Annotated in this window: 105 protein-coding genes, 4 tRNA genes and 1 pseudogene (1 of these 110 only partly in view); 29 read left to right on the top strand and 81 right to left on the bottom strand. The window is 70.4% G+C overall.

All coding sequences use genetic code 11. The annotated features are described in order from the left end of the window. From tuf to K377_RS14915, 16 genes are all read right to left on the bottom strand, one after another. On the bottom strand, positions 1-306 hold the beginning of the coding sequence (gene tuf / locus K377_RS14995) for an elongation factor Tu (protein ID WP_111663840.1). The gene continues 888 nt to the left of window position 1, outside the view; the window shows 306 of its 1,194 coding nt (coding positions 1-306); its start codon is at positions 304-306; the stop codon falls past the left edge of the window. A 153-nt stretch (positions 307-459) separates the two neighbouring features. After that, positions 460-2,586, bottom strand: coding sequence for an elongation factor G (gene fusA, locus K377_RS14990; RefSeq protein ID WP_111663839.1), 2,127 nt, complete (start codon positions 2,584-2,586; stop codon positions 460-462). 39 nt (positions 2,587-2,625) lie between these two features. Continuing rightward, on the bottom strand, positions 2,626-3,096 hold the full coding sequence (gene rpsG, locus K377_RS14985; protein WP_111663838.1) for a 30S ribosomal protein S7: 471 nt from the start codon (positions 3,094-3,096) through the stop codon (positions 2,626-2,628). Between the two features lie 2 nt (positions 3,097-3,098). Further along, positions 3,099-3,470 (bottom strand): 30S ribosomal protein S12, encoded by a 372-nt coding sequence (gene rpsL / locus K377_RS14980; protein WP_003948652.1) that lies wholly within the window; start codon positions 3,468-3,470, stop codon positions 3,099-3,101. Positions 3,471-3,820: 350 nt separating this feature from the next. Further along, positions 3,821-4,306 carry a DUF1707 and DUF4190 domain-containing protein gene (locus K377_RS14975; RefSeq protein WP_111664165.1) on the bottom strand — a complete coding sequence of 162 codons (486 nt, stop codon included), beginning with the start codon at positions 4,304-4,306 and terminating at the stop codon, positions 3,821-3,823. Positions 4,307-4,481: 175 nt separating this feature from the next. Then, positions 4,482-8,381, bottom strand: coding sequence for a DNA-directed RNA polymerase subunit beta' (locus K377_RS14970; RefSeq protein ID WP_111663837.1), 3,900 nt, complete (start codon positions 8,379-8,381; stop codon positions 4,482-4,484). Positions 8,382-8,482: 101 nt separating this feature from the next. Next, a complete protein-coding gene (rpoB, locus tag K377_RS14965) occupies positions 8,483-11,968 on the bottom strand; it encodes a DNA-directed RNA polymerase subunit beta (protein ID WP_111663836.1) in 3,486 nt (1,161 codons plus the stop codon). 572 nt (positions 11,969-12,540) lie between these two features. Next, the gene (gene rplL / locus K377_RS14955; RefSeq protein ID WP_111663835.1) at positions 12,541-12,924 is read right to left on the bottom strand and encodes a 50S ribosomal protein L7/L12; all 384 of its coding nucleotides are present in this window, start codon (positions 12,922-12,924) and stop codon (positions 12,541-12,543) included. Between the two features lie 110 nt (positions 12,925-13,034). After that, complete coding sequence (rplJ, locus tag K377_RS14950; RefSeq protein WP_111663834.1) at positions 13,035-13,565, bottom strand: 50S ribosomal protein L10; 531 nt, start codon at positions 13,563-13,565, stop codon at positions 13,035-13,037. Between the two features lie 259 nt (positions 13,566-13,824). After that, positions 13,825-14,712, bottom strand: coding sequence for a hypothetical protein (locus tag K377_RS14945; protein WP_111663833.1), 888 nt, complete (start codon positions 14,710-14,712; stop codon positions 13,825-13,827). Between the two features lie 69 nt (positions 14,713-14,781). Beyond that, a complete protein-coding gene (locus K377_RS14940) occupies positions 14,782-15,471 on the bottom strand; it encodes a hypothetical protein (RefSeq protein ID WP_146614725.1) in 690 nt (229 codons plus the stop codon). 126 nt (positions 15,472-15,597) lie between these two features. Next, positions 15,598-16,329, bottom strand: coding sequence for a 50S ribosomal protein L1 (rplA, locus tag K377_RS14935; RefSeq protein WP_111663831.1), 732 nt, complete (start codon positions 16,327-16,329; stop codon positions 15,598-15,600). A 91-nt stretch (positions 16,330-16,420) separates the two neighbouring features. Then, positions 16,421-16,855, bottom strand: coding sequence for a 50S ribosomal protein L11 (gene rplK, locus K377_RS14930; RefSeq protein ID WP_111663830.1), 435 nt, complete (start codon positions 16,853-16,855; stop codon positions 16,421-16,423). A gap of 198 nt (positions 16,856-17,053) precedes the next feature. Continuing rightward, positions 17,054-17,950 carry a transcription termination/antitermination protein NusG gene (nusG, locus tag K377_RS14925; protein ID WP_111663829.1) on the bottom strand — a complete coding sequence of 299 codons (897 nt, stop codon included), beginning with the start codon at positions 17,948-17,950 and terminating at the stop codon, positions 17,054-17,056. 77 nt (positions 17,951-18,027) lie between these two features. Further along, positions 18,028-18,315 carry a preprotein translocase subunit SecE gene (gene secE, locus K377_RS14920; protein WP_111663828.1) on the bottom strand — a complete coding sequence of 96 codons (288 nt, stop codon included), beginning with the start codon at positions 18,313-18,315 and terminating at the stop codon, positions 18,028-18,030. A 107-nt stretch (positions 18,316-18,422) separates the two neighbouring features. Beyond that, positions 18,423-18,495, bottom strand: a tRNA-Trp gene (locus K377_RS14915). A gap of 202 nt (positions 18,496-18,697) precedes the next feature. On the opposite strand from K377_RS14915, the gene K377_RS14910 reads away from it, so the two are divergent. Both K377_RS14910 and K377_RS14905 read left to right on the top strand, forming a co-directional pair. After that, on the top strand, positions 18,698-19,948 hold the full coding sequence (locus tag K377_RS14910) for a pyridoxal phosphate-dependent aminotransferase (RefSeq protein ID WP_111663827.1): 1,251 nt from the start codon (positions 18,698-18,700) through the stop codon (positions 19,946-19,948). Positions 19,949-20,070: 122 nt separating this feature from the next. Beyond that, entirely contained in the window at positions 20,071-21,093 is a 1,023-nt protein-coding gene (locus K377_RS14905) for an adenosine deaminase (protein ID WP_111663826.1), read from the top strand. Positions 21,094-21,099: 6 nt separating this feature from the next. On the opposite strand, the gene K377_RS14900 is transcribed toward K377_RS14905, so the two are convergent. Continuing rightward, positions 21,100-21,705, bottom strand: coding sequence for a TetR/AcrR family transcriptional regulator (locus K377_RS14900; RefSeq protein WP_111663825.1), 606 nt, complete (start codon positions 21,703-21,705; stop codon positions 21,100-21,102). Between the two features lie 119 nt (positions 21,706-21,824). Between K377_RS14900 and K377_RS14895 the strand changes: the two genes are divergently transcribed. Next, entirely contained in the window at positions 21,825-22,457 is a 633-nt protein-coding gene (locus tag K377_RS14895) for an NAD(P)-dependent oxidoreductase (protein WP_111663824.1), read from the top strand. Positions 22,458-22,460: 3 nt separating this feature from the next. Here K377_RS14895 and K377_RS14890 read toward each other — a convergent pair whose 3' ends face one another. From K377_RS14890 to K377_RS14845, 10 genes are all read right to left on the bottom strand, one after another. Further along, on the bottom strand, positions 22,461-23,867 hold the full coding sequence (locus K377_RS14890) for a hypothetical protein (protein ID WP_111663823.1): 1,407 nt from the start codon (positions 23,865-23,867) through the stop codon (positions 22,461-22,463). A gap of 97 nt (positions 23,868-23,964) precedes the next feature. Further along, positions 23,965-25,083, bottom strand: a complete 1,119-nt coding sequence (locus K377_RS14885) for a UDP-N-acetylmuramate dehydrogenase (RefSeq protein WP_111663822.1) — start codon at positions 25,081-25,083, stop codon at positions 23,965-23,967. Next, entirely contained in the window at positions 25,080-25,460 is a 381-nt protein-coding gene (locus K377_RS14880; RefSeq protein ID WP_111663821.1) for a DUF3291 domain-containing protein, read from the bottom strand. The genes K377_RS14885 and K377_RS14880 overlap by 4 nt, the downstream gene beginning before the upstream one ends. A 78-nt stretch (positions 25,461-25,538) precedes the next feature. Beyond that, positions 25,539-26,972, bottom strand: coding sequence for a DHA2 family efflux MFS transporter permease subunit (locus K377_RS14875; protein ID WP_111663820.1), 1,434 nt, complete (start codon positions 26,970-26,972; stop codon positions 25,539-25,541). A 95-nt stretch (positions 26,973-27,067) separates the two neighbouring features. After that, on the bottom strand, positions 27,068-27,613 hold the full coding sequence (locus K377_RS14870; protein WP_111663819.1) for a TetR/AcrR family transcriptional regulator: 546 nt from the start codon (positions 27,611-27,613) through the stop codon (positions 27,068-27,070). A 103-nt stretch (positions 27,614-27,716) separates the two neighbouring features. Beyond that, positions 27,717-28,145: a MaoC family dehydratase gene (locus K377_RS14865; RefSeq protein ID WP_111663818.1), complete on the bottom strand. Its 429-nt coding sequence runs from the start codon at positions 28,143-28,145 to the stop codon at positions 27,717-27,719. 2 nt (positions 28,146-28,147) lie between these two features. Then, complete coding sequence (locus K377_RS14860) at positions 28,148-28,600, bottom strand: MaoC family dehydratase N-terminal domain-containing protein (protein WP_111663817.1); 453 nt, start codon at positions 28,598-28,600, stop codon at positions 28,148-28,150. 98 nt (positions 28,601-28,698) lie between these two features. Beyond that, complete coding sequence (gene rpmG / locus K377_RS14855) at positions 28,699-28,863, bottom strand: 50S ribosomal protein L33 (protein ID WP_003948671.1); 165 nt, start codon at positions 28,861-28,863, stop codon at positions 28,699-28,701. A gap of 92 nt (positions 28,864-28,955) precedes the next feature. Beyond that, positions 28,956-29,028, bottom strand: a tRNA-Met gene (locus K377_RS14850). Positions 29,029-29,062: 34 nt separating this feature from the next. Further along, positions 29,063-29,135, bottom strand: a tRNA-Thr gene (locus tag K377_RS14845). Positions 29,136-29,388: 253 nt separating this feature from the next. Here K377_RS14845 and K377_RS14840 point away from each other — a divergent pair. Continuing rightward, a complete protein-coding gene (locus K377_RS14840; protein ID WP_111663815.1) occupies positions 29,389-30,657 on the top strand; it encodes an amidohydrolase family protein in 1,269 nt (422 codons plus the stop codon). 96 nt (positions 30,658-30,753) lie between these two features. Continuing rightward, positions 30,754-31,410 carry an SDR family oxidoreductase gene (locus tag K377_RS14835; RefSeq protein WP_111663814.1) on the top strand — a complete coding sequence of 219 codons (657 nt, stop codon included), beginning with the start codon at positions 30,754-30,756 and terminating at the stop codon, positions 31,408-31,410. A gap of 20 nt (positions 31,411-31,430) precedes the next feature. On the opposite strand, the gene K377_RS14830 is transcribed toward K377_RS14835, so the two are convergent. Then, positions 31,431-31,649 carry a hypothetical protein gene (locus K377_RS14830; RefSeq protein WP_111663813.1) on the bottom strand — a complete coding sequence of 73 codons (219 nt, stop codon included), beginning with the start codon at positions 31,647-31,649 and terminating at the stop codon, positions 31,431-31,433. 156 nt (positions 31,650-31,805) lie between these two features. On the opposite strand from K377_RS14830, the pseudogene K377_RS14825 reads away from it, so the two are divergent. Next, positions 31,806-32,012 (top strand): annotated as a pseudogene (locus K377_RS14825) (nucleotidyltransferase domain-containing protein); the annotation flags it as partial. A gap of 183 nt (positions 32,013-32,195) precedes the next feature. Here K377_RS14825 and K377_RS14820 read toward each other — a convergent pair. The 3 genes from K377_RS14820 to K377_RS14810 form a co-directional block, all read right to left on the bottom strand. Beyond that, entirely contained in the window at positions 32,196-32,648 is a 453-nt protein-coding gene (locus K377_RS14820; RefSeq protein ID WP_111663812.1) for a DUF6299 family protein, read from the bottom strand. A 204-nt stretch (positions 32,649-32,852) separates the two neighbouring features. Further along, entirely contained in the window at positions 32,853-33,242 is a 390-nt protein-coding gene (locus K377_RS14815; protein ID WP_111663811.1) for a hypothetical protein, read from the bottom strand. 417 nt (positions 33,243-33,659) lie between these two features. Beyond that, positions 33,660-33,741 (bottom strand) — tRNA-Tyr (locus tag K377_RS14810). Positions 33,742-33,964: 223 nt separating this feature from the next. Here K377_RS14810 and K377_RS14805 point away from each other — a divergent pair. After that, the gene (locus K377_RS14805) at positions 33,965-34,453 is read left to right on the top strand and encodes a YajQ family cyclic di-GMP-binding protein (protein WP_111663810.1); all 489 of its coding nucleotides are present in this window, start codon (positions 33,965-33,967) and stop codon (positions 34,451-34,453) included. A 249-nt stretch (positions 34,454-34,702) separates the two neighbouring features. On the opposite strand, the gene K377_RS14800 is transcribed toward K377_RS14805, so the two are convergent. The 14 genes from K377_RS14800 to K377_RS14735 all read right to left on the bottom strand — a co-directional run bounded on the left by K377_RS14800 (position 34,703) and on the right by K377_RS14735 (position 47,044). Beyond that, positions 34,703-34,975, bottom strand: coding sequence for a GlsB/YeaQ/YmgE family stress response membrane protein (locus tag K377_RS14800; RefSeq protein WP_111663809.1), 273 nt, complete (start codon positions 34,973-34,975; stop codon positions 34,703-34,705). 256 nt (positions 34,976-35,231) lie between these two features. Beyond that, entirely contained in the window at positions 35,232-35,624 is a 393-nt protein-coding gene (locus tag K377_RS14795) for a YccF domain-containing protein (protein ID WP_111663808.1), read from the bottom strand. Continuing rightward, a complete protein-coding gene (gene htpX / locus K377_RS14790; protein ID WP_111663807.1) occupies positions 35,621-36,487 on the bottom strand; it encodes a zinc metalloprotease HtpX in 867 nt (288 codons plus the stop codon). The genes K377_RS14795 and htpX overlap by 4 nt, the downstream gene beginning before the upstream one ends. A 183-nt stretch (positions 36,488-36,670) precedes the next feature. Beyond that, positions 36,671-37,147, bottom strand: a complete 477-nt coding sequence (locus tag K377_RS14785) for an MscL family protein (protein ID WP_111663806.1) — start codon at positions 37,145-37,147, stop codon at positions 36,671-36,673. A 92-nt stretch (positions 37,148-37,239) separates the two neighbouring features. After that, positions 37,240-38,778, bottom strand: a complete 1,539-nt coding sequence (locus K377_RS14780; protein WP_111663805.1) for an NADH-quinone oxidoreductase subunit N — start codon at positions 38,776-38,778, stop codon at positions 37,240-37,242. Next, positions 38,775-40,349, bottom strand: a complete 1,575-nt coding sequence (locus K377_RS14775; protein ID WP_111663804.1) for a NuoM family protein — start codon at positions 40,347-40,349, stop codon at positions 38,775-38,777. Before K377_RS14775 ends, K377_RS14780 begins: the two co-directional genes overlap by 4 nt. A gap of 6 nt (positions 40,350-40,355) precedes the next feature. Then, positions 40,356-42,386 (bottom strand): NADH-quinone oxidoreductase subunit L, encoded by a 2,031-nt coding sequence (locus K377_RS14770; protein ID WP_111663803.1) that lies wholly within the window; start codon positions 42,384-42,386, stop codon positions 40,356-40,358. Then, positions 42,383-42,796, bottom strand: coding sequence for an NADH-quinone oxidoreductase subunit NuoK (gene nuoK / locus K377_RS14765; RefSeq protein ID WP_111663802.1), 414 nt, complete (start codon positions 42,794-42,796; stop codon positions 42,383-42,385). Before nuoK (K377_RS14765) ends, K377_RS14770 begins: the two co-directional genes overlap by 4 nt. Beyond that, on the bottom strand, positions 42,796-43,395 hold the full coding sequence (locus K377_RS14760; RefSeq protein ID WP_111663801.1) for an NADH-quinone oxidoreductase subunit J: 600 nt from the start codon (positions 43,393-43,395) through the stop codon (positions 42,796-42,798). Before K377_RS14760 ends, nuoK (K377_RS14765) begins: the two co-directional genes overlap by 1 nt. Further along, positions 43,392-43,964: an NADH-quinone oxidoreductase subunit I gene (locus tag K377_RS14755; RefSeq protein ID WP_111663800.1), complete on the bottom strand. Its 573-nt coding sequence runs from the start codon at positions 43,962-43,964 to the stop codon at positions 43,392-43,394. Before K377_RS14755 ends, K377_RS14760 begins: the two co-directional genes overlap by 4 nt. Further along, on the bottom strand, positions 43,964-44,932 hold the full coding sequence (locus K377_RS14750; RefSeq protein ID WP_111663799.1) for a complex I subunit 1 family protein: 969 nt from the start codon (positions 44,930-44,932) through the stop codon (positions 43,964-43,966). Before K377_RS14750 ends, K377_RS14755 begins: the two co-directional genes overlap by 1 nt. Further along, positions 44,929-46,032: an NADH-quinone oxidoreductase subunit C gene (locus K377_RS14745; RefSeq protein ID WP_111663798.1), complete on the bottom strand. Its 1,104-nt coding sequence runs from the start codon at positions 46,030-46,032 to the stop codon at positions 44,929-44,931. Before K377_RS14745 ends, K377_RS14750 begins: the two co-directional genes overlap by 4 nt. Then, entirely contained in the window at positions 46,029-46,655 is a 627-nt protein-coding gene (locus K377_RS14740; protein WP_111664163.1) for an NADH-quinone oxidoreductase subunit B, read from the bottom strand. Before K377_RS14740 ends, K377_RS14745 begins: the two co-directional genes overlap by 4 nt. 5 nt (positions 46,656-46,660) lie before the next feature. Further along, complete coding sequence (locus K377_RS14735; protein ID WP_111663797.1) at positions 46,661-47,044, bottom strand: NADH-quinone oxidoreductase subunit A; 384 nt, start codon at positions 47,042-47,044, stop codon at positions 46,661-46,663. A gap of 195 nt (positions 47,045-47,239) precedes the next feature. Between K377_RS14735 and K377_RS14730 the strand changes: the two genes are divergently transcribed. The 5 genes from K377_RS14730 (at position 47,240) to K377_RS14710 (ending at position 53,931) form a co-directional block, all read left to right on the top strand. After that, positions 47,240-48,442: a sensor domain-containing protein gene (locus K377_RS14730; RefSeq protein WP_111663796.1), complete on the top strand. Its 1,203-nt coding sequence runs from the start codon at positions 47,240-47,242 to the stop codon at positions 48,440-48,442. Between the two features lie 114 nt (positions 48,443-48,556). Next, on the top strand, positions 48,557-49,948 hold the full coding sequence (locus tag K377_RS14725; protein ID WP_111663795.1) for a sensor histidine kinase: 1,392 nt from the start codon (positions 48,557-48,559) through the stop codon (positions 49,946-49,948). Positions 49,949-50,087: 139 nt separating this feature from the next. Then, positions 50,088-50,747 (top strand): response regulator transcription factor, encoded by a 660-nt coding sequence (locus K377_RS14720; protein WP_309252228.1) that lies wholly within the window; start codon positions 50,088-50,090, stop codon positions 50,745-50,747. A 165-nt stretch (positions 50,748-50,912) separates the two neighbouring features. Then, positions 50,913-52,850, top strand: a complete 1,938-nt coding sequence (locus K377_RS14715; protein ID WP_111663793.1) for a 2-oxoacid:acceptor oxidoreductase subunit alpha — start codon at positions 50,913-50,915, stop codon at positions 52,848-52,850. After that, positions 52,843-53,931, top strand: a complete 1,089-nt coding sequence (locus tag K377_RS14710; protein ID WP_111663792.1) for a 2-oxoacid:ferredoxin oxidoreductase subunit beta — start codon at positions 52,843-52,845, stop codon at positions 53,929-53,931. Before K377_RS14715 ends, K377_RS14710 begins: the two co-directional genes overlap by 8 nt. Before the next feature lie 73 nt (positions 53,932-54,004). On the opposite strand, the gene K377_RS14705 is transcribed toward K377_RS14710, so the two are convergent. From K377_RS14705 to K377_RS14695, 3 genes are all read right to left on the bottom strand, one after another. Further along, positions 54,005-54,157 (bottom strand): hypothetical protein, encoded by a 153-nt coding sequence (locus K377_RS14705; protein ID WP_309252224.1) that lies wholly within the window; start codon positions 54,155-54,157, stop codon positions 54,005-54,007. A gap of 275 nt (positions 54,158-54,432) precedes the next feature. Continuing rightward, positions 54,433-54,960, bottom strand: coding sequence for a DUF6082 family protein (locus K377_RS14700; protein ID WP_111663790.1), 528 nt, complete (start codon positions 54,958-54,960; stop codon positions 54,433-54,435). 221 nt (positions 54,961-55,181) lie between these two features. Then, positions 55,182-55,580: a helix-turn-helix domain-containing protein gene (locus K377_RS14695; protein ID WP_111663789.1), complete on the bottom strand. Its 399-nt coding sequence runs from the start codon at positions 55,578-55,580 to the stop codon at positions 55,182-55,184. A gap of 98 nt (positions 55,581-55,678) precedes the next feature. Between K377_RS14695 and K377_RS14690 the strand changes: the two genes are divergently transcribed. From K377_RS14690 to K377_RS14675, 4 genes are all read left to right on the top strand, one after another. Then, a complete protein-coding gene (locus K377_RS14690; protein WP_111663788.1) occupies positions 55,679-56,536 on the top strand; it encodes an SDR family oxidoreductase in 858 nt (285 codons plus the stop codon). 145 nt (positions 56,537-56,681) lie between these two features. Then, entirely contained in the window at positions 56,682-57,641 is a 960-nt protein-coding gene (gene rarD / locus K377_RS14685; RefSeq protein ID WP_111664162.1) for an EamA family transporter RarD, read from the top strand. Between the two features lie 36 nt (positions 57,642-57,677). Next, positions 57,678-58,127, top strand: coding sequence for a VOC family protein (locus K377_RS14680; RefSeq protein ID WP_111663787.1), 450 nt, complete (start codon positions 57,678-57,680; stop codon positions 58,125-58,127). A 291-nt stretch (positions 58,128-58,418) separates the two neighbouring features. Further along, positions 58,419-59,027: a flavodoxin family protein gene (locus tag K377_RS14675; RefSeq protein ID WP_111663786.1), complete on the top strand. Its 609-nt coding sequence runs from the start codon at positions 58,419-58,421 to the stop codon at positions 59,025-59,027. Positions 59,028-59,030: 3 nt separating this feature from the next. On the opposite strand, the gene K377_RS14670 is transcribed toward K377_RS14675, so the two are convergent. The 4 genes from K377_RS14670 to K377_RS14655 all read right to left on the bottom strand — a co-directional run bounded on the left by K377_RS14670 (position 59,031) and on the right by K377_RS14655 (position 63,393). Then, positions 59,031-59,912 (bottom strand): ABC transporter permease, encoded by an 882-nt coding sequence (locus K377_RS14670; protein ID WP_111663785.1) that lies wholly within the window; start codon positions 59,910-59,912, stop codon positions 59,031-59,033. Next, complete coding sequence (locus tag K377_RS14665; RefSeq protein ID WP_111663784.1) at positions 59,899-60,858, bottom strand: ABC transporter ATP-binding protein; 960 nt, start codon at positions 60,856-60,858, stop codon at positions 59,899-59,901. Before K377_RS14665 ends, K377_RS14670 begins: the two co-directional genes overlap by 14 nt. 106 nt (positions 60,859-60,964) lie before the next feature. Further along, positions 60,965-62,161, bottom strand: a complete 1,197-nt coding sequence (locus tag K377_RS14660) for a DUF2092 domain-containing protein (RefSeq protein ID WP_111663783.1) — start codon at positions 62,159-62,161, stop codon at positions 60,965-60,967. Between the two features lie 221 nt (positions 62,162-62,382). After that, on the bottom strand, positions 62,383-63,393 hold the full coding sequence (locus tag K377_RS14655) for a polyprenyl synthetase family protein (RefSeq protein ID WP_111663782.1): 1,011 nt from the start codon (positions 63,391-63,393) through the stop codon (positions 62,383-62,385). Positions 63,394-63,707: 314 nt separating this feature from the next. On the opposite strand from K377_RS14655, the gene K377_RS14650 reads away from it, so the two are divergent. The 7 genes from K377_RS14650 to K377_RS14620 all read left to right on the top strand — a co-directional run bounded on the left by K377_RS14650 (position 63,708) and on the right by K377_RS14620 (position 72,725). Beyond that, a complete protein-coding gene (locus K377_RS14650) occupies positions 63,708-65,204 on the top strand; it encodes a peptide MFS transporter (protein ID WP_375605925.1) in 1,497 nt (498 codons plus the stop codon). A 9-nt stretch (positions 65,205-65,213) separates the two neighbouring features. Next, entirely contained in the window at positions 65,214-67,223 is a 2,010-nt protein-coding gene (locus K377_RS14645; protein WP_111663780.1) for a CocE/NonD family hydrolase, read from the top strand. Positions 67,224-67,342: 119 nt separating this feature from the next. Further along, positions 67,343-68,032, top strand: coding sequence for a Crp/Fnr family transcriptional regulator (locus K377_RS14640; RefSeq protein ID WP_111663779.1), 690 nt, complete (start codon positions 67,343-67,345; stop codon positions 68,030-68,032). 115 nt (positions 68,033-68,147) lie between these two features. Further along, a complete protein-coding gene (locus tag K377_RS14635) occupies positions 68,148-68,924 on the top strand; it encodes a hypothetical protein (RefSeq protein ID WP_111663778.1) in 777 nt (258 codons plus the stop codon). Continuing rightward, entirely contained in the window at positions 68,921-71,086 is a 2,166-nt protein-coding gene (locus K377_RS14630; protein WP_111663777.1) for a hypothetical protein, read from the top strand. Before K377_RS14635 ends, K377_RS14630 begins: the two co-directional genes overlap by 4 nt. Next, positions 71,086-72,213, top strand: coding sequence for a hypothetical protein (locus tag K377_RS14625; RefSeq protein ID WP_146614724.1), 1,128 nt, complete (start codon positions 71,086-71,088; stop codon positions 72,211-72,213). Before K377_RS14630 ends, K377_RS14625 begins: the two co-directional genes overlap by 1 nt. Then, on the top strand, positions 72,210-72,725 hold the full coding sequence (locus K377_RS14620) for a Pycsar system effector family protein (protein ID WP_111663775.1): 516 nt from the start codon (positions 72,210-72,212) through the stop codon (positions 72,723-72,725). Before K377_RS14625 ends, K377_RS14620 begins: the two co-directional genes overlap by 4 nt. Positions 72,726-72,736: 11 nt before the next feature. Here K377_RS14620 and K377_RS14615 read toward each other — a convergent pair whose 3' ends face one another. From K377_RS14615 to K377_RS14605, 3 genes are all read right to left on the bottom strand, one after another. After that, positions 72,737-73,549: an HAD family hydrolase gene (locus K377_RS14615; RefSeq protein ID WP_111663774.1), complete on the bottom strand. Its 813-nt coding sequence runs from the start codon at positions 73,547-73,549 to the stop codon at positions 72,737-72,739. Positions 73,550-73,692: 143 nt separating this feature from the next. Further along, complete coding sequence (locus K377_RS14610) at positions 73,693-74,895, bottom strand: NAD(P)-binding domain-containing protein (protein ID WP_111663773.1); 1,203 nt, start codon at positions 74,893-74,895, stop codon at positions 73,693-73,695. Positions 74,896-74,975: 80 nt separating this feature from the next. Continuing rightward, positions 74,976-76,214: an ATP-grasp domain-containing protein gene (locus tag K377_RS14605; RefSeq protein ID WP_111663772.1), complete on the bottom strand. Its 1,239-nt coding sequence runs from the start codon at positions 76,212-76,214 to the stop codon at positions 74,976-74,978. Positions 76,215-76,468: 254 nt separating this feature from the next. Here K377_RS14605 and fahA point away from each other — a divergent pair, with 254 nt between their 5' ends. Beyond that, on the top strand, positions 76,469-77,719 hold the full coding sequence (gene fahA, locus K377_RS14600) for a fumarylacetoacetase (RefSeq protein WP_111663771.1): 1,251 nt from the start codon (positions 76,469-76,471) through the stop codon (positions 77,717-77,719). Positions 77,720-78,075: 356 nt separating this feature from the next. Here fahA and recQ read toward each other — a convergent pair whose 3' ends face one another. From recQ to K377_RS14525, 15 genes are all read right to left on the bottom strand, one after another. Beyond that, positions 78,076-80,028, bottom strand: coding sequence for a DNA helicase RecQ (recQ, locus tag K377_RS14595; RefSeq protein ID WP_111663770.1), 1,953 nt, complete (start codon positions 80,026-80,028; stop codon positions 78,076-78,078). Between the two features lie 160 nt (positions 80,029-80,188). Further along, positions 80,189-81,838 (bottom strand): NADH-quinone oxidoreductase subunit NuoN, encoded by a 1,650-nt coding sequence (nuoN, locus tag K377_RS14590; RefSeq protein ID WP_111664161.1) that lies wholly within the window; start codon positions 81,836-81,838, stop codon positions 80,189-80,191. Between the two features lie 8 nt (positions 81,839-81,846). Further along, a complete protein-coding gene (locus K377_RS14585; protein ID WP_111663769.1) occupies positions 81,847-83,421 on the bottom strand; it encodes an NADH-quinone oxidoreductase subunit M in 1,575 nt (524 codons plus the stop codon). 5 nt (positions 83,422-83,426) lie between these two features. Further along, positions 83,427-85,322 carry an NADH-quinone oxidoreductase subunit L gene (gene nuoL, locus K377_RS14580; RefSeq protein ID WP_111663768.1) on the bottom strand — a complete coding sequence of 632 codons (1,896 nt, stop codon included), beginning with the start codon at positions 85,320-85,322 and terminating at the stop codon, positions 83,427-83,429. A 15-nt stretch (positions 85,323-85,337) separates the two neighbouring features. After that, positions 85,338-85,637, bottom strand: coding sequence for an NADH-quinone oxidoreductase subunit NuoK (gene nuoK / locus K377_RS14575; protein WP_111663767.1), 300 nt, complete (start codon positions 85,635-85,637; stop codon positions 85,338-85,340). Beyond that, a complete protein-coding gene (locus K377_RS14570) occupies positions 85,634-86,443 on the bottom strand; it encodes an NADH-quinone oxidoreductase subunit J (RefSeq protein WP_111663766.1) in 810 nt (269 codons plus the stop codon). Before K377_RS14570 ends, nuoK (K377_RS14575) begins: the two co-directional genes overlap by 4 nt. Continuing rightward, complete coding sequence (nuoI, locus tag K377_RS14565) at positions 86,440-87,063, bottom strand: NADH-quinone oxidoreductase subunit NuoI (protein WP_111663765.1); 624 nt, start codon at positions 87,061-87,063, stop codon at positions 86,440-86,442. Before nuoI ends, K377_RS14570 begins: the two co-directional genes overlap by 4 nt. Beyond that, positions 87,056-88,435: an NADH-quinone oxidoreductase subunit NuoH gene (gene nuoH, locus K377_RS14560; RefSeq protein WP_111664160.1), complete on the bottom strand. Its 1,380-nt coding sequence runs from the start codon at positions 88,433-88,435 to the stop codon at positions 87,056-87,058. Before nuoH ends, nuoI begins: the two co-directional genes overlap by 8 nt. Positions 88,436-88,446: 11 nt before the next feature. After that, entirely contained in the window at positions 88,447-90,945 is a 2,499-nt protein-coding gene (locus K377_RS14555; protein ID WP_111663764.1) for an NADH-quinone oxidoreductase subunit G, read from the bottom strand. Then, positions 90,942-92,309, bottom strand: coding sequence for an NADH-quinone oxidoreductase subunit NuoF (nuoF, locus tag K377_RS14550; RefSeq protein WP_111663763.1), 1,368 nt, complete (start codon positions 92,307-92,309; stop codon positions 90,942-90,944). Before nuoF ends, K377_RS14555 begins: the two co-directional genes overlap by 4 nt. Beyond that, entirely contained in the window at positions 92,309-93,130 is an 822-nt protein-coding gene (nuoE, locus tag K377_RS14545) for an NADH-quinone oxidoreductase subunit NuoE (RefSeq protein ID WP_111663762.1), read from the bottom strand. The genes nuoF and nuoE overlap by 1 nt, the downstream gene beginning before the upstream one ends. 44 nt (positions 93,131-93,174) lie before the next feature. Further along, positions 93,175-94,497 carry an NADH-quinone oxidoreductase subunit D gene (locus tag K377_RS14540; RefSeq protein WP_111663761.1) on the bottom strand — a complete coding sequence of 441 codons (1,323 nt, stop codon included), beginning with the start codon at positions 94,495-94,497 and terminating at the stop codon, positions 93,175-93,177. Further along, on the bottom strand, positions 94,494-95,234 hold the full coding sequence (locus tag K377_RS14535) for an NADH-quinone oxidoreductase subunit C (RefSeq protein WP_111663760.1): 741 nt from the start codon (positions 95,232-95,234) through the stop codon (positions 94,494-94,496). Before K377_RS14535 ends, K377_RS14540 begins: the two co-directional genes overlap by 4 nt. Then, the gene (locus tag K377_RS14530) at positions 95,231-95,785 is read right to left on the bottom strand and encodes an NADH-quinone oxidoreductase subunit B family protein (RefSeq protein WP_006133126.1); all 555 of its coding nucleotides are present in this window, start codon (positions 95,783-95,785) and stop codon (positions 95,231-95,233) included. The genes K377_RS14535 and K377_RS14530 overlap by 4 nt, the downstream gene beginning before the upstream one ends. A 34-nt stretch (positions 95,786-95,819) precedes the next feature. Beyond that, a complete protein-coding gene (locus tag K377_RS14525; RefSeq protein ID WP_007383963.1) occupies positions 95,820-96,179 on the bottom strand; it encodes an NADH-quinone oxidoreductase subunit A in 360 nt (119 codons plus the stop codon). Between the two features lie 695 nt (positions 96,180-96,874). Here K377_RS14525 and K377_RS14520 point away from each other — a divergent pair. Further along, positions 96,875-97,684: a C40 family peptidase gene (locus K377_RS14520; RefSeq protein ID WP_111663759.1), complete on the top strand. Its 810-nt coding sequence runs from the start codon at positions 96,875-96,877 to the stop codon at positions 97,682-97,684. Between the two features lie 90 nt (positions 97,685-97,774). Here K377_RS14520 and K377_RS14515 read toward each other — a convergent pair whose 3' ends face one another. From K377_RS14515 to K377_RS14505, 3 genes are all read right to left on the bottom strand, one after another. Beyond that, a complete protein-coding gene (locus K377_RS14515; RefSeq protein WP_181512571.1) occupies positions 97,775-99,451 on the bottom strand; it encodes a hypothetical protein in 1,677 nt (558 codons plus the stop codon). Positions 99,452-99,581: 130 nt separating this feature from the next. Continuing rightward, a complete protein-coding gene (locus tag K377_RS14510) occupies positions 99,582-99,908 on the bottom strand; it encodes a putative quinol monooxygenase (RefSeq protein WP_111663757.1) in 327 nt (108 codons plus the stop codon). 92 nt (positions 99,909-100,000) lie between these two features. Next, complete coding sequence (locus K377_RS14505; RefSeq protein WP_111663756.1) at positions 100,001-101,296, bottom strand: geranylgeranyl reductase family protein; 1,296 nt, start codon at positions 101,294-101,296, stop codon at positions 100,001-100,003. A gap of 96 nt (positions 101,297-101,392) precedes the next feature. Between K377_RS14505 and K377_RS14500 the strand changes: the two genes are divergently transcribed. Then, entirely contained in the window at positions 101,393-101,902 is a 510-nt protein-coding gene (locus K377_RS14500; protein WP_111663755.1) for a GNAT family N-acetyltransferase, read from the top strand. 153 nt (positions 101,903-102,055) lie between these two features. Next, positions 102,056-102,346, top strand: coding sequence for a PASTA domain-containing protein (locus tag K377_RS14495; protein ID WP_237551340.1), 291 nt, complete (start codon positions 102,056-102,058; stop codon positions 102,344-102,346). On the opposite strand, the gene K377_RS14490 is transcribed toward K377_RS14495, so the two are convergent. The 7 genes from K377_RS14490 to K377_RS14460 all read right to left on the bottom strand — a co-directional run bounded on the left by K377_RS14490 (position 102,330) and on the right by K377_RS14460 (position 110,937). Continuing rightward, complete coding sequence (locus K377_RS14490) at positions 102,330-104,606, bottom strand: DUF3488 domain-containing protein (RefSeq protein ID WP_181512570.1); 2,277 nt, start codon at positions 104,604-104,606, stop codon at positions 102,330-102,332. The genes K377_RS14495 and K377_RS14490 overlap by 17 nt on opposite strands. 184 nt (positions 104,607-104,790) lie before the next feature. Continuing rightward, positions 104,791-105,495, bottom strand: coding sequence for a demethylmenaquinone methyltransferase (locus K377_RS14485; protein ID WP_111663753.1), 705 nt, complete (start codon positions 105,493-105,495; stop codon positions 104,791-104,793). Between the two features lie 214 nt (positions 105,496-105,709). Further along, positions 105,710-106,303: a hypothetical protein gene (locus tag K377_RS14480; protein WP_111663752.1), complete on the bottom strand. Its 594-nt coding sequence runs from the start codon at positions 106,301-106,303 to the stop codon at positions 105,710-105,712. Beyond that, positions 106,303-107,502 carry a cyclic dehypoxanthinyl futalosine synthase gene (gene mqnC, locus K377_RS14475; protein WP_111663751.1) on the bottom strand — a complete coding sequence of 400 codons (1,200 nt, stop codon included), beginning with the start codon at positions 107,500-107,502 and terminating at the stop codon, positions 106,303-106,305. The genes K377_RS14480 and mqnC overlap by 1 nt, the downstream gene beginning before the upstream one ends. 46 nt (positions 107,503-107,548) lie before the next feature. Next, on the bottom strand, positions 107,549-108,226 hold the full coding sequence (locus K377_RS14470; RefSeq protein WP_111663750.1) for an A24 family peptidase: 678 nt from the start codon (positions 108,224-108,226) through the stop codon (positions 107,549-107,551). Beyond that, the gene (locus tag K377_RS14465) at positions 108,223-109,884 is read right to left on the bottom strand and encodes a serine/threonine-protein kinase (protein ID WP_111663749.1); all 1,662 of its coding nucleotides are present in this window, start codon (positions 109,882-109,884) and stop codon (positions 108,223-108,225) included. The genes K377_RS14470 and K377_RS14465 overlap by 4 nt, the downstream gene beginning before the upstream one ends. A gap of 180 nt (positions 109,885-110,064) precedes the next feature. Beyond that, positions 110,065-110,937: a menaquinone biosynthetic enzyme MqnA/MqnD family protein gene (locus K377_RS14460; protein WP_111663748.1), complete on the bottom strand. Its 873-nt coding sequence runs from the start codon at positions 110,935-110,937 to the stop codon at positions 110,065-110,067. Positions 110,938-111,229: 292 nt separating this feature from the next. On the opposite strand from K377_RS14460, the gene K377_RS14455 reads away from it, so the two are divergent. After that, entirely contained in the window at positions 111,230-111,433 is a 204-nt protein-coding gene (locus tag K377_RS14455) for a cold-shock protein (protein WP_006138897.1), read from the top strand. 127 nt (positions 111,434-111,560) lie between these two features. On the opposite strand, the gene K377_RS14450 is transcribed toward K377_RS14455, so the two are convergent. Continuing rightward, positions 111,561-112,001, bottom strand: a complete 441-nt coding sequence (locus K377_RS14450; RefSeq protein WP_111663747.1) for a DUF2000 domain-containing protein — start codon at positions 111,999-112,001, stop codon at positions 111,561-111,563. 49 nt (positions 112,002-112,050) lie between these two features. On the opposite strand from K377_RS14450, the gene K377_RS14445 reads away from it, so the two are divergent. Next, positions 112,051-112,878 carry an AraC family transcriptional regulator gene (locus K377_RS14445; protein ID WP_111663746.1) on the top strand — a complete coding sequence of 276 codons (828 nt, stop codon included), beginning with the start codon at positions 112,051-112,053 and terminating at the stop codon, positions 112,876-112,878. Positions 112,879-113,199: the final 321 nt, after the last annotated feature.

Here is a 113,199-nt window from a genome sequence, read left to right as displayed (position 1 = left end):
GTCCATCTGCGCGGCACCGGTGATCATGTTCTTGATGTAGTCCGCGTGACCCGGGCAGTCGACGTGGGCGTAGTGACGCGCCTCGGTCTGGTACTCGACGTGCGCGATCGAGATCGTGATACCGCGCTGGCGCTCCTCAGGAGCCTTGTCGATCTGGTCGAACGCGGACGCCTCGTTGATGTCCGGGTACGCGTCGTGCAGCACCTTGGTAATGGCGGCCGTGAGGGTCGTCTTACCGTGGTCAATGTGACCGATGGTGCCGATGTTGACGTGCGGCTTAGTCCGCTCGAACTTCGCCTTCGCCACTGGGTCCTCCTGTGGAGTGGTTCTGTACGCCTTGCTTCATCGGCGCCAGGTGATCTTTGCTGGAAAGCCCGGGCCCGAGGGCATTCAGGGACATACGCCCCTGAATGCCCGGTCGGGCTCCGGAGTCAAGCCTAAAGCGTGAACTCGAGTGAGTTACTCGCCCTTGGCCTTCGCGATGATCTCCTCGGCGACGTTCCGCGGAACCTCGGCGTAGGAGTCGAACTGCATCGAGTAGCTCGCGCGACCCGACGTCTTGCTGCGGAGGTCTCCGACGTAGCCGAACATCTCCGAGAGGGGCACGAGGCCCTTCACGACGCGAGCGCCGCTGCGCTCCTCCATGGCCTGGATCTGGCCACGGCGGGAGTTGATGTCGCCGATGACATCGCCCATGTAGTCCTCGGGCGTGGTGACCTCGACGGCCATCATCGGCTCAAGGAGCACGGGGGACGCCTTGCGCGCGGCCTCCTTGAAGGCCTGCGAACCGGCGATCTTGAAGGCCAGCTCGGAGGAGTCGACCTCGTGGTAGGCACCGTCGAGAAGCGTGACGCGGACGCCCGTCATCTCGTAACCGGCGAGGATGCCGAACTGCATGGCTTCCTGCGCACCGGCGTCCACCGACGGGATGTACTCCCGCGGGATACGGCCACCGGTGACCTTGTTCACGAACTCGTACGACGCCTCGCCGCCCTCGATGGGCTCGATCGCGATCTGCACCTTGGCGAACTGACCGGTACCACCGGTCTGCTTCTTGTGGGTGTAGTCCACGCGCTCGACGGCCTTGCGGATCGTCTCGCGGTACGCGACCTGCGGCTTGCCGACGTTCGCCTCGACGCGGAACTCGCGCTTCATGCGGTCGACGAGCACCTCGAGGTGGAGCTCACCCATACCACCGATGATGGTCTGGCCGGTCTCCTCGTCCGAGTGCACCTGGAAGGAGGGGTCCTCCTCCGAGAGACGCTGGATGGCGACACCCAGCTTCTCCTGGTCACCCTTGGACTTCGGCTCGATGGCGACCTGGATGACAGGCGCCGGGAAGTCCATGGACTCCAGGATCACCTGCTGCTTGTCGTCACAGAGCGTCTCGCCCGTGGTGGTCTGCTTCAGACCCATGACGGCGACGATGTCGCCGGCGCCCACCGACTCGATCTCCTCACGCTTGTTCGCGTGCATGCGGTAGATCTTGCCGATGCGCTCCTTCTTGCCCTTGACGGGGTTCAGCACCGCGGTGCCGGACTCCAGGCGGCCCGAGTAAACCCGGACGAAGGTGAGCTTGCCCAGGTGCGGGTCGCTCATGATCTTGAACGCGAGGGCGGCCAGCGGCTCGTCGTCCGACGGCTTGCGCTTGACGACCAGCTCGGGGTCCTTCACGTCGTGGCCCTCGATGGCCTCGACGTCGAGCGGGGTCGGCAGGTAGCGCACGACGGCGTCGAGCAGGGGCTGAACGCCCTTGTTCTTGAACGCGGTGCCACAGAACACGGGGGTGACGGTGGTGTCGCCGCCCTTGCCGGAGGCGATGGTGATGCGACGCACGGCGGCGTGCAGCTGCTCGACGGTGGGCTCGGTGCCCTCCAGGAACAGCTCCATCATCTCTTCGTCGTTCTCGGCGACGGCCTCGAGCAGCTTGCCGCGGTACTCCTCGGCAGCCTCGGTGTGCGTGGCCGGGATGTCGACGATGTCGTACGCCTCGCCCTTGGCGGCCTCGGCCGACCAGACGAACGCCTTCATCGTGACGAGGTCGACGACACCCTGGAAGTCGGCCTCGGCACCGATCGGGAGCTGCATGACCAGCGGGGTCGCACCGAGGCGGTCGACGATCATGTCGACGCAGCGGTGGAACTCGGCACCGGTACGGTCCAGCTTGTTCACGAAGCAGATGCGCGGCACGCCGTAACGGTCGGCCTGACGCCACACCGTCTCGGACTGCGGCTCAACGCCGGCGACACCGTCGAACACCGTCACAGCACCATCGAGCACACGCAGGGAGCGCTCCACCTCAACGGTGAAGTCGACGTGCCCGGGGGTGTCGATGATGTTGATCGTGTAGTCGTCGTTCTCGAGCGGCCAGTGACAGGTGGTGGCAGCAGAGGTGATCGTGATGCCACGCTCCTGCTCCTGCTCCATCCAGTCCATCGTGGCAGCGCCGTCGTGGACCTCACCGATCTTGTACGAGACGCCGGTGTAGAACAGGATCCGCTCGGTCGTCGTCGTCTTGCCCGCGTCGATGTGAGCCATGATGCCGATGTTGCGCACCTTGGCCAGGTCAAGTGAAGTGGTAGCCATAAGGCTTCAGTCTTCTCTCGGTCTCGATGTGGGTAGCGACTACCAGCGGTAGTGCGCGAAGGCCTTGTTGGACTCGGCCATCTTGTGCGTGTCCTCGCGCTTCTTGACGGCAGCGCCGAGGCCGTTGGAGGCGTCGAGCAGCTCGTTCATCAGACGCTCGGTCATCGTCTTCTCGCGACGGGCGCGGGAGTAACCGACGAGCCAGCGGAGCGCGAGGGTGTTGGCGCGGCCGGGCTTGACCTCGACCGGCACCTGGTAGGTCGCGCCACCGACACGGCGGGACTTGACCTCGAGGGTCGGCTTGATGTTCTCGAGCGCGCGCTTCAGCGTGATGACCGGGTCGTTGCCCGACTTCTCACGCAGGCCCTCCATGGCGCCGTACACGATGCGCTCGGCGGTGGAGCGCTTGCCGTTCAGCAGCACCTTGTTGATGAGGGAGGTCACCAGAGGAGAACCGTAGACCGGGTCGATGATGACCGGGCGCTTCGGGGCGGGGCCCTTACGAGGCATTCTTACTTCTCCTTCTTGGCGCCGTAGCGGCTGCGGGCCTGCTTGCGGTTCTTGACACCCTGGGTGTCGAGCGAACCGCGGATGATCTTGTAACGAACACCGGGCAGGTCCTTCACACGGCCACCACGCACGAGCACGATGGAGTGCTCCTGCAGGTTGTGTCCCTCACCCGGGATGTAGGCCGTGACCTCGATGCCGCTGGTCAGACGCACACGCGCGACCTTACGGAGGGCCGAGTTCGGCTTCTTCGGGGTGGTCGTGAACACACGCGTGCAGACGCCGCGACGCTGGGGCGAACCCTCGAGTGCGGGCGTCTTGTTCTTCTCGACCTTGTCCTGCCGGCCCTTCCGGACCAGCTGCTGGATCGTAGGCACTACTTCTCCGGTTTCTGTGTGCCGAGTAGTAAAGCTAACCTGGAACTTTGCCGACCCACGCGGTCGGGTGTGTCGAATACTGCAGACCCCCGCTCAAGAGCGGGAAGCGGCAGATTGCGGTGGCCGTGATCAGATTGAGCGACCTGATCCGGACTCGCCGTGCGGCTGATGACACGCACACGAGCCCAGGCACACCCCAGGCACAAGGTCTGAGCGTACCTACCTCACGGACTTCGGTCAAAACAAATGCAGCCCACTCCGACACGCCGGACTTCTCGCCCCCGCGTGCGGCATTCGCCCCGGTAGTCGGGGGTTTCCGGAGCGTGGCCGGATCGCGCCCCGGACCCGCCTCAGCCGGAACCCGAGCTCGCGACCCCGATCATGATGATGAGCAGCAGAAACGCCCAGCCGACGATCCACAGCCAGCCGAGCACGATGCCGCCGACGGCCATCCCGTCCCCCTGCTCCTGGGTGCGACGGATCTCACCCCGCGCCATGTGCCCGAGGACGACCGCCGGGATCGCGGTGAGCCCCCCGCAGAAGAACGTCCCCACGCCACAGGCCAGCGCGCCGATCGCCTTGCCGTTGGTGGGCGGCGCCGGGGCCGGCAGAAAGGTCCGCGGAACCGGCGCCATGTGCCCCGCCATGGGCGCCTGCTGCGGCCCCACGGGCCCCTGCGGCAGATCCGCGACGAGCGTGCTCAGCTCCCCCACGGTGCGCGCCTGATAGGCCCGCTCCACCCGCTTCTCGTACTCCGCCTGCTGAAGCCGCCCCTCGGCGAACCCGGCCCGCAGCACATCGACGGCCCGCTCCCGGTCGGAGTGCGCGGCCAGCATCGAAGCCTGCTGGTTCTGCTGCGGCGGCCAGGGCGCCGGCTGCCATTGCGGATTCGACACGAGACCACTTCCCCCGGAATGAGCTGATGTGCACTCCATCATGCGGCAACACGCCGCAGGGCGGCCACCCCGAACTCCCCGGGATGACCGCCCTGCGGTTCAAACAGCTGCTCGCTTACTGGTTGTACGGACCGTAGTCGTAGTCCTCCAGCGGAACGGCCTGGCCGGAGCCGGTGCCGAACGGCGAGTAGTCGATGTCGTCGTAGCCGACGGCCGAGTACATCGCGGCCTTGGCCTCCTCGGTGGGCTCCACCCGGATGTTGCGGTAGCGGGACAGACCCGTACCGGCCGGGATGAGCTTACCGATGATGACGTTCTCCTTGAGGCCGATGAGGCTGTCGGACTTGGCGTTGATCGCCGCGTCCGTCAGCACTCGGGTCGTCTCCTGGAAGGAGGCGGCCGACAGCCAGGACTCCGTCGCCAGCGAGGCCTTGGTGATACCCATCAGCTGCGGACGGCCGGAGGCGGGGTGACCGCCCTCGGTGACCACACGACGGTTCTCGGTCTCGAACTTCGAGCGCTCGACGAGCTCGCCCGGCAGCAGCTCTGCGTCGCCGGACTCGATGATCGTCACGCGGCGCAGCATCTGCCGGATGATGATCTCGATGTGCTTGTCGTGGATCGACACACCCTGCGAGTTGTAGACCTTCTGGACCTCGCCGACCAGGTGGACCTGGACGGCACGCTGACCCAGGATGCGCAGCACGTCGTGCGGGTTGGTGGCACCCACGGTCAGCTTCTGGCCGACCTCGACGTGGTCGCCCTCGCCCACGAGCAGACGGGCACGCTTCGAGATCGGGAACGCCGTCTCGTCGCTGCCGTCGTCCGGGGTGACGACGAGCTTCTTGGTCTTCTCGGTCTCCTCGATGCGGACGCGGCCCGCGGCCTCGGAGATCGGGGCGACACCCTTCGGCGTACGAGCCTCGAAGAGCTCGACGACACGGGGCAGACCCTGGGTGATGTCGTCACCGGCCACACCACCGGTGTGGAAGGTACGCATCGTCAGCTGGGTACCGGGCTCACCGATGGACTGGGCGGCGATGATGCCGACCGCCTCACCGATGTCCACCAGCTTGCCGGTCGCCAGCGAGCGGCCGTAGCAGAAGGCACAGGTGCCGACCGCGGACTCGCAGGTGAGGACCGAGCGGGTCTTGACGACCTCGACACCGTGGGCGACCAGGGCGTCGATGAGGACGTCACCCAGGTCGACGTTGGCCGGCGCGATGACCTTGCCGTCGACGACGATGTCCTCGGCGAGCATGCGGGCGTACACGCTGGTCTCGACGTCGTCGGCCTTGCGCAGGACGCCGTCCTCGCCACGGGTGGCGATGGTCAGCTTCAGACCGCGGTCGGTGCCACAGTCCTCCTCGCGAATGATGACGTCCTGGGAGACGTCGACCAGACGACGGGTGAGGTAACCGGAGTCGGCGGTACGCAGGGCGGTGTCCGCCAGACCCTTACGAGCACCGTGCGTCGAGATGAAGTACTCCAGCACCGACAGGCCTTCGCGGAACGAAGCCTTAATCGGACGCGGGATCGTCTCGTTCTTGGCGTTCGACACCAGACCACGCATACCGGCGATCTGACGCATCTGCATCATGTTTCCTCGGGCACCCGAGTCAACCATCATGAAGATGGGGTTGGTCTTCGGGAAGTTCGCGTTCATCGCCTCGGCGACCTCGTTGGTCGCCTTGGTCCAGATCGCGATGAGCTCCTGAGTGCGCTCTTCCTTCGTGATGAGACCGCGCTCGTACTGCTTCTGGACCTTCTCGTCCTGCGCCTCGTAGCCCGCGACGATCTCCTTCTTCGCCTCGGGAACGACGACGTCGGAGATGGCCACGGTGACACCGGAACGGGTCGCCCAGAAGAAGCCGGACGCCTTCAGGTTGTCGAGCGTCGCCGCCACGATGACCTTGGGGTAGCGCTCGGCCAGGTCGTTGACGATCTCGGAGAGCTGCTTCTTGCCCACCGAGTAGTCGACGAACGGGTAGTCCTCGGGCAGCAGCTCGTTGAAGAGCGCGCGGCCCAGGGTCGTGCGCAGCCGGAAGCTGTCGCCCGCCTGGTACTCGGGCTCGCCCTCCTCGGCCACCGGCGGGGTCCAGCCGCGCGGCGGGATGGTGCCCACCGGGAAGCGGATGTCGACCGGCGACTGCAGCGCCAGCTCGCCGGCGTCGAACGCCATGATCGCCTCGGCGACGGAGCCGAACGCGCGGCCCTCGCCCTTGGTGTCACGGAGCTCACCGTCGGTGGTGAGGAAGAACAGACCGAGGACCATGTCCTGGGTCGGCATCGTCACCGGACGGCCGTCGGCGGGCTTGAGGATGTTGTTCGAGGACAGCATCAGGATGCGGGCCTCGGCCTGCGCCTCCGCGGAGAGCGGCAGGTGGACGGCCATCTGGTCACCGTCGAAGTCCGCGTTGAACGCGGTGCAGACGAGCGGGTGGATCTGGATGGCCTTGCCCTCGACCAGCTGCGGCTCGAAGGCCTGAATGCCGAGGCGGTGCAGGGTGGGAGCACGGTTCAGCAGAACCGGGTGCTCGGCGATGACCTCTTCGAGGACGTCGTACACGACCGTGCGGCCGCGCTCCACCATGCGCTTGGCGCTCTTGATGTTCTGCGCGTGGTTCAGGTCGACCAGGCGCTTCATCACGAACGGCTTGAAGAGCTCCAGCGCCATGGCCTTGGGCAGACCGCACTGGTGCAGCTTCAGCTGCGGGCCGACGACGATGACGGAACGCGCCGAGTAGTCGACTCGCTTACCGAGCAGGTTCTGACGGAAACGACCCTGCTTGCCCTTGAGCATGTCGCTCAGGGACTTCAGCGGGCGGTTACCGGGACCGGTGACCGGGCGACCACGACGACCGTTGTCGAAGAGGGCGTCCACGGCCTCCTGGAGCATGCGCTTCTCGTTGTTCACGATGATCTCGGGCGCACCGAGGTCGAGAAGGCGCTTCAGGCGGTTGTTGCGGTTGATCACGCGGCGGTACAGGTCGTTCAGGTCGGAGGTCGCGAAGCGGCCACCGTCCAGCTGCACCATCGGACGCAGGTCCGGCGGGATGACCGGCACGCAGTCGAGCACCATGCCCTTGGGGCTGTTGCTGGTCTGCAGGAACGCGGAGACGACCTTGAGGCGCTTGAGCGCACGGGTCTTCTTCTGGCCCTTGCCGGTACGGATGATCTCGCGGAGACGCTCGGCCTCCTCCTCGAGGTCGAAGGTCTCCAGGCGCTTCTGCAGCGCCGCGGCACCCATCGAACCGTCGAAGTACGTGCCGAAGCGGTCGCGCAGCTCGCGGTAGAGCAGCTCGTCGCCCTCGAGGTCCTGGACCTTGAGGTTCTTGAAGCGGTTCCACACCTCGTCGAGACGGTCGATCTCGCGCTGGGCGCGGTCGCGCAGCTGCTTCATCTCGCGCTCGGCACCCTCGCGCACCTTGCGGCGCACGTCGGCCTTGGCACCCTCGGCCTCGAGCTCGGCCAGGTCGGTCTCGAGCTTCTTGGCGCGGGCCTCCAGGTCGGAGTCGCGGCGGTTCTCGACCTGCTGACGCTCGACCTGGACGTGCGCCTCGAGGGAGGGCAGGTCGCGGGTACGGCGCTCCTCGTCCACGTACGTGATCATGTACGCGGCGAAGTAGATGACCTTCTCGAGGTCCTTCGGAGCCAGGTCCAGGAGGTAGCCCAGACGGCTCGGGACGCCCTTGAAGTACCAGATGTGGGTGACGGGAGCGGCCAGCTCGATGTGGCCCATCCGCTCACGACGCACCTTGGCGCGAGTGACCTCGACGCCGCAGCGCTCGCAGATGATGCCCTTGAAGCGGACGCGCTTGTACTTGCCGCAGTAGCACTCCCAGTCCCGGGTCGGACCGAAGATCTTCTCGCAGAAGAGCCCGTCCTTTTCCGGCTTGAGGGTGCGGTAGTTGATGGTCTCGGGCTTCTTGACCTCGCCGTGGCTCCACTGACGGATGTCGTCAGCGGTGGCCAGACCGATCCGGAGCTCATCGAAGAAGTTGACGTCGAGCACTATGCGTCAATCCCTCTCAGGGTTGTAAGTCTGTGGTCTGAAACGGGGGTCGCGGGGTCGGTGCGGGGGCTCATCCCTGAGCCCCCGCACCGAAACTCCCGTCAGACCTCTTCGACGCTGCTCGGCTCGCGCCGGGACAGGTCGATGCCGAGCTCCTCCGCTGCGCGGAAGACGTCCTCGTCGGTGTCGCGCATCTCGATGGACATGCCGTCCGAGGACAGCACCTCCACGTTGAGGCACAGGGACTGCATTTCCTTGATGAGCACCTTGAAGGACTCGGGAATGCCGGGCTCGGGGATGTTCTCGCCCTTGACGATGGCCTCGTAGACCTTCACGCGGCCGGTGACGTCGTCGGACTTGATCGTCAGCAGCTCCTGGAGGGCGTAAGCGGCGCCGTACGCCTCCAGCGCCCACACCTCCATCTCACCGAAGCGCTGGCCACCGAACTGAGCCTTACCACCCAGCGGCTGCTGGGTGATCATCGAGTACGGACCGGTCGAACGGGCGTGCAGCTTGTCGTCGACCAGGTGGTGCAGCTTGAGGATGTACATGTACCCGATGGAGATCGGGTCCGGGAACGGCTCACCGGAGCGGCCGTCGAACATCCGCGCCTTGCCGGACGGGAGGACCATGCGGTCACCGTCGCGGTTCGGGATGGTGTGCTCCAGCAGACCCGCGAGCTCGTCCTCGCGCGCACCGTCGAAGACCGGGGTCGCGACGTTGGTACGCGGCTCGACGCGGTCGGCACCGATCGCCTGGAGGCGCTGGGCCCACTCGTCGCCGAGGTTGGAGACGTCCCAGCCCTGGCTGGCGAGCCAGCCGAGGTGGATCTCCAGGACCTGTCCCGGGTTCATTCGGGACGGCACACCCAGCGGGTTCAGGATGATGTCGACCGGAGTTCCGTCCTCGAGGAACGGCATGTCCTCGATCGGAAGGATCTTCGAGATAACACCCTTGTTGCCGTGGCGGCCGGCGAGCTTGTCACCGTCCGTGATCTTGCGCTTCTGCGCCACGTAGACACGAACCAGCTGGTTCACGCCCGGCGGCAGCTCGTCGCCCTCTTCACGGTCGAAGACGCGGACGCCGATGACCTTGCCGATCTCGCCGTGCGGCACCTTCAGGGAGGTGTCACGGACCTCACGGGCCTTCTCACCGAAGATGGCGCGCAGCAGGCGCTCCTCCGGCGTCAGCTCGGTCTCACCCTTGGGCGTGACCTTGCCGACGAGGATGTCGCCGGCGACGACGTCCGCACCGATGCGGATGATGCCGCGCTCGTCGAGGTCGGCGAGGACCTCCTCGGAGACGTTCGGGATGTCCCGGGTGATCTCCTCCGGGCCCAGCTTGGTGTCACGGGCGTCGACCTCGTGCTCCTCGATGTGGATCGAGGAGAGGACGTCGTCCTGCACGAGGCGCTGCGACAGGATGATCGCGTCCTCGTAGTTGTGACCCTCCCAGGGCATGAACGCCACGAGCAGGTTCTTGCCGAGGGCCATCTCGCCCTCTTCGGTCGCGGGACCGTCGGCCAGGACCTGACCGGCGATGATCCGCGCGCCCTCGTCCACGACGACCTTCTGGTTGACAGAAGTGCCCTGGTTGGAGCGGGAGAACTTCGACAGGCGGTACGTGGTGTACGTGCCGTCGTCGTTGGTGATGGTGATGTAGTCCGCGGAGACCTCCTGGACCACACCGTCCTTCTCGGCCTTGAGCACGTCACCGGCGTCGGTGGCGCAGCGGTACTCCATGCCGGTGCCGACGAGCGGCGCCTCGGACTTAATCAGCGGCACGGCCTGACGCATCATGTTCGCGCCCATGAGGGCACGGTTGGCGTCGTCGTGCTCGAGGAACGGGATCATGGCGGTCGCGACCGACACCATCTGGCGCGGCGAGACGTCCATGTAGTCGACGTCCGTGCCGGGCACGTAGTCGACCTCTCCGCCACGACGGCGGACCAGCACGCGGTTCTCGACGAACTGGAACTCGTCGTTCAGCGGCGCGTTGGCCTGCGCGATGACGAAGCGGTCCTCTTCATCGGCGGTCAGGTAGTCGACGTCGTCGCCGACCACACCGTCGACGACCTTGCGGTACGGCGTCTCGATGAAGCCGAACGGGTTGATCCGTCCGTACGAGGCGAGCGAACCGATCAGGCCGATGTTCGGGCCTTCGGGGGTCTCGATCGGGCACATGCGGCCGTAGTGCGACGGGTGCACGTCTCGGACCTCGAAGCCGGCCCGCTCACGGGAGAGACCACCCGGGCCGAGGGCGTTCAGACGACGCTTGTGCGTCAGCCCCGACAGCGGGTTGTTCTGGTCCATGAACTGGGACAGCTGCGACGTACCGAAGAACTCCTTGATCGACGCCACCACGGGGCGGATGTTGATCAGGGTCTGCGGGGTGATCGCCTCGACGTCCTGGGTCGTCATGCGCTCGCGCACGACGCGCTCCATACGGGCGAGACCCGTACGGACCTGGTTCTGGATCAGCTCACCGACGTTACGGATACGGCGGTTGCCGAAGTGGTCGATGTCGTCGGTCTCGACGATGATCTCGCGGCCCGACTCGGCGACCGTCTCGGTCTCACCGGCGTGCAGCTTGACCAGGTACTTGATGGTCGCGATGACGTCGTCGGTGGTGAGCACGCCGGCGTCCAGCGGCTCGTCGGCGCCGAGCTTCTTGTTCACCTTGTAGCGGCCGACCTTCGCGAGGTCGTAGCGCTTCGGGTTGAAGTAGAGGTTCTCGAGCAGCGTCTGAGCGGCCTCGCGCGTGGGCGGCTCGCCCGGGCGCAGCTTGCGGTAGATGTCGAGCAGCGCGTCGTCCTGGCCCTGGGTGTGGTCCTTCTCCAGGGTGGCGCGCATGGACTCGTACTCGCCGAACTCCTCCAGGATCTGCTCGGTCGTCCAACCGAGAGCCTTGAGCAGGACGGTGACGGACTGCTTGCGCTTGCGGTCGATGCGCACACCGACCATGTCGCGCTTGTCGATCTCCATCTCCAGCCAGGCACCCCGGGACGGGATGATCTTGGCGGAGAAGATGTCCTTGTCGGACGTCTTGTCGATGGAGGAGTCGAAGTAGACACCCGGCGAGCGGACCAGCTGGGACACCACGACACGCTCGGTGCCGTTGATGACGAAGGTGCCCTTGTTGGTCATGAGCGGGAAGTCGCCCATGAAGACCGTCTGGGACTTGATCTCGCCGGTCTCGTTGTTGGTGAACTCGGCCGTCACGAAGAGCGGAGCGGCGAACGTGAAGTCGCGCTCCTTGCACTCGTCGATGCTGTTCTTCGGCGGCTCGAAACGGTGGTCGCGGAAAGTCAGCGACATCGACCCGGAGAAGTCCTCGATCGGAGAGATCTCCTCGAAGATCTCCTCCAGACCGGACTTGGTGGGGACGTCCTGACCCGACTCAAGAGCCGCCTCGACCCGACTCTGCCAGGCGGTGTTGCCGAGCAGCCAGTCAAAGCTCTCGGTCTGCAGCGCGAGCAGGTTCGGAACCTCGAGGGGCTCCTTGATCTTTGCAAAGGAGATGCGCAGCGGGGCGGTGCTTGCGCCGTTGTTCGTATTCGCGGTCGAGGCGTTGCGCGAGGCGGCCAAGAGGGGGTCCTTCCGAGGGCTCGGACTCACTACGCGCGTACCGGTCCCAAGCCGTGCAGAGGGAAGATAAGCCCTGGTCAGGGCCGAATCAGTCCACTGTGCTCAAGCGAGGGCATGCCCCTGGTGACGGGCAGGGAGCAGCTAACAGGCAGCGCAAAGGGACAGTGTAGCCAGAAGGCCCACTGATGTCCAGTGCGGGTTTTTAGACACCCTCGTTGTTCTCAACCGTTCACTGTGTGCGGCATGCCCTGTACGCGGAGCGCACATCCTTACTGCCCTCTTCGCCGTCGATCCATGCCTCGGAATCGGATCGTGTTGTGACGACGCGTCCTGAGAATTGCGCGCTGCGTGCTGTTCGTCAAGGCCCCCTCTTGGCCGAACAGGGGTGGCGCCAGGCACAACGAAGATCACCATACTCCGCGCGACCGACAGTGCAAGGCACCCTCGGCCTGCGTGCCAGACAACGCCGAAAGGCGACCACCCAACTGGGTGATCGCCCTTCGGTACGTCGGTGTTACAGCTCCCGGGGGAGCAGTTTTCACCGCAGAAGAGTCGGCAGACTCGAAGAGGTCTTACTTGACCTCGACGGAGGCACCGGCGCCCTTGAGGGACTCGGCGGCCTTCTCAGCGGCCTCCTTGGTGACCTTCTCGAGGACCGGCTTCGGGGTGCCGTCGACGAGGTCCTTGGCCTCCTTGAGGCCCAGGGAGGTGAGCTCGCGCACGACCTTGATGACCTGGATCTTCTTCTCGCCGGCGCCGGTGAGGATGACGTCGAACTCGTCCTGCTCCTCGGCAGCCTCGGGGGCGGCGCCACCGGCGGCGGGGCCGGCGACGGCGACGGCCGCGGCGGCGGTGACGTCGAACTTGTCCTCGAAGGCCTTCACGAACTCGGAGAGCTCGATGAGGGTCATCTCCTCGAACTGGGCGAGCAGGTCTTCCTGGCTGAGCTTCGCCATGATGGGCGATCCTTCCACTAAATCGGCTGGTGCCGGTTGTCCATGTAGGCGGGCGTACTGTCGGCCCGCTTCGACCGTCGCCTCAGGCGGCGGTCAAGGTGCGAGCCGAATTACTCGGCACCGCCCTGCTCGGCCTGCTTGGCCCGAAGCGCCTCCGCGGTGCGGACGAACTTCGACGGGAGCGCCTGGAGGACCTGAGCAGTCTGCGTCTGCTTGCCCTTGAACGCACCGGCCAGCTTGCTGAGCAGAACCTCGCGGGACTCGAGGTCCGCGAGCTTCTTGATCTCGTCGGCGGACAGCGCCTTGCCGTCAAGGACACCGCCCTTGATGACGAGGTTGGGGTTGTCCTTGGCGAAGTCACGAAGACCCTTCGCCGACTCCACCGGGTCACCGGTGACGAAGGCAACCGCCGTCGGACCGTTGAACAGGTCGTCGAGCGTGTCGATCCCGGCCGCGTTGGCCGCGATCTTGGTCAGCGTGTTCTTCACCACGGCGTACTCGGAGTTCTCACCGAGCGAACGGCGCAGCTGCTTGAGCTGGGCCACGGTGAGACCCCGGTACTCGGTCAGCACGGCGGCGTTCGAGCTGCGGAACTTGTCCGTGAGCTCGGCTACCGCGGCAGCCTTGTCGGGCGTCGGCATAGAGCGTCGGCCTCCTTCCGGGTGATGAGGACCGCTCAGAAGGGGCCGACAAAACAAAACGCCCCAGCGCAGGCGCTTGGGGCGTGAGCTCGACCTGTACGGACGGATCCGGACGGGAGCACTTCCTCAGTCACCTGCGCGGGTCGTCCGCAGTTTCAGCGGATCCTTCGGCCACCGCACCCTCTTGCGAGAACACAGCGACGACCAGCGGTCTTTGGCTTCTTCGGAAGAGTACGGGAACGGGGCCGCGTCAAGCAAATCAGCCCTGGAGAGCGCCCTCGCCGAGCTTCCCGACCGACTTCATGAGGTCGAAGGTCTCTCCCGCGGGCGGGGTCTCGACCTTCACGGCGGCCCCGTAGTCCGAGAACGTCTCCGAGATCTCGACCGGTCCCTGCGAGCTGCCCATGGTGACGTCCATCCGGACCGGCAGATCGTCCTTGTTCACCCACAGCTCGGTGTCGTAGTCCTTGATCCCGGCCTTCTTGACGTTCTTCAGGAGGCTGCTGCGCTCGTCCGCGCCGAGGACCTTCAGAGAGTCGTTCGACTTCATCATCTCCTCGACCGTCAGCGTGCCCTTGTAGTGCTCGGTCCGCTCGCCGTCGACGGTGGCGGAGCCCAGGTGCTTCAGGTTGGGCGAGTCGAGAAGGACGGCGATCTGCCGCGCCGGGTCCTGCTCCATGCTGCTCAGGCCGCCCGCCTGCGCGCCGAGGCCGGCGAGGTCCAGCTTCATCCAGCGCTTGCCGTCGGTCTTCCGGGCGGCGGCCGCGCCCCCGTCCACGTACATGACGTCGTCCTGCATGATCATGCGGACGGTGCTCGGCATGTCCATCCCGCCGGCGCCGACGCCCGAGCCCTTCATGGTCATATCCATGACGGTCGGGTTCCAGCCCATGGTGCCGGAGAGCTTCATGGTGCCGCCGCCGAGTGACGACGGCGTCTTCATCACCATCGTGACCTTGGCGGACCTGGCCTCGGCGGTCTTCTTGTACGCGGCCGTGAGCGCCTGCGACGCGGCCTGGTGGCCGCCGGACTCGGACGCGGACTTCGAGCCGCTCGCGCCGGAGCCGCCGTCGCACGCCACGGCTCCCGCGCACAGCAGTGCGGTCGCGGCGACGGCGCCGACCGTGCGTCGTACGACAACAGTCATCTCAGAACCACCCCTTGGAACGCGTGTACCCCTCGCACCCTAGGGGACGCCTCAAACAGTCGTCCGGTTTCAGCCGCCCGCGGCCACGTCGGCGAAGTCGACGGTGTCGTGGGCGGGCGGCCGCTCGGCCGCGGCGGGGGCGCCGTAGTCGCTGTAGTGGACGGTGACGGTGAACTCGCCCTCGCGGTAGGCCCGTTGGACCAGGAAGTGGCGGGCGTCGAGCCACACCTCCAGGCGCTGCTTCCCCGCGGTCCCCCGGTAGTGGGTGGTCGCGGTGCCGCGCACGGTCGCCCGCCCCACCCGGTGGACGTCGTCGGCCGCGCCGAGCGTCTTCAGAGCCTCGGCCGGGGTGAGGTCACCGGCCGTGTCGTACGGGTGCCGGATCCAGTGCCTGCCGTCCTGCCCGGCGGCGAAGGCGTCCGTCATCCGCGTGTAGTAGGCGTCGGGCAGGAAGCGGGTCTGGGACGGGTCGCCGCCCAGCCTCCTCGTGGAGGCGGCCAGTTCGCCGCCGGTGACCCGGACGGTCACCGTGCCCTCGACGCCGCGGGACCAGCTGAGGGTGCCGGTGGAGCGCGAGGAGAGGGTGCCACCGGTGCGCATCGTCGCGTCGACGCGGGCCGAGCCGGCCGCCGTGACCTTCTGGCGGGCGGTGCGCAGCGCGTCGGCCGCCGCGTCGTCGGTACCGGCGTCCCGTGCGCCGCCGCAGGCCGTGAGCAGTGCGCCCACGGTGGCCAGCACCACCAGTCGTCCGTGCCTCATCCGCTCCCCCGGGTCGATCACCGCGACGCTAGCGCAGCCCGCCCGTGGGCGGGCCGGAAAAGAGGAACGGGCCCCGCACCTCGAAAGGTGCGGGGCCCGTAGCCGACTTCAGCGAGCCTGTGGGGCTCAGACCGCGGCCGGGTCCTCCTCGACGAGGAGGTTGCGGGTGCGGTTCGGGTCGACCGGAACGCCGGGGCCCATCGTGGTGGCGATGGCGGCCTTCTTGATGTAGCGACCCTTGGCGGCGGACGGCTTCAGACGAAGGATCTCGTCGAGGGCCGCGCCGTAGTTCTCCACCAGCTTGGTGTCGTCGAAGGACACCTTGCCGATGATGAAGTGCAGGTTCGAGTGCTTGTCGACGCGGAACTCGATCTTGCCGCCCTTGATCTCGTTCACGGCCTTGGCCACGTCCGGGGTCACGGTGCCGGTCTTCGGGTTCGGCATCAGGCCACGCGGACCGAGCACGCGGCCGAGGCGGCCGACCTTGCCCATGAGGTCCGGGGTGGCGACAACGGCGTCGAACTCGTTCAGGCGCTGGCCCTTGGAGATCTCGTCGATGAGCTCGTCGGAGCCGACGATGTCGGCGCCGGCGGCCTCCGCGGCCGCAGCACGGTCACCGGTCGCGAAGACCAGGACCCGGGCGGTCTTGCCGGTGCCGTGCGGGAGGTTCACGGTGCCACGGACCATCTGGTCGGCCTTGCGCGGGTCAACGCCCAGGCGGAAGGCGACCTCGACGGTGCCGTCGAACTTCGTCGCGGAGGTCTCCTTGGCGAGACGGATCGCCTCGAGCGGGGCGTAGAACTTGTCCCGGTCGATCTTGGCGTCCGCAGCGCGGAGAGTCTTGCTGCGCTTGCTCACTACTGCTCCTGTGTGTGTCTGAGGAGTCGTGGTGCGGGCCGAGCAGGCCCTACCACGGTGTTCTGCCTACGAGGGGCTGCGAAAGCTGGGATCAGCCCTCGACCGTGATGCCCATGGAACGGGCGGTGCCGGCGATGATCTTCGACGCGGCGTCCAGGTCGTTGGCGTTGAGGTCGGCCATCTTGGTGGTGGCGATCTCGCGGACCTGGGCGTCGGTGATCTTGGCGACCTTGGTCTTGTGGGGCTCGCCGGAGCCCTTCTCGACACCAGCGGCCTTGAGGATCATCTTCGCGGCCGGCGGGGTCTTGGTGATGAAGGTGAACGAGCGGTCCTCGTAAACCGTGATCTCCACCGGGATGACCCAGCCACGCTGCGACTCGGTCGCGGCGTTGTAGGCCTTGCAGAACTCCATGATGTTGACACCGTGCTGGCCCAGCGCGGGACCGACCGGCGGGGCCGGGTTGGCAGCGCCGGCCTGGATCTGGAGCTTGATGAGCCCCGTGACCTTCTTCTTCTTGGGAGGCATGTGCTCTCTCTCCGGGTCTTAGTGAGAGTGTTCAGCCGCCACCCGTGCACGATGATCGTCCAGATCATCCGGATGGAGGCATACCGCACAACGATAACGGGTATCCATGCGCGGCTAAAAACCGAGCAGGTCAGACAGGCTTTTGAGAGCCCATCTGACCTGTTCGGAAGCTATGTGCCCAGATGCTGCTGGGAGGTACTAGTTCTTCTGGATCTGGTCGAAGCTGAGCTCGACCGGGGTCTCGCGGCCGAAGATCTCGACGAGGCCCTTGACCTTCTTCGAGTCGGCGTTGATCTCGTTGATCGTGGCCTGCAGCGTGGCGAACGGGCCGTCGGTGACGGTGACCGAGTCGCCCACCTCGAAGTCCAGGACCTCGACGGTGACCTTGCGAGCCGGAGCCGGCTTGCCCTCGGCCTCGGCGGCCTCACGGGCGGCCTTCTCCTCGGCCTCCGGGGCGAGCATCTTGACGATCTCGTCCAGGGTCAGCGGGTACGGGTCGTACGCGTTGCCCACGAAGCCGGTGACGCCGGGGGTGTTGCGGACGACGCCCCAGGACTCGTTCGTCAGATCCATGCGGACGAGAACGTAACCGGGCAGCTTGTTCTGCCGGACGTTCTTGCGCTCGCCGTTCTTGATCTGGACGATTTCCTCTTCGGGAACCTCGGCCTGGTAGATGAACTCCTCGACGTTCAGCGAGACGGCACGCTGCTCCAGGTTGGCCTTCACGCGCTTCTCGTAGCCCGCGTAGGTGTGGATGACGTACCACTCGCCGGGCAGACCACGCAGCTCGTCGCGGAGAGCGGTCACCGGGTCGACCGGCTCCTGCTCCTCCTCGGGCTCCTCGTCGGCGGCCTCGGCCGTCTCGGGCGACTCGTCGGAGTCGGTCTCGTCGTCGCTCTCGGTGTCGTCGTCCGCGTCGGCGGCCTCGACCTCGACAGCGGCTTCCTCGGCGGGCTCACCGGCGGCGATGTCGGCAGCCTCGGCCTGGTCCGGGTCCTCGGCGTCCGCCGCCTCGACGATGTCGAGCTGGTCCTCCACGGACTCCGCGTCGTCCGCGCGCGGCTCGACGGCGTCGTTCAGGTTCGGGTCAGACACGGTGGCTGCTTCTTCCTGGATACAAGGGGGTGGAACACGCGAAAGGGGCGCCGAAGAGGCGCCCTCCGCATTTCGGCTCAGCCGAAGACGTACTTCACGAGGTGGCTGAACCCATAGTCAATCACGGTGACGAGACCGATCATGATGACGACGAAGACGATCACAACCGTCGTGTACGTCGAGAGCTGGCTGCGCGACGGCCAGACGACCTTGCGGAGCTCAGCGATGATCTGGCGGTAGAAGAGCGCGAGACGGCCGAAGGGGCCCTTCTTGCCGCGCTTGCCGCCCTTCTTCCGAGCCTTCTTCGACTCGGGGGCCTCATCCTCGGCATCAGGCATGTCGATGGAGCCCACGGCGTCCGTCACTCGTCCTCACCTGATTCCGGGTCGTGGCCGTGCCGCGCCCGGTTGAGCCGCACAGCCGTGCAATGCAGTACGTACATGCGCACACATCCTGGCGAAGGTGTGTGTAGCAGGGCCGGAGGGACTTGAACCCCCAACCGCTGGTTTTGGAGACCAGTGCTCTACCAATTGAGCTACGACCCTTTGTTTCCCCCAACGTACCGCATCCGCCGAACCGCACGGAGTGCGGTTGGAAAGTGCGGCCGGTGAAGGCCAACGAGCAGTGAGTGTACGTGCTTCGCGGCCCTCCGTCGAACGAACAAGGACGGGAAGTCGATCAACGGTGGATCCGGTGGTCTTGGAAACCCGTGTGCCGGGCGGGTTTCCGGTCTGGAACGATGGGGTTATGAGCGCTGCAACTCCTTCTCCTTCCGCTGGTGGTTCCTCCCCTACCGGGCGCCGGGTCTCCGCCCGTGTCGGCTCGATCTCCGAGTCCGCGACCCTCGCGGTCGACGCCAAGGCCAAGGCCCTCAAGGCCGCCGGGCGTCCGGTGATCGGCTTCGGCGCCGGTGAACCCGACTTCCCGACGCCGGACTACGTGGTCGAGGCGGCCATCGAGGCCTGCAAGAACCCGAAGTTCCACCGCTACACGCCGGCCGGCGGGCTGCCCGAGCTGAAGTCGGCGATCGCCGCGAAGACGCTGCGCGACTCCGGCTACGAGGTCGACGCCTCGCAGATCCTGGTGACCAACGGCGGCAAGCAGGCCATCTACGAGGCGTTCGCCGCGATCCTGGACCCGGGCGACGAGGTCATCGTCCCGGCGCCGTACTGGACCACGTACCCGGAGTCGATCCGGCTCGCGGGCGGCGTGCCGGTGGAGGTCGTGGCCGACGAGACGACCGGATACCGCGTCTCCGTCGAGCAGTTGGAGGCCGCGCGCACCGAGCGCACCAAGGTCGTGCTCTTCGTGTCGCCGTCGAACCCGACGGGCGCCGTGTACAGCGAGGCCGACGCCGAGGCGATCGGCCGCTGGGCCGTGGAGCACGGGCTGTGGGTCATGACGGACGAGATCTACGAGCACCTCGTCTACGGGGACGCGAAGTTCACCTCGCTGCCCGCGATCCTGCCCGAGCTGCGCGACAAGTGCATCGTGGTCAACGGTGTGGCGAAGACGTACGCGATGACCGGCTGGCGCGTGGGGTGGATCATCGGCCCGAAGGACGTCGTGAAGGCCGCGACGAACCTTCAGTCGCACGCGACGTCGAACGTCTCCAACGTGGCGCAGGCGGCCGCGCTCGCCGCCGTCTCCGGTGACCTGACCGCCGTCGAGGAGATGAAGAAGGCCTTCGACCGGCGTCGTCAGACGATCGTGCGGATGCTCAACGAGATCGACGGCGTGCTCTGCCCGGAGCCCGAGGGTGCCTTCTACGCGTACCCGTCGGTGAAGGAGCTGCTCGGCAAGGAGATCCGCGGCAAGCGCCCGCAGACCTCGGTCGAGCTGGCCGCGCTCATCCTGGAGGAGGCCGAGGTCGCCGTGGTTCCGGGCGAGGCCTTCGGCACGCCGGGCTACCTGCGCCTCTCGTACGCGCTGGGCGACGAGGACCTCGTCGAGGGTGTCTCCCGGATGCAGAAGCTGCTGGCCGAGGCCCGCGACTGAGCCGGATTCCCGTGGGCGGGCCGTCTCCTTCTTAAGGAGGCGGCCCGTTTCTTCGTTCGGGCGAGCCCCCGAAGGTGGAAAGCCGCTACCGGTACTACAGGTACGTACGGCAGGATCTTGGGATGGAGCGTGAAGGACGTGATGTACGTCAGTTGCCCAAGGCCCATCTGCATCTGCATTTCACCGGGTCGATGCGGCCCACGACCCTGCTGGAGCTCGCGGACAAGTACGGGGTGCGGCTGCCCGAGGCGCTGACCGGGGCGGAACCGCCGAAGCTGCGGGCCACGGACGAGCGCGGCTGGTTCCGGTTCCAGCGGCTCTACGACGCGGCGCGGTCCTGCCTGCGGGAGCCCGAGGACATCCAGCGGCTGGTGCGGGAGGCCGCCGAGGAGGACATCGCCGACGGGTCGGGGTGGCTGGAGATCCAGGTCGACCCGACGTCGTACGCGCCCAGACTGGGCGGGCTGATCCCCGCGCTGGAGATCATCCTGGACGCCGTGGACAGCGCCTCGCGCGAGACCGGGCTCGGGATGCGCGTGCTGGTGGCCGCGAACCGGATGAAGCACCCGCTGGACGCCCGTACGCTGGCGCGGCTCGCGGTCCGGTACGCGGACCGGGGCATCGTCGGTTTCGGGCTCTCCAACGACGAACGGCGCGGGATGGCGCGGGACTTCGACCGGGCCTTCGCCATCGCGCGCGAGGGCGGGCTGCTGTCCGCGCCGCACGGTGGCGAGCTGACGGGCCCCTCGTCGGTGCGCGACTGCCTGGACGACCTGGAGGCCCACCGGATCGGGCACGGGGTGCGGGCCGCCGAGGATCCGCGGCTGCTGCGGCGGCTCGCCGAGTCCGGGGTCACCTGCGAGGTCTGCCCGGCGTCGAACGTCGCGCTCGGTGTCTACGAGAAGCCGGCGGACGTGCCGCTGCGCACGCTCTTCGACGCCGGAGTGCCGATGGCGCTCGGCGCCGACGACCCGCTGCTGTTCGGCTCGCGCCTCGCCGCCCAGTACGAGCTGGTGCGCCGCCACCACGGGTTCACGGACGCCGAACTGGGCGAGCTGGCCCGGCAGTCGATCCGTGGCTCCGCGGCGCCCGAGGAGGTCAAGGAGAAGCTCCTGGGCGGCGTGGAGGACTGGCTGGCCGCGTGAGGCGGGTCAGGCGATCCCGGTGAGCAGCGTGTGCGCGATGCTCGCGGCGAACTCGTCGACCGGCTGCGGCGGTTTGCCGTCGGGCGACATGTCGTAGGCGAAGGCGCGCTGCGCGCAGGCGCCCAGGAGGAGGGACGCGGCCGCGTACGTGTCGGCGTCCGCGCCGATGCGGCCCGCCCGCTGTTCGGCCCGCAGATAGGCGTCGAGTCCCTGGATCGGCTTGTGCGGGCCCTTGCCCAGTTCGCGCATCACCTCTTCGTGGCGGCGCTTGAGCTTGGGCTCCGCGTACAGGGACGCGGCCATCGGGAAGGTCTGCTCGTAGAAGAGGGCCGCTTCGACGGCGATGTCCCTGAGGTTCTCCTCGACCGTGCGGCCGGAGTCGCCCACGCCGTCCGCGAGGAGGCGGCCCAGGAGTGAACCCAGCTTCGGAAGGCGCTCGTTGAGCACCGTCACGAAGAGCTCCTCCTTGTTGGCGAAGTACTTGTAGAGCGCCGCCTCGGAGCATCCCGCCGCCTGTGCGATCGCCTTGGTGGTGGTGCGGGCGAGGCCGATGCTCAGCATGAGTTCGTGAGCGGCTTCGACGATGCGGACGCGGGCCGGCTTCTGGTCCATGCGGGTTCCAACCAACCTTGACGCGGGGGTGAGTACTCACTCACTCTAAGGGTGAGCGGGGGTGAGTGAGTACTCACCCACTCCTCTTCCACGCGAGTGACCGAACCTGGAGGTACGTCATGAAGCTAACGGTTTTCGGTGCGACGGGCGGCATCGGGCAGGAGATCGTCCGGCAGGCCCTGGACGCCGGGCACGCGGTGACGGCGGTGGTGCGCGACCCCGCGCGGTTCACCGTGACCGGCGAGCGCCTGGAGGTGTTCCGTGCCGACCTGTCGGACCCCGAGTCGCTGCGCCCGGCCGTCGCGGGACGGGACGCGGTCCTCTCCGGACTCGGCGCCCGCCGCCGGTCGGACGCGGGCATCGCGACGATGCTGACCCGGTCGGTGCTGCGCGCCATGGAGGCGGAGGGCGTCCGGCGGCTGCTCGTGGTCAGCGCGGGCCCGGTGGGCCCGCAGCCTCCCGGGTCCCCGTTCGCCGACCGCCTGATGATCGGGCTCGTCGGCGTCGCCCTGAAGCCGGTGTACGTCGATCTGGCCGCCATGGAGGCCGAGCTGGCGGGCAGCGCGACCGACTGGACGTCGGTGCGCCCGCCCCGGCTCCAGGACAAGCCGCTGACGGGCTCCTACCGGAAGGTCGTGGGCGGCTTCCCGCGCTCGGGCCGCTTCATCGCCCGCGCGGACGTGGCGCACGCGATGCTGGCGATGACGGACGACCCGGCGACGGTGAAGCAGGGCGTGGGGGTGGCCTACTGAGGCTCACACCGCGCCGGCGTCCCCCGGCGTCAGGGTCTTCCGGCGCAGCTCCGCGGCGGTGCGCTCGATGTCGGCGTGGCTCACGCCCTCGGCGCTGACCAGGACCGTTCCGAAGCTGCCGCGGTCGGCCCAGGTGCAGGCACCCTGGGGGGCGCCCTTGAGGAACGAGCGGAACGTCAGGCACTGGACACGGCCGCCCAGCTCCCCCGGCGCGGCGCGCCAGGCCCCGGTGACCTGCGCCCCGGTCATCTCGATGCCCTCGCGGAAGACGCCGGTGACGTCCGCGGGCTCGACGTCGTGCAGATCGCCCGTGAAACCGAACAGCAGCACGGCGGGCTGCGCGGAGCCCTCCTCCCCGTACGCGGCGAGCAGTCGGTCGGTCGGACGGGGCATCGATTCCTGGGACAGGAGCGCGGCGTAGATGTTCAGCACCGGGCTGTCGCCGAGCTGCGGCAGGCCGTGGAACGTCCGCGGCACCGCGGCCGCGTAGTGCGGATAGGCCACGCTGCGGGAGTAGCTCCACGCCGCCGAGCCCACCGCCGACGCCACCAGGACCAGCGCCGCGCAGGCCGCCACCGCCTTCTGCCGGGAACTCACCGGCGGGATGTCGGGCGCGCCCGGCGCGGGCTCCCGGTGCTCGACCGGCAGTCCGGCCGGGGCCCGCCGGCGCGCGCGGCGCAGCAGGGTCCGTTCCTGGCGCACGGGGGCGGACAGCAGGAAGACGGCGAGCAGGAGCCAGGACGGTAGTTCGAACGCCGTCACCGTGAGGAGCAGTGCGGAGGCGGCCACGGCCAGCAGCAGCGCCACCGCGTACGGATGGCTCAGCACCACGCGCGCGGGTGCCGCGACGGGCCGGGCCAGCTCGGCCAGCGTCGCGGCGCGCACGGCGAGGCGCCGGTCGTGCGGCCATGCGGCGGCGGCCTGCGCGGCCTCCTCGGCGGCGGCCGTCGGGGCGACACCCGTGAGCAGCACGGTACGGGCGTCATGGCGCTGGATCTGCGCCTCGGAGGGCGGCCTGGGCACGGGGGCGCCACCGGCCTGCCGTGCCTGCGGGGAGTCCGGGGCCAGCTCGGCCAGCCGCTCCGCCGCCGCCCGCCCGCGCGACTGCCGCCCCGGGTGCTCCAGTCCGTCGCAGGCCTGCCCGAACGCGGCATACGCGGCGAGCAGGTCCAGATCGTCCGGGTGGGCGTCGAGACCGGCCCGGTAGGCGCGCTCCGCCTCGGCGTCGTGATCGTCGTCGTCCTCGGCCTCGTGGGCGCGGGCGAGGACGAGGTACAGGCCCGGTCGCGGCCCGTGCTCGTCGAGGCCCGTCGTCGCCTCGGCCCGGGCGGCTTTCAACTCCCCCGCGCGCAGCAGTCGTTCGGCGCGCTCGTACTCGGGCAGCACGGACTGCCCGCTGGTCTCCTGCATCTGTGGTCCCCACCCCTGATGTGCGTGTCGAACAACTTGTCGACGCCGTCACTATCAGGGGCGGACCCCTACCAGGTCAATGTCTGAAAACCGCAGCTCAGAGACGGACGCCGACGGTGACCGGTTCGTTGACGAGGGTCACGCCGAAGGCGTCCCTGACGCCCGCCACGACCTCGCGGGCCAGCGTCAGCAGGTCCTCGGTGGTGGCCCCGCCGCGGTTGGTGAGGGCGAGGGTGTGCTTGGTGGAGATACGGGCCGGCCCGCTGCCGTAGCCCTTGGTGAAGCCCGCCTTGTCGATGAGCCAGGCCGCGGAGGTCTTCGTCAGCCCCTCCCCCGCCGGGAACGCGGGCGCCTTCGCGTCGGGGCCCAGACGTTCGGCCACGCGCGCGTGGAACGCCGCGAACTCCTCGTCGTCGAGGATCGGGTTGGTGAAGAACGACCCGGCCGACCAGGTGTCGTGGTCCTCCGGATCGAGCACCATGCCCTTGCCGGCGCGCAGCTTCAGAACGGTCTCGCGGGCGGTCACGGCCGGGACCCGGTCACCCGCCTCGACGCCGAGGGTGCGCGCGGTCTCCGGGTACTTGACGGGCGCGCTGAGGCCGCCCGCGTCCTCCAGCTCGAACCGCACGCGCAGCACCACATAGCGATCGGGTTCGGCCTTGAAGCGGCTGTGCCGGTACGAGAAGGCGCACTCGGCGTTCGGGATCGTGACGGTCTCGCCCGCCTCGCGGTCGTAGGCGATCACCTCGGTGATCGTGGCGGAGACCTCCTGGCCGTACGCGCCGACGTTCTGGATCGGGGTCGCGCCCGCGGAGCCGGGGATCCCGGCGAGGCACTCGATGCCCGCGAGGCCGGCCTCCACGGTGCGGCGCACGGCGTCCGTCCACACCTCACCGGCGGCCAACTCCAGCTTCGTACCGTCGAGTTCGAAGCCCTCGGTGGCGATCCGCAGGGCGGTGCCCGCGAAACCGGCGTCGCCGATGACGAGGTTGCTGCCGCCGCCGACGATCAGCAGCGGGGTGCCGGTGGCGTCGGCCTCGCGCACCGCGTCGATCACCTCGGCGTCGGTGGTCGCGGTGAGCAGCCGGGTGGCGGGCCCGCCGAGCCGGAAGGTGGTCAGGGGGGCGAGAGGGGCGTCGTGGAGTTCCTGCACGCGCTCCAGGGTACGAGAACGGCCCCGCCGCGCCGACGGGGCCGTGTCCTTGCCGGGTCTCACCGGAACCGCCGCAGGGCGTCCTCCCAGTCGAGGGGCAGGTCGCCGGCGGGCGCCTTCCAGGTGAGGAACTCCGAGTCCTTCATCTGTCCGCGCAGGCCCCCGGCGGCGGGCCCGTGCGGTGCGGAGGCCGCGAAGTCCTTCAGCGCCTCGCGCGACTCCCAGGCGGACAGCGTCCAGAAGGTCCGCTTGAGGGGCGCCGCCTTCAGGGTGGCTCCGTAGGCGCCGGGGGCGCGCCCCACCTGGCGCCAGACGGTGGGCGTACGGGCGAAGAACTTCAGGGCGCCCCACAGGGTGCGGGTCTCGAAGCGCGAGGCGAAGACGAGCACCTCGGCCCCCTCGGGCGGCGGGTTCGGCGTGGTCCGGGGCAGGGTCGGCATGACGTGCTCCTTCGACGACGGACTTCGACTACGGACATGGGCTACGGGCGCGTACCGGTTCCGTACGAGGTGGGGCTGTCAGGCGTTCTCGAGGACCTTGACCGGCTCCAGTGCCGCGTCGGCCGTGCGCCGGGTGCCGGGGATGGCCAGGGCGGCGGCTCCCGCGACGGCGACCAGGGCGGCGCCCACCCACAGCGCGGGCTGGATGCCGTCGACGAAGCTCTTCGCGGAGTCGTAGCCGCCCTGCGCCGAGAAGATCGACGCCATGATCGCGATACCGAGCGCGCCGCCGACCTCGCGCAGCGCGTTGTTGGAGCCGGAGGCGATGCCCTGCTCCTCGGGGCGGACGCTGGCCATGACCAGGTTCGAGGCCGGGGCGAAGTACAGGGCCATGCCGACGCCGCTGACGATCAGGGCCGGCAACTGGGCCGCGTACGAGACGTCCACGGAGATCACGGCGGCGAACCAGGCGAGCCCGAGCGCCTGGAGGAACAGTCCGGCGGCGGCGATGGTGCGGCCGCTGATCCGGTCGGAGAGATACCCGGCGATCGGCGCGACCAGCATCGGCATGCCGGTCCAGGGCAGCATCCGCAGGCCCGCCTCGGTGGGCGAGTAGCCGAGGACGCCCTGGAGGAACTGGCTGAGCAGGAAGATCGAGCCGAACATGCCGAGGAACATCAGCATGCTCGCGGCGTTGATCCCCGCGAAGGCGCGGGAACGGAAGAGCCGCATGGGGAGCATGGGGTTCTCGGCGCGGATGCCGTGGAGGACGAACCCGACGAGGAGGGCGCCGCCCGCGAACAGGCCGGTGAGGACGACGGTGTCGCTCCAGCCGACGATGGGCGCGCGGACCAGGCCGTAGACGATGCCGAAGAGGCCGCCGCTGGCGAGCAGGGTGCCGGTGAGGTCGAGCGGGGCGCCGGTGCCGTGCGACTCCTTGAGGCGCAGCCGCGCGAGGGGCAGCAGGGCGAGGCCCACCGGGACGTTCAGCCAGAAGATCCAGTGCCAGGACACGTGTTCGGTGAGGGTGCCGCCGATGAGCGGCCCGGAGGCGACGGCGAGCCCGTTCGCCGCGCCCCAGATGCCGAACGCCATCCCGCGCTTGGCGGCCGGGACGGCGGCGCTGAGCAGCGTCAGGGTGAGCGGCATCATGATCGCGCCGCCGACGCCCTGCACCGCGCGGGCGGCGATCAGCGCGTCGATCCCGGTGGACATCGCCGCGGCGGCCGAGGCTCCGGTGAAGATGACGATGCCGATGAGGAAGAGCCGCCTGCGGCCGAACCGGTCGCCGAGCGCGGCGCCGAACATCAGCAGCACGGCGAAGGTCAGCGTGTACGCGCTGACCGTCCACTCCAGGTCGTCGAGGGCGCCGCCGAGATCCTGGCGGATGGACGGCAGGGCCGTGGTGACGACGAGATTGTCGAGGGCCGCCATGAATCCGGCGACGCTGGTGATGACGAGGGCCCAGACCGCTCCCCCGCGCGATGCTTCCGGTGCCGTTGGTTGGGACATCTTTCCCCCTGAAAGATCCGCTGGAGTTCCGAAGATTAGTTATTGATGACTAACTTTGGTGGCCGCAAAAAGGCGGCCTTCCGCACTCGCCGCGCTCACTCCGGCTTGCCGCAGCCGGTCCAGACCCGGTGCCCGGGCGGAAAGCCCATCGAGACCAGGACGTTGATCAGCATTCCGTAGGAGAGGAACTGGGTCGTCTGCTCGGTGTCGGCCCCCAGGGCGAGCAGGACCGTGTCGTACATCTCCGTCCACGCCCCGCGCAGCTCCTCGCCGAACTCCGGGTCACCGGCCGCCTCGGCGGCGGCCACGGCCACGTAGATCTGCATCTGCATGAGCAGCATGTCCGGGTCGTCGGCGATGAGCGACAGATACGCGCCGCCCAGCACCTCCTCGACCTCCTCGGGAGCGACCCCTTCGGCGGCTTTGCGGAACACCTCGGTGGTGCTCTCGCAGCAGCGCCGGGCCGCGGCGAGGAAGATCGCCCGCTTGCCCGGGAAGAGCCGGAAGAGGTACGGCTGTGAGACACCCACCCGCTTGGCGATCGCCTCGGTCGAGGTGCCGTTGTACCCACCCCGCGCGAACTCGGTGATCGCCGCGCGGATGACGCTCTCGCGCCGCTCCTCCGCACTCATCCTGACCATGCGAGTAAGTTAGTGGCCAATCACTATCTAAGTCAACCCCGGGTACGCGTAAGGGGCGCCCCGCCATGGAGAGCGCCCCTTACTTGCACCTACGCAGGCACGATCAGACCAGCTGAACGACCGCCCGGGACATCCCGAGCACCTTCTGCCCGGCGCTCGTGGCGACCAGGTCGACCCGGACCCGGTTGTCGTCGAGCTTGGCCGCGACCTTGGCGCTGACCTCGATCTCGGCGCCCTTGTCGTCGTTCGGCACGATCACCGGCTTGGTAAACCGCACGCCGTACTCGACGACGGCGGCCGGGTCCCCGACCCAGTCGGTGACCACGCGGATCGCCTCGGCCATCGTGAACATGCCGTGCGCGATGACGTCCGGCAGACCGACCTCGACCGCGAACTTCTCGTTCCAGTGGATCGGGTTGAAGTCACCGGAGGCGCCGGCGTACTGCACCAGCGTGGCGCGCGTCACCGGGAACGTCTGCGCGGGCAGCTCGACGCCGACCTCGACGTCCGCGTACGTGATGGTCGTAGCCATGGTCAGGCCCCCTCTGCGGCGCGCGAGACGAGCTTGGTCCAGGCGGTGACGACGTGCTCACCGTTCTCGTCGTGCACCTCACCGCGCACATCGATGATGTCGTTGCCCGCGAGTGACTTGATCGCCTCGATGGTCGATGTCACGGAGAGTAGGTCCCCGGCCCGCACCGGACGGCTGTAGGCGAACTTCTGGTCGCCGTGCACCACCCGGCTGTAGTCGAGCCCGAGCTCAGGGTCGTGGACGACATCGCCGGCGGCCTTGAACGTGATGGCAAACACAAAGGTCGGCGGGGCGATCACGTCGGGGTGGCCGAGCGCCTGGGCCGCCGCGCGGTCGGCGTAGGCGGGGTTGGCGTCCCCCACGGCCTCGGCGAACTCGCGGATCTTCTCCCGGCCGACTTCGTACGGGGCGGTGGGCGGGTAGCTCCGCCCCACGAAGGACTGGTCGAGCGCCATGGGCTCGGCACCTCCTGTCTTCCTGGACCTGCGGAAACGGGTGATTCAACGACACGAGGCCGCCCCCTGACGGGGACGGCCTCGTGTGCGAACCTGATTTATCGCGTTTCGCGGTGCGCGGTGTGCGCGTTGCAACGCGGGCAGTGCTTCTTCATCTCAAGACGGTCCGGGTTGTTACGCCGGTTCTTCTTGGTGATGTAGTTCCGCTCCTTGCACTCCACGCAGGCCAGCGTGATCTTCGGGCGGACGTCGGTGGCAGCCACGTGAGTGCACTCCTTGACGAACGGATGGGACTGGAATAACGCATAAAAGAGTAGCCGATCGAAGGACCGACCCCACAATCGGCTACTGTCAGTAGCGGTGACCGGACTTGAACCGGTGACACAGCGATTATGAGCCGCTTGCTCTACCGACTGAGCTACACCGCTTTGATACGCGCACCGCGAGCGGTGTGTGTACCAGAGCCCCAATGCGGAATCGAACCGCAGACCTTCTCCTTACCATGGAGACGCTCTACCGACTGAGCTATTGGGGCGAGCGAGGAAGACATTACACGGTTGCGCGCCGATCGCCCAAATCCGTTTCGCGGGCCCGGCCACCGGGAAGGACGAGCCCCTGTCCCGAGCGGCACACGGGCCCCTGAGACCCCATCAGTACGACTATTGCGGCGCTCCTCGAAGCGCGCCCCTCGCCGTCCTAGGCTCGACCCGTTCCGCGTGATCTTGTTCCTGAGATCCGGTACTGGGATCCGGTACCGGGATCCAGCTTCCCGAGCTTTCTGGAGCGCGATGCCCGACAGTCCACCGCAGCAGCCGCCCGCGCCCGGCTCCCCAGGCTCCCCCGACGACGCGCCCGACGGCTCCGGCCTGTTGCTGTGCGGCGCCCGGCTCACCGACGGCAGGACCGTGGACGTGCGGCTGGGCGGCGGGCGCATCGAGGCGGTCGGCACGGCCGGCAGCCTCACCGGGCACGGCTCACGCGTGGACCTGAGCGGTTACCTGCTGCTGCCCGCGCCCGCGGAGCCGCACGCGCACGGTGACACCGCCCTGTCGGCGGACGGCGACGGCCCGGTGTCGCATGACGCCGAGGAGGTCCAGCGCCGGGCCACCGAGGCGACCCTGCTGCAACTCGGGCACGGGGCCACCGCGCTCCGCTCGCACGTGCGGCTCGGCGAGATGGAGGGCCTCGGGTCGCTGGAGGCCGTGCTGCAGGCGCGACGTTCGCTGGTGGGCCTCGCGGATCTGCGGACGGTGGCGATGCCCCGGCTGCTGACCGGGGTCGCGGGGGCGGACGGGCTCGCGATGCTGCGCGACGCGCTGAAGATGGGCGCCTCCGTGGTGGGCGGCTGCCCCGACCTGGACCCCGACCCGACCGGCTATGTGGAAGCGGTGCTGGAGGTCGCCGCCGAGCACGGCTGCCCGGTCGATCTGCACACGGACGGCGCCGACCCGGCGCGGCTCGGGCGGCTCGCTGCCGTCGCGGGCGGGCTGCGCACCGGGGTCGTCGTGGGCCCGCTCGGCGGTCTGGCGCGGATGCCCGCGCAGGCCGTGCGGCGGGCCGTGGACGGGCTAGCGGCGGCCGGGGTGACGGTCGCCTGTCTGCCGCAGGGCGGCTGCGCGGGGGTGGACGGGCGCGGTGTCGCGCCGGTCCGGCTGCTGCGGGCGGCCGGCGTGCGGGTGGCCGCGGGCAGCGGGGCGATGCGGGACGTGTCGAACCCGGTGGGCCGGGGCGATCCGCTGGAGGCCGCCTATCTGCTGGCCTCGCGGTACGGGCTGCGGCCCGAGGACGCGTACGACGCGGTGAGTTCGGCGGCGCGGGCGGCGCTCGGGCTGCCGGAGGTGCGGGTGGAGGCCGGGTTCCCGGCCGAGCTGCTCGCCGTGCGGGGCGACCGGCTCGCGGGGGCGCTGTCACTCGCGTACAGCCGGATCGTGGTGCACCGGGGGCGGGTGGTGGCCCGGACCAGCGCGGTGCGCGAGTACTGCGACTCGGCGGCCGCGGTCGCCCTGGATCTGCCGCGGCAGGGGCGGGCGGCGAAGCACGGCGGCGGGCCCGCGTAGACGGGGCTCCCTACGCCTGGGCAACTGCTCGCGCGTGACGCCCGTTTCGAGGTGGTTGCACGGTCAACCGCCCGAGCTCGGCGTACGGTCGGAATCATGCGCATTGTCATCGCTGGTGGTCATGGTCAGATCGCGCTGCGGCTGGAGCGTCTGCTCGCCGCGCGCGGGAACGAGGTCGCGGGCATCATCCGCAAGGCCGAGCAGGGCGACGACCTGCGGGCGGCCGGTGCGGAGCCGGTGCTGTGCGACCTGGAGTCCGCTTCCGTGGAGGAGGTCGCGGCACATCTGCAGGGCGCCGACGCGGCCGTCTTCGCCGCCGGCGCGGGTCCGGGCAGCACGGTCGAACGCAAGGACACCGTGGACCGGGACGCCGCCGTGCTGTTCGCGGACGCGGCGGAGCGGGCCGGGGTGCGCCGGTACGTCGTCGTGTCGTCGATGGGCGCGGACGCCTCGCACGAGGGCGACGAGATCTTCGACGCGTACCTGCGGGCCAAGGGCGCGGCCGACGACGCCGTACGCGGCCGTACGGGCCTGGACTGGACGATCCTGCGCCCCGGGTCGCTGACGAACGACGCGGGCAAGGGCCTCGTACGACTGGAGGCGTCGACCGGGCGCGGAGCGGTGCCGCGCGACGACGTGGCCGCCGTCCTGGCCGAGCTGCTGGACACGCCCGCCACGGCCGGCCTGACCCTGGAGCTGATCTCCGGATCGGCGCCGGTCTCGGTGGCGGTGAAGTCGGTCGCCGGGAACTGATCCGCGTACCGCCGTCGTTCTCAGAACAGCGGCATCTGCCCGGGCACGTGCGGGACGACGTACCCGTCGAGGGCGTCCTGCACGGCTCCCAGCTGGGCCGGGCGGCGGGAGCCCGGGCAGGAGACGAGTTCGCCCGCGTCGCGTGCGCCGGGCGGATCGTGGCGGGCGAAGCGGCCTGCGACGACGGCGATGTCGCGACGGCACTCGGGGCAGTTTCGGCGGCGCGCTGTGGTCGGCATGGGTTCAGTCTGCGCGGTGATCGTCGCGGGCACACGGTGAAACCCGCCCCTGAACGGGGTCGGCGGGACCGTGCACACGCTCGCCGACGTCCCGGAGGTCCTACGGCGGGACAGGGTTTTGTGCCGCGGCACGATGGTCTTCGTCTACGGAACAGGGCGCACCTCGGCGCCTGGACGGGAATCGGCCGCTGGCTGCCCCGTCGGCTCCTCGCCGCCGATCCGCGGCTCGGGGAAGCCCTCCTCCACGGTCACCGGACCGTCGCGGAACGCGGAGACCCTGAGCCGCTGGCGGCGGCCGTGGCCGAGGTTCTGGAACTGGTCGGCGGGCCGCTGCGCGAGGGGTACGTGCAGCTGTTCCGTTGAGAAAGCCGGGTCGCTCGGCGGCTTTTCGGGATCCGCGACATTAAAGATCGCGGAGACGGCCGTCCGACGTCCGAATTCATGGCACGCCGGAGGCGCGGCGACGCCCGCGTATTCACTTCCGCGTCGGCCAATTCCGCGCCCAGGAAATTGGCGCGCGGAATTGGGCGGCGGTGTCTGCTGTCCTCAGTCCTTGGCGGCTGCGGTCAGCGTCACGTCCTGGTCGCGCGAGGCGTGGAAGTGCGGGAGCGGCAGTCCGCCCTGCGGGCGCAGTTCCATCACCGTCGCCTCGACCTGCGCGGCACCCGGCTCGACGGTGCCGGCGGGGACCCGGCCGGTGTTCCGCCACGTGTGTTCGCGGCCGTCGCAGTCGGCGACGCTCCCGCCGATGCCGCGCCGCGGGCCGTCCGGCGTCTGGCGGACGGAGGACGAGACGAGGACGGGGGCGAGGCCGGCGGTGCAGCGGTAGGTGCCGGACAGCGTGACGGTGCCGTCGTCGGCGACCGTGCCGGTCGGGTCGACGGTGACGGACTCGGACGGCTCGGCGGCGCCGACCGCGGCGGGCGCGGCGAGCAGGAGCAGCGCGGCGCCGGTGGCGGTGCCGAGCGACTTGAGGTGCTTGGGGAGCAGGACAGACATGAAAGACCTCCTGGTTGGGGTCCTCATTGATAACCGGAGCGCGACGTTCGATTCACTCGACGTCACCCCTTAGGCGGCATTTCCGTACCGAGGGCGACGGGTGGGCGGGGCCCACCGGCTCCGTGCAAGGAGGGACACGGAACCGGCGGACCCCGCCGCCCTGGTCACCTGCCGGTCAGGCGCGGAAGGCGCCCTGACCGGGGGTCAGAGGATGCGCTCGGGCGCGTCGAACTGGTCGACGGGGGCGGTGTCGCACGCGGCGACGGGGCCGCCGAGCACGTTGCCGCCGACGCCCTGGGTGGCGGGGACGGCGCAGCGCAGGTCGACGTTGACGAACGGGGCACCGTAGGCGTTGGCCACGCCGCCGGGGTCGCCGGCGATGGTGACGTCACCGTGGTCGGTGGCGAACTCCGTCGAGCCGGTGGCGTAGCCGGTCTCACCGGCGGCGCGCGCGGCGTCGTTGGCGTCGGCGGCGCTCGTCATGGTCTCGGCCTGCGGGCCACCGGTGGTGGCGGAGGCGCCCCCGGCGGCACCAACGGTGGCAGCCGCGGCGGCGGTCGTGAGCGCGACGCCGGCCAGAACCTTGCGGATCATCGTTTCTCCCATACGAACAGTGAAGTGACGAGCAGCCGCGTGCGGCCCGTCGAACGCACTGAACTCGACACCGGGAAGAAACGTCACGTCCGCCTCGCGCTCATTCATTCGCCTGGAGCAGAGAAATACGGAACATGGCCACATGGGGGCGGGTTCGGCATTCATCGCAAAAACGGGTGTTTTCGCATTTACGGGATTAGGAAAGGGCGGGAAATGGGGGACGACTGCGCCGCGCTCCGGGGTGTCCACACGGCTGGCTCGCATCGGTGCCGGTGCCGGTGCCGGCCATCGCCTTGTCGACCGGCAGATGGTCCGGGACTGGGGATGGGACTGGGGATGGGCGTGTGGCTGCGGCGGGGAAAACAGAAACCCCCTCCGGACTACGTTTCCGTAGTCCGGAGGGGGTCTCCCCAAGTGTGGCGGCGCCAGGATTCGAACCTGGGAAGGCTGAGCCGGCAGATTTACAGTCTGCTCCCTTTGGCCGCTCGGGCACACCGCCTTGGGTTTGCTGCCTGGGCCTCGCCTCTCGGCGGTGCTCGTTGGCAACGACGTAAACAATACCCGATGGAAGGGGGTGCTTCGCCACCCGATTGATCGACGGGCGGGGACGGGGCGGTGGCTAGGCTTTGCACCGGGTGCGGCTCAGCGGTGCGCACCCGCCCAGGGCCCGGTCTGTGCCGGGTCCGCCGTCGTCACACCCCCGATACAAGGAGCCACAGGACATGGCCGACTCCAGTTTCGACATCGTCTCGAAGGTCGAGCGGCAGGAGGTCGACAACGCCCTCAACCAGGCCGGCAAGGAGATCTCGCAGCGCTACGACTTCAAGAACGTCGGCGCCTCCATCTCCTGGTCCGGCGAGAAGATCCTGATGGAGGCCAACTCCGAGGAGCGGGTCAAGGCCATCCTCGACGTCTTCCAGTCCAAGCTGATCAAGCGCGGCATCTCGCTGAAGTCCCTGGACGCCGGTGAGCCGCAGCTGTCCGGCAAGGAGTACAAGATCTTCGCCTCCATCGAGGAGGGCATCTCGCAGGAGAACGCCAAGAAGGTCGCGAAGATCATTCGCGACGAGGGCCCGAAGGGCGTCAAGGCGCAGGTTCAGGGCGAGGAGCTGCGGGTCAGCTCCAAGAGCCGTGACGACCTTCAGGCCATCATCGCGCTGCTGAAGGGCAAGGACTTCGACTTCGCGCTGCAGTTCGTGAACTACCGGTAGCCATCACCGGATCGGCGAGCCGGACGTGTGGAGGGGCGGCACCCGTGGGTGCCGCCCCTCGACGCATGTGCCGCGCCCGCATCAGTTCGCGGGGGAAACAGCCTCCCCAGTCGGCCGACCTGCGGGAGGGGGCTCTGGCGGCCGCGTAGGCGCCCGTACCGAGCCGACGCCGCCGACGGGTGCCGGACCGTCAACTCGGGCGGCGAGGAGGCCGTACAGCGGGTGCGGGGGACGCGCCGCGTCGCAGGATCAGTGCCGCTCGCGGGAGTTGCCGAAGAAGATGCGGTACAGGATCAGCAGCACCAGCGCGCCGCCGATCGCGGAGACCCAGGTCGCGCCGTCGTAGAAGTCCTTGCTGACGGGCCGGTCGAGCCACTGGGCCGATATCCAGCCGCCGATGAAGGCGCCGGCGATACCGATGAGCGTGGTGCCGACCAGGCCGCCCGGGTCGCGCCCCGGGAGCAGAATCTTGGCGATGGCACCGGCAAGCAGGCCCAGGATGATCCAGCTGATGATGCCCATGCCGTAACTGCCTTTCTTTCGTGGGGCGTTGCTGTGGATGGGCTGTGCGACGACGCCGCGGTCCCTTGATCCATTACTGCCCTGAAAGACGACAACTAGGCCGGTTCTGGTTGCGAGGAATCGGGTGCGGTCCGGGGCGTTTCCGGCCGGAGGCACCGGTGTCGTGACCGGGCGCGCGGGTGCGGGCTACCGCCGCTTCCGGAACACCCCGATCTCAGCAGGCGTGAGCGCGCTCGCGGAGCGCCCCCTTTCGCCCCTACCGCGCCGCGAACGGCTGGTCCGTGCGGACGATGTCGCGGCCGAGCGGGAGGAGGGAGATCGGGATCATCTTGAAGTTGGCGATGCCGAACGGGATGCCGATGATCGTCACGCACAGGGCGATGCCGGTGAAGATGTGGGCGAGCGCCAGCCACCAGCCCGCGAGGATCAGCCAGAGCACATTGCCGACGCAGGAGGGCGCGCCGGCGTCCCTGCGTTCGACCGTGGTGTACCCGAAGGGCCACAGGGCGTAGATGCCGATCCGGAACGCGGCGATGCCGAACGGGATGCCGATGATCGTGATGCAGAGCAGCACGCCTGCGAGCACGTACCCGAGGAACAGCCAGAAGCCGCTCAGGACGAGCCAGATGACGTTCAGGACGGTCTTCACCGGCGGGGGCCTCCTGCCATTTGCTCCAGCCGCTCGATGCGCTCGGCCATCGGCGGGTGTGTGGAGAACATTTTCGACATTCCCTGGCCCGGACGGAAGGGGTTGGCGATCATCATGTGGCTCGCCGTCTCGATCCGCGGCTCGGGCGGCAGCGGCAGCTGCTTCGTCCCCGCGTCCAGCTTGCGCAGGGCACTGGCCAGGGCCAGCGGGTCGCCGGTCAGCTGCGCGCCGGAGGCGTCGGCCTCGTACTCGCGCGAGCGGCTGATGGCGAGCTGGATGAGGGACGCGGCCAGCGGTCCCAGGATCATGACCAGGAGCATCCCGAAGATGCCGGGTCCGTCGTCGTCGTTCGAGCGGCCGACCGGGATCAGCCACGCGAAGTTCACCAGGAACATGATCACCGAGGCGAGGGCTCCGGCGACCGACGAGATCAGGATGTCGCGGTTGTAGACATGGCTGAGCTCGTGCCCGATGACGCCGCGCAGCTCGCGCTCGTCCAGGATGCGCAGGATGCCCTCGGTGCAGCACACGGCGGCATTGCGCGGATTGCGGCCCGTCGCGAACGCGTTCGGCGCCTCGGTGGGTGAGATGTACAGCCGGGGCATGGGCTGCCTGGCCTGCGTGGAGAGCTCGCGCACCATCCGGTACAGGGCGGGTGCCTCGAACTCGCTGACCGGGCGGGCCCGCATCGCGCGCAGGGCGAGCTTGTCGCTGTTCCAGTACGCGTACGCGTTGGTCCCGATCGCGATGACGAGGCCGATGATCAGCCCCGTACGACCGAAGAAACTCCCGATGACGAGAATGAGGGCGGAGAGCCCTCCGAGGAGTACGGCGGTCTTCAGCCCGTTGTGCCGGCGGTGCACGGTACGCCCTCCTGGTGGTGCGGCAGGGGAACCCACTGCTCTGTCTCTTGCTGGCCACTGGTGCGCGTGTCGCGTGTGTGTCCCTGTCCAGTGGACCCTCCCGTACTGGTCAACGCCAGACGAGGAGGACTAGTTCCCTTGTGCGCGGCCGGGAGGGCGGGGTCCGCGTGTAGGCCGTACGGGTCAGACCTTCTCCTGCGCCTGCTGCTGCTCGGGGAGCAGGCCGGCGATCTCCAGGGCCTTCTGGTCGGGCTCGATCTCGCTTGTGCACTGGGGGCAGCGGCTGGCGATGCCGGGGATCTGCGCGTAGCAGCGCGGGCAGTCGCGCAGGGAGGCCTTGATGTCGACCGGCTTGTTGCGGTCCATGCGGGCCTGGAACTTCATCATCGGCATGACGATCAGGAAGTAGAGGACGGCCGCGGTGATGAAGAAGGCGATCGTGGCGTCGATGAACTTCCCGTAGAAGAACTTCACCCCGTCGACCTCGAAGACCGCGTCGGAGTAGTCGCCGATGGAGCCGGTGGCCCAGCCCAGGAGTGGGGTGATGAAGGCGGTGGTGAAGGCCGTCACCAGGGCGGTGAACGCCGTTCCGATGGCGAGGCCGACCGCCGTGGTGATGATGTTGCCGCGGAGGATGAAGGTCTTGAAGCCGCTCAACACGGTACTGCTCCTGGGTATCGGGGATGACGAGGGCATGCCTGAAGCAGGCGACCTGAAAACGTACCAAAGAGGCTCGTCAGGTTGTCGCCCTGTCACAAGAACAGTCCATTGTTCACAAAGTGAAGGATGAGTTGTGGAGCTCCTGAGAGGGCCACGCCGATGACGGCCGTCAGGGCGATCGCGGCGGTGAGCGGGGCCGGGATCCGGTGGGCCGCCGGTTCGCCCTCGGGAGCGCGGAAGAGGGCCGCGGTCCACTGGAGGTAATAGACGAGCGCGATCACGACGTTCACCGCCATGACGACGGCGAGCCAGCCCAGGCCCGCGTCGACGGCCGCCGAGAAGACGGTGACCTTGGCGAAGAGGCCGATGATGCCCGGCGGCAGACCGGCGAGGCACAGCAGGAAGAAGCCCAGGACGAGCGCGGCGAGCGGGCGCGAGGCGTACAGGCCCCGGTAGTCGCTGACGCGGTTGAGCGGCTTCGTACGGGCGACCAGGGCGGCCACGGCGAAGGCGCCGAGGTTCACGGCCGCGTACATGAGGGCGTACGCGAGGGTGGAGCCGATCGACTTCTGCGGGTCGTCCGCGTAGGCGGCCGCGGCGATCGGCACCAGGAGGTAGCCGGCCTGGCCGACGGAGGACCAGGCGAGCAGCCGTACGGCGCTGTACGCGCGCGTGGCCTGCTGGCGCAGGGCGGCGACGTTGCCGACGGTCATGGTCAGCGCGGCCAGGGCGGCGAGCGCCGGGCCCCACACGTCCGCGTAGGACGGGAACGCGACGACGGTGACGAGGATGAGGCCGGAGAAGCCGACCGCCTTGCCGATGACCGACAAGTAGGCGGCGATCGGCAGTGGCGCGCCCACGTAGGTGTCGGGTACCCAGAAGTGGAACGGGACGGCGGCCGTCTTGAAGGCGAACCCCACGAGGGTGAGCGCGACGCCGGCCTGCGCGAGGGTGTGGAACTGGCCGTTCACGTGGGTGAGTTCCGAGGCCACGCGCGTCAGGTGCAGGCTGCCGGTGGTCGCGTAGACGAAGCTCACGCCGAGCAGGGTGACGGCGGTCGCGGTGACCGAGGACAGGAAGAACTTCAGGGCCGCGTCCGAGGAGCGCCGGTCGCCCTGCTTGAGGCCGACCAGGGCGAAGGCGGGCAGCGAGGCCACCTCCAGGGCGACGACGAGCGTGGCCAGGTCCCGGGAGGCGGGCAGCAGGGCGGCGCCCGCCGCGGAGGCCAGGAGCAGGAACCAGTACTCGCCTTCGGGGAGCGGCTTGTTCGCGTTCTTCGCGTCCTTCAGGGCGCTGATCGACAGGAGCGCGGTGAGCAGGGCGCCCGCGAGGACCAGGAACTGGACGACGAGTGTGAAGCGGTCCGCCGTGTAGCTGCAGGCTTCATACGGGGCGTTGGTGAGGCAGAAGGTGGAGCGTTCGTCGCCGATCAGCGGGATCAGCGCGAGCGCGGCGGCCGCCAGGCCCGCGACGGAGATCCAGCCGAGGACCGCCTTGCGCGCGTCCCCCACGAACAGGTCGGCGACCAGGACCACGAGGGCGACGACCGCGGCGATCGTGGGCGGCGCGATCGCGACCCAGTCGACGGACTGGACGAGGGACGCCACGGAGGGCGCGGCGACGGCGATCACTTCAGGCCTCCTGCGAGGAGCTTCTGCACGGCCGGGTTCGTGAGGCCGAGCAGGGCGGCGGGCCACAGGCCCGCGAGGACGGTGAGGGCGACGAGCGGGGTCCAGGCGGCGAACTCGTACGCCTGTACGTCCGCGAGTGCCGGGGTCTGCTGCGGGCGCGGGCCCATGCAGACGCGGCGGACCAGGATGAGCATGTACGCGGCCGTGAGCAGGGTGCCGAGCGCGGCGATCGCCATGAAGACGAGGAAGGCGGGGCGGCTGAGGTCGTCGGCGGGCCTGAACGCGCCGAACAGGGCGAGCATCTCGCCCCAGAATCCGGCGAGTCCGGGCAGGCCGAGCGAGGCGACGGCGGCGAAGGCGAGCAGGCCGCCCAGGCGCGGGGCCTTGCCGTACAGGGCCATGCCACCCTGCTCGGCGAGGGTGTCGAGGTCGCTGGTGCCGGTGCGGTCCTTGAGGGCGCCGACGAGGAAGAAGAGCAGGCCGGTGATGAGGCCGTGGGCGATGTTGGCGAACAGGGCGCCGTTCACGCCGGTCGGGCTCATCGTGGCGATGCCGAGGAGCACGAAGCCCATGTGGCCGACGGAGGAGTAGGCGATGAGGCGCTTGAGGTCGCCCTTCGCGCCCTGCTTGGCCAGGTTCAGGCAGGCCAACGATCCGTAGATGATCCCGATGACGGCGAGGGCGGCGAGGTAGGGCGCGAACGTGCGGAAGCCGTCGGGCGCGATCGGGAGCAGGATCCGGACGAATCCGTACGTACCCATCTTCAGCAGCACACCGGCGAGCAGGACCGAGCCGACGGTCGGGGCGGCGGTGTGGGCGTCCGGCAGCCAGCTGTGCAGCGGCCACATCGGGGTCTTCACGGCGAGCCCGATCCCGATCGCCAAAGCGGCGATGACCTGCACGGACGTACTCAGGCCCCGGCCGTTGTCAGTGGCGAGTGCCATCATGTCGAACGTGTCCGACTTAACGCCGATAAGGAGAATGCCGAGCAGCATCACGACCGAGCCGAGCAGGGTGAAGAGGATGAACTTCCAGGCCGCCGCGGCCCGTTCGGCACCGCCCCAGCGGGCGATGAGGAAGTACATCGGGATGAGCACCATCTCGAACGCGAGAAAGAAGAGCAGGAGGTCGAGGACGGCGAAGGTCGCCAGCGTGCCCGATTCCAGGAGCAGGATCAGGGCGACGAACGCCTTGGGGGACGGCCCGGTCGGCATCTTGAAGTAGGAGTACAGCGCGCACAGGAACGTCAGGAGCGCCGTGAGCACCAGGAGGGGGAGGGAGATGCCGTCGATGCCGAGGTGGATCCGCACGTGCAGCGCCGGGATCCAGCTGATGTCCGTCGTGGCCTGCATCCTGGACGGCTGGTCGTGGTCGAAGCCCAGCGCGAGGACGATCGCGGCGACGAGGATCGCGCCGGTCACGGTCACGCCGTGGCGGAGCACGGCCTGGTCCGGGGATTTCCCCTTCAGTCCGGGCGGGGCCGGCAGAAGGGCGAGGACGGCGCCGATGAGCGGGCCGACGACGATCAATGCGAGAAGGAACTGCATCACGGATTCGCTGATATCGATCACGGCTGCTCACGCTCCGGCGGTGGCGACGAGGACGACGGCGACCACCAGGACGACGGTGCCTGCGAGCAGTGCGCTGAGGTAGGTCTGCACGTTTCCGGTCTGGGCGCGGCGCACGGCCCAGCCGAGCGCCTTGGGCGCCTCGGCCGCTCCCCGCACATAGGTGTCGACGACCGCGCGGTCCAGGAAGCCGACCAGTGCGGCGGCGGCCCGGACGGGGCGGACGAAGAGCGCCGCGTAGAGGGCGTCCAGGTGGAAGCCGGCGGCGGCGTGCCGGTGCAGCGGGCCCAGCACCAGCCGGCCCGGGTCGGCCGGGTCGGGGGCGCTCGCGACATCGCCGTAGGCCGGGGTGTGGCTCGCGATGGCCTCGGCCTCGACGAGCCCGCCGTCGCCCTGCTCGGTGTCGACCGCGACGGCGCCGATCGGGACGGAGGCGCGGGCCGCCATCGCGGTGGTGTGCCGCCAGGCCGCGTAGGTGACCAGGCCGCCGACGAGGGCGAAGCCGGTGCCGAGGACGGAGGTGGTCAGCGTCGGGGCGAGCGAGTGGCCGTCGAACCAGTCGGGCAGCCGCAGGAAGGCCAGACCGAGGGCGAAGGAGGGGATCGCCAGGATCCACAGCACAGCGGTCATCACGACCGGCTGCCTGCCGTGGTCGGGGGCCTCGGGCCCGCGGCCGTTGAAGGCCAGCAGCCACAGACGGGTCGCGTACGCGGCGGTGAGCAGGGCCGTGAACAGCCCGGCGACGAGGACGATCCAGCCGGACGCGGCGGGGATCGCCTGGCCGCCGAGGGCATGGCCGGTGGCGGTGTGCTCGGCGGCGCCGAGGACCGCCTCCTTGGAGAAGAAGCCGCTGAAGGGCGGGATCGCGGCGAGCGCGAGCAGCGCCACGGTCATCGTCCAGAAGGCGTCGGGGACGCGGGCCCGCAGGTTGCCCATGCGGGACATCGCGGCCAGTGAGTTGGTGCCGGCGGCGTGGATGACCACGCCCGCCGCGAGGAAGAGCAGCGCCTTGAAGGCGCCGTGCGTGAGGAGGTGGAAGACGGCGGCACCGCGGTCGCCGACGGCCAGGGCGCCGGTCATGTAGCCGAGCTGGCCGATCGTCGAGTACGCGAGGACGCGCTTGATGTCGTCCTGGGCGAGCGCGGCGAGCGCCGAGCCGAGCATGGTGACGCCGGCCATCGCCGCGAGCACGACCATGGCCGCCTGGGAGGCGGCGAAGACCGGGAGGAGACGGGCGACGAAGTAGACACCGGCGGCGACCATCGTCGCGGCGTGGATCAGCGCGGAGACGGGCGTGGGGCCCGCCATCGCGTCGGGCAGCCAGGTGTGCAGCGGGAACTGCGCGGACTTGCCCGCCACTCCGGCGAGCAGCAGCAGCGCGATGAGCGTCGGGTGGTCGAGGCCGCCCTCGCCGGTGACCTTGCCGAGGATCGTCGTGATGCGGAAGGAGCCCGCGTCCGTGGCGAGCGCGAACAGACCGATCAGGAAGGGGACGTCACCGAGCTTCGTGACGAGGAATGCCTTGAGGGAGGCGGCGCGCGCCTCGGGGGTCTCCCAGTAGTGGCCGACGAGGAAGTACGAGCAGATGCCCATGACTTCCCAGCCGACCAGCAGCACCATCAGGTCGCCCGTGTAGACGACGAGCAGCATCGCGGAGGTGAACAGGGAGACGATCGCGGCGTAACTGGCGTAGCGCGGGTCGTCGCGGAGATAGCCCGTCGAGTAGAGCTGGACGCAGGTCGCGACCAGGCCGACCAGGACGGCGACGAGGGCGGCGAAGCCGTCGATGTGCAGGGCGAGTTCGATCGGCACGGAGCCGGTCGGGGTGAGTTCGGTGTGCGCGTCGAGGGCCGAGGTGCCGCTGCCCGAGCCGCCGCCCTGCTGGACGGCGACCGCCGCGGCGAGGATCAGCGCGGCGAGCGTCGGCAGGACGGCGAGCGGGCGGACGAACCCGGGTGCGGTGCGGCCGAGCAGCAGTCCGGCGACCGCGCCGAGGAAGGGCAGGAGGGGGACGAGGACGGCGAGGGTCGTGGTGGTCACGCGGTGGCCTCTGCCTTCTCGTCCGCCGGGCCGGCCGGTGCGGCGGGGCCGTCTGCGGCGGCGCCGGTGTCGGACGGGTCGTGCGGGTCGTCGTCCGGGTCGTGCGGTTCGGCGGCGTCGCGGAGCCTGTCGATGTCCGAGGTGCCGCGGTTGCGGTACACGGCCAGGACGATCGCCAGGCCGATGCCGATCTCGGCGGCGGCGATCGCGATGGTGAACAGGGTGAGGGCCTGGCCCGCGTGCAGGGTGTCGCGGAGCCAGACGTCGAAGGCGACGAGGTTCAGGTTGACGGCGTTGAGCATCAGCTCGACGGACATCAGGACCAGGATCGCGTTGCGGCGGGCCAGTACGCCGTACAGGCCCGTGCAGAAGAGGAGGGAGGCGAGGACGGTGGGATAGGCGAGATGCATCAGCGGGTGCCCTCCGTCGCCGCGGTGTTCGCCGCTCCGGTGTTCTTCTTGCGGGACAGGACGATCGCGCCGACCAGGGCCGCGAGCAGCAGGACCGACAGGGCCTCGAAGGGCAGCACCCAGTGCCGGAAGAGGACCGAGCCGGTGACCGCCGTGTTGCTCTGGGCGGCGCCGTGGTCCAGGTCGATCCAGGTCGTACGGAAGGCGTCGACGACGACCCAGACCAGGGCGGCGGCGGAGGCCACCGCGACGGCCAGGGCCGCCCAGCGGTTGGGGCTGTCGGCGTCGGGCGAGCGGCCGATGGGCGCACGGGTCAGCATCAGGCCGAAGAGCAGGAGGACGACGACGGATCCCACATAGATCAGTACCTGCACCCACGCGATGAACTCGGCGGTGAGCAGGAGGTACTCGACGGCGAGGCCGCCGAGGGCGACGACCAGCCACAGGGCGGCGTGCACCAGCTGCTTGGTGGTGACGGTGACGACCGCGGCGCCGAAGGTGACCAGGCCGACGAGGAGGAAGGCGATCTCGACGCCGGTCGGGGAGAGGAAGCCGTGGTTGCCCGCGGCCGAGGCCGCGAGGGCTGCGGGGCCGGTCATCCGGTGCCCTCCTCTCCGGGTGCGGCGGGGGCCGACTCGGCGGCCTGCGCCGCCGCCAGCTTCTCCGCGGCCTTGCGGGCCGCGGCGAGTTCCTTGGGTTCCTCGGCCGCCGGGTCGAGGGCGGGCGGGGCCGGCACGGTCCACATCCACTCGCGGAGCTTGTCGCGCTCGTGGGTGAGTTCGTGGATGTCGGTCTCGGCGTACTCGAACTCCGGGGACCAGAACAGCGCGTCGAAGGGGCACACCTCGATGCAGATACCGCAGTACATGCAGAGGGAGAAGTCGATGGCGAAGCGGTCGAGGACGTTGCGGGAGCGCTCGCGGCCGCCCTCCACGGCGGGCGGCACCGTCTCCTTGTGGGAGTCGATGTAGATGCACCAGTCCGGGCACTCGCGGGCGCACAGCATGCAGACCGTGCAGTTCTCCTCGAACAGGCCGATCACGCCCCGGGTGCGCGGCGGGAGTTCGGGCTGGGTGTCCGGGTACTGCGCGGTGACGGTCTTCTTCGTCATCGTGCGGAGGGTGACGGCGAGGCCCTTGGCGAGGCCGGACCCAGGAATCGGGGGCATTAGGAGATCGCCACCTTCACGATGCCGGTGAGCGCGATCTGCGCCAGGGCGAGCGGGACGAGGAGGGTCCAGGAGAGTTTCTGGAGCTGGTCCTCGCGGAGACGGGGGTAGGAGACGCGCAGCCAGATCACGACGAAGGCGAGGACCGCGGTCTTGAGCAGGGTCCAGACCCAGCCGAGGCCGTCCGCGCCCCACGGGCCGTGCCAGCCGCCCAGGAAGAGGACGGTGGTCAGGCCGCACAGGACGACGATGCCCGCGTACTCGGCGAGCAGGAACAGGGCGAAGCGCAGGCCCGTGTACTCGGTGTACGCGCCGAAGATGATCTCGGAGTCGGCGACCGGCATGTCGAAGGGAGGCCGCTGGAGTTCGGCGAGGCCCGCCACGAAGAAGACGAGCGCGCCGACGATCTGCCAGGGCAGCCACCACCACTCGAAGGCGTCGAGGATGCCGGGCAGGGAGACCGTTCCGGCGGCCATCGCGACCGAGGCCGCCGCGAGCAGCATCGGCAGTTCGTACGCGAGGAGCTGCGCGGCCGTGCGCAGGCCGCCGAGGAGGGAGAACTTGTTGGCGCTCGCCCAGCCCGCCATCAGCGAGCCGAGCACGCCGACGCCCATCACCGCGAGCACGAAGAAGATGCCCGCGTCGATGACCTGGCCGACCGCGCCGTCGCCCGGGCCGACCGGGATCGCGAGCAGCACGAGGAGGTAGGGCAGGAGGGCGACGGCGGGGGCGAGCTGGAAGACGCGGCGGTCGGCATCGGCCGGGACCACGTCCTCCTTCTGCGCGAACTTGACCCCGTCGGCGACGAGTTGGGCCCAGCCGTGGAAGCCGCCCGCGTACATGGGACCGAGCCGGCCCTGCATGTGGGCCATGACCTTGTGCTCGGTCTGGCCGACGACCAGGGGCAGCACCAGGAAGGCGACGAAGACGACGACGAGGCGCAGGGCGACGTCGAGAGCGTCGTTCACTGCGTGCCTCCCTCGGTGGTGCCGGACTCGTCGGCGGTGCCGGAGTCGTCGGGGGTGTTGCTCTCGGGTGCCGGCTCCGGCGACGCGGCCGGTTCCTCCGACGCGGCCGGTTTCGGCTTCTCGTCGAAGGCGGGCTTGGCGTGGTGCCACGGGGCGTCGCTCGTACGGGGCTTCGCCGTCGGCTCGGGCGTTGACTCCGGTGCGGGCTCGGCCTCCGGCCCGGGCTGAGCGTCCGTCGTCGGCTCGGGTTGCTGACTCGCCGAGCCCTGCGAGGCGCTGCGCGAACGGCGGGCGGGTCGTGCGGGACGTTCCGGCGGAGCCTCGGCGGGGGCCGCCGGAGCCTCCAGCGCAGCCGCACCCGTCTCGGCAGCACCCTGACTCGCCGACCCCTGGCTCGCCGACCGGGTGCGCCGCGCCGGACGCTCCCCCGCGGCACGCCCACCGGCACCGGCACCGGCACCGGCCGCAGCGGCGCCCGCCGCGCGCCCCGCGCCCCGGGCCGGTCGCGCCGGAGCGGGCGGCAACTGGCCCTTCAGCGGGCCCCATTCGTTCGGATCGGGCACACCGGGCGGCAGCATCTGACGGCGCTTGGGCCCCCCGTGCCCAGCCCCTGCCGCAGGCTCCCCCGGTTCCTTGGCCCCCGGCCACGCCTTCGCGACCCGCGCCGCGAGCACGAAGTCCTTGCGCAGCGGATGCCCCTCGAAGCCGTCGGGCAGCAGCAGCGGGTCGAGCCCGGGATGGTCCGTGAAGTCGACGCCGAACATCTCGTGCGTCTCGCGCTCGTGCCAGGCGGCGCCCGCGTACACGCCGACCGCCGTCGCGAGCACCGGTGCCGCATGCGGCACCGTCGTGCGCAGCAGCAGACGGCGTACGGAACCGGGCGCGACGGCCGCGACGTGCGCGCAGACGCGGAACCCGGTGCCGGGTTCGTCGACCGCGCTCAGCCAGTCGAAGTACGTGCACCCCAGGCGCGTACGGGCCGTCTCCAGAGCGGTGATCCACTCCGCGGCCGGGACGTCGACCGTCAGCAGGTCGTACGCCTCCTCGACCGTGGCGTCGGCGCCGAAGAGCACCTCGACGCCTTCCGGCAGCCAGCTCATCGCTCACCCCCGGAAGGCGTCGGCGGCTGGACGAGACCACTGCTCAGGGCCGCCGTCGAAGGGCGTCCGGCCGCAGCGTCGGCGGACGCGTAGCGCTCGCCCAGCGACTCGCGCGCGATCTTCTCCTGGAGCTTGAGGATGCCCTGGAGCAGCGCCTCGGGGCGGGGCGGGCACCCGGGCACGTACACATCGACCGGGATGATCTGGTCGACGCCCTTCGTCACCGAGTACGAGTCCCAGTACGGGCCGCCGCAGTTGGAGCAGGCGCCGAAGGAGATGACGTACTTCGGCTCGGGCATCTGCTCGTACAGGCGCTTCACGGCCGGGGCCATCTTGTCGGTGACCGTGCCCGAGACGACCATCAGGTCCGCCTGGCGCGGGCCCGGGGCGAACGGGATGACGCCGAGGCGGATGAAGTCGTGCCGGGCCATGGACGCGGCGATGAACTCGATGGCGCAGCAGGCGAGTCCGAAGTTGAAGACCCACAGGCTGTAGCGGCGGCCCCAGTTGAGGACCACCTTCATCGGCTCGGGCGCCAGGCGCGAGAGCACGCCCAGCTTCTTCGGGCCGATCGGGTCGGGCAGGGGCACCGGCTCCGAGGGGGTCACAGCACTCACGTCCACGTCACTCACGCCCACGTAAGGACGCCCTTCTTGTATGCGTACAGCAGGCCCACGGCGAGGAAGCCCAGGAAGATGAACATCTCGACCAGGGTCGTCGCGCCGTATCCCGGCGCGGCGAAGACCGTGGCCCAGGGGAAGAGGAAGATCGAGTCGACCGCGAAGATCACGTAGAGGAACGCGTACACGTAGTAGCGGACCTGCGTGTGCGCCCAGCCCTCGCCGACCGGGTCGACACCGCACTCGTACGTGAGGAGCTTCTCCGGGGTGGGCACCACCGGGCGCAGCAGCCGTCCCGCGCCGAAGGCCACGGCGACGAAGAGCACGCCGACGACGGCGAGCAGCCCGACCACCGAGTACGAGTGGAAGTAGTCCGCCGCGATGACGGTCACGTCTCAGCGCCCCTCGCGTGTTCGTTGTTGGTTCGTGTTCGACGATCTGTACGGACAGGGAGTCTAGGGCCTGTTAAAGGAACGGTAAGCAGCCCGGTGCCGGGCGTGTGGTCGGCGAGGTGGGGTTATCCCCCGTTCCTGCCGGGCGGTCCGCCTCATGGCGCCGCGCGTCGGGCGCAGGGCACTCTTTCGGTTATGACCGAACCGCTCCACGTTCCCGACGCCACGGACGGCGTCCCCGGCAGCACGGACGACGCCCGTCCCGTGCTGCCGCCGGCGCGTCTCGCCCTCGACCGGCACACCTGGAAGGAGATCGCGTATCTCCTGAGCAGTTTCCCGCTGGCGGTGGTCGGCTTCGTGTACGCCGTGACGATGCTGGCGCTCGGCGCCGGGCTGACGGTGACCGTGATCGGGCTGCCGCTGATCGCCGGCGGGCTGCGCGGCGCGCGGCTGCTGGGCCGGGCGGAGCGGGCCAGGGCCCGGGCGCTGCTCGGCGTGCGGATCGACGAGCCGAGCCCGCTGCCGGTGCGGAACGCGGGCGGTTTCTTCGCCTGGCTTTGGAACGGGCTGAAGGACCCGGTGGGCTGGCGGGCCGTGCTGTACGAGGTGATCCGGCTGCCGTGGAGCGTGCTGACGTTCGCGCTGATGCTGCCGTCGCTGCTGGTGCTGTGGCCGGTGCTGCCGTTCATCGCGCGAGGGCTGGCCAACGCGGACCGGGCCATGGTCCGCGCGCTGCTCTCGCCGTCGGACGAGCTGGAGGCGCGGATCGCCGAACTGGAGTCCGACCGGGGCGTCGTGGTCGACACGGCCGCCGCCGACCTGCGCCGCATCGAGCGCGACCTGCACGACGGCGCGCAGGCCCGCCTGGTGAACCTGGCGATGGGGCTCGGCCTCGCCAAGGAGAAGCTCCTGGAGGACCCGGATGCGGCGGCGCTCATGGTCGACGAGGCGCACGGCGAGGTGAAGCTGGCCCTCCAGGAACTGCGGGACCTCGCCCGCGGCATCCATCCGGCGGTCCTCACCGACCGCGGCCTGGACGCGGCCCTGTCGTCCGTCGCCGTGCGGTGCACGGTCCCGGTGAAGGTGACGGCCGAGCTGCCCGCCCGGCCCGCCGAGGCGATCGAGGGCATCGCCTACTTCACCGTCTCCGAACTGCTCCAGAACATCAGCAAGCACAGCCGCGCCACGCAGGCCAGCGTCGACGTGTGGCGCAGCGGCGACCGGCTGCTGATCCAGGTGCAGGACGACGGCGTCGGCGGCGCGAGCCTCGGCAAGGGCACGGGCATGTCCGGCCTCGCGGAGCGGCTCGGCGCGGTGGACGGCCTGTTCGTCGTGGACTCGCCGGAGGGCGCCGGCACGACGGTGACGGCCGAGCTGCCCTGGCGCGACCGGGGGTAGGGAAAACCCCCGGCCAAAGACGCCGACCCGCCGCATGGCCCGGTCCCCCGGCGCCGAGGACCCTGGAATCAGAACGGCACACCAGCCCTCTCAGCAGAAACGGACGGCACCGCGATGGCCTCGCAGCAGTACGGATACGGCGACGAGTACGCGTACTCGTACGACGATCACGGCCGGCGTCACGGCCACCACGGCGACGACGGTGCCCCGCGCCGCGGCCTGAACCGGCTGCCGGCCTGGCTGCGCGCGCCGGTCGAGGGCCGCGCCTGGCGCGAGTTCTGCTACCAGCTGCTGTCCCTGCCGATCAGCATCGTCTTCTTCGTCTGGTCGGTGACGATGATGTCGCTCGGCGCGGGCCTGCTGATCACCTTCATCGGGGTGCCGGTCCTCGCGGCCGGGCTCGCCGGGGCGCGCGGCTTCGGCGCCCTGGAGCGGGCCCGGGCGCGCGGCCTGCTCGGCCTGGACGTCGGCACGCCGGAGCCGGTCCGCCCGCGCAAGGGCAACGGCCCGCTGGCGTGGACGGGCGCCACGCTCAAGAGCGGTGTCTCGTGGCGGCACCTGCTGTACGGGGTGCTGCACTTCCCGTGGGCGACCTTCGCGTTCTCGGTGGCGCTGACGTTCTGGGTGACGGGCTGGTCGCTGTTCACGTACCCGCTGTGGCGGTGGGTCTTCCCGATGTACGCGGGCCAGGGCGGCCTGCAGCTCTACGGCGACGCCCACCACTCCGTGTACCTGGACAACCCCTTCGAGATCACGGTCACCTCGCTGGCCGGCCTGCTCGTGGTGCTCGCGACGCCGTGGATCGTCCGGGGCCTGACGACGGTGGACCGGCTGATGGTCGGCGGGCTGCTCGGCCCGTCGCGGCTCGCCTCGCGCGTGGTGGAGCTGGAGTCGGACCGGGGCGTCGTGGTCGACACGGCCGCCGCCGACCTGCGCCGCATCGAGCGCGACCTGCACGACGGCGCGCAGGCCCGCCTGGTCAGCCTGGCCATGGAGCTGGGCCTCGCGAAGGAGAAGCTCGCCGAGGACCCCGAGGCCGCCGCGCGCATGGTCGACGAGGCGCACGGCGAGGTGAAGACCGCGTTGCAGGAGCTGCGCGACCTGGCCCGCGGCATCCACCCCGCGGTCCTCACCGACCGCGGCCTGGACGCGGCCCTGTCCTCCGTCGCCTCGCGCTGCACCGTGCCGGTGACGGTGGAGGTGGACCTCGGCGAGCGCCCGGCGCCCGCCATCGAGGGCATCGCCTACTTCACCGTCTCCGAGCTGCTCCAGAACGTGAGCAAGCACAGCCGGGCCACCCGGGCCACGGTCGACGTGTGGCGCAGCGGCGAGCGGCTGATGCTCCAGGTCCAGGACAACGGGGTGGGCGGCGCGGCGGCCGACGCCGGTTCGGGTCTCGCGGGCCTGGCCGAGCGGCTCGGCGCGGTCGACGGGATCCTGCTGGTCGACTCCCCCGCCGCCGGACCGACCCGGGTGACCGCCGAGCTGCCCTGGCGGCGGGCGTAACGGCCCACGACAGCGCCAGGGGTATTCGCGCCGCTCAGCCCCCGCCCGTCCGCGGTTCCTGCGATGCTGGTCCTGTTCATGACTGCCCCGGTGACAGGTGTCCCGGGGCGTTGGGGGGCCGGAAAACGTGGAGGACAGGGTGCGGGTGGTCATCGCCGAGGATTCAGTGCTGCTCAGGGAGGGGCTGACCCGGCTGCTGACCGACCGCGGGCTCGAGGTCGTCGCGGGGGTGGGCGACGGCGAGGCGCTGGTCAAGACCATCACGGAGCTGGGCGAGCAGGAGCAGCTCCCGGACGTGGTCGTGGCGGACGTACGGATGCCGCCCACGCACACGGACGAGGGCGTGCGCGCCGCCGTCAAGCTGCGCGCCCGGTTCCCCGACCTCGGGGTCCTGGTCCTGTCGCAGTACGTGGAGGAGCAGTACGCCACCGAACTGCTGGCCGGATCCAGCCGGGGCGTGGGCTATCTGCTCAAGGACCGGGTCGCGGAGGTCCGGGAGTTCGTGGACGCGGTCGTGCGGGTCGCCGAGGGCGGCACCGCGCTCGACCCGGAGGTCGTCGCCCAGCTGCTCGGCCGCAGCCGCAAGCAGGACGTCCTCGCGAACCTCACCCCGCGCGAGCGCGAGGTGCTCGGCCTGATGGCGGAGGGCCGGACGAACTCGGCGATCGCCCGGCAGCTCGTGGTGAGCGACGGCGCGGTCGAGAAGCACGTGAGCAACATCTTCCTGAAGCTGGGCCTGTCACAGAGTGACGGGGATCACCGCCGGGTTCTGGCCGTGCTCACCTACCTGAACTCCTGAGTAGCTGACACTCTGTCAGATACAGGCTGCGTCGAGACCGGCTCTTTTCTCGATCCAGGATCGCGATTGCTCAGAGGAAGGTGACCCTTACAGACGTAGGGTGGGCTGGGGAAGGCCGGTGCGACGGCCCTGCCCGCACAGCCGCCTCGAGGGAGGTCCAGTTCAGTGACGAGCCAGGTCAGTAGCGCAACCGAGCAGGCCGACAGTGCTGTGGTCGGGGAACAGCGCACACCGACGAGTGGATCCAGCAAGGACGTACGGCGTGTGGACCGGGTCATCATCCGGTTCGCGGGTGACTCCGGTGACGGTATGCAGCTCACGGGCGACCGGTTCACCTCGGAGACCGCCTCGTTCGGCAACGACCTGTCGACTCTGCCGAACTTCCCGGCGGAGATCCGGGCCCCTGCCGGCACGCTGCCGGGCGTCTCCTCCTTCCAGCTGCACTTCGCCGACCACGACATCCTGACGCCGGGCGACGCGCCGAACGTACTGGTGGCGATGAACCCGGCGGCCCTGAAGGCGAACATCGGGGATGTGCCGCGCGGCGCCGAAGTCATCGTCAACACGGACGAGTTCACCAAACGGGCGATGGCGAAGGTCGGCTACGCGGCCAGCCCGCTGGAGGACGGCTCGCTCGACGGCTTCCACGTCCACCCGGTGCCGCTGACCACCCTGACGGTGGAGGCGCTCAAGGAGTTCGACCTCTCCCGCAAGGAGGCCGAGCGCTCGAAGAACATGTTCGCGCTGGGTCTGCTGTCGTGGATGTACCACCGGCCGACCGAGGGCACGGAGAAGTTCCTCAAGGCGAAGTTCGCCAAGAAGCCCGAGATCAGGGATGCCAACCTGGCCGCGTTCCGGGCGGGTTGGAACTTCGGCGAGACGACCGAGGACTTCGCGGTCTCCTACGAGGTGGCCCCGGCGCAGTCCGCGTTCCCGGTCGGCACCTACCGCAACATCTCGGGGAACCTGGCGCTGTCCTACGGCCTGATCGCGGCGTCCCGGCAGGCGGATCTGCCGCTGTACCTGGGCTCGTACCCGATCACCCCGGCCTCCGACATCCTGCACGAGCTGTCGCGGCACAAGAACTTCGGCGTGCGCACCTTCCAGGCGGAGGACGAGATCGCCGGGATCGGCGCCGCGCTGGGCGCGGCCTTCGGCGGCAGCCTCGCGGTGACCACGACCTCGGGCCCCGGTGTGGCGCTGAAGTCGGAGACCATCGGCCTCGCGGTCTCCCTCGAACTGCCGCTGCTGGTGGTGGACATCCAGCGCGGCGGCCCGTCCACCGGCCTGCCCACCAAGACCGAGCAGGCCGACCTGCTCCAGGCGATGTACGGGCGCAACGGCGAGGCGCCGGTCCCGATCGTCGCCCCCCGCACCCCGGCCGACTGCTTCGACGCGGCCATCGAGGCGGCCCGGATCGCCGTCACCTACCGCACCCCGGTGCTGCTGCTCTCCGACGGCTACCTGGCCAACGGATCGGAGCCCTGGCGGATCCCCGAGGTCGACGAACTCCCGGATCTGCGGGTGCAGTTCGCGTCCGGCCCGAACCACACACTGGACGACGGCACCGAGGTCTTCTGGCCGTACAAGCGCGACCCGCAGACGCTGGCCCGCCCGTGGGCGATCCCCGGCACCCCGGGCCTCGAACACCGGATCGGCGGCATCGAGAAGCAGGACGGCACGGGCAACATCTCCTACGACCCGGCCAACCACGACTTCATGGTCCGCACCCGGCAGGCCAAGATCGACGGCATCGAGGTGCCGGACATCGAGGTCGACGACCCCGAGGGCGAGGCCCGCACCCTGGTGCTCGGCTGGGGCTCGACCTACGGCCCGATCACCGCGGCCGTCCGCCGCCTGCGCGCCGCGGGCGAGCACATCGCCCAGGCCCATCTGCGCCACCTCAACCCGTTCCCGCGGAATCTGGGCGAGGTCCTGAAGCGTTACGACAAGGTGGTGGTCCCCGAGATGAACCTCGGTCAGCTCGCCACCCTCATCCGGGCCAAGTACCTGGTGGACGCCGACTCGTACAACCAGGTCAACGGAATGCCGTTCAAGGCTGAGCAGCTCGCCACGGCTCTCAAGGAGGCCATCGATGGCTGACACGCAGACCACGGAGGGGACCGGGGGCGGCACGGAGACGCTTCTGTCACTGGTCCCCAAGGCCGAGGCCAAGCAGTCCATGAAGGACTTCAAGTCGGACCAGGAAGTCCGCTGGTGCCCCGGCTGCGGTGACTACGCGATCCTCGCCGCCGTCCAGGGCTTCATGCCCGAACTCGGCCTGGCGAAGGAGAACATCGTCTTCGTCTCCGGCATCGGCTGCTCCTCGCGCTTCCCGTACTACATGAACACGTACGGGATGCACTCCATTCACGGCCGCGCCCCCGCCATCGCCACCGGACTCGCCTCCTCCCGCCGTGATTTGTGCGTGTGGGTGGTGACCGGCGACGGCGACGCCCTCTCCATCGGCGGCAACCACCTGATCCACGCCCTGCGGCGCAACGTGAACCTGAAGATCCTGCTGTTCAACAACCGGATCTACGGCCTGACCAAGGGCCAGTACTCCCCCACCTCCGAGGTCGGCAAGATCACCAAGTCGACCCCGATGGGCTCGCTCGACGCGCCCTTCAACCCGGTGTCCCTCGCCATCGGCGCCGAGGCGTCCTTCGTGGCCCGCACCGTGGACTCCGACCGCAAGCACCTGACCTCGGTGCTGCGCGCGGCCGCCGACCACCAGGGCACGGCGCTCGTCGAGATCTACCAGAACTGCAACATCTTCAACGACGGCGCCTTCGAGGTCCTCAAGGACAAGCAGCAGGCCGAGGAGGCGGTCATCCGCCTGGAGCACGGGCAGCCGATCACCTTCGGCGCCGACGGCTCCAAGGGCGTGGTCCGCGACCCCGCCACCGGCGACCTCGCGGTCGTCCCGGTCACGGACGCCAACCGCTCCGACATCCTCGTCCACGACGCCCACGCCGCGTCCCCCACGACGGCCTTCGCACTCTCCCGGCTCGCCGATCCGGACACCCTGCACCACACCCCCATCGGCGTCCTGCGCAGCGTCGAACGGCCCGTCTACGACACCCAGATGGCCGACCAGCTCGACGCCGCGATCGAACAGAACGGCAAGGGCGACCTCGCCGCGCTGCTCGCGGGCGGCGACACCTGGACCGTGGTCGGCTGACCGCGCGCCACGCACAAGGGGCCGGTGCCACCGAGTCGGTGGCACCGGCCCCTTTCGGCGTCCTCGGCCGGGCTCAGAAGTCGGGGATGTCGCGCCGGGCCCGGACCAGGGTGTCCCGGTCCACCACGACGAGGCGCTGTCCCGGGCCGAGCGTCACGCCCGACGGCAGTTCGGCGTCGTAGGCCGCGCCGATCACTGCGAAGTCCCCGTCGATCAGCTGGAACACGTCGGGGCATCCTTCACCCGTCACACAGCCCCGCACCCTGGGGGCGTCTCCCAGACGGTGGTGAATCTTCAACTCTGTCCTCTCCACAGGGCGGGGAGGAACGGGCGCCTGCGGAGGAGTCCCCGCCTGCCGCCCCCTCAGCGGAAGGCGGCCGCAGCGTACTGCCACTGCAATGCGGGGGCAGGAAGAAGCCGCCCCCGACACACAAACGCGTGACCCCGCGATTGGTCACTGCATATGACGCACGTACTCCGTGAATCAGCGCTTCGGCGTATTCAGGAAGACGGCGGATCCTGTATGCCGACGACCCACCACTCCTCGGGCTCGTCGGCCAGTTCCTCCAGCATCGCGTCGACCATCTGCCCCACACGCCCCTCCAGTGACGACTCGGGGTAGCTGCGACGATGGTCCACCGTGCGTCCCCAGTACTCACGGAAGAGGTCGTTGCGGCACAGCACCCTGAGCTGGCCCAGCGTCTCGTTCCACGACAGCATGCCGACCCGGTGGGCCAGCAGCACCACGGCGTACTCCCGGTTCACGAAGAGCATCTGCCGTCGCTTCTGGACCGTCAGGCTGGGCAGCGTGCTCAGTGCCGCGGCCAGCGTGGGGTCGTCGATGGCGCGGTCCATCTGCTCCAGCGCCACACGCTGGGCCTGGACGACGTTCGCGCGATGCATTTCCTCGGCCACCCTGGCGAGCTGGCCGATGAGCTGGAGCACCAGCTCCTCTCTGCGCCGGCCGCGGTCGAACCCGGACCGCAGCCGGCCGCCGATCTTTTTCAGCGGCGATACCCGTGTCCCCATGTCAAAGATGAACCCCCGAATTCGGAACGGCGACGAGCGTCCCGCCTTCAGGATGCCGGGCGGCCTAGCACATCGCGGGAGGCGGACAGGGGGCGCACGGAAGGATGGCGGGTTTGATGTGGAGCGACGCCCCGTCCAAGCGTCTGCCCGGCATCGGGCACGGCCATTCCGGGCCGAACGGCCCTCGACGACCACGCCGCCCTCCGCACGGCGAAGTTACGTCACCCGGCCGACCCGGAGACCCGGGCCTCGTCGTACCTCTCCCGCGCCTCGACCACGGCGTCCAGGCGCCGCTCGGTCCACTCCGCGAGCGCCCGCACCTGCTCGGCCGCCTCCCGGCCCAGCGCGGTGAGCGAGTAGTCGACGCGCGGCGGGATGACGGGCTTGGCGTCGCGGTGGACGACGCCGTCGCGCTCCAGGGTCTGGAGGGTCTGGGTCAGCATCTTCTCGCTGACGCCGCCGATCTCCCGGCGCAGCTCGCTGAAGCGGAAGGAGCGCTCGGAGAGGGCGAGCAGCACCAGGACGCCCCAGCGGCTCGTGACGTGCTCCAGGACGAGGCGCTGCGGGCAGAGCCCCTCGCCGGGGGACATCGTCCACTCCCGCACCTTGCTCACTCCCATGCCAGTACCTTACTTCAAAGTGGGTACTTACGAATCCACAGTGCAGGCTTTACGGTGAGGGAGAACGCGCAAGAAGCCGCATCAAGGAGTTTTCGGACATGAGTCTCGTCGTCACCGGTGCCACCGGCCACCTCGGCCGCCTCGTCGTCGAAGGGCTGCTCGCCGCGGGAGTGCCCGCCGGGGACATCGCCGCCGTCGTCCGCAGCCAGGAGAAGGGCGCAGAGCTCGCCACCCGCGGAGTCGAGCTGCGGATCGCCGACTACAGCGCGCCCGCGACCCTGAAGGACGCCTTCCGGGCCGGCGACCGCGTGGTGTTCGTCTCCGGCAGCGAGGTCGGGCAGCGGGTGGCCCAGCACCGGGCCGTGATCGACGCCGCGAAGGAGGCCGGGGTGGCGCTGCTCGCGTACACCGGCGTCCTGGGCGGCCCCGACGCCGACTTCGCCCTCGCCGACGAGCACAAGGTCACCGAGCAGGCGATCCTCGACTCGGGGCTGCCGTACACGTTCCTGCGCAACGGCTGGTACCACGAGAACTACACGCAGAACCTCGCCCCGGTCCTGGAGCACGGCGCCGTCGTGGCGAGCGCGGGCGAGGGCCGCGTCGCCTCGGCCTCGCGCGCCGACTACGCGGCGGCCGCCGTCGCGGTACTGACCGGCGAGGGCCACGAGAACCGGGCGTACGAGCTGAGCGGCGACACCGCCTGGTCGCTCGTCGAGTACGCGGCCGAGGTGGCCCGGCAGTCCGGCAAGGACGTCGTCTACCGGAACGTGACGCCGGAGCAGAACCGCGAGGTGCTGGTCGGCGCGGGCCTCCCCGCCCCGTTCGCCGACATCCTCGTGGACGTCGACGCCGCCATCGCGAAGGGCCTGCTCGCGCGGGGCGACGGCGACCTCGCGCGGCTCATCGGCCGCCCGACGACTCCGGTCGCGGACGCCATCGCGGAGGCGCTGAAGTAGCCCGTTCCGGAACAGCCCGAACCGTCAGGACCGTATCGCGATACGGGAATGACACGCCCGCCCCGCGGCGCTACCTTCGAGGTGGCCGCCGCGGGGCTGCCGTGCGTCTGGAGGAGGGGCTGCGTTGGCCGAGGGCGAGAAGGACATGCAGGGGCGGGCCGGGGTCGTCAACGGCGCGGCGGCCTATGTGATGTGGGGGCTCGTCCCCCTGTTCTGGCCGCTGCTCAAGCCCGCGGGCGCCGGGGAGATCCTGGCGCACCGGATGGTGTGGTCGCTGGTCGTGGTGGGCGCCGCGCTGCTCTTCGTCCGCAAGTGGGGCTGGCTGCGCGAGCTGGTGCGCCAGCCGAAGCGGCTCGGCCTGGTGACCGTCGCCGCCGCCGTCATCACCGTGAACTGGGGCCTGTACATCTGGTCGGTGAACGCCGGGCACGTGGTCGAGGCGTCCCTGGGCTACTTCATCAATCCGCTCGTCTCCATCGCGCTCGGCGTGCTGCTGCTCGGGGAGCGGCTGCGGCCCGCGCAGTGGGCGGCCGTGGGGATCGGCCTGCTCGCAGTGCTGGTGCTCGCCGTCGGGTACGGGCGGCCGCCGTGGATCTCGCTCGCGCTGGCCTTCTCGTTCGGCACGTACGGCCTGGTGAAGAAGAAGGTCAATCTGGGCGGGGTCGAGTCGCTGGCCGCCGAGACCGCCGTGCAGTTCCTGCCCGCGCTCGGCTATCTGGTGTGGCTCGCCGCGCACGGACGGCTGACGTTCGCCCAGGAGGGGTTCGGGCACGGGGCGCTGCTGGCCTCGACCGGGCTCGTCACCGCGATCCCGCTGGTGTGCTTCGGCGCCGCCGCGATCCGGGTGCCGCTCTCCACGCTCGGGCTGCTCCAGTATCTGGCGCCGGTGTTCCAGTTCGCCCTGGGCATCCTGTACTTCCACGAGGCCATGCCGGCCGAGCGGTGGGCCGGGTTCGGGCTCGTGTGGGCGGCGCTGGCGGTGCTGACCTGGGACGCGCTGCGCTCCGCGCGGGCCGGGCGGGCGCGCCTGGCGCGGGCGGCGGCTGCCGCCGCGACCGTGCCCGACCCGGCCGGGGCCGAGGTGCAGCGGGAGACCGCGCGCTGACCGGATGTTGTCGGTGCCCGGCTCTATAACTGACACATGACTCTGCACTGGAAACTCGTCGTGGACGCCGCCGATCCGCACGCCCAGGCCGTCTTCTGGGCGGCGGCGCTCGGCTATGAGGTGGAGGACAACGCCGCGCTGATCGACCAGCTCATCGGCGTCGGCGCGCTGCCCGAGGAGGAGACCGTCGCGTTCCAGGGGCGGCGCGCCTTCAAGGACCTGATCGCCGTGCGCCACCCGGACGACCCGGTCGACGAGCGGACCGGGGCCGGGCTCGGCCGGCGGGTGCTGTTCCAGAGAGTGCCGGAGGCCAAGACGGTCAAGAACCGGCTGCACCTCGACCTCCACCCGGACCAGGGCCACCGGGACGCCGAGGCCGACCGGATCACCGGCCTCGGCGCGCGCGTCGTGGAACGGGTGAAGGCGCAGGGCGGCGAGTGGATCGTGATGGCGGATCCGGAGGGCAACGAGTTCTGCGTGTGCTGACGCCCTCCCGGGGTGCCGCCGACTGGAAGATCCGCGTCTGCCCCACGGGGCCTCGTCGCCATCTGACGGCCGGTGGCCGCTTCTCGCGCAGTTCCCCGCGCCCCTGAAGGCTGCGCTTCGCGCGCCTTCCCTGATGAGATGGCGCACGAAGTGCGCATCTCAGGGGCGCGGGGAACTGCGCGAGAAGCGGCCACCGGGCCGCGCGCAACGAACGCCCCCTACCGCCATCTCGATGCACCTGCATATACTGCACACGCATCTATAAGGCGTACGCGCACCACTGGGGGAACCATGACCACGATCACGGACACCGGCGCAGCCACCCGCAGCTTCCTCTTCGTCCTCGGCAGCGCCCGCCCCGGCGGCAATACCGAGGCGCTGGCCCGCAAGGCCGCCGAGCAGCTGCCGCAGGGCGTCACCCAGCGCTGGATCGATCTCGCCGAGCACCCGCTCCCCGATTTCGATGACCTGCGCCACGACAGCGACCACGTCCGGCCGACGGAGGGGCCCACGGCCACCCTCCTGGACGCGACGCTGGCGGCCACCGATCTGGTGATCGCCTCGCCGCTGTACTGGTACTCCGTCTCCGCCTCCACCAAGCGCTACCTGGACCACTGGTCGGGCTGGCTGCGCACCCCGGGCGTCGACTTCAAGCAGACCCTCGCCGGGCGCACCCTGTGGGGCGTGACCGCGCTCGCGCACGAGGAGCCCGAGGTCGCCGACCCGCTGGTCGGCACCCTCAACAACTCGGCCGCGTACCTGGGCATGCGGTTCGGCGGCGTCCTGCTGGGCAACGGCAGCAAGCCCGGCGACGTACTCAAGGACGAGCGGGCGCTGCGTGAGGCCAAGACGTTCTTCGCGCGGGAGGCGCCGTTCGCCGCGTTCCCGTACGCGAGCTGACCCTTACGCCGTGATGTCCTTCGCCGTGAAGCGGGCCCAGGCCGCCGAGCCGAACACGGCCGCGTACAGCGCCTGGATCTCCAGGTTCTTGACCAGGTCGGTCCAGTAGACCGGTTCGCGCATGAGGTCGGCGAAGGACAGCCACTGGTGGGAGAAGAAGTACGGCTGGATCGCGTGGAGCTGCGGGATCTGGTCGAGGATCTGGACCGTGATCAGCAGCCCCACCGTGGTCGCCATCGCCGCGATACCGCTTCCGGTGAGCGTCGAGACGAACAGGCCGAGAGCGGCGATCCCGAGCAGCGAGGCCGCCACGACCAGGGCGATGAGGAAGGCCCGCCACAGGCCGTCCGCGAAGCTGATCCGCGTACCGGAGATGGTGACCAGGTCGCCGAGCGGGAAGAGGATCGCGCCGGTGATCAGCGCCGAGACCGCCACGGCGAGGGTCGCCACCAGGCAGAACGCCATGGTCGTCGCGTATTTGGTGAGCAGCAGACGGGTGCGGCCCGCGGGGGCGACGAGCAGATAGCGGAGCGTCCCGGCGTTCGCCTCGCCCGCGATCGCGTCGCCCGCGATCACCCCGACCGACATCGGCAGGAAGAACGGCAGGGTCGCCGCCAGCGAGGTGAAGACCAGGAACAGGCCGTTGTTCGTGATCTGCGCGATGAAGGCCGGGCCCGCGGCACTCTCGCCGCCGCCCCCGCCGATCCCCGAGCCGTCGCCCGTCTCGATCTTGACGGCGATGCCGATGAGGACCGGCACCCCGGTCAGGACCGCGAGCAGTGCGAGGGTGCGCCAGCGCCGGAAGGTGGTCGTCAGTTCGGAGCGCAGCAGCCCCAGGGTCCACACGGCCCGGACCGGCGTCGCCGCCGCTTCAGCCCGCGACATCGAAGCCCTCCCCGGTCAGGGCGACGAACGCGTCTTCCAGGGACGCCCGTTCGACGCCGAACCCGCGCACCCGCACCCCGGCCGCCACCAGGGCCGCGGTCAGGTCCGCGAGATCCGTCTCCGGGGGCGGCGGCTCGGCCGTCACCCGCTCGCCCTCCGCCGCCAGGACCGTGATGCCGTGCTCCTTCAGTACGCGACGGGCGTCCGCCGGGTCGGGGGTGGTGACGGTGAGCTTTCCGCGGGCGCCCGCCGCCAGCTCGGCGACCGGGCCCTGGGTGAGCAGCCTGCCCTGTGCCATCACGGCCGCGTGGGTGCAGACCTGCTCGATCTCGTCGAGGAGGTGCGAGGAGAGGAAGACGGTGGTGCCGTCGGAGGCCAGCTCCCGCACCAGGGTCCGGATCTCGCGCATGCCCTGCGGGTCCAGGCCGTTCGTCGGCTCGTCCAGGACGAGCAGCCTGCGCGGCTGGAGCAGGGCGGCGGCCAGGCCGAGGCGCTGCTTCATGCCGAGCGAGTACGCCTTCGCCTTCTTGGCCGCGGCAGGCGTCAGGCCCACCCGGTCCAGGGCCTGCGCGACCCGGGTGCGCCGGGTGCGGGGGTCGGCGGTGGGGTCCGCCGCGTCGAAGCGCAGCAGATTGTCCCGGCCGGACAGGAACCCGTACAGGGCGGGCCCCTCGATCAGCGCGCCCACCTGCGGCAGGACGGCCCGCACCGCGCGCGGCATGGGGTTGCCGAGGACCCGGGCGGTGCCGCCGGTCGGTTCGATCAGGCCCATCAGCATGCGGATGGTGGTGGTCTTGCCCGAGCCGTTCGGCCCGAGGAAACCGAAGACGGCGCCCTCGGGGACGGTCAGGCTGAGCCGGTCGACGGCGAGCTGGCCCCCGCGGTACCGCTTGGTGAGCTCCCGGGTCTCGATCACCGAGACGTCCGGGCCGGCCGACGCCGCCATACCCCTCCTCATGAACCGGACTCATATGCCGGACGGTGAGGGGGCGGTGCGCACCGCCCGGGTGCGCACCGCCCCCTCACCGTCACTGTCGTCGCCGCACCCGGGCTCAGCCCGCGTCGGCCGCCTTGACCAGCGCGTCCTTGGTGACCGCGCCGGCGTAGACCGTGCCGTCCTCGGTGACCAGGACATTGATCAGGCGCGTCGAGTAGACCGTGCCCGAGCCGAAGTCGCCCTTCACCCGGTCCCCGAGGGAGTCCAGGAACTGCGAGGCGTCGGCCGGCAGGTCGGCGCTGCCCGCCCCGGAGGCCAGGCCCGCCGCCTCCTTCGGCAGCTTCAGCTCGGCGACCGAGGTCCAGCCCTCACCGATCACGTCGAGCCCGTCGAGGCCCTGGGCGCCCTTGAACTCCTCGTGCCCCGTGCCCGGGCGGTCCTGGGCCGGCACGTCGTCGGCCTCGGTGACCTTGGTGCCCTTCGCGGGCTTGAAGTCGAAGGTCGAGGCGGCGGGCTTGCCGAAGTCGACGCTGGTGAAGCCCGCGTCCACGACGGCCGCGCCGCCGCTCGACGGGGTCAGCGTGAACTTCAGCGGCGTGCCGGTCTTCGCGTCCACGGCGACCGTGACCGCGCCGACCGTCGAACCCGACTGCTTCGGCTTGATCTGCAACCGGTACGCGTCCCGGCCCGCGACCTGCGCCGTGCCGTCGACCGTGATCGAGGTGTGGTCGCCGGACGCCTTGAGGATCTCGTCGGTCAGTTCCTTGGGCGTGGCGGGCGCTCCGGAGCTCCGCTGCCCCGTGTCGCCCTTGCCCTCGGTGGTGGCGTGGTAGGCCTCGTCCGACGCGCTGTCGTAGGCCCACAGGTCGTCGCCGTTGTGGATCACGCTGTACTCGGACGCGTCGTCGAGCACCGACAGCTTCTGCCGGTCCTGGCCGTCCGCCGCGACCCGCAGCGTGTGGGTGCCGCTCGCCAGCTCGGTCAGCTTCTCCTTCGGGTCGGCCGACGAGGAGCCCTTGCCCGCGCCGCCCCCGAACGAGGACGCGGCGCCGCCCAGCGAGGGCAGCCCCAGATCGGTGTGGATCTTGACGGTTCCGGACAGCTGCTCGGTGTCCGACGCGGCGATCTTCTCGATGAGTTCGCGGGCGCTGATCTTCGGCAGGTCCGGGTCGCCGGAGTCGGCGAGCGCGGGGACGAGTCCGATGGCCGCCGCGGCCACCCCCACCACGGTCACCGGGACCGCGTACCGGACGGCTTTGCGGCGCACGGCGCTGCGGCCGCCCTGGCTGTCTTCGGTTTCGTACGGTGCCATGTCTGTTGCCCTACCTCCGTGATCGGCGGCGGCGTCCACCCCAAGCCGCCATTCTCACCCGAATTGGTCGGGAGTGGTGTACTCAATCTGACCAAACCGGCCACGCTGAGGCGTCAGCCCGCGGGATCAACTCCGCGTACACCTACGGGATGACACGAAGGGGCCGACCCTTGGGTGTGACCTGCGTCACACCCCCGGTCCGGCCCCTGTGGTGACCCGTCCTAGCCGGCGCGGTGCACCACCGCGTCGCACAGCTCCACCAGCGTCGCCTTCGCCTCGCACTCCGGGAGCGGGGCGAGGGCCGCGCGGGCGTCCTCCGCGTAGCGCACCGTGTCCCGGCGGGCCTGCTCCAGGGCCGGGTGGGCGCGCAGCCGCGCCACGGCCTCGGCGAGCCGGGCGTCGTCGGTCAGGTCCGAGTCGAGCAGCTCGACCAGCTCGCGGTCCTCCGGGAGGCCGAGCAGCTCGGCGCGCTCACGCAGCCGGAGCACCGGCAGCGTGGGGATGCCCTCGCGCAGGTCGGTGCCCGGGGTCTTGCCGGACTCGTGCGAGTCGGAGGCGATGTCGAGCACGTCGTCGGCGAGCTGGAAGGCGACGCCGAGCCGCTCCCCGTACTGCGTCAGGACGTCCACGACGGTCTCGTCGGCGCCGGACATCATGGCGCCGAACCGGCAGGCCACGGCGACCAGCGAGCCGGTCTTGCCGCCGAGCACGTCCAGGTAGTGGTCGACCGGGTCGCGGCCGTCGGACGGGCCCGCCGTCTCCAGGATCTGGCCGGTGACCAGGCGCTCGAACGCCTCCGCCTGGATGCGCACGGCGTCCGGGCCGAGGTCGGCGAGGATGTGCGAGGCGCGCGCGAAGAGGAAGTCACCGGTGAGCACGGCCACCGAGTTGCCCCAGCGGGCGTTGGCGCTGGCCACCCCGCGGCGCACGTCCGCCTCGTCCATCACGTCGTCGTGGTAGAGCGTGGCCAGGTGGGTCAGCTCGACGACGACGGCGGAGGGCACGACGCCCGGCGCGTAGGGGTCGCCGAACTGCGCGGCGAGCGCCACGAGCAGCGGCCGGAACCGCTTGCCCCCGGCCCGCACCAGATGCTGGGCGGCCTCCGTGATGAAGGGAACCTCGCTCTTGGTGGCCTCGAGCAGTCCCTCCTCGACAGCCGCCAATCCGGCCTGGACATCGGCTTCGAGAGCCTGGTCCCTCACGCTGAGACCGAAAGTCCCGACGACGGTCACGAGTGGGTCTCCTGTCTGCTGACGATCACGACGATCACATGGCGGAACGCGGTCGATCCCGGCCGGTCCCTCGGCCGGTCCCGGCGCTGCTTCGGACCTCGCTCGCAACGTCGCTCCCGGCTTCGATCTCGATCGATCATTCGGTCGATGGCCCGGATTGTCGATGTGTCGCTGCCATCACCCAAGTCAGCGTATCCGGTCGCGTTTCGATCACAGGGGGCGCCCGCCCGTGCAACCCAGATCGAGCGGGTCCCAGACACCCCCGGTATGTTCTTGATCAGCCGATACGACCGGGAGTACACCACTTGTCCCGCATAGCCACGGACTCCGACAACGCGGCCGACCAGCCGCCGCCGGGCGACAACACCGCCTTCTTCGGGCAGCCCCGCGGGCTGCTCACGCTGTCGGGCCTGGAGGTCTGGGAACGTTTCTCGTTCCTGGGCATGCAGGCCATTCTCGTCCTGTTCTTCGCCGATACCGTCGCACACGGCGGCATGGGCATGGACCCCGGCACCGCCGCGTCGGTCTCGGCCGCGTACGGCACGCTCGTCTATCTGGTCTCCGTCGCGGGCGGCTGGCTCGCCGACCGGATCCTCGGCTCCTACCGGGCCGTGCTGTGGGGCGGCATCCTCATCGCCTGCGGCCACTACTCGATGGCGGTGCCGACGGCGACGATGACCTGGGTGGGCCTGGGCCTGATCAGCGCCGGCACCGGCCTGCTCAAGCCGAACGTCGCCACCATGGTCGGCAAGCTCTACCGCACCGACGACGAGCGCCGCGACGCCGGCTTCGCCCTGTACTACATGGGCATCAACATCGGCGCCTTCGCCGGACCGCTGATCACCGGCTGGCTCGGCGACCACAAGGGCTGGCACTGGGGCTTCTCGGCGGCCGCCGTCGGGATGACCTTCGGCCTGATCCAGTACGTGGCGGGACGCCGTCACCTGGCCGGCCGCAAGGCCACCGCCGAGTACCGGCTGCCCGACGACGCGCTGCGCCGTGCGGTCCGCACGATCGTGGTCGGCGCCGTCGTGGTGGCCGCGCTCGCCGGGCTCCTGGCGGCCGTGGGCTGGCTGACCATGGACCGCTTCGTCGACCTGCTGACGATCATCTCGGTGATCGCGCCGGTCGTGTACTTCGTGGTGATGTTCAGGAGCCCCCGGGTCACGACGGAGGAACGCGGACGGCTCAAGCCCTACGTGGTGCTCTTCCTGGCCTCCGTCGCCTTCAACTTCATCCTGTTCCAGGCCTACTCCACGATGATGCTGCTGGCCTCGACGAACGCCAGGACCGAGATCTTCGGCTTCCACTTCCCGGCCAGCTGGTACGCCTCCGCCCTCGGCGCCTTCGAGGTGGCGCTCGCGCCCGTCGTCGCCACCGTGTGGGCCCGGATGGGCCCGCGCCAGCCGCACGCCTCCAACAAGATCGCCATCGGCGTGATCCTCGGCGGCCTGTCCTTCGTCCTCATGGTGCTGCCCACGTCCGGGCACAGCGGCGACACGTACCTGATGTCCGCCTGGTGGATCGTCGGCTCGTACCTGTTGCTCGGCCTCGGCGACATCCTCCTTGAGACGTCGGGCATGTCGGCGACCACGAAGCTCGCCCCGAAGGCCTTCGCGAACCAGACGATGTCGCTCTGGTTCCTCTCCCTCGCCCTCGCCAACGGCATCCAGGCACAGACCGTGAAGCTCTACGGCGAGGTCTCCAACCCCGCGTACTTCGGCGTCAACGGCGCCATCGCCATCGCGGTCGGCGTGGCCGTCGTCGCCCTGGCGCCGTGGCTGCGCCGCACCATGCACCCCGTTCACTGAGGTATCACCATGAGCACTGCATCCCCCCGCATCCGGACCGAGTTCCCCTACGGCACGACTCGTGAGGACATCCGCGTACCCCTCTCCGACGGGACGACGCTCTTCGCCCGGGTCTGGCGTCCGGTCACCGACGAACCGGTTCCGGTGCTCCTCGAATACCTCCCCTACCGGCTCTCGGACTGGACGGCGCCGCGCGACTGGCAGCGCCACCCCTGGTACGCGGGCCACGGCTACGCCTCCGTACGCGTCGACGTGCGCGGCCACGGCAACTCCGAGGGCCTGCCGGGCGACGAGTACGACGCGCAGGAGCTCAGCGACGGCGTCGAGGTCGTCAACTGGCTGGCCGAGCAGCCCTGGTCGTCCGGCAAGGTCGGCATGTTCGGCATCTCCTGGGGCGGCTTCAACTCCCTCCAGATCGCGGCCCTCGCCCCCGAGCCCCTGAAGGCGATCGTCACGGTCTGCTCCACGGACGACCGCTACGACAACGACGTGCACTACACCGGCGGTTCGGTCCTCGCCGTGGACATGCACGCGTGGGCGGCCACCATGCTGGCGTTCGTCTCGCGTCCGCCGGACCCGCAGTTCGTCGGTGACGGCTGGCGCGAGATGTGGACCCGGCGCCTGGAAGCCGTGGACCCGTTCATCCACACCTGGCTCAAGCACCAGACGCGCGACGCCTACTGGAAGCACGGCAGCGTCTGCGAGGACTACTCGGCGATCAAGGCCGGCGTCCTCGCGGTCGGCGGCTGGCACGACCCGTACCGCGACACGGTCCTCCGGCTCGTCGAGCACCTCCCGGACGACCAGGTGCGCGGACTGATCGGCCCGTGGTCGCACCAGTACCCGGACCGCGGCCTGCCGCCGGGCCCCGCGATCGGCTTCCTCCAGGAGACGCTGCGCTGGTGGGACCACTGGCTGAAGGGCGAGGACACCGGCGTGATGGCCGAGCCGAAGCTCCGCTCGTACCTCAGCGACTCGCACCCGCCCGCGACGGTCTACGACACCCTGCCCGGCCACTGGGTCGGCGACCCGTCCTGGCCGTCCCCGAACGTCACCACGGTGGGTTACGCGCTTCAGGGCTCCCCCGTCGTCGTGCGCTCCCCGCAGCACACGGGCCTGGACGCGGGCCGCTTCTTCCCGTTCGGCAACGACGCGGACCTGCCGCCCGACCAGCGGGACGAGGACGCCCAGAGCGCCTGCTTCGAGTTCGAGGTGCCCGAGGACGTCCAGGTGCTCGGCCGCCCGCGCGTCACCCTGCGGGTGTCGTCGGACGCGTCGCGCGGGCAGATCGTGGCCCGGCTCTGCGACATCGCCCCGGACGGCTCCTCGACGCTGGTGACCCGCGGGGTGCTCAACCTCTCGTCCCGGCACGGCCGTTCGGCGAACGTGCCCTGGCTGCCCGGCTCCACCGAGGACGTCACCTTCGAGCTGAACGGCATCGGCCACTCCTTCCCGGCCGGCCACCGCATCCGGCTCGCGGTCTCCTCGGCGTACTGGCCGTGGGTGTGGCCGCAGGCCGGATCGCAGGCCGGGTTCACGCTGAACCCGCTGGGCAGCGCGCTTGAACTCCCGGTGAGGTCGGCCGAACCGGGCGGCACCATCACCTTCGAGGACCCGGAGCAGTCCCCGCCGCTCGGCGTCGTCTACCCGGCCTCACTGGAGGAGCAGCGCCCCGAACGGCTCGTCGTCCGGGACGTCGCCAAGGGCGAGTGGAAGCTGGAGGTCGACCCGCGCTACGGCGGCACGCGGATCTACCCGGACGGCCTGGAGTTCACCGAGGACGCGCTGGAGACCTACACCATCCGGGAGGACGATCCGCTGTCGGCGCACACCCGCTCCGACTGGTCGATCCGGCTGCACCGGCCCGACATGGCGTGGGACGCGACGGTGCAGACCCGCTCCGAGATCTCCTGCACGGCGACCGAGTTCGTGACGTCGAACGAGGTGGTGTGCCGGGACGGCGGCGAGGTCGTCTTCCACCGGACGTGGGAGGAGCGGATTCCGCGCACGGCGGGATAGCGCGTACGGCCGGGACCTCACCCGCACCATCTTCACCATCCCGCCTCCCCCCGATTCGCTCACGCGACGGCTCCCCCGTGGCTACTGTGGAGTTGAACGCGCAGGTCGGGGGAGGCGGGATGGGGTTATTCGGGGAACATCAGGCCTTTCTGCCGCAGCTCTCCCCCGCCGACCGCGGGACGCTGACGGCGCTGGGCACCACTCGCACCTTCGCGGCGCACGAGACGCTGCTCACCGAAGGGGAGCGCAGCAGCCACCTCGTGCTTCTCCTGACGGGCTGGTGCGCCGCCTGGATCGCCACCGAGCGGGGCGGACAGCTCATCCTGGGGCTGCGCAGCGAGGGTGAACTCATCGGCGAGATGGCCGCGTTGGACGGACGGCCCCGCAGCGCGTCGGTCACCACCCTCAGCCCGACGACCGGCCTGGTCGTCCCCCGCGACCCGTTCCGCAGGTTCCTGTCGGAGCGGCCGCACGTCACCGCCCTCGTCCTGGGCCAGCTGACGCAGCGACTGCGCAGCGCCGACCGCGAGCGGCGCGCCCTCGCCTCCCTCACCGTGCTGCAGCGCCTGTGCCGGGCCCTCGTCGAACTCGCCGAGCGCACCGGGCGCACGCAGGGCACGGTCGTCACCATCGCCCTGCCACTGGCCCAGCACGAACTCGCCGCGGCCGTGGGCTGCACCCGCGAGGCCGTCGCCAAGGCGCTGCGGCTGCTGCGCGAGCGCGGCCTCGTGGAGACCGGCCCGAGCATCCTGCGGGTCGCGAACCTGGAGCCGCTGCGCCTGCTGGCGGGGGCCGGACCCACGCCGTGAGACCGATACCGCGGGGTGTGTAAACGGATACAGCCGGATCCCCGCGACCGCGGGACAGTGAGGGCCTGACCCCACCACCTCAACCGCGCTTGCCATCACCGCACTTGGAGCCCGCATGGAGCCCGAAGCCCAGTACCGACTCAGCATCAGCCTCGACGTGCAGGGGTCGAGCCGGGTTCCCGAGGCCGAGCGCCCCGCGCTCCGCGCCACCCTGCACTCCCTGGCCCGCGGCGCGTTCGAGCAGGCCAGGATCGCCCCCGACCAGTATCGCGCGGACGACCGCGGCGACGGGCTCCTCGCCCTGCTCGCCCCGCACGTCCCGCCGACCCGGGTGCTGGGCGAATGGCTGGAGTACCTGCACCAGGACCTGCGCGCCGCCAACCGCGGCCGCTCGCAACCGGTACTGCTGCGCGCGGGGCTCACCATCGGTCCCACCACCGTCGACGCGCACGGCTGGTCGGGGCGCTCGGTGGACCTGGCCTGCCGCATCGGCAACAGCTCCACCGCCAAGTCCGTCCTCGGCGCGGCCACCGGGGCCACGCTGCTGGTCGCCGTCTCCGACCGGCTGCACCAGGACGCCGTGGTGCGGGGCGGACGCTGGGTGGAGCCCGAGCGGTACCGCCGTTACGAGGTGCCCCTGCAGGAGGGGAAGCAGACCGTGTGGATGCAGGTGCCGGGGCTCGCGGTGCCGCCGGAGGTGCCCGAGGCGGCGGAGGGGGCAGCGGCGCGGGATTCCGGCCGGGAAGGCCGGGAAGGCGGCCCATCCACGCCGCCGCCTCCCGCGGCGGCCCCGTACCGCACGATCAGCCACACCGGCAGCGGCAGTGTCGTCTCCGACGTCGACCACATCGGCACGCTCAACATCGGCCGCCCCGCGGACGGTGAGCGATGAGCCCGGACCAGGATGCCGCCCAGGCGCCGGAGAAGGAGCCCGGCCCCGCGAAGGAGCCCAGGAACCCGAAGGACGACAAGCTGGACGCGGCGCAGGACGCGCAGCTCGCCGACGACGAGCTGCCGGAGTCGGCGGGCGCCGCGTCCCGCACGTACCGCGCCACGCGAACCGCCTTCGACCTGCGGGACTCCAGTACATACGTGGGTGCCGACCAGGTCGGCACCATCAACTTCTACGGTTCCGGTCCCGGCGGTGCCGCCCGGCTGGTGGCCGGCCCGGTCACCGACGACGAGCTGCGCCGGCTGCGCGACACGTTCTGTACGCCGGACGGCTACGCCGACCTGAAGCGACGCCTGGCAGCCGACCACCTCCTCGTCCTGCACGGCCGCGCGGGCACGGGCCGGATGTTCACCGCGCTGTCCCTCCTCGACGACGTGACCCGCGGCAAGGTCTCCCGCCTGGACACCGCCACCGAGCTCGACCGGCTGGAGGGCGAGCACATCGAGGAGGGCCGGGGATACGCGCTGGAGCGGGCCACGGCGTCCAGCGGCGTCCAACTCGACCACCTGCGCCATCAGTTGACGGAGCGCGGCGCCTTCGCGGTGCTGCTGCGGGCGCCCGACCCCGGGGTGCCGGCACCGCCGCCCGACCGCCACCACGCCGCCCACACGCCGCCGAACCCGCTCGGCGTCCTGGAACAGTGCCTGCTCGCGGCGCTCGGCGACCGCACGCCGCTCGGGCGGCGACTCGCCGGCGCCGAAGCGACGCACTCCGCCCTCGGCCTCGGCACCCTGCTGCCCGCCGAGGCGGCGCGGCTCGCCGACCGGATCACCGAGCACGTCGACGGACAACTGACCGAGGCCCAACTGAGCGCCGCCTGCCGCGGGTTCGCCACCGCGCAGGCCACCGAGTGGTTTGCGGGCGGGCTCGCCTCCGAGAGCCTGCCGCGGCTGCGCGAGGCCGCCTTCCGGATCGCGCTCGCCGTGCTCGGCGGAGCCTCCGTCAGCGCTGTGACGGAGGCGGCGGAGCAGTTGGCCTGGGAGTTCGCCGTGACGACCGACCCGGGCAGCGCCCCGGGACGGCTCGTGTTCAACGACGGCCTCGACGCCCGCCTCGCCGCCGCCCGCGCCGTGACCGAGCCGGGCACCGAGTCCCTCGGCGACGCCGAGGTTCCGGTCCGTACGGTCCGGTTCGCCGGGGACCGGCTCGCCGGGGCGGTCCTGGAGCACCTGTGGGAGCACCGGCCGGGCGCCCGCGGTCCGGTGCTGCGCTGGCTGGCCTCGCTCTGCGACGACCCGCGCGCCCAGGTGTGGGTGCGCGCCGCCGTCGCCACCGGCGTGCTGTGCCGCCTGGACTGCGCCGACACCGTGCAGGAGCTGGTGCAGCCGATGGCCGCGTCGAAGCGGTGGCGGCAGCGTCAGTTCGCGGCGACCGCGCTCGATCTGGCCGTCACCGCCCCCGAGATCGGTCCCGCGGTCGGTTCGCTGGTGCGCAGTTGGGCCCGGCGCGGTTCGGCGGGACTGCGCAGGACCGCCGCGACCGTGCTCGGCCGGGGCCACGCCACCGCCTCCCTGGCCGAGTCGCTCGATCTGCTCGCGGCGATCGGCACCTGGAAGGAGGACGGTTCCGACGGAGAGGCCGGACTGCGCCAGGACGCCGCCGACTGCGTGGCCCAACTGGCGGGCACCACCACGGACACCCTGCCGACCCGGCGCGTCAGGTCCTGGCTGGCCCACCCGCGCATCGAGGAGCAGAACCTCGGCCTGCAGAGCACGCTCAGCCTGGCGCAGACCCCGGCGGCCCATGTCTGGGACCCGGTACCCGGCGTGGCCGGCCTCGGTGACGCACCGCTCCTGATCGCCCTCGCGGTCGACAACGAGGAGCACGCGCCCGCCCTGGCCGATCTGCTGTGGACCGCGCTCAACACCAGCCGCTCGTACGAGGCCGCGCTCGGCATCGTGGAGGGCTGGCTGACCGCCTCGCAGGGGCAGCCCTGGGCCGGGCACCTCGCCCGGTTCCTGGGACTGTCGGTGCACACGGACGACGACAGGAAACGACTGCTGTCCCTGCTGACCGAACTGACGCAGGACCAGTACACACCACTTGCTGAGGACCACGCGCGGCTGCTGCGCCACGCGGTCCAGGGAGAAGGCGCACGCTGATGTCCACGAACCAGTGGGGGGCTCCTCGGTACCCCCAGAACCCGCGACCCCCGCAGAACATGGAGATCCAGCTCCCGCACCCCCTCCTGGGGCCGTTCATCAGGGAGTTCACTCCCGACAGCGGCTACAAGCACCGCAGCGCGCAGGTGGCCTCCGTGATGTTCTACAAGAACGGCGGCCACAGCGTGGTGACCGTGCGCGGGGCCGATCACGTCGACAAGCCGTTCATGGGCCGCCCCACCTCGGTGTGCTGGATCGCCCGCGGCCGGCACCAGGTCTCCTTCCGGGTGCCCCTGCCCTCCCAGGGCGACCGCGCCGACTTCACCGCCGAGGCGGACGTCAACTGGGAGGTTCAGGACTTCCATCGCGCCGCCGACCGGCGCGTGGTGAACGTCGAGCAGATGCTGCGCCCCGAACTGCTCGCCCGGCTGCGGGGCATCTCCCGTCAGTACGGGCTCGACCGGGCACAGGCCGCCGACGAGGCGATCCAGGACGAGCTGGCGACCGGCCGCTGGGCCGACTTCGGTGCCGATCTGGGCCTGGTCACGCGGGTGTTCGTCCGCATCGACCTGGGCGCGGCCGCGCAGAAGCACATGGGCGAGATGATCGCCGTGTCGCACTCCACCGAGGTGGACATGGCCAAGGACAAGGCCCACCACCTGCGCACCCAGGCCAACATGGAGTTCGCCGGGCGCCTCATCGCGGGCGGCGAGGCCATGCAGTACCAGTACCTGCTGGCCAGTGACCCGGCTCAAGCAGGCGTCATCCTCAAGGAGTTGCAGGAGCAGGCGAAGGAGCAGCGCACCGGTGCCCTCGACTACCTCAGCCGGCTGATCGACGCGGGAGTGGTCCAGCGGCACCAGGTCGAGGACCAGGTGCAGCGGCTCATCGACTACGCCCGGGCCACCTCCGGCGGCGCCCTGGACCAGGGCCTGCCGCAGCCCGCCACCGCCCTGCCGGTGCCGCCCGAGCGGGACACCGGGGACGTCCCCCTGTTCAAGGAGGAGCCCAGGGACAAGCCCCCGGCCGCGCCGGCCGCCGCTCCTCCGATGCCGTCGGCCCCGCCCCAGCGCGCCACCGCCGACGACTCGAATCCGTACGCACCGCCCGCGGACGACTCCCGATGACCCTGCCCGCACCACGGCCGCACGCCGCGACGGAGGCCGAGCAGTCCCGCTACGTCGCGGAGCGGCTGCTCGACGCCGCCCGGGCCGATCTGTCCCGTGCCGACACCAAGGCCTCGGTCCTCCTCTCCGGCGGTCTGACGCTCCCGGTCCTCGTCGGCACCCGCGGCATGAGTTCGGCCGCCGGCGGCCAGTTGGCGCTGTGGGCCGTGGCCGGGGCGGCCTGGCTGGCCGGAATCGGTCTGCTGATCTGCGCGGTCCTGCCGTTCTCCGGCACCCGCCGGGCGCAGCGGACCGGGCAGGTCACGTACTACGGCGACGCGCTGCGCGACGCCACGGTCGAGGGCCTGGCCCGGCTGGTCGAGCAGGCGGGCCGGGCACCCGTCGAATGGCTGCTGACCCAGTTCCACGACGTCAGTACGATCCTGGCCCGCAAGTACACCTTCATCCGCGGCGGGCTGTGGGCGCTGGTGGCGGCACTCGGACTCGCGGCGCTGGCGGCGCTGCGGGGGTGAGCGTGGTGCCGTCAGGCACCGCTCCCGAAGAGCCGCTCCAGGACGGCGGCCACCCCGTCCTCCTCGTTGGACGCGGTGACCTCGTCGGCGACGGCCTTCAGCTCGGGGTGGGCGTTGGCCATGGCCACCCCGCGCGCGGCCCAGCCGAACATCGGCACGTCGTTGGGCATGTCGCCGAAGGCGATGGTGTCGGCGGGACCCACGCCCACCCGCTCGGCGGCGAGTTCGAGCCCCGTCGCCTTGGTGACGCCGCGCGGCTGGAGTTCGACGGTGCCGGGGCCCGACATGGTGACGGTGGCGAGCGGGCCGACCGCCGCGCGGGCCACGGCGGCCAGCTCGTCGTCGGCCAGCTCGGAATGGCGCAGAAGCACCTTGCTGATGGGCTCGGCCCACAGCTCGGCCCTGCGGTGCACCCGCACCGCGGGCAGCGTCGGGTGCGGCATCAGATAGCCGGGCTCGATCAGCGTCAGCCCGTCCACGCCGTCCTGGTCCACGGCCGCGTACACCTGTCCGACCTCGGCCTCGATCTTCCCGAGCGCCTGCTCGGCCAGCTCCCGGTCGAGGGTGAGCGACCAGAGCAGACGGTCGTGCGCCGCGTCGTACAACTGCGCGCCCTGCGCACACACCGCGAGCCCCGCCCCGCCGAGATCGCCGAGGAGGGGCTGCACCCGGGGTGCCGGCCGCCCGGTGACCACGATGTGCCGGGCCCCGGCCGCGGCGGCCCGCGTGAGGGCGTCCCGCGTCCGGTCCGAGACGGTGTCGTCCCCTCGCAGCAGCGTGCCGTCCAGGTCAGTGGCGATGAGTGCATATGCGGGTGCGGGCATGATCCGAAGAATACGGACCGACGGCACCGGGGGACCGACGCGTACCGGCCGCCCTTGCGCCGATCGCCCGCGCGGGCAGCACGGACCGGCTTGTCATCTCTTCGGGTCGGCGCGCGGCGGCCGGCTGACGCACTCGTGTTCGGCTAGCCGTGCCGGGCCGCGAGATGGGCCGCGAGGCGCGGTGAGGCGAACTCGGTGCCGCACACGAACCGCATCACCGGGCCGTACGACGACCCGCCCAGCATGCCGGTGAAGTACAGGCCGGGGACCGAGGAGACATAGCCGGGGCCCAGCCGCGGAGTGCCCCGGCTGGCCGCGAGGCGCGTGCGCAGGCCGTCGCCGAGGAACGGCATCGCCGCCAGATCCACCCGGTACCCGGTCGCCGCGACGACATGGTCCGCGGTCAGCTCCTCACGCCGTCCGCCGAGCGTCCCCACCTGTACCACCGGCGCACCGCCCGCCACCGTGATCCGCCGCACCGCCGCGACCTCGCGCACGGCCACCTTGCCCTCGAACCGCTCCCGCAGCCACCACGCGCCGAGCGGGCCGAGCACGCGCTTGACCAGGTAGTGCCGTAGGCCGGGCGGCAGTTGGCGGTACCGGTGCGGGTAGTACGTGAGCGCGTACAGCGACCAGGCGTTGCCGAACGGGGTCGCCGGGCGCAGCCGGGGCTGCTCCCACGGCGGGACCCCGAACCGCACCCGGTCCCGGCCGCGCGCCACGACCCGTACGCTCGCCCCGGCCTCGGCCGCCAGCGCCGCCGTCTCCAGGGCGGACTGGCCCGCGCCGACGACGATCAGCTCCTTGCCGGAGAACCGCGACAGGTCGTGGTGCTGGGCGCTGTGCGAGAGCGGGCCCGTGGGCGAGGGTCCGTCCGGCGCGGCCGCGGCGAACTCGCGCGGCACATGCTCCAGGCCCGACAGGCCGCTGGCGACGACGACGGCGCGTGCGGTGAACAGCTCGCCGGAGTCCAGCTTCAGCTCGAAGCCCTCGGTGCCGCGCCGGTCGACCGACACGACCCGTACCCGCTCCAGGGCGGGCACCAAGCGCTGCTGGAACCAGTCCCCGTAACGGACGAAGACCTCGGCGCTGACCAGGTCCTCGTCCGTGACGAGGCGCCTGACGCCGGCCGCGTCGCAGTAGTCGACGAGGTCGTGGCCGCGCTGGGGCGCGTCGATGTTCGACGCGGACGGCACCGACTTGAGGATCATGCCCTCGGGCATGTGCGAGCGCCAGCTCACCATGGGCTCCCCGAAGACCCTGACTGGAAGGCCGCGCGCCCGCAGATGCGCGGCGCTCGACAGGCCGTACGGGCCCGCGCCGATGACAGCTACCGGATGGATCACGAAGTCCCCTCCCCGGGACGGCAGTCGCTCTGCCACTGCGTCTCTTGCTCCGTGGTGCCGCTCGCCGGTCCCCGCCCCCTCTAGACGGAGGTGCCGGTCGTGCCGCCGCGGCGGCTGGTCCGCCACAGCCGGTAGAGATGCCGGACGCCGGGTCTCACGAACCGGGCCAGCATCGTGAAGAACGGCCACGGGTCGTCGGCCGCCCACCACGCCAGCTCCGTGCCGCTCGCGCGGGTCGGGGCGTGCGGGGTCGTGTAGCCGCCGCGCCGGTACGCGAGCAGGGCCGGCAGGTCGATGTTCTCGACGATGTACCGGTGCCCCGCCCGCTGTTCCCCCTCCGGGACGTCGCGGCCGGTGAGGTGCAGATGCAGGGCGCGGACGACGTCCACCCCCGCCTCGTTCTCGAACAGGCGGAACTGGGCGCCCATCCGCGGATTGAAGTCCAGCAGCTTGTAGCGCCCGTCGCGCCGGTCGAAGCGCAGATCGAGGTCGATGACGCCGGTGAAGCCGATCTGCTTGACGAAGCGCGCGGCCAGGTCCGCGAGGTCCGGATTGTCCACGACGTACGCGCGCGCGGTCATCCCCGCGTGCGGCGGCCAGGAGCGGACCTTGACCCCGGTGAACATCGCCCGGGGCGCGCAGTCCTGATCGACGTACGCGTGCACGATCCAGTCCTCGGCGTCCTCGCGCGGCAGATACTCCTGGAGGATCACGCCGGGCCGCTCGCCCCAGTCCCGCGCGAGGGCGCGCAAGCCCTCGGGGGTGGCGATGCGGGTGGTCCCGGCCACCGCGGGGCGGGCCCGGCGGGTGAACGCCTCGCGGTTCTTGGCCACGACCGGGAAGCGGGCCTTCGCCGCGAACTCCTCGATGTCCGCGCGGCTTTCGGGGAAGGCCGCCGCAGGTGACGGGAACCCGTGCTCCGCGCACAGTTCGTGCAGGCCCTGCTTGCTGGCCAGGCGGCGCGGCAGCGCCGGCTCGACGGGCGGGAAGAGGTATCCCGCGTCGGCCAGCGGGCCCTGGTGCTCGGCGATGAGCACGGCCGCCTCCTCGTCGGTCGGGATCAGCACGGCGGGCCGGCCGATCCGCCGCGCGATCCCGAGCAGCCCGTCGACCAGGTGCTCCGGCGCCTCCGCGCCGGTGGTCCGCCAGGAGAAGGCCCGGCGCAGATAGCGGGAGGCGGCGGCCGGGGTGCAACGGTCCTCGGTGATCGCGTACATGGGGACGCCGAGGCGGCCCAGGCTGCGGATGGCGCCCACGCCTCCGTGGTGCAGCGGATAGTCGCCGAACTTCACGATCAGGCCCGGCACCTCGCGGTCCACGGCGAGCGGTACCGGTCCAGCGCCACCGCGTGCGTCACCGGCTTTTCTGGCCACGGGCCCCCCACGTGTCCTGATCCCCCTACGAACCGACATAGACGCTATGCCGGAAGTGACCACGCCAACAACGGGTCATTCGGACATTACGAACTCTTTAGCCCCTGCCCGAACACCCGGCGTCCACGTAACGTGTGGCCCACCTGTGTGATCCACCCTGTGATCCACCCTCGAACGTCTCGAAAGTGAGGCACGTAGGCATGGCAGCCGCAGCCGCGTCCGGGCACACCCCGCTCGTCGACCCGCTCGACCTCCCCGAAGGCCACCCCTTCGGCCCGCACAACCTCCCCTACGGAGTCTTCAGCCGCGCCGGCGAGAGCCCGCGTGTCGGCGTCCGCCTCGGCGGCCACGTCCTCGACGCGGGCGCGACGGCCGAGGCCCTCGGCTCGCCCCACAGCCCGCTCCTGGCCCGGCGCACGCTCAACTCCCTGCTCGCGGCGGGCCGTACGGCCTGGTCGGACGTGCGCCGCGCCGTGACGTCATGGGTGACGGACCCGGCGCACCGCGACGCCGTCCGCCCCCATCTGCACCCGCTCGCCGAGGTCACCCTGCACCTCCCGTTCGAGGTCGCGGACTACGTCGACTTCTACGCCTCCGAGAACCACGCCACGAATCTCGGCAAGCTGTTCCGCCCGGACGAGGCGGCGCTGAAGCCCAACTGGAAGCACCTGCCGGTGGGTTACCACGGGCGCGCCGGCACGGTCGTGGTCTCCGGCACCGACGTGGTCCGCCCCAGCGGCCAGCGCAAGGGCCCGCAGGACCCGGCCCCCGTCTTCGGCCCGTCGGTCCGCCTCGACATCGAGACCGAGGTCGGCTACGTCGTCGGCGTCCCGTCGCCCCAAGGCACGTCCGTCCCCCTCTCCTCCTACCGCGATCACGTCTTCGGCCTGTGCCTGCTCAACGACTGGTCGGCGCGCGACATCCAGAACTGGGAGACGGTGCCGCTCGGCCCGCACCTCGGCAAGTCCTTCGCGACCTCGATCTCCGCCTGGATCACGCCTCTTGATGCCCTGGACGCGGCCCGCGTCCCCGCGCCCGCGCGCACGGTGCCGCTCCTCCCCTACTTGGACGACGCCGACCCCGGCCTGGACCCCGCGGGCTACGACCTGCACATCACGGTCGCCGTCAACGGCCACGTCGTCTCGGAGCCGCCCTTCTCCGGCATGTACTGGACGGGCGCCCAGATGCTGGCCCACATGACGGTCAACGGCGCCTCGCTGCGCACCGGCGACCTCTACGGCTCCGGCACCGTCAGCGGCCCCGCCGAACACGAGCGCGGCTCCCTCATCGAGCTGACCTGGAACGGCCAACACCCTCTCGAACTCCCCGACGGCAAACGGGGTTTCCTGGAGGACGGCGACGAGGTCACGCTGACGGCCTGGGCCCCGGGCCCGTCCGGCACCCGACTGTCCCTGGGCGAGGTAACGGGCCGCATCGTGGCGCGCCCATAGCTCGTACCCCGACTGACTGCCGGTGGCCTCTTCTCGCGCAGTTCCCCGCGCCCCTGGGTCGCCTCCCGGGTGCACCACCGTCGTGGCTGGTCGCGCAGTTCCCCGCGCCCCTGAGGCATGCGCTTCGCGCAGCCTCCCCTTGAGGGGGCCGATGAGATGCCGCACGAAGTGCGCATCTCAGGGGCGCGGGGAACTGCGCGAAGCAGGGCCACCGGGCCGCAGGTAGCGACGAAGCCCGGCAGGGCAGACGCGGATCTTTCAGGGGCGCGGGGAACTGCGCGGGAAGCGGCCACCGGGCCGCACCCGAAGAACAACCCAGGGGCGCGGGGAACTGCGCGACCAGCCCCCACCGGCCGTCACCAGTCGACATCCTCCGGCTCCGGCTCCGGCCCGAAATCAGGCTCGGGCCCGGGATCGAACTCCGGCACCCCATCACGGCCACCGCCACCGGCACCGGCACCGGCACCGGCACCATCGAGCCCGGCCAGAACCTCCAGCACCCCCGGCCCCCAGGTGGCCAACTTCTTCTCACCGACCCCGCCGAGCGTCCCCAACTGCCCCAACGAAGAAGGCCGCTGAAGAGCGATCTCCCGCAACGTGGCGTCATGGAAGATCACATAAGCCGGAACCCCGTTCTCCTTGGCCTGCGCCCCGCGCCAGGCCCGCAACGCCTCGAAGACGGGCTGAAGCTCGGCAGGCAGATCGGCCGCGACGGTCTTGGCCTTGCGCTCGCGCGGGGCGGACCGGGACGAGGCCGGCCGCGGCGCCTCCTTGCGCAGCCGCACCTCCCGCTCCCGCCCCAGCACGCTCCCGCTCTCCTCGGTGAGCACCAGCGTCCCGAACTCGCCCTCGACCGCGACGAGCCCCTGCGCCAGCAACTGCCGCACCACGCCCCGCCACTCGGTCTCGCTCAGCTCCTCGCCGATGCCGAAGACGGACAGCTGGTCGTGGTCGAACTGGATGACCTTGGCCGAGCGCTTGCCGAGCAGGATGTCGATGATCTGGCCCGCGCCGAACTTCTGCCGCCGCTCCCGGTCCAGCCGCACCACGGTGGACAGGATCTTCTGCGCGGCGACCGTGCCGTCCCAGGTCTCGGGCGGCGTCAGACAGGTGTCGCAGTTGCCGCAGGCCGCCGGGGCCTCCTGCCCGAAGTACGTCAGGAGCTGGGCGCGCCGGCACTGCGCGGTCTCGCAGAGCGCCAGCATCGAGTCGAGGTGGGAGGAGGCCCGGCGGCGGAACGCCTCGTCGCCCTCCCCCATGTTGATCAGCTTGCGCTGCTGCACCACGTCCTGGAGGCCGTACGCCATCCAGGCCGTGGAGGCGAGCCCGTCCCGGCCCGCGCGGCCGGTCTCCTGGTAGTACCCCTCGACGGACTTCGGCAGGTCGAGGTGGGCCACGAACCGCACGTCCGGCTTGTCGATGCCCATGCCGAACGCGATGGTCGCGCAGACCACGAGCCCCTCCTCACGGAGGAAGCGGGACTGGTGCGCCGCGCGCGTCCCGGCGTCGAGGCCCGCGTGGTACGGCACGGCCTCGATCCCGTTCTTGCTGAGGAACTCGGCGGTGGCCTCCACGGACCTGCGCGACAGGCAGTACACGATGCCCGCGTCGCCCTCGTGCTCCTGCTTCAGGAAGGTCAGCAGCTGCTTCTTCGGCTCGGCCTTGGGCACGATCCGGTACTGGATGTTGGGCCGGTCGAAGCTGGCCACGAAGTGCCGGGCCCGCGGCATGCCGAGGCTCTGGGTGATCTCCTGGTGCGTGGCGTGCGTCGCGGTCGCCGTGAGGGCGATGCGCGGCACGTCGGGCCACCGCTCGCCGAGCACGGACAGCGCCCGGTACTCGGGCCGGAAGTCGTGCCCCCACTGGGCCACACAGTGCGCCTCGTCGATCGCGAAGACGGAGATCTTGCCGCGCGAGAGCAGGTCGAGGGTGCTGTCGATCCGCAGCCGCTCCGGGGCGAGATAGATCACGTCCAGCTCACCGGCGAGGAACTCGGCCTCGACGGTCCGCCGCTCGTCGAAGTCCTGCGTCGAGTTCATGAACCCGGCGCGCACGCCGAGCGCCCGCAGCGCGTCCACCTGGTCCTGCATGAGCGCGATCAGCGGCGAGACGACGACGCCCGTACCGGGTCTGACCATGGCCGGGATCTGATAGCAGAGCGACTTGCCGCCACCGGTGGGCATCAGGACGACGGCGTCCCCGCCCGCCACGACGTGCTCGATGATCGCTTCCTGCTCACCGCGGAAAGCGTCGTACCCGAAGACGCGGTGGAGCGTGGCAAGGGCCTCGCTCTCCGTCACCTCGCTCATACCGTCTGTCCCGTCCGTCGTCCGACTGCTCCGCCAACGATAGGGGTCCGCACCGACAACCCCGAAAGTTATCCACAGGCTCGGGAGAACCGGCCGCACGCAGAGGTGCCCGGCGCCCCTCCCAGGGCGCCGGGCACCGGCTCACGCGTGCGCTGCGGGACTACCGGACGAAGACTCCGGCCTGGCTCGCGAGGTCCAGGAAGTACTGCGGCGCGAGGCCCAGCACGATCGTGACCGCGACGCCCACCGCGATCGTCGTCATGGTCAGCGGCGAGGGCACGGCCACGGTCGGCCCGTCCGCCTTCGGCTCGCTGAAGAACATGAGGACGATCACGCGGATGTAGAAGAACGCGGCGATCGCCGAGGACACCACACCGACGACGACCAGCGCGCCCGCACCGCCCTCGGCAGCCGCCTTGAACACGGCGAACTTGCCCGCGAAGCCGGAGGTGAGCGGGATACCGGCGAAGGCCAGCAGGAACACGGCGAAGACCGCCGCGACCAGCGGCGACCTGCGGCCGAGACCCGCCCACTTCGACAGGTGCGTGGCCTCGCCGCCCGCGTCGCGCACCAGCGTCACCACGGCGAAGGCGCCGATGGTCACGAAGGAGTACGCGCCCAGGTAGAACAGCACCGACGAGACGCCCTCGGGCGTCGTCGCGATCACACCGGCCAGGATGAACCCGGCGTGCGCGATCGACGAGTACGCCAGCAGCCGCTTGATGTCGGTCTGGGTGATCGCGACGATCGCGCCGCCGAGCATCGTGACGATGGCGATCGCCCACATGACCGGCCGCCAGTCCCAGCGCAGGCCCGGCAGGACCACGTACAGCAGCCGCAGCAGCGCGCCGAAGGCGGCCACCTTGGTCGCCGCCGCCATGAAGCCGGTGACGGGCGTCGGGGCGCCCTGGTAGACGTCCGGCGTCCACATGTGGAACGGGACGGCGCCGACCTTGAACAGCAGGCCCATGACGACGAGCGCGACGCCGATGAGGAGCAGCGCGTCGTTGCCCATCGTGTCGGCGAGGGCCGGGTCGATGCTGGTGACCGTGCCGTCGACGACGCTCGCGACCTTGGCGTACGAGACCGAGCCCGCGTAGCCGTAGAGCAGCGCGATGCCGAACAGGGTGAACGCGGACGCGAAGGCGCCGAGCAGGAAGTACTTGACCGCGGCCTCCTGCGACACGAGCCGCTTGCGGCGGGCCACGGCGCACAGGAGGTACAGCGGGAGCGAGAAGACTTCCAGGGCGATGAAGAGCGTCAGCAGGTCGTTCGCCGCGGGGAAGACCAGCATGCCGCCGATCGCGAAGAGCGCGAGCGGGAACACCTCGGTCGTCGTGAACCCGGCCTTCACAGCGCGCTGTTCGCTCTCGCTGCCCGGTACGGAACCGGCCTGCGCGGCGAACGAGTCGACGCGGTTGCCGTGCGCCTCCGGGTCGAGCCGCCGCTCCGCGAACGTGAAGATCGAGACGAGCCCGGCCAGCAGGATGGTGCCTTGCAGGAAGAGCGCGGGGCCGTCGACGGCGATCGCGCCCATGGCCGCGATGTGTGCCTTGGTCGTCCCGTACCCGCCGGCGGCGAGGCCGACGACGGCCGCGAAGGCCGCCGCGAGGGCCACGACCGACAGGAACACCTGGACGTAGTAACGGGACTTACGCGGCACGAACGCCTCGACCAGGATCCCCAGGACGGCGGCACCGATGACGATCAAGGTCGGGGACAATTGCCCGTATTCGATCTTCGGTGCGTCGATCTTGGAGATCGGATCGGCGGCACTTGTCCACAGGCTGTGGACGGCTGGAGCACTCAGCAGGGAACTCACTTGTGGGCCGCCTCCACTTCCGGCTTCGGGTCCTTCTTCTGGACGTCGGACAGGGTGTGCTTGACCGCCGGGTTCACCAGCTCGGTCAGCGGCTTCGGGTAGACACCCAGGAAGATCAGTACGGCGATCAGCGGGACCACGACGGTCAGTTCGCGCGCCTTCAGGTCGGCGATGCCCTCGTTCGACGGCTTCACCGGGCCGGTCATGGTGCGCTGGTACAGGACCAGCGTGTAGAGCGCGGCGAGCACGATGCCGATGGTGGCGATGATGCCGATGACCGGGTAGCGCGAGAACGTGCCGACCAGGACCAGGAACTCACTCACGAACGGCGCGAGCCCCGGCAGCGAGAGCGTCGCCAGGCCGCCGATCAGGAACGTGCCGGCGAGCACCGGGGCGACCTTCTGCACACCGCCGTAGTCGGCGATGAGCCGCGAGCCGCGCCGCGAGATCAGGAACCCGGCGACCAGCATCAACGCGGCCGTCGAAATACCGTGGTTGACCATGTAGAGCGTCGCGCCGGACTGGCCCTGACTGGTCATCGCGAAGATGCCCAGGATGATGAAGCCGAAGTGCGAGATCGACGCGTACGCGACCAGCCGCTTGATGTCGCGCTGGCCGACCGCGAGCAGCGCGCCGTAGACGATGCTGATCAGCGCCAGGACGAGGATGACCGGCGTCGCCCACTTGCTGGCCTCCGGGAACAGCTGGAGGCAGAAGCGGAGCATCGCGAAGGTGCCGACCTTGTCGACAACGGCCGTGATCAGTACGGCGACCGGGGCCGTGGCCTCGCCCATCGCGTTCGGCAGCCAGGTGTGCAGCGGCCACAGCGGGGCCTTCACCGCGAAGGCGAAGAAGAAGCCGAGGAAGAGCAGCCGCTCGGTGTTGGTCGCCATGTCCAGCGAGCCGCTCGCGCGGGCTTCGGCGATCTCCGAGAGCGAGAAGCTCCCGGCGACCACGTACAGGCCGATGACGGCCGCCAGCATGATGAGCCCGCCGACGAGGTTGTAGAGGAGGAACTTGACCGCGGCGTACGAGCGTTGGGTCGCGGCCTCCTTCTCGCCGTGCGGGCCCGCGCGGTCCCCGAAGCCGCCGATGAGGAAGTACATCGGGATGAGCATGGCTTCGAAGAAGATGTAGAAGAGGAAGACGTCGGTGGCCTCGAAGGAGATGATCACCATCGCCTCGACGAGGAGGATCAGGGCGAAGAAGCCCTGCGTCGGCCGCCACCTGGTGCTGCCGGTCTCCAGCGGGTCCGCGTCGTTCCAGCCCGCGAGGATCACGAACGGGATCAGCAGCGCGGTCAGCGCGATGAGCGCCACCCCGATGCCGTCCACGCCCAGTTCGTAGCGGACTCCGAAGTCCCTGATCCAGGAGTGCGACTCGGTCAGTTGGTAGCGCGCGCCCGACGGGTCGAAGCGCACCGCGACCACCGCAGCGACCACCAGCGTCCCGAGCGAGAACAACAGCGCGAGCCACTTGGCCGCCGTGCGCTGCTTCGCCGGTACGGCGGCCGTGGCGATGGCGCCCACGGCCGGCAGTACCGCCGTCGCTGTCAGCAGAGGAAAGGACATCGGTATCAGACCGCCCTCATCAGCAGGGTCGCCGCGACGATGACCGCCGCACCGCCGAACATCGAGACGGCGTACGAGCGCACGTAGCCGTTCTGGAGCTTGCGGAGCCGGCCGGAGAGGCCGCCCACGGAAGCCGCCGAGCCGTTCACCACTCCGTCGACCAGGGTGTGGTCGACGTAGACCAGGGAGCGCGTGAGGTGCTCGCCGCCGCGGACCAGGACGACGTGGTTGAAGTCGTCCTGGAGCAGGTCGCGGCGGGCCGCACGCGTGAGCAGCGAGCCGCGCGGTGCGACGACGGGGACCTCGCGGCGCCCGTACTGGAGCCAGGCGACGGCCACACCGATCACCAGGCAGACCATGGTGGCCCCGGTGACGACACCCGCGCTGATCGGCGCGTGCCCGTGGTCGTGGCCGGTGACCGGCTCCAGCCAGTGCAGGAAGCGGTCGCCGATGGAGAAGAAGCCACCGGCGAAGACCGAGCCGACCGCGAGCACGATCATCGGGATCGTCATGGACGACGGCGACTCGTGCGGGTGCGGCTCATGGCCCTCCGCGTCGGGCTGCCAGCGCTTCTCGCCGAAGAAAGTCATGATCATCACGCGGGTCATGTAGAACGCGGTGATGGCCGCGCCGAGCAGGGCCACGGAGCCGAGGATCCAGCCCTCGGTGCCGCCCTTCGCGAACGCCGCTTCGATGATCTTGTCCTTGGAGAAGAAGCCGGACAGCCCCGGGAAGCCGATGATGGCCAGGTATCCGAGGCCGAACGTCACGAAGGTGACCGGCATGTACTTCCTGAGCGCGCCGTACTTCCGCATGTCCACCTCGTCGTTCATGCCGTGCATGACCGAACCGGCGCCGAGGAAGAGCCCCGCCTTGAAGAAGCCGTGCGTCACCAGGTGCATGATCGCGAAGACGTAGCCGATGGGACCGAGGCCCGCGGCGAGCACCATGTAGCCGATCTGCGACATCGTCGACCCGGCGAGGGCCTTCTTGATGTCGTCCTTCGCGCAACCGACGATCGCACCGAACAGCAGCGTGACCGCGCCGACGATGGTGACGACGAGCTGGGCGTCCGGCGCGCCGTTGAAGATCGCGCCGGAGCGGACGATCAGGTAGACACCCGCGGTCACCATGGTCGCTGCGTGGATGAGGGCCGAGACCGGGGTCGGGCCCTCCATCGCGTCCCCGAGCCAGGACTGGAGCGGCACCTGCGCCGACTTGCCGCACGCGGCGAGCAGCAGCATCAGGCCGATCGCGGTGAGCTTGCCCTCGGACGTGTCCCCGACGCTGTCCAGGACCGGCCCGAAGGCGAACGTCCCGAACGTCGTGAACATCAGCATGATCGCGATGGACAGACCCATGTCACCGACACGGTTGACCAGGAACGCCTTCTTGGCGGCGGTGGCCGCGCTGGGCTTGTGCTGCCAGAAGCCGATGAGGAGGTACGAGGCGAGGCCCACGCCCTCCCAGCCGACGTACAGCAGCAGGTAGTTGTCGGCGATGACCAGCAGGAGCATCGCCGCGACGAACAGGTTCAGGTAGCCGAAGAAGCGGCGGCGCCGCTCGTCGTGCTCCATGTACCCGATCGAGTAGAGGTGGATCAGCGTGCCCACACCGGAGATCAGCAGCACGAACGTCATCGACAGCTGGTCGAGCTGGAAGCCGATGTCCGCCTGGAAGCCCTCGACGGGGATCCAGCTGTACAGGTGCTGGGTGAGCGTGCGGTCCTCCGGGCCCTTGCCGAGCATGTCGGAGAAGAGCACGACGGCGATCACGAAGGAGACGGCCGCGAGCAGGGTGCCGAGCAGATGGCCCACCCGGTCCAACGCCCGCCCGCCGCACAGGAGTACGGCCGCTCCGAGCAGTGGCGCCGCGACGAGCAGCGCAATCAGGTTGTTCACGATTTCTCCGACCCCTTACAGCTTCATCAGGCTGGCGTCGTCGACCGAGGCCGAGTGGCGGGAACGGAACAGCGACACGATGATCGCGAGCCCCACGACGACCTCCGCGGCGGCGACGACCATCGTGAAGAACGCGATGATCTGGCCGTCGAGATTGCCGTGCATCCGGGAGAACGCGACGAACGCGAGGTTGCACGCGTTCAGCATCAGCTCGATGCACATGAACACGACGATCGCGTTCCGCCTGATGAGGACGCCGGTGGCGCCGATGGTGAACAACAGGCAGGCGAGATACAGATAGTTGACCGGATTCACTTCGACGCCTCCTCGCTGCGCTCCAGGCGCTCGGCCGACCGCTGCTCCAGGGCCTTGAGGTCATCGAGCGCCTCACCGGAGACGTCCCGGATCTGGCCGCGCTCGCGCAGCGTCTGCATGACCGTGAGCTCCGACGGGGTGCCGTCGGGCAGCAGGCCCGCGATGTCCACGGCGTTGTGCCGGGCGTAGACACCCGGGGCCGGCAGCGGCGGGAGGTGCTTGCCCTCGCGCACGCGCTGCTCGGCCAGCTCCCGCTGGGTCTTGGCCCGCTCGGTGCGCTCCCGGTGCGTGAGCACCATCGCGCCGACGGTGGCGGTGATCAGCAGGGCGCCGGTGATCTCGAAGGCGAAGACGTACTTGGTGAAGATGAGGGAGGCCAGGCCCTCCACGTTCCCGTTCGCGTTCGCCTTGCCCAGGCCGTTGAACTGCGTCAGTGACGCGTTCGCGATGCCCGCGATGAGCAGGATGCCGAAGCCGAGACCGCACGCGGCGGCGAGCCAGCGCTGCCCCTTGATGGTCTCCTTCAGGGAGTCCGCCGCGGTGACGCCGACGAGCATGACGACGAAGAGGAACAGCATCATGATCGCGCCCGTGTAGACGACGATCTGGACGATGCCCAGGAAATACGCCCCGTTGGCCAGGTAGAAGACCGCGAGGATGATCATGGTCCCGGCCAGGCACAGCGCACTGTGCACGGCCTTCTTCATGAGGATCGTGCAGAGCGCGCCGATGACGGCGACGGTGCCGAGGACCCAGAACTGGAAGGCCTCACCGGTGGAGGTCGAATAGGCGGCGAGCGCGCTCATGCCTCCACCTCCTCAGCCTCTTCCGCGGCCTCGGACGGCTTCTCGCCCTTGGAGACGGCGACCTGGCGCTCGGTGCCGGGCGCGGCCTCGGTGACCAGGCCCCGGTAGTAGTCCGTCTCGTCCATGCCCGGGTAGATGGCGTGCGGGCTGTCGACCATGGTGTCTTCCAGGCCGGCGAGCAGCTGCTCCTTGGTGTAGATCAGGTTGGCCCGGCTGCTGTCCGCGAGCTCGAACTCGTTCGTCATCGTGAGCGCGCGCGTGGGGCACGCCTCGATGCACAGGCCGCACAGGATGCAGCGGGCGTAGTTGATCTGGTAGACGCGGCCGTACCGCTCGCCCGGGGAGTAGCGCTCCTCCTCGGTGTTGTCCGCGCCCTCCACGTAGATGGCGTCCGCCGGGCAGGCCCAGGCGCACAGCTCGCAGCCGACGCACTTCTCCAGGCCGTCCGGATGGCGGTTGAGCTGGTGCCTGCCATGGAAGCGGGGAGCGGTGGTCTTCTGCTGCTCCGGGTACTGCTCGGTCAGCCGCTTCTTGAACATGGCCTTGAAGGTCACGCCGAAGCCGGCGACCGGATTCATGAACCCGGGGCTGGTGTCCTTCTCGTTCGTCTCGTCAGCCATCGGACGCCTCCTTTCCGTCACGAGCGTCACTCGGTCCGTCACTCGCAGTATCGGGGCCGCCACTGACAATCAACTCCCGCTCACGGCGCGGGCGTCGACGCGGGACGGGCGGCAGGGTCTGTCCGGGCAGCGGCGGGACGGGGAATCCGCCCGCCATCGGGTCGAAGGCCGCGGGCTCCTCGGCCGCACCGCCCTCGCCGACCTGCTTGGCGCCCCGGTCGCGGAAGATGTCGACGACGAAGGACAGCAGCAGGAGCACGAGGATGCCGCCGCCGACGTACAGGGCGATGTCGGCGAAGTCGTAGTTCTCGTTGCGCAGCGTGCGCACGGTCGCCACCAGCATCAGCCAGACCACGGAGACCGGGATGAGGACCTTCCAGCCGAGCTTCATCAGCTGGTCGTAGCGCACGCGCGGGAGCGTGCCGCGCAGCCAGATGAAGAAGAACAGCAGCAGCTGCACCTTGATGACGAACCAGAGCATCGGCCACCAGCCGTGGTTCGCGCCCTCCCAGAACGTGGAGACCGGCCACGGCGCGCGCCAGCCGCCCAGGAAGAGGGTCACCGACACCGCGGAGACCGTCACCATGTTCACGTACTCGGCGAGCATGAACATCGCGAACTTGATGGACGAGTACTCGGTGTTGAAGCCGCCGACGAGGTCGCCCTCGGACTCCGGCATGTCGAACGGGGCGCGGTTCGTCTCGCCGACCATCGTCACGATGTAGATCAGGAACGAGACCGGCAGCAGCACGATGTACCAGCGGTCGTGCTGCTGGGCGACGATCTCCGAGGTCGACATCGAGCCCGAGTACAGGAACACCGAGGCGAACGCGGCGCCCATCGCGATCTCGTACGAGATCATCTGCGCGCAGGACCGCAGACCGCCCAGGAGCGGGTACGTCGATCCGGAGGACCAGCCCGCGAGGACGATGCCGTAGATACCGACGGAGGCGACCGCGAGGATGTAGAGCATCGCGATCGGCAGGTCGGTGAGCTGCATCGTCGTACGGTGGCCGAAGATCGAGATCTCGTTGCCGGCCGGGCCGAACGGGATGACGGCGATCGCCATGAACGCGGGGATCGCGGCGACGACCGGCGCCAGGATGTAGACGACCTTGTCGGCACGCTTGACGATCAGGTCTTCCTTCAGCATCAGCTTGATGCCGTCGGCGAGCGACTGGAGCATGCCCCAGGGGCCGTGCCGGTTGGGGCCGATGCGCAGCTGCATCCAGGCGACGACCTTGCGCTCCCACACGATGGAGAACAGCACGGTCACCATCAGGAAGGCGAAGCAGAAGACCGCCTTGACGACGACGAGCCACCACGGGTCGCGGCCGAACATCGACAGGTCTTCGGCCGCGAGCGGACTCAGGGCCATGGGGCTCATGACTGCACCTCCGGGGCCTCGGCGACGGCCGGGCCGATCTTCACGAGGTCGCCGGGGACGGCACCGGTGTCCGAAGCGACGCCCCCGCCGACGGAGTTGAGCGGCAGCCAGACGACCCGGTCGGGCATCTCCGTGATCTCCAGCGGGAAGCGGACGCTCCCCGCGGAACCGGTCACGGCCAGCACGTCGCCGTCCTTGACGCCCGCCTCGGCGGCCGTCGCGGCGGACACGCGCGCGTGGGCGGCGTGCCGGGTCCCGGCGAGCGCCTCGTCGCCGTCCTGGAGGCGGCCCTGGTCGAGCAGCAGCCGGTGCCCGGCGAGCACGGCCTCCCCGGAGGCGGGCCGCGGCAGCACCGCGCCGGTCTCCAGGGGCTCGGTGGCGTGCGGTCCGTCCCAGTGGCCGAGCCGGTCCAGCTCACCGCGCGCGGTGCGCAGATCGGGCAGCCCGAGGTGGATGTCCATCGCGTCGGCCAGCATCTGGAGCACGCGCCCGTCGGTCGGGGCGACCCGGCGCGTCATCTGGTCGGGCTTGAGCGCGGCCTCGAACATCCGGGCCCGGCCCTCCCAGTTGAGGAAGGTGCCCGCCTTCTCGGCGACCGCGGCCACCGGCAGGACGACGTCGGCGTGGTCGGTGACCTCGCTCGGCCGCTGCTCCAGGGAGACCAGGAAACCGACCTCGTGAAGGGCTTCACGCGCGCGTGCCGGGTTCGGCAGGTCGGCGACCTCGACGCCCGCGACGACCAGGGCCCGCAGCTCACCCGTGAGGGCGGCCTCGACGATCTGGCCGGTGTCGCGGCCGTAGCGGTGCGGGAGTTCGGCCACACCCCAGACCGAGGCGACCTCCTCACGCGCGCGCGGGTCGGTCGCCGGACGGCCGCCGGGCAGCAGCGACGGGATCGCGCCCGCCTCGACGGCACCGCGCTCACCGGCCCGGCGCGGCACCCACACCAGGGCGGCGCCGGTCGCGGCGGCGGCCCGGACGGCGGCGGTGAGCCCGCCGGCGACGGCGGCGAGCCGCTCACCGACGACGATCACGGAACCCTCGGCGCGCAGCGCCTCGCCCGCCGCCTCTCCCCCGGCCTCCAGACCGACACCGGACGACAGGGCGTCCAGCCACTCGGTCTCGGTGCCGGGCGCGGCCGGCAGCAGCGTGCCGCCGGCCTTCTCCAGGCCGCGCGTGCCGTGCGTGGCGAGCGAGAACACCCGCTGCCCGTGCGCCCGCCAGGCCTTGCGGAGCTTGAGGAAGACGCCGGGCGCCTCCTCCTCCGACTCGAAGCCGACCAGGAGCACGGCCGGGGCCTTCTCCAGCTTCGTGTACGTGACGCCTGTGCCGTCCAGGTCGCGCCCGCGACCCGCGACCCGGGCCGCGAGGAAGTCGGCCTCCTCGCTGCTGTGCACGCGCGCGCGGAAGTCGATGTCGTTCGTGTCGAGCGCGACCCGCGCGAACTTGCTGAACGCGTAGGCGTCCTCGACGGTGAGCCGGCCGCCGGTGAGGACTCCGGTCCGGCCGCGCCCGGCGGTCAGCCCGCGGGCCGCGACCTCCAGGGCCTCGGGCCAGGACGCGGGCCGCAGTTCACCGGTCTCCTCGTCGCGGACGAGCGGCGTGGTGAGCCGGTCCGGCTTCTGTGCGTACCGGAAGCCGAAGCGGCCCTTGTCGCAGATCCACTCCTCGTTGACCTCGGGGTCGTTGGCCGCGAGGCGGCGCATGACCTTGCCGCGCCGGTGGTCGGTGCGGGTCGCGCAACCGCTGGAGCAGTGCTCGCACACGCTCGGCGACGAGATGAGGTCGAACGGCCGCGAGCGGAAGCGGTACGCCGCCGAGGTCAGCGCGCCCACCGGGCAGATCTGGATGGTGTTCCCGGAGAAGTACGACTCGAAGGGGTCGCCCTCGCCCGTGCCGACCTGCTGGAGCGCGCCGCGCTCGATCAGCTCGATCATCGGGTCGCCCGCGATCTGGTTGGAGAACCGGGTGCAGCGTGCGCAGAGCACGCACCGCTCGCGGTCGAGCAGCACCTGCGTGGAGATCGGCACCGGTTTCTCGTACGTCCGCTTCCTGCCCTCGAAGCGGGAGTCGGCCTGGCCGTGCGACATGGCCTGGTTCTGGAGCGGGCACTCGCCGCCCTTGTCGCAGACCGGGCAGTCCAGGGGGTGGTTGATGAGCAGCAGCTCCATGACCCCCTTCTGCGCCTTCTCGGCGACCGGGGAGGAGAGCTGGCTCTTGACCACCATGCCGTCGGTGCAGGTGATGGTGCAGGACGCCATCGGCTTGCGCTGGCCCTCCACCTCCACGATGCACTGGCGGCAGGCGCCGGCCGGGTCGAGGAGCGGGTGGTCGCAGAACCGGGGGATCTCGATGCCCAGCATCTCGGCGGCACGGATGACCAGGGTCCCCTTGGGGACGCTGATCTCGATGCCGTCGATGGTGAGGGAGACGAGGTCCTCCGGCGGAACAGCCGCCTCGCCGCCCCCGGAGGGAGCGTTGGTCGTGACGGTCACGCGGTCACCTCCGTGCGGTGCTGGTCGGTCCGGTCGGCCCAGACGGTCGAGCGGGCCGGGTCGAAGGGGCAGCCCTTACCCGTGATGTGCTGCTCGTACTCGTCGCGGAAGTACTTGAGCGAGGAGAAGATCGGCGAGGCGGCACCGTCGCCGAGGGCGCAGAACGACTTGCCGTTGATGTTGTCGGCGATGTCGTTCAGCTTGTCGAGGTCCTCCATCGAGCCCTTGCCGGCCTCGATGTCGCGGAGCAACTGGACGAGCCAGTACGTGCCTTCGCGGCAGGGCGTGCACTTGCCGCAGGACTCGTGGGCGTAGAACTCGGTCCACCTCGTGACGGCGCGCACGACGCAGGTCGTCTCGTCGAAGCACTGGAGCGCCTTGGTGCCGAGCATCGAGCCCGCGGCGCCGACGCCCTCGTAGTCGAGGGGGACGTCGAGGTGCTCCTCGGTGAACATCGGGGTGGAACTGCCCCCCGGTGTCCAGAACTTGAGGCGGTGGCCGGCCCGCATCCCGCCGCTCATGTCGAGGAGCTGGCGCAGCGTGATGCCGAGCGGGGCCTCGAACTGGCCGGGGTTGGTGACGTGGCCGCTGAGCGAGTAGAGCGTGAAGCCCGCGGACTTCTCGCTGCCCATCGACTTGAACCACTCTTTCCCGCGGTTCAGGATCGCGGGAACCGACGCGATGGACTCGACGTTGTTCACCACAGTGGGGCATGCGTAGAGGCCCGCGACCGCGGGGAAAGGGGGGCGGAGTCGCGGCTGGCCACGGCGGCCTTCGAGCGAGTCCAGGAGTGCGGTCTCCTCGCCACAGATGTACGCGCCCGCGCCCGCGTGCACGGTGAGTTCGAGGTTCAGACCGGAGCCGAGGATGTCCTGCCCGAGGAACCCGGCCTCGTACGCCTCGCGCACGGCCTCGTGCAGCCGCCGCAGCACGGGGACCACTTCACCGCGCAGGTAGATGAACGCGTGCTCGGACCGGATCGCGTAGCAGGCGATCACGATGCCCTCGATGAGGCTGTGCGGGTTCGCGAAGAGAAGGGGGATGTCCTTGCAGGTTCCCGGTTCCGACTCGTCGGCGTTGACGACGAGATAGTGCGGCTTGCCGTCTCCCTGGGGGATGAACTGCCACTTCATCCCGGTGGGGAACCCGGCGCCGCCGCGTCCGCGGAGCCCTGAGTCCTTCACGTACGCGATGAGGTCGTCCGGTGACATGGCGAGGGCCTTGCGCAGTCCCTCGTAGCCCTCGTGACGGCGGTACACGTCCAGGGACCAGGACCTGTCCTCGTCCCAGAAGGCCGACAGGACCGGAGCGAGCAGCTTCTCCGGGCTGGTGTCGTGGTCGTTGACTTCGGCGGCCAAGGTCATCACTCCCCCTCCTCGGCGGTCGGCCCCGCGGGGTGCTCGGGGTCGGAGGCCGATGTGTCCTGCGGCGCGTCGTGCGAGCTGAGGTGCTCGCTGGGCGACGGGTCGTGCGGCGGTTCGGTGTCATGGGCCTCGCCGCGCGGGTGGACCACGCGCGCGGGCGGCGTCTCGCCCTTGGCCAGGCGCAGCCCGATCAGCGAGGCGGGACCGGCGCTGCCGCCGGCCTCCACGGCGCCCTCGCGCTCGTCGGGGAAGCCGGCCAGGATGCGGGCGGTCTCCTTGAAGGTGCACAGGGGAGCGCCGCGGGTGGGTGACACCTGCGCTCCGGCGCGCAGGTCGTCGACGAGCCGCTTGGCCGAGTCGGGCGTCTGGTTGTCGAAGAACTCCCAGTTGACCATCACCACGGGAGCGAAATCACAAGCGGCGTTGCACTCGATGTGCTCCAGCGTGATCTTGCCGTCGTCCGTGGTGCCGTTGTTGCCGACGCCGAGGTGCTCCTGGAGCGTCTCGAAGATGGCGTCGCCGCCCATGACGGCGCACAGCGTGTTGGTGCAGACGCCCACCTGGTAGTCGCCGCTCGGCTTGCGGCGGTACATCGTGTAGAAGGTCGCGACGGCCGTGACCTCGGCGGTGGTCAGGTCGAGCATGTCGGCGCAGAACTGCATGCCGGTCCGCGTGACATGGCCCTCCTCCGACTGCACGAGGTGCAGCAGCGGCAGCAGGGCGGAGCGGGAGCCGGGGTAGCGGGCGATGATCGCCTTCGCGTCCGTCTCCAGGCGGGCTCGGACGTCGTCCGGATAGCCGGGCGCGGGCAGCTGCGGCATGCCGAGGCTGACGCCCTGCCCAGCGGAACCTGTGGAACTGGTCGTCACCGGTCGACGCCTCCCATCACGGGGTCGATGGACGCGACCGCGACGATGACGTCGGCGACCTGGCCGCCTTCGCACATCGCGGCCATCGCCTGAAGGTTGGTGAAGGACGGGTCGCGGAAATGGACCCTGAACGGGCGGGTGCCGCCGTCGGACACGGCGTGCACACCCAGCTCGCCTTTGGGCGACTCCACGGCGGCGTACGCCTGTCCCGGCGGGACGCGGAAGCCCTCGGTCACCAGCTTGAAGTGGTGGATGAGGGCCTCCATGGAGGTGCCCATGATGTTCTTGATGTGGTCGAGCGAGTTGCCGAGTCCGTCCGGGCCGAGGGCCAGTTGGGCGGGCCAGGCGATCTTCTTGTCCCCGACCATGACCGGGCCCGGCTCCAGGCGGTCCAGGCACTGCTCGATGATGTGCAGCGACTGGCGCATCTCCTCCAGGCGGACCAGGAAGCGTCCGTAGGAGTCGCAGGTGTCGGCGGTCGGGATCTCGAAGTCGTACGTCTCGTAGCCGCAGTAGGGCTGCGCCTTGCGCAGGTCGTGCGGCAGTCCGGCCGAGCGCAGGATCGGGCCGGTGGCGCCGAGGGCCATGCAGCCGGCCAGGTCGAGGTAGCCGACGTCCTGCATACGGGCCTTGAAGATGGGGTTCCCGGTGGCGAGCTTGTCGTACTCGGGAAGGTTCTTCTTCATCTTCTTCACGAACTCGCGCAGCTGGTCCACCGCGCCGGGCGGCAGGTCCTGGGCGAGTCCGCCGGGCCGGATGTACGCGTGGTTCATGCGCAGGCCGGTGATCAACTCGTAGATGTCGAGAATGAGTTCACGATCACGGAAGCCGTAGATCATGATCGTGGTCGCGCCGAGCTCCATGCCGCCGGTGGCGATGCAGACCAGGTGCGAGGACATCCGGTTCAGCTCCATGAGGAGCACGCGGATGATCGAGGCCCGGTCCGGTACGTCGTTCTCGATGCCGAGGAGCTTCTCGACGGCGAGGCAGTAGGCCGCCTCGTTGTAGAACGGCGTCAGGTAGTCCATGCGCGTCACGAACGTGGTGCCCTGCGTCCACGTGCGGTACTCGAGGTTCTTCTCGATGCCGGTGTGCAGATAACCGATTCCGCAGCGGGCCTCGGTGACCGTCTCGCCGTCGATCTCCAGGATCAGACGGAGCACGCCGTGCGTGGACGGGTGCTGGGGGCCCATGTTGACGATGATGCGTTCGTCGTCGGACTTCGCCGCGGTCTGGGCGATCTCGTCCCAGTCGCCACCGGTGACCGTGTAGACGGTGCCCTCGGTGGTCTCGCGCGGGGTTGCCTGGGGTGTGGTCACGAGTACGACCTCCGCTGGTCCGGAGCCGGGATCTGGGCGCCCTTGTACTCGACGGCGATGCCGCCGAGGGGATAGTCCTTGCGCTGCGGGAAGCCCTGCCAGTCGTCCGGCATCATGATCCGCGTCAGCGCGGGGTGGCCGTCGAAGACGATGCCGAAGAAGTCGTACGCCTCGCGCTCGTGCCAGTCGTTCGTGGGATACACGGCGACCAGGGACGGGACGTGCGGGTCCGCGTCCGGCATCGACACCTCCAGGCGGATCAGCCTGTTGTGGGTGAGCGACCGCAGGTGGTAGACGGCGTGCAGCTCGCGGCCCTTGTCGCCGGGGTAGTTCACCCCGGAGACACCCGTGCACAGTTCGAAGCGCAGGGCCGGGTCGTCGCGCAGCGTCCGCGCCACGCGCTCCAGGTGCTCGCGCTCGATGTGGAAGGTGAGCTCGCCGCGGTCGACGACCGTCTTGTCGATGGCGTTCTCGGGGACGAGGCCCTGTTCCTCCAGGGCGCCCTCCAGCTCGTCGGCCACCTCGTCGAACCAGCCGCCGTACGGGCGGGTGGCCTCGCCGGGCAGCCGGATCGAGCGGACGAGTCCGCCGTAGCCGGAGGTGTCGCCGCCGTTGTTGGCGCCGAACATGCCGCGCTGGACGCGGATCTCCTCGCCGGCGTCGCCCCGCTGCCCCGGCAGGTTGGAGGCGCTCAGGTCCTTCTCGGGGTTGGCCCCGTCGCTCTGCGCGTCACTCACCGCAGCAGCCCCTTCATCTCGATCGTCGGGAGCGCCTTGAGCGCCGCTTCCTCCGCCTCACGGGCCGCCTCCTCGGCGTTCACGCCGAGCTTGGAGGACTGGATCTTCTGATGGAGCTTGAGAATCGCGTCCATCAGCATCTCGGGCCTGGGCGGGCAGCCGGGCAGATAGATGTCGACCGGGACGACGTGGTCGACGCCCTGCACGATCGCGTAGTTGTTGAACATCCCGCCGGACGAGGCGCAGACGCCCATGGAGATGACCCACTTGGGGTTGGGCATCTGGTCGTAGACCTGGCGCAGGACGGGCGCCATCTTCTGGCTCACCCGCCCGGCGACGATCATCAGATCCGCCTGGCGGGGCGATCCGCGGAAGACCTCCATGCCGAACCGCGCCAGGTCGTAGCGGCCCGCGCCCGTCGTCATCATCTCGATGGCGCAGCACGCGAGGCCGAACGTGGCGGGAAAGACGGACGACTTGCGCACCCAGCCCGCGGCCTGCTCGACGGTCGTCAGCAGGAATCCGCTCGGCAGCTTTTCTTCGAGTCCCATTGGTCTGTGGCTCCCGGTCTCCCCTGTACGGGGCTCAGTCCCATTCCAGGCCGCCGCGCCGCCATACGTACGCGTACGCGACAAAGACGGTGAGCACGAAGAGCAGCATCTCCACGAGCCCGAAAACCCCCAGGGCGTCGAAGGTGACGGCCCAGGGATAGAGGAAGACGATCTCGATGTCGAAGACGATGAAGAGCATCGCCGTCAGGTAGTACTTGATGGGGAAGCGCCCGCCGCCGGCCGGCGTGGGGGTGGGCTCGATGCCGCACTCGTACGCTTCGAGCTTCGCCCGGTTGTACCGCTTTGGACCGATAAGCGTGGCCATGACCACGGAGAAGATCGCAAAGCCTGCCCCGAGGGCTCCCAGTACGAGGATGGGCGCATACGCGTTCACCGCTCCTCGCTCCTCTCAGTCGGCGCTGACTGCTGGCGGTTGCACGGGCCCGCGACCCCGGCTCCCCCTGCAAACGGTCGAAGATCGCTTACATGTGAAGCAGGTCACAAGCCCAACTTGCCCCGCATCTTATGCCTGCTCCTCTGTGATCTGCGACACGGGGTACGCCAACTACTTTGTGATCTCCACCACCTGACGAAGGATCATGAAGTCGGATGAGCGGTGATCTTCACACTCGAAGCGCCTGAGTGATCACCAGAGGTGACAACTTGACCGGTTACCCCTGGTCAGGAGGGTGCGTTCACTATCAAGAGGAAGCAGCCACAGGCAAATTGGTGTTGGACACCTTTGGCTGATAGTGCGCGGCGTTCACGCGTCAGGGGGAGGGGCGCGGACGGAAGTGGACATCAGGGCCGCCCCTAGGGGTCGACTGTGACCTGCGTCACGCGCCACGTAACGTCCCGGAAACCGGGCTTGGCCAACGGCCTCAACCGGTGGTAGGCCCAGGGCAATTCGGGCGTTTCACAGAAACCGCATGATCACAGCCTTGATCGACCGCATCAGATCCTGCCCGAATTGCCCGTTACGGCGTCAATGAGAGCTGTGGGGTGTGGAATTCGTGCCCGCTCTTCACAACTGTGGCGCACCACACGTTTCTTGATGAGAACCGTGAAGCCCTGATAGCGGTTGTACTCATGTCCCACACCGCTCACATACCCAGCCACCGGAAGCCCCGTCGCAGCGCCTCGAAGATGGCCCTGCGCGCCGGAGTTACTGGTGGCGTCCTCAGCACCCTGGCAGTGGCCGGTGCGTCGGGTGCGGCCAGCGCTGCCGAGCCCGTGACGCAGACCATCGAACTGCCCACGCTCACCGCCGACCTCTCCTCGCAGGTCGCCCAGTCCGCGGACGCCACCCAGCAGGCCGCGGCCAACTACCAGCTCCAGGCGGAGCGTGACGAGGCCTTCGCCAAGGCCGCGGACCAGGCCAAGAAGGACCAGGCCGAGGCGGAGAAGAAGGCTGAGGCCAAGAAGAAGGCCGAGGCCGCCGCCAAGGCCAAGGCCGAGCGGGAGGCCGCCGAGAAGGCCGCCTCGCGCTCCAGCGAGCGCACGACCCTCTCCGCCTCCACCGAGACCGTCAGCGCGCCCGCCAGCGGCTCCGTGGCCTCGGTCATCAGCTTCCTGAAGGCCCAGGTCGGCGACGCGTACGTCATGGGCGGTACGGGCCCCAGCTCGTGGGACTGCTCGGGCCTCGTCCAGGCCGCGTTCAAGCAGGCCGGTGTCGACCTGCCGCGCACCTCGCAGGAGCAGTCGACGGCCGGCACCTCGGTCTCGCTCTCCAGCGTCCAGGTCGGCGACATCCTCTACTGGGGTGGCGCGGGCTCCGCGTACCACGTCGGTGTCTACATCGGCAACGGCCAGTACCTCGACGCCGCCAACCCCTCGAAGGGCGTTGTCATCCAGGACCTGTCCGGCTACCCGGCCAGCGGCGCGGTCCGCGTCCTCTGAGGAACCCCGTACACGGCAAAGGCCGCCGCTCCCCTCCCCGGGGTGCGGCGGCCTTTGTGCGCGCTCTCACGAGCGCCTGAACGCCCGCTGTCAGACGGTCCTGCGGCGGCGCGCGGCGATGACGGCCGCGGCGCCCGCGCCCAGGACGACGACGGCGATGCCGCCGATGAGCAGCACGCCGCCCGAACCGGTCAGCGCGAGCCCGCCGCCCGAGCCCTGCTCCCCCGAACTCCCGGCGGACGAGCCGGAATCACCCGACGTACCGGATGAACCAGACGAACCGGACGAACTTCCGTCACTCGCGCTCGGCGACGGGCTCGCGGAGGAGCCGCCGTCCGTGGCGCCGCCGGCGCCCTGCCCGTCGCCGGTGCCGTTGAGCACGATCCAGGCGGTGTTGTTGGACTGCTCGGGCTCGCTCGGGTTGTCCCAGGACGGGAGCGCCACCTTGCCCTTGGCGTTCTTCACGACCTTGTCGATCCGCAGCTCGAAGGGGAAGGTCAGCTTCGCGTCCTCCAGCAGGGGCGTGGAGACCCAGCACAGATAGCCCTTCACCCCCTCGTCGATCGTGGTGAAGTTGCAGCGGTCCGGGGCCTTGGTGACCGTGGCGCCCTTGGGCACCGCCACCGTGAAGCCGATGGACTCGCCGCCGGAGCGCAGCGCGCTGATCCAGCCGGGGCCGTCGTTGCGGAAGCCGATGTCCGCCTTGACCGTGTCGCCCGCCTTGCCCTTCGCCGAGGCGCCGGTCAGCACCAGGTCGTAGGTGTTGGAGGTGGGCAGGTCCAGCTCGGCGTAGCGCGTGTAGTCGGCGGCCGAGGCGCCCGGGAGCTCCTTCAGGGTGAGCGAGCCGCCGGTGCCCGGCGTGTAGCCGTCCTCGGTGAGCAGCGCCTTCGCCTTGGCCGGGGAGACCGCGGAGAAGCCGTAGCTGAAGATGTCGGCGAGGGCGAAATCGGCCGTACGGACCTTCAGCGGTTCGGCGACGGTGTAGGCGGTGCCCGCCTCGAAGGTGCCCGGGACGGTGCAGATCGCGTCCACGCCCTGGTGCAGCAGGGGGCCGTCGGTGGTCTTCTTGTACGCGCAGTTGCCGTAGCTGTCGAGGAAGCTCAGGCCGCGCGAGCCGTGGAAGCGCAGGACCGCGCCGTCGCCCGCCATGCCGCCCTCGTTGCGGAAGCCGACCGGGGCGTCGTACACGTCGCCCGCCTCGAAGCCCCGGGGCTCGCTCAGCTTGCGGTTCTTGAACTCGGGGCCGCCCACCAGCACGTCGATGGTCAGCGGGGCGAAGGTGACGCCCGCGCCCTCGCCGGTGATCCTGATGGAGCCGAAGTCCCCCGCCGCGCTCTCGCTGTTGACGTCGAGCCGGATGCCGCCGAGCCGGTTGTAGTCCGAACCGGCGTTGATCTCGGAGCCCGAGCACTCGGCGGTCAGGCCGTCGGCCGCGCAGGGCAGCTTCACCGCGGCAACGCCCTTGAGCCCGGACGCATCGATCTTGATCTTGTACTCGCCGTGGTGGACGACGGGGATGACTCCGTCGTCGCCCGGCTCGTCGCTGCCCGGGGCGGCCAGGCGCAGGGTGACCTGGGGCTCGGACGGTTCGCCGTTGTCCCCGGTGAGGGAGAGGTCGACGTGGTTCTCGCCGGTGATGGCGACCGCGAGCGGGGCGTCATCGGCGGCGACGGCGGGTGCGGCGGCACCGAAGCCGCAGGTGAGCGCCGCGGCGGCGGCGAGGCCGAGGGCGGCGCGGGAGCCGGCCCGGCGGATGTGACGTCTCATCAACGCTCTCTCGTGAAGGTCGCAGGGGGTGAGCCGCACACCGGCTCACCCCCTCCGACCACTCACCCGGGGCGATCGTTGCCCACAGGAGCGTCACAGGAGCATCACGAACAACTCCGCGCGCGAGGCGTCACGCCTGCGGCGTCAGCTCCCCCATCGGGCCCCAACCCTCGTTCGGGATCTCGGCGTTGATGATCTCGGGGGTGCTCGCGATCAGCGGGGCCATGGCGTCGAGGCCGGCCTTGAAGTGGTCGGAGCCGACGTGGGCGGCGCCCGCGTCGCCGTCCCGGAAGCCCTCGACCAGGACGAACTGGTTCGGGTCCTCGACACTGCGCGACCAGTCGAAGAAGAGGTTGCCCTCCTCGGCGCGGGTCGCGGCGGTGAACGCGGCGGTCTTCTCCAGCCAGGAGTCGGTGTGCTCGGGGCGGACGGTGAACTTCACAGCGATGAAAATCATGCGTCCAGCGTGCCCCGAGCCTCCTGACCGGGCAAAACCGGGCCGGCCGGAATCGGGCGGCCCGGAATCAGGCGGTCCGGAATCGGGCCGGGTCAGGCCTTCGGCGCGACCTTGCTCAGCCCGTTGATGATCCGGTCCATCGCGTCGCCGCCCGTCGGGTCGGTGAGGTTGGCCAGCATCTTCAGGGTGAACTTCATCAGGACCGGGTGGGTCAGGCCGCGCTGCGTCGCGATCTTCATGACCTTCGGGTTGCCGATCATCTTCACGAAGGCGCGGCCCAGCGTGTAGTAGCCGCCGTAGGTGTCCTTGAGGATCTGCGGGTAGCGCTGGAGGGCGAGTTCGCGGCTGGTGTCGGTCGGGCGGGCGTGGGCCTGCACGATGACGTCCGCGGCGATCTGCCCCGATTCCATGGCGTACGCGATGCCCTCGCCGTTGAACGGGTTGACCAGGCCGCCCGCGTCGCCGACCAGGAGCAGGCCCTTGGTGTAGTGCGGCTGGCGGTTGAAGGCCATCGGGAGGGCGGCGCCGCGGATCGGCATCGTCATGTTCTCCGGCGTGTAGCCCCAGTCCTCCGGCATCGACGCGCACCAGGCCTTCAGCACCTCGCGCCAGTCCAGCTCGCGGAACGCCTTGGAGGAGTTGAGGATGCCCAGGCCGACGTTGGACGTGCCGTCGCCCATGCCGAAGATCCAGCCGTAGCCGGGCAGCAGCCGGTCCTCGCCGGGCCCGCGCTTGTCCCACAGCTCCAGCCAGGACTCCAGGTAGTCGTCGTCGTGGCGCGGCGACGTGAAGTACGTACGGACGGCGACGCCCATCGGGCGGTCCTCGCGGCGGTGCAGGCCCATCGCCAGGGACAGCCGGGTCGAGTTGCCGTCGGCCGCCACGACCAGCGGGGCGTGGAAGGTGACCTCGCGCTTCTCGTCGCCGAGCTTGGCGTGCACGCCCGTGATGCGGCCGGTGCGGTCGTCGATGATCGGGGCGCCGACGTTGCACTGCTCGTACAGGCGTGCGCCCGCCTTCTGCGCCTGTCGCGCGAGCTGCTCGTCGAAGTCGTCACGCTTGCGGACGAGTCCGTAGTCCGGGTACGAGGCGAGGTCCGGCCAGTCCAGCTGGAGGCGGACGCCGCCGCCGATGATGCGCAGCCCCTTGTTGCGCAGCCAGCCCGCTTCCTCGGAGATGTCGATGCCCATGGAGACGAGCTGCTTGGTGGCGCGCGGGGTCAGGCCGTCGCCGCACACCTTCTCGCGCGGGAACTCCGTCTTCTCCAGGAGCAGGACGTCCAGGCCCGCCTTGGCGAGGTAGTAGGCGGTCGTCGAACCGGCGGGTCCCGCGCCGACCACGATGACGTCCGCGGTGTTCTCGGTGAGGGGCTTGGACTGTTCGGTCACGGCGGGTTCTCCCCAGGTTCGAAAACGGTGTGCCGCGGGGCACGGACATGGGCAGTCTATTCAGCGGTATCGATCACTCACCCGAAGGGCCAGCCCATGACCCGAACTCTTCCCGCCGTGGATCTGCGCGTCCCCACCCATGAGGACGCCTTCGCCTGGCACCGGGTGTTCGACGACCCGGACGTCATGGAGTTCCTCGGCGGCCGGGCCGCCGCCGCCGAGCTGTCGGTGCACCACGAGGCGACGGCCCGCCAGCGCATGCACGACGCCGAACTGGGCTACTGCCTGTGGTCCCTGGTGAACGGGGAGGGCGAGGTGATGGGCTTCGCCGGGGCCCAGCCGTGGCGGCACGCCTGGGGCCCGGTCGGCGAGATCGAGATCGGCTGGCGGCTCGGGCGCGCGTACTGGGGCAAGGGCTACGCGACCGCGGCGGCGCTCACCACGGTCGACCGGCTGCGCGCGGCGGGCGTCGAGAGCGTCGTCGCGATGGTCGACGCCCTCAACACGCGCTCGATCGCGGTGACCCGGCGCCTCGGCATGGAGCGGACCGAGACGTTCGTGACGCCGACGGGCCGTCAGGGGCACTGCTTCCGGCTGGTGCTGTAGGGCGTCCGCCCGCGGCCTTCCGGGCGTCGGTGGCGCGGTCTACCCTTCCGGTACCGCCTGGGGGTGACATCTGTGCCGAAGACGCCCGAGACGCCCGAAACGCCCAGCACACCCGACCCGCCGGACGTGCATGTGCCCACGCTCGTCGGCCTGATGGCGGTCGACGCGCAGGCCACGGCGCTCGCGTACGGTCTGCGGCTGGTGCCCGCGGACCGTCCCGCGCTCGCCGAGGCCGCCGTGGACCATGTGGTGCGCCAGTACCCGCCGCCCGGCGTGGAGATCCCCCGGGACGCCGCCGTCACGGTCTGGTTCGACTTCGGGGAGGGCGAGGGCGGCGGGGGCGCCGGGGTGCGCGAGCCCCGCGGTCCCGGTCCGCGGGGCGGTGGCATGCGCCGCGAACTGGGCGAGCCCGCCGCGCCGTTGCCGTTCACTTCGTGTCGGTGAGCCCCCAGGAGTCGAGCCCGATCCGGTACGTCTCCTGGAGCGCGGCCCAGCCGGCGTCCGAGCCGGTGAGGAAGATGGCGTACTCGGTGCCGTCGGCGGCGATGTACGACTGGTCGATGCCGTGGACGGTCCGCCCGCTCTCGTCCTCGTACGTGTACTCCCACAGGGCGCCCGGCCGCCCCTGGAAGGTGTTCGGCTCCAGCCTGATCCGCCGGTAGCCCGACTTCTTCGGGTCGTCCACGGCGTGCTTCTCCAGGTTCTGGAGGTTCTCGTACGAGGTGTAGGGCGCCATCGGGATCACTCCGACGAGGTACTTCTCCGGGCCGGTGCCGCCGCCCGCGTAGGTGATCTGGCTGTTGTTCTTGACGCCGGTCCGGCTCCAGGACTCGGGCACGGCGAAGGCGAAGCCCTTCGGGTCGACGACCCGGCGGTAGCCCGCGGGGATCCCGGGGGTCGCCGAGGGGACGGCGGTGTCCTGGTTCGTGGTGGGCGGGGGCGAGGGGGTCGGCTGCTGGGTCGCGGCCCCGGTGCCGTCGGTCTGTGCGGTCTCCACGGCGACGGGTGCGTTGTCCCTGGCGTCGTCCGCGGCGCCGTTGCCGTCGTCCCGGAGCAGCAGGACGCCGGCCGCGGCGCCGCCGCCGATGACGAGGGCGCCGAGGAGGGTGCCGATCCAGACGCCGAGGCGCCGGTCGGGTTCCTGCGGGTGGGGCGGAGGAGCGGCGAAGAGGACGCCGTACACGCCGGGCGGCGGGGTCGGCGGGCCCTGCGGCGGCGGGGGCAGCACGGAGCCGGTCCGGGTGGGCGCGTCGGCGAAGTCCTCGGCCGGGGGCGGCGGTTGGTGCGAGGCGGCGGGGGCCTGTGCCGCGCCGAGCCGCAGCAGGTACGGCGCGACGACGACCCCGCCGCCGACCCACAGCAGCCCGAACAGCAGCAGTTGCGGCAGGTCCAGGCCGCCCTCGCCGGTGCCCCCGAAGGAGAGTTCGCCGGTGAGGCCGCCCGAGGTCTCCATCGAGAACCCGCTGACCGCTCCCAGGACGAGCAGCAGCGCGTAGAAGAAGCCGCCGCCGAGATACAGCTCGCGCCGGTCCCGCGCGCGCCGGGCGATGAGCACGCCGACCAGCAGCGCGAGCACAAGCCCGAACGCCAGTACTCCGACGACCGCACCGCTGTTGACGTCGTCGCCGAGCCGCCCGAGTCCGTAACTGTCGTGCTCGTACTGGCTCCCGCCGAAGCCCGAGCCGCGCAGATCGGCCTCGACGGGCGCGCCCCACACGAAGCCGAGGCCGGTCACCGCGAGGTTCGGCAGATACAGCGCGAGCAGCACGATGCCCGCGGCGACGCTGCCGCCGGTGGCGCTGTCGACGTCGCCGCCGTCCCGGCCGTCGTCGGCGACGATGCCGACGACGAAGCCCGCGATGAGCACCAGCGGCAGCACCCAGGCCATGGCCCGCACCGCGGACCCGAAGGCGCGGCCCGCGGCGGCGACACCGGGGCGCACGGCGAGCCACTGCGCGATGTCGGCCCGCTGGAACACGGCGACGGTGACGACGGCGCCGAGCGCCAGCGTGCAGAGCGCCACCAGGAACGGGGCGCTGTGGAACTCCACCTGCTGGATCGTCGGCTGCCCGAACAGCGCGAGCACGACCGTGCCGCCCATCGCGAGCAGCCCGACCCGGACGGCGGTCTCCAGGCCCAGGGTGCGCTCGGGCGACGGCGGCGCAAGGAGCAGGCGCGTCCGCAGCATCCGTACGCCGATCAGCAGGGCCGTGCACCACAGCACGGGGACGAGCAGCGGCGGCATGAAGAGGTCGATCGCGCCCGCCGATGTGCCGGTGGAGCTGTCGAACAGCGAAGAGCCGCTGTCGCCGCCGGACGCGGTCGCCCGGAAGGTGCCGCCGAGGCCGTGCATCAGGACGGTCAGCGCGAGCCGCAGCCGGTCGCCGAAGCCGACGAAGTCATCGGCGTCCGCGTTCTGGCCGTAGCCGGGGACGGCGAGCGCCACGGCTCCGACGAGCAGCAGCCCCACGGGCCACAGCGCGGCCTGCGCCGCACCGGCCCAGTCACCGCGGAAGGCCCGCCCGAAGAAGGCACCGACCGGCGACGGGCCGGCGGGCGCCGGAGGGCCGGGCGGGGGTGGCGGGGCCGACGGGGGCGGGGCCGAGGGCGGCGGGGTGGCCGGGACCGGGGGCAGGGGCTGGTCCAGGGCCGTCGGGGTCGCCGGGGGCGGGAACTGCGGTGAGCGCTCCTTCCCGCATCTCATGCAGAAGCGGCCCTCAGTCGGAGCCTCGGCTCCACAATGCGGGCAGAACGACGTCATGGGGCGCTCCGATCCGTGGACGCACAGGTGCCGCCCCGTCACGAGGCGTCACCACGCATTCAACGGACATATCTTCCCGCCGCGCCGGTTCCCTTCAACGCCCTGCGAAATCAGTGAGGTTGAACCGTTACAGATCCAATGTCTGCTTGGTGCCGCGGTGCAGGGCGACGATGCCGCCCGTGAGGTTGCGCCAGGCGACCTTCTGCCAGCCGGCGCCCTGGAGGCGGACGGCCAGCTCCGGCTGGGTCGGCCAGGCGCGGATGGACTCCGCCAGGTACACGTACGCGTCCGGGTTCGAGGAGACGGCGCGAGCGACGGGCGGCAGGGCGCGCATCAGGTACTCGGTGTAGACCGTGCGGAACGGGGCCGCCGTGGGGTGGCTGAACTCGCAGATCACGACGCGGCCGCCGGGCTTCGTGACCCGGTACAGCTCGCGCAGCGCCTGGTCCGTGTCCTGGATGTTGCGCAGGCCGAAGGAGATGGTGACGGCGTCGAACGTGTCGTCCTTGAACGGCAGTTTCGTGCCGTCCCCGGCCGTGAACGGCATCCAGGGGTGGCGCTGCTTGCCGACCCGGAGCATGCCGAGCGAGAAGTCGCAGGGGACGACGTAGGCGCCGGCCTGGACGAAGGGCTGGGAGGACGTCGCCGTGCCGGCGGCCAGGTCGAGGACCTTCTGCGCAGGGCGGGCGTCCACCGCCTTCGCGACCTCCTTCCGCCACAGCCGTGCCTGTCCCAGGGACAGCACGTCGTTCGTGAGGTCGTACTTCTCCGCCACGTCGTCGAACATCGAGGCGACTTCGCGGGGCTGCTTGTCCAGGGATGCACGGGTCACCCGGCCATTGTGTCAGGGGGTACGCCGTCGGCCGCGCGTAGGTGGGGCCGGCCGCGCGGTTCCCCGCGCCCCTGGGCAGTTCTTCACGCGCGCCACCGTCGTGGCTGGTCGCGCAGTTCCCCGCGCCCCTGAAACGAGCTCCGCTCGCCCAGGGGCGCGGGGAACTGCGCGAGAAGCGGCCACCGGGCCGCGGACGAACGACCGGCCGCCGGCTTCAGCGGGCCCGGAAGACCAGGCGGCCCTCGATCACCGTTGCCACGCAGGTGGACGCGCCGTGGGTGACCAGGTCGGGGCGGGTCGGGACGTTGAAGACGGCGAAGCGGGCGGGGGCGCCCGGTGTGAGGGCCGGGAGGAGGACGAGCGGCTTCGGGGAGAGGGAGACGGGACCGGGGAGGCGGTCGGGGCGGGCCGCGAAGGCGAGTCCCGAGCGCCGGGCCACCTCGAGGACGGCCTTGGAGCGCAGCTCACCGGCGACGGCAACCGTCCCGTGCGCGAACAACCGCTGCACCCCCCGCCGCGCACTGGCCCCGAGAAGCGAAGGATCGGCGCGGAAGATCTCCCGCGCCCGAGCCCCGCCGATCGGCACGGTGCCGTACGTGTCGGCCTCGCGCGGATCGGGGTGGTACGTGTGCTCCAGGATCTCCGGGCCGTACGGATTCAGGAGCCCGGGAGTGAGGATCCCGGGCCACCGCCGCACCCGGGCCCCCGGATACGCGGCGGCCACGTCCTCGTACGACCCGACGGCGGCGATCCGGTCGCCCTCGACGACGACGGACGACCCGTCGTCGACGGTGTGCAGGGTCAGCACTAGTTGGTGGAGACGAGCTTGAGCTCGGGGTGCGCCGTGCCGCCCTCGATCGCGATGGACGAGATGTGCGAGGAGGCCCGGTCGTCGACGGGGTCGTTCGCCGGGTCGTCGTGCACGACGAGGTGCTCGTACGTGGTGGCGCGCTGCGCCGGGACGCGGCCCGCCTTGCGGATCAGGTCGATGATCTCCATGCGGTTCGAGCGGTGCTTGGCACCGGCCGAGGAGACGACGTTCTCCTCCAGCATGATCGAGCCGAGGTCGTCGGCGCCGTAGTGCAGGGAGAGCTGGCCGACCTCCTTGCCGGTGGTCAGCCAGGAGCCCTGGATGTGCTGGACGTTGTCCAGGAAGATCCGGGCGATCGCGATCATGCGCAGGTACTCGAAGAGCGTGGCCTGCGTGCGGCCCTTGAGGTGGTTGTTCTCGGGCTGGTACGTGTACGGGATGAAGGCGCGGAAGCCGCCCGTCCGGTCCTGCACGTCGCGGATCATGCGGAGGTGCTCGATGCGCTCGGCGTTGGTCTCGCCGGTGCCCATCAGCATGGTGGAGGTCGACTCGACGCCCAGGTTGTGGGCGGTCTCCATGATCTCCAGCCAGCGCTCGCCGGACTCCTTCAGCGGGGCGATGGCCTTGCGCGGGCGCTCCGGGAGCAGCTCGGCGCCGGCCCCGGCGAAGGAGTCGAGCCCCGCGGTGTGGATCCGCTGGATCGCTTCCTCGACCGACACCTTGGAGATGCGGGCCATGTGCTCGACCTCGGAGGCGCCCAGGCTGTGGATGACCAGCTCGGGGTACGCCTTCTTGATCGCGGAGAAGTGCTCCTCGTAGTACTCCACGCCGTAGTCCGGGTGGTGGCCGCCCTGGAACATGATCTGGGTGCCGCCCAGCTCGATCGTCTCCGCGCAGCGGCGCAGGATGTCGTCGAGGTCGCGGGTCCAGCCCTTCTTGGTGTCCTTCGGGGCCGCGTAGAAGGCGCAGAACTTGCACGCCGTGACGCACACGTTCGTGTAGTTGATGTTCCGCTCGATGATGTACGTGGCGATGTGCTCGATGCCCGCGTACTTGCGGCGGCGGATCGCGTCGGCGGCGGCGCCCAGGGCGTGCAGCGGGGCGTCGCGGTACAGGGCGACGGCCTCTTCCGGGGTGATGCGCCCGCCGGCGGCGGCACGGTCGAGGACGGACTGCAGTGCGGCCTTCTCGGTCACCGTGCGGGCCCCTTTCAGAGGAGTAGAGCTGAATTCTCAGCGTACGTCAGGCCGCCAGAGCGCCCAGCAGAACCCCCGCGAACGCCCCGAGGATCATGAACGGGCCGAACGGGATCAGCGTCTTGCGGTCCGCCCGCCGGGCGGCGACGAGGGCGAGCGCGTACAGGCCGTTGAGCAGCACGCCCGCGAACGCGCCGATGAACAGCACCCCGAGCCCGTACCAGCCGAGCGCCGCCCCGAGGCCGACGGCCAGTTTCACGTCGCCGAAGCCCATGCCCCGGGAGTTGATCAGGTGCAGCAGCAGGTACCAGGCGCCCAGGCCGAGCGCCCCCAGCACCGCCCCGCGCCACGACCCGCCGGGCTCCGGCAGCAGCGCGGCGGCGCCGAGCGCGAGCAGGGCCGCGCCCGCGAGCGGCAGGGTCAGCACGTCGGGCAGCCGGTGCACGGCCAGGTCGACGGTGGCGAGGAGCACGGCGGGCGGCGCGAGCAGCAGCCAGACGGCCAGCTCGGGGCGGGTGTCCGTGGCGGCGGCGAGCAGCGCGCAGGCGACGGCGGTGACGGCGGCCAGGAGCGCGGCGGGCGGACCGGGCCGGACGCCGAGCCAGCCGCGGGCCGGGCGCCAGGGTTCGTCCGGCTCGACGGAGAGGCGGTACGCGGCGCGCGGCAGGAGCAGCCCGGTGACGGCGCCCCACAGGGTGGCGACGAGGACCAGCGGGTCGGTCACCGGCCCACTCGCTTCAGGTCCGCCGTCGGGTTGCCCGCCTTCGGGTACTCGGAGGTGTAGCGCAGGCCCGCGCCGTCGCGGGAGAGGTGCACGGTGCTGGAGCCGTCGGCGCACTTGAAGGCGTCGCCGGAGATCTTCTTGCCGCTGGCCACGACCTCGGTCGCGGTGGCGGATCTCAGGGTCAGTTCGTCGACGCAGCGGTTGCCCGTCAGGTCGGTCGAGGTGACGGTGCCGAGCCGGCCGCCGACGCGCGTCTGCTTCAGCTCCACGCGGTAGGTGTCGGCCTGGATGCCCAGCACCGTGGCCTTCCCCTCCCAGGTGCCGAGGTAGAAGGAGGGGACGGTGCCGGAGGGCTGCGGCGACGATGCCGAGGCGGAGACCGAGGGCTGGGCCGAGGCCGTGGGGTGGGCGCCGTCCGCCGCACCGCCCGACGCGTCGTTCCTGGAGCCCGGCAGCATGTTCACGACCAGGATCCCGCCCACCGTGACCGCGGCCAGGGCTCCCGCGACGGCCAGCGCGACCGAGCAACTGACCTTGCGGCCACGCCCGTTCGCCGTCGCCGGGGTCGAGGTCGCCGACACGGACATCGACAGCCGCCCGGGCCTGGCGTCCGCCGGCCCGCCCTTGGCCGCGTCCCCCACCGTGGCCTCGCCGCGCGGCAGCGGCACGGCCGCGTACGACGGGTCGGGCGGCCCGAAGACGCCCGGCGCGCCACCGGTGACGGCCGGGCTGCTGAAGCCGACCGGCCCCGTGGCCGGGTCCGCGCCCTCCATGTCGAGGAGCCGCGCGGCCCCCCGCATCACCTGCTCGACCAGCGCCCCCGGCAGCCAGCCCGCCGCGACCAGTGCCGCCGCGCCCTCGGGCGCCAGGCGGCGGGCCACCTCGTCGGGTCCGGGCCGGTCGGCGGCCGACTTCGCCAGGCACCCGGCGACGACGTCCCGCAACTCACCTCTCAGCGCGCCCAGTTCGGGCTCCTCGTGGACGACCTTGTAGAGCAGCGCGGCCGAGGAGTCGCCGGGGAAGGGGGACTCCCCCGTCGCCGCGTACACCAGGACCGCGCCCAGCGAGAAGACGTCGGAGGCGCCGGTGACGCCCTTGCCGAGGATCTGCTCGGGCGCCATGTAGCCGGGCGAGCCGATGGAGACGCCGGTGGAGGTGAGGGAGGCGGTGCCGTCGGTGGCCCGCGCTATGCCGAAGTCGATGAGGCGCGGGCCGTCGACGGTGAGGAGGACGTTGCCGGGCTTCACGTCGCGGTGGACGAGGCCCAGGCCGTGCACGGCCGCCAGCGCCTCGGCGAGCCCGGCGCCCAGGACCCGTACGGAGTGCTCGGGCAGCGCCCGGCCGGGACCGGCCGCCTGCGCGAGAGCGGGCCCGGCGACGTATCCGGTGGCCACCCACGGCACGGGCGCCTCGGGGTCGGCGTCGAGCACCGCCGCGGTCCAGGCGCCGCCGACCCGCCGGGCCGCGGCCACCTCGCGCCGGAACCGTGCCCGGAACTCGTCGTCGAGCGCGAAGTGCGGGTGGACGATCTTGACGGCGACGGTCCGGCCGCCCGCGCTGCGGCCCAGGTACACCCGGCCCATCCCGCCGGCCCCGAGCCGGCCCAGGAGGCGGTAGGGACCGACCGTCGTCGGCTCGTCGGCCTGTAGGGGCTGCATGCGAAGAACCTCCCCCGGGTCCTGAGACGGCACGCTCCCCAGCAGCGTAGGCCCTTCACCGCACGGCTCATACGGCGTTCGGCTTAGCCCGATTTCACATCGGCCCCAGAGAAATAGGACGGTGTTCACCGGAATTCCACGTGGGGCTCATCGTTGAATTCCGGCGAATGTCCCGTTCTCTCATCGTCCGAGAAGTTCGACCTTCACATCGGCGGGAAATCCGGTGGTCTCCCCGACCCGGCGCGCGAACTCCGTGACGCCTTCCAGCTGTGCGGGACCGAAGCGGAAGTCGAGGGTCGTGAAGTACTCCTCCAGGACCGCCTCGTCGAAGGCCTCCCAGCGGGCCGCCTGCTCGGCGACCTTGGTGACCTCGTCGAGGGAGAGGTCGCGCGAGGCGAGGAACGCCTCGTGCACCTGGCGGGTGATCGCCGGCTCCCGCTCCACGTAGTCGCGGCGGGCGGCCCACACGGCGAAGACGAACGGCAGCCCCGTCCACTCCTTCCACATGGCGCCCAGGTCGTGCACCTGGAGCCCGAGCCGCGGCGCGTCGTGCAGGTTGGCGCGGAGCGCGGCGTCACCGATGAGGACGGCGGCGTCGGCGTCCTGCATCATCAGGCCGAGGTCCGGCGGGCACGTGTAGTAGTCGGGCGACACACCGATGCGCTCGGCGAGCAGGAGCTGTGCGAGCCGGACCGACGTACGGGACGTCGAGCCGAGGGCGACCCGGCGGCCGTCCAGCTGGTCGAGGGGCACCTGCGACACGATCACGCAGGACATGACGGGGCCGTCGCAGCCGACGGCCAGATCGGGGAAGGCCACCAGGTCGTCGGCGGCCTTGAGGAATTCGACGAGGGTGATCGGACCGATGTCCAGAGCGCCCTGCACCAGCCGCTCGCTGAGCTTCTCGGGGGTGTCCTTCGTGAGCTCGAAGTCGAGCAGCGAACCGGTCCTGGCCAGCCCCCAGTAGAGGGGCATGCAGTTCAGGAACTGGATGTGGCCCACGCGCGGACGGGTGCGCCGCGCGGCCTGGGGAGTCTCGGGAGAATTGTCCACATCGCGAGGCTAGACCCCATGAGATACGGTGCGGGCCTCGGGCCCCTCGGGTGGCTTCTGTCAACCCGAATCGGGATCACGTCAAACCTGTGGGTGACGTGATCTTGCCCTCTATTGCGTTCGGCTGCCTGCGTGCTAGGCTCGCCGCAAGTTGCAGTTTGGTTTCCCTTGCAGTACAGAGCCTGCGGAGCATGTGACCGCGGGCTCTCGTCGTTTTCAGACTTTTGCAGTTGTTCGCAAGCGCATTTGCAGGTTCTGGAGCAGGGCAACCCTTTGGCCCATAGGAGGGCTTATGGCTACCGGAACCGTGAAGTGGTTCAACGCTGAAAAGGGCTTCGGCTTCATCGCCCAGGAGGGCGGCGGCCCGGACGTCTTCGTCCACTACTCGGCGATCAACGCGAACGGCTTCCGCTCCCTCGAGGAGAACCAGGCCGTCAGCTTCGACGTCACGCAGGGTCCGAAGGGCCCGCAGGCGGAGAACGTCACCCCCATGTGACCTTTCCGATCACTGAGGTCACACCGGCAGGTGCCGGCGTGATCTGATCCGGAACCTAGAGCAGTACCCAAGGAGCCCCGCGCCTCACGGCAGCGGGGCTCCTGCCTTTGTACGGGGCCGCACTTGCTCACGGGTGCATACGGGCGCCCTTCAGGATCTTGTCGACCGCGTTCTTCGGCCCGTACACGGCGATACCGACCAGGTCGAGGCCGTCCGTGGACACGGCCCGGACGGCCGCGCGGTTGTCGCGGTCGTTGCCCGTCGTGAACAGGTCCGAGGTGAACACGGCGCGCGGCAGGCCCCGTTGCAGCGCCTTGGCGTGCGCCGACTTCAGCGTCTCCTTGCCGCCCTCGAAGACCAGGACCGGCTGGCGCAGCATCGGCAGGTACGGGGTGGCGTCGGCGTCCTCGTACGGCTCCCCGATCACCTCGGGGTGCTGGGTGCCGAGGCCGCTCACCAGGAACGCGGTCACGTTCAGCCGCTGCCAGGTCTCCAGGTCGTCCCGGAGCAGTACGGCGATCTTGGTGTCGAAGCGGACGGGGGCGGCGGTGTCGTGGTCGGTGCTCATGCCGTGAGACTCCCGCGCGGGGCGCATTCGCGTCTTGTACGTTCTTTGCATGGCGGGACGCGAACCGGATCCGGACCGGATCACCGCGTGGCGCCCCGAGGTGAAGGGCGTCACGGAGGTCTTCCACGCCCATTTCACGCGGCACTCCTACCCGATGCACGTCCATGACACCTGGACGCTGCTGATCGTCGATGAGGGCGCGGTCCGCTACGACCTGGACCGGCACGAGCACGGCACCCCGCTCGGCACCGTCTCGCTGCTGCCGCCGGGTGTCCCGCACAACGGTTCGGCCGCGACGCCGGACGGCTTCCGCAAGCGCGTCCTGTACTTGGACGCCTCGGACGACGGCCCCCTCGACACCTCGCTGGTCGGGGCCGCGGCGGACTCCCCCGACCTGGTCGATCCACTTCTGCGGCACCGGATCGGGCAGCTGCACACCGCGCTGGTCCGTCCCGGGGACGAGCTGGAGGCGGCGGCGCGGCTGGCTCTTGTGGGTGAGCGGTTGCGGGAGCGGCTGCGGCCGGCTTTCGGTGGTCCTGTGCGGGTCGCGCCCGATCGGCGGGTGGCGGACCGGTTGCGGCAGTTGCTCGACGCGCGGGTGGTGGACGGGGTCGTTCTGGAGGAGGCGGCGGGGGTGCTCGGTGCTCATCCGGCGCATCTGGTGCGGTCGTTCAGCGCCGCGTACGGGATCGCTCCGCATCAGTACCTGATGGCCCGGCGGGTCGATCGTGCCCGGCGGCTCCTTCTTGCCGGGCGGCCCGCCGGGGAGGTCGCGGCCGACGTCGGCTTCTACGACCAGTCCCATCTGACCCGCCACTTCAAACGAGTGGTGGGCATCCCCCCGGCCCGCTACGCCCGCGCTTCCGGTCGCGGCTGATCACATCGCGCCCCGCGACGCGCAGTTCCCCGCGCCCCTAGGTCGTTCTTCGCGCGCGGCCCGGCGGCCACTTCTCGCGCCGTTCCCCGCGCCCCTGGGTCGTTCTTCGCGTGCGGCCCGGTGGCCGCCTCTCCCGCCATTCGCCGCGCCCCCAGGCAGTTCGCCACGCGCGCCACCGTCGTGGCTAGTCGCGCAGTTCCCCGCGCCCCCAGGTCGTTCTTCGTGTGCGGCCCGGTGGCCGCTTCTCGCGCCGTTCCCCGCGCCCCCAGGCCGTACCCCACGCGCGCCACCGTCGTGGCCGGTCGCGCAGTTCCCCGCGCC

The sequence above is a fragment of the Streptomyces sp. PsTaAH-137 genome (genome assembly GCF_003259365.1).
Lineage (GTDB): Bacteria > Actinomycetota > Actinomycetes > Streptomycetales > Streptomycetaceae > Streptomyces.
Note: the sequence above shows the minus strand (reverse complement) of the source record. Positions and strands in the feature narration are given on the sequence as shown.

What these genes read in the sequence shown, in the direction of transcription:
- rpsG (WP_111663838.1), bottom strand. Translation starts at nt 3,096, where the DNA reads ATGCCTCGTAAGGGCCCCGCCCCGAAGCGCCCGGTCATCATCGACCCG.
- K377_RS14800 (WP_111663809.1), bottom strand. Translation starts at nt 34,975, where the DNA reads ATGGGCATCATCAGCTGGATCATCCTGGGCCTGCTTGCCGGTGCCATC.
- K377_RS14905 (WP_111663826.1), top strand. Translation starts at nt 20,071, where the DNA reads ATGGAGCGTGAAGGACGTGATGTACGTCAGTTGCCCAAGGCCCATCTG.
- K377_RS14830 (WP_111663813.1), bottom strand. Translation starts at nt 31,649, where the DNA reads ATGCCGACCACAGCGCGCCGCCGAAACTGCCCCGAGTGCCGTCGCGAC.
- K377_RS14680 (WP_111663787.1), top strand. Translation starts at nt 57,678, where the DNA reads ATGACTCTGCACTGGAAACTCGTCGTGGACGCCGCCGATCCGCACGCC.
- K377_RS14755 (WP_111663800.1), bottom strand. Translation starts at nt 43,964, where the DNA reads ATGCCCCCGATTCCTGGGTCCGGCCTCGCCAAGGGCCTCGCCGTCACC.
- K377_RS14500 (WP_111663755.1), top strand. Translation starts at nt 101,393, where the DNA reads ATGACCCGAACTCTTCCCGCCGTGGATCTGCGCGTCCCCACCCATGAG.
- K377_RS14495 (WP_237551340.1), top strand. Translation starts at nt 102,056, where the DNA reads ATGGCGGTCGACGCGCAGGCCACGGCGCTCGCGTACGGTCTGCGGCTG.
- nuoF (WP_111663763.1), bottom strand. Translation starts at nt 92,309, where the DNA reads ATGACCTTGGCCGCCGAAGTCAACGACCACGACACCAGCCCGGAGAAG.
- recQ (WP_111663770.1), bottom strand. Translation starts at nt 80,028, where the DNA reads ATGAGCGAGGTGACGGAGAGCGAGGCCCTTGCCACGCTCCACCGCGTC.
- K377_RS14670 (WP_111663785.1), bottom strand. Translation starts at nt 59,912, where the DNA reads ATGTCGCGGGCTGAAGCGGCGGCGACGCCGGTCCGGGCCGTGTGGACC.
- K377_RS14585 (WP_111663769.1), bottom strand. Translation starts at nt 83,421, where the DNA reads ATGTCCTTTCCTCTGCTGACAGCGACGGCGGTACTGCCGGCCGTGGGC.
- K377_RS14945 (WP_111663833.1), bottom strand. Translation starts at nt 14,712, where the DNA reads ATGACTGTTGTCGTACGACGCACGGTCGGCGCCGTCGCCGCGACCGCA.
- K377_RS14975 (WP_111664165.1), bottom strand. Translation starts at nt 4,306, where the DNA reads ATGCTGGCCGCGCACTCCGACCGGGAGCGGGCCGTCGATGTGCTGCGG.
- K377_RS14815 (WP_111663811.1), bottom strand. Translation starts at nt 33,242, where the DNA reads ATGATCCGCAAGGTTCTGGCCGGCGTCGCGCTCACGACCGCCGCCGCG.
- nuoI (WP_111663765.1), bottom strand. Translation starts at nt 87,063, where the DNA reads ATGGCTGACGAGACGAACGAGAAGGACACCAGCCCCGGGTTCATGAAT.
- K377_RS14860 (WP_111663817.1), bottom strand. Translation starts at nt 28,600, where the DNA reads ATGGCGCTCGACCAGTCCTTCGTGGGGCGGAGCTACCCGCCCACCGCC.
- K377_RS14870 (WP_111663819.1), bottom strand. Translation starts at nt 27,613, where the DNA reads ATGGTCAGGATGAGTGCGGAGGAGCGGCGCGAGAGCGTCATCCGCGCG.
- K377_RS14635 (WP_111663778.1), top strand. Translation starts at nt 68,148, where the DNA reads ATGGAGCCCGAAGCCCAGTACCGACTCAGCATCAGCCTCGACGTGCAG.
- K377_RS14530 (WP_006133126.1), bottom strand. Translation starts at nt 95,785, where the DNA reads ATGGGACTCGAAGAAAAGCTGCCGAGCGGATTCCTGCTGACGACCGTC.
- nuoE (WP_111663762.1), bottom strand. Translation starts at nt 93,130, where the DNA reads ATGCCGCAGCTGCCCGCGCCCGGCTATCCGGACGACGTCCGAGCCCGC.
- K377_RS14645 (WP_111663780.1), top strand. Translation starts at nt 65,214, where the DNA reads ATGAGCACTGCATCCCCCCGCATCCGGACCGAGTTCCCCTACGGCACG.
- K377_RS14900 (WP_111663825.1), bottom strand. Translation starts at nt 21,705, where the DNA reads ATGGACCAGAAGCCGGCCCGCGTCCGCATCGTCGAAGCCGCTCACGAA.
- K377_RS14445 (WP_111663746.1), top strand. Translation starts at nt 112,051, where the DNA reads ATGGCGGGACGCGAACCGGATCCGGACCGGATCACCGCGTGGCGCCCC.
- K377_RS14625 (WP_146614724.1), top strand. Translation starts at nt 71,086, where the DNA reads ATGTCCACGAACCAGTGGGGGGCTCCTCGGTACCCCCAGAACCCGCGA.
- K377_RS14875 (WP_111663820.1), bottom strand. Translation starts at nt 26,972, where the DNA reads ATGTCCCAACCAACGGCACCGGAAGCATCGCGCGGGGGAGCGGTCTGG.
- K377_RS14725 (WP_111663795.1), top strand. Translation starts at nt 48,557, where the DNA reads ATGGCCTCGCAGCAGTACGGATACGGCGACGAGTACGCGTACTCGTAC.
- K377_RS14890 (WP_111663823.1), bottom strand. Translation starts at nt 23,867, where the DNA reads ATGCAGGAGACCAGCGGGCAGTCCGTGCTGCCCGAGTACGAGCGCGCC.
- K377_RS14760 (WP_111663801.1), bottom strand. Translation starts at nt 43,395, where the DNA reads ATGACCGGCCCCGCAGCCCTCGCGGCCTCGGCCGCGGGCAACCACGGC.
- K377_RS14660 (WP_111663783.1), bottom strand. Translation starts at nt 62,161, where the DNA reads ATGGCACCGTACGAAACCGAAGACAGCCAGGGCGGCCGCAGCGCCGTG.
- K377_RS14570 (WP_111663766.1), bottom strand. Translation starts at nt 86,443, where the DNA reads ATGAGCGCGCTCGCCGCCTATTCGACCTCCACCGGTGAGGCCTTCCAG.
- K377_RS14620 (WP_111663775.1), top strand. Translation starts at nt 72,210, where the DNA reads ATGACCCTGCCCGCACCACGGCCGCACGCCGCGACGGAGGCCGAGCAG.
- K377_RS14450 (WP_111663747.1), bottom strand. Translation starts at nt 112,001, where the DNA reads ATGAGCACCGACCACGACACCGCCGCCCCCGTCCGCTTCGACACCAAG.
- rplK (WP_111663830.1), bottom strand. Translation starts at nt 16,855, where the DNA reads ATGCCTCCCAAGAAGAAGAAGGTCACGGGGCTCATCAAGCTCCAGATC.
- K377_RS14730 (WP_111663796.1), top strand. Translation starts at nt 47,240, where the DNA reads ATGACCGAACCGCTCCACGTTCCCGACGCCACGGACGGCGTCCCCGGC.
- K377_RS14805 (WP_111663810.1), top strand. Translation starts at nt 33,965, where the DNA reads ATGGCCGACTCCAGTTTCGACATCGTCTCGAAGGTCGAGCGGCAGGAG.
- rplL (WP_111663835.1), bottom strand. Translation starts at nt 12,924, where the DNA reads ATGGCGAAGCTCAGCCAGGAAGACCTGCTCGCCCAGTTCGAGGAGATG.
- K377_RS14700 (WP_111663790.1), bottom strand. Translation starts at nt 54,960, where the DNA reads ATGGGGACACGGGTATCGCCGCTGAAAAAGATCGGCGGCCGGCTGCGG.
- K377_RS14665 (WP_111663784.1), bottom strand. Translation starts at nt 60,858, where the DNA reads ATGGCGGCGTCGGCCGGCCCGGACGTCTCGGTGATCGAGACCCGGGAG.
- K377_RS14880 (WP_111663821.1), bottom strand. Translation starts at nt 25,460, where the DNA reads ATGCCGACCCTGCCCCGGACCACGCCGAACCCGCCGCCCGAGGGGGCC.
- K377_RS14820 (WP_111663812.1), bottom strand. Translation starts at nt 32,648, where the DNA reads ATGTCTGTCCTGCTCCCCAAGCACCTCAAGTCGCTCGGCACCGCCACC.
- fusA (WP_111663839.1), bottom strand. Translation starts at nt 2,586, where the DNA reads ATGGCTACCACTTCACTTGACCTGGCCAAGGTGCGCAACATCGGCATC.
- K377_RS14675 (WP_111663786.1), top strand. Translation starts at nt 58,419, where the DNA reads ATGACCACGATCACGGACACCGGCGCAGCCACCCGCAGCTTCCTCTTC.
- K377_RS14630 (WP_111663777.1), top strand. Translation starts at nt 68,921, where the DNA reads ATGAGCCCGGACCAGGATGCCGCCCAGGCGCCGGAGAAGGAGCCCGGC.
- K377_RS14690 (WP_111663788.1), top strand. Translation starts at nt 55,679, where the DNA reads ATGAGTCTCGTCGTCACCGGTGCCACCGGCCACCTCGGCCGCCTCGTC.
- K377_RS14840 (WP_111663815.1), top strand. Translation starts at nt 29,389, where the DNA reads ATGCCCGACAGTCCACCGCAGCAGCCGCCCGCGCCCGGCTCCCCAGGC.
- K377_RS14640 (WP_111663779.1), top strand. Translation starts at nt 67,343, where the DNA reads ATGGGGTTATTCGGGGAACATCAGGCCTTTCTGCCGCAGCTCTCCCCC.
- K377_RS14910 (WP_111663827.1), top strand. Translation starts at nt 18,698, where the DNA reads ATGAGCGCTGCAACTCCTTCTCCTTCCGCTGGTGGTTCCTCCCCTACC.
- K377_RS14520 (WP_111663759.1), top strand. Translation starts at nt 96,875, where the DNA reads ATGTCCCACACCGCTCACATACCCAGCCACCGGAAGCCCCGTCGCAGC.
- K377_RS14895 (WP_111663824.1), top strand. Translation starts at nt 21,825, where the DNA reads ATGAAGCTAACGGTTTTCGGTGCGACGGGCGGCATCGGGCAGGAGATC.
- K377_RS14710 (WP_111663792.1), top strand. Translation starts at nt 52,843, where the DNA reads ATGGCTGACACGCAGACCACGGAGGGGACCGGGGGCGGCACGGAGACG.
- K377_RS14515 (WP_181512571.1), bottom strand. Translation starts at nt 99,451, where the DNA reads ATGAGACGTCACATCCGCCGGGCCGGCTCCCGCGCCGCCCTCGGCCTC.
- K377_RS14695 (WP_111663789.1), bottom strand. Translation starts at nt 55,580, where the DNA reads ATGGGAGTGAGCAAGGTGCGGGAGTGGACGATGTCCCCCGGCGAGGGG.
- K377_RS14615 (WP_111663774.1), bottom strand. Translation starts at nt 73,549, where the DNA reads ATGCCCGCACCCGCATATGCACTCATCGCCACTGACCTGGACGGCACG.
- K377_RS14455 (WP_006138897.1), top strand. Translation starts at nt 111,230, where the DNA reads ATGGCTACCGGAACCGTGAAGTGGTTCAACGCTGAAAAGGGCTTCGGC.
- K377_RS14510 (WP_111663757.1), bottom strand. Translation starts at nt 99,908, where the DNA reads ATGATTTTCATCGCTGTGAAGTTCACCGTCCGCCCCGAGCACACCGAC.
- nuoK (WP_111663802.1), bottom strand. Translation starts at nt 42,796, where the DNA reads ATGCATCTCGCCTATCCCACCGTCCTCGCCTCCCTCCTCTTCTGCACG.
- fahA (WP_111663771.1), top strand. Translation starts at nt 76,469, where the DNA reads ATGGCAGCCGCAGCCGCGTCCGGGCACACCCCGCTCGTCGACCCGCTC.
- K377_RS14745 (WP_111663798.1), bottom strand. Translation starts at nt 46,032, where the DNA reads ATGAGCTGGCTGCCGGAAGGCGTCGAGGTGCTCTTCGGCGCCGACGCC.
- K377_RS14490 (WP_181512570.1), bottom strand. Translation starts at nt 104,606, where the DNA reads ATGAGATGCGGGAAGGAGCGCTCACCGCAGTTCCCGCCCCCGGCGACC.
- K377_RS14465 (WP_111663749.1), bottom strand. Translation starts at nt 109,884, where the DNA reads ATGCAGCCCCTACAGGCCGACGAGCCGACGACGGTCGGTCCCTACCGC.
- K377_RS14835 (WP_111663814.1), top strand. Translation starts at nt 30,754, where the DNA reads ATGCGCATTGTCATCGCTGGTGGTCATGGTCAGATCGCGCTGCGGCTG.
- K377_RS14940 (WP_146614725.1), bottom strand. Translation starts at nt 15,471, where the DNA reads ATGAGGCACGGACGACTGGTGGTGCTGGCCACCGTGGGCGCACTGCTC.
- K377_RS14865 (WP_111663818.1), bottom strand. Translation starts at nt 28,145, where the DNA reads ATGGCTACGACCATCACGTACGCGGACGTCGAGGTCGGCGTCGAGCTG.
- rarD (WP_111664162.1), top strand. Translation starts at nt 56,682, where the DNA reads ATGCAGGGGCGGGCCGGGGTCGTCAACGGCGCGGCGGCCTATGTGATG.
- rplJ (WP_111663834.1), bottom strand. Translation starts at nt 13,565, where the DNA reads ATGCCGACGCCCGACAAGGCTGCCGCGGTAGCCGAGCTCACGGACAAG.